The following is a 112,150-nucleotide window of genomic DNA, read 5'->3' as shown; positions in this document are numbered from 1 at the left end:
AAGGTCATCGATCTCGATGCCGCCGCCGCGATGATCTGGGTGTTCCCGCTGCTGTGCGCCACCTACGGCATCGCCAAGATGGTGCTGGCCAGGCGCTACCTGTGAGGCCCGCACGGTGAACAACCGCCTGCGCGAGCTGCGCGAACACCAGGGCTGGTCGCAGGCCGAGCTGGCGCAGCGGCTGGAGGTCTCACGGCAGACCGTCAACGCGCTGGAGACGGGCAAGTACGACCCGTCGCTGCCGCTGGCGTTCCGCATCGCGCGCCTGTTCGACTGCCGGATCGAAGACGTGTTCCTGCCCGATGCGCCCTGATCCCGCCCCTTCCTTCCACCGCGTCCCTCCCGCGAGGTCGTCCCGATGAACTCCCGCAAGACCCGATTCGTGCTGGCCGCCGCGATCGCCGCCGCGATCCTCGGCTACAAGGCCCTGCAACCCAAGCCCGGGGACGCCGATGCCGCGCCCGCCGCCGGTGCGCCGGCCCCGGTGGCCGCGGCCAAGCCGGTGATGCTGGGCAGGATCCCGTTCACCCCGTGCACGCTCAGCGCGCCGATGAGCAAGGACAGCCTGGAGGCGCTGTGCGGCACCTATGCGGTGCCGGAGGACCGCGCGCATCCGGACGGGCGCAAGGTCACGCTCAACATCGCGTGGCTGCAGCCGACCGCCAATGGCGAGCAGCAGCCTGACCCGGTGTTCTTCCTCGCTGGCGGGCCCGGGCAGTCGGCGGTGCAGAGCTACCCGCCGCTAGACCCAGTGTTCCGCGACATCCGCAAGCAGCGCAGCGTGCTGCTGATCGACCAGCGCGGCACCGGCAAGTCCAATCTGCTGACCTGCCAGCCCCCGGAGGACGATGCGGACACCATGTTCTCGACGTCGGCGATGCAGGCCCAGGCCGCCGCCTGCGCGGCCACGCTGTCGAAGAAGGCCGACCTGCGCTTCTACACCACCACCGACGCGGTGGCCGACCTCGATGCGGTGCGCCAGGCGATCGGCGCGCGCCAGGTGAACCTGGTCGGCGTGAGCTACGGCACCCGGGTCGCGCAGCAGTACGCGATGCGCCATCCGCAGGCCACCCGCAGCATCGTGCTGGATTCGGTGGTGCCCAATGCCCTGGGCCTCGGCAACATCTTCGCGCGCAACCTCGACGATGCGCTGGCATTGCAGTTCGGCCTGTGCAGCAAGGACCCGGCCTGCAAGGGCCGGCTGGGCGATCCGCGCGCCGAGCTCGACACCCTGCTGGCGCACCTGCGCGCGCAGCCGGTGACGGTGGACTACCGTGACGCCCGCAGCGGCGAACGCAAGCAGGGCGTGCTGCGCGCCGAGACCGTGGCCGGGCTGGTGCGGATGTACGCCTACATGCCGCTGGCCGCCGGCCTGCTGCCGCTGCTGATCCACGAGGCCAACGCCGGCCACTACGACGGCCTGATGGCGCTGGCGCGGATGCTCTCCGGCGGCATGCAAGACGCGATGGCGATGGGCATGCAGCTGTCGGTGGTGTGCAGCGAGGACGCCAGCAGCATGGTCGCGCGCGCCGACGATGCCGGCACCGTGCTCGGCAACCAGATGGCCGAGGGCATGGCGGCGATGTGCAAGGTGTGGCCGAAGGGCCGGGTGCCGGACGATTTCCACCAGCCGCTTTCCACCGCCGTGCCGGCACTGGTGCTGGAGGGCGAATTCGACCCGGTGACCCCGCCGCGCTACGGCCGCGAGGTGGTGCAGAGCCTGCCGAACGGGCGCCTGTTCGTGCTCAAGGGCCAGGGCCATTCGGTGCTCGGCGCCGGCTGCATGCCGAAGCTGTTCACCCAGTTCATCGAAAAGACCGACGCCAAGGCGCTCGACGGCCGCTGCCTGGACAGCCTGGCGTACCCGGCCCCGTTCCTCGATTACAACGGCGCCGCGCCGTGACCCCCCTTCCGACAGGAGCCTGACCATGATCGTCGCAGAACACCTGCGCAAGACTTTCCCCGGACGGGGCAAGGACAAGACCCCCGTGGTCGCCGTGGACGACGTGGGCTTCACCGCCCGCGACGGCGAGATCACCGGCCTGCTCGGCCCCAACGGCGCCGGCAAGACCACCACGCTGCGCATGCTCTACACCCTGATGGCGCCGGAATCCGGCCGGGTGCTGGTGGACGGCATGGACGTGGCCGCCGACCCCGCGCAAGTCCGCCACCGCCTAGGCGTGCTGCCGGACGCGCGCGGCGTGTACAAGCGCCTGACCGCGCGCGAGAACATCGCCTACTTCGGCAAGCTGCATGGGCTGGATGCCGCCACCATCGCCAGCCGCACCGCCAGGCTCGCGCAGGCGCTGCAGATGGAGGATTTCCTCGACCGCGCCACCGAAGGCTTCTCGCAGGGCCAGCGCACCAAGACCGCGATCGCACGCGCGCTGGTGCACGACCCGAAGAACGTGATCCTCGACGAGCCCACCAACGGCCTCGACGTGATGACCACCCGCGGCCTGCGCGGCTTCCTGCGCGAACTGCGCGCGGAAGGCCGCTGCGTGATCTTCTCCAGCCACATCATGCAGGAGGTCGCCGCGCTGTGCGATCGCATCGTGGTGATCGCGCAGGGCCGGGTGGTGGCGCAGGGCACGCCCGATGAACTGCGCGCTGCCACTGGGCAAGCCAACCTCGAAGACGCTTTCGTCACGCTGATCGGCAGCGAGGAGGGCCTGCACGCATGAACACGCCCTCCTTCTTCGCCACCCTGTTGACGGTCGCCGCCAAGGAATGGCGCGACTTCGCGCGCGATCGCCGCACCTTCTTCCTCAGCCTGCTGGTGGCACCGCTGCTGTACCCGCTGCTCTTCCTCGGCATCGGCAAGCTCACCCAGCTGCGCGCCGAGACCCAGCTGGAAAAGCCCCTGAGCGTGCCGGTACTCGGGATCGAGCGCGCCCCGAACCTGATGAAGTTCCTGGCCAGCTACGGCATCGATACCAAACCCGCGCCTGCCGACATCGAGGCGCGCGTGCGCGCGCAGCAGGAGGACCTGGCGCTGGCCGTCGATCCCGGCTTCGCCGAGGACTGGCGCGCCGGCAAGCCCGCGAAGATCGACATCATCACCGACACCACCCGCCGCAACGGCGACGTGAAGGTGGCGCGGGTGAGCAAGGTGCTGGAAAGCTACGGCGCCGGGGTCGGCGCGCTGCGCCTGCTGGTGCGCGGGATCGACCCGGCGATCGCCACCCCGCTGCACGTCGGCACCCGCGACATGGCCACCCCGGAAGCCAAGAACAGCCAGTTCATGGCGGTGCTGCTGCCGATGATCCTGACCATCTTCGCCTTCATCGGCGGTGCCCATCTGGCGATGGACACCACCGCGGGCGAACGCGAGCGGCAGTCGCTGGAGCCGCTGCTGGCCACGCCCGCACCGCGCGGCGCGCTGGTGGGCGGCAAGATGCTGGCCGCGACCGCGCTGGGGCTGGCCTCGCTGCTGCTGATCCTGGTCTCGTTCAAGGTCTCGGCCACCCTCGCCAGCGGCATGGCCAAGCAGATGGACGTGAGCGTCCTGGCGATGGGCAAGCTGCTGCTGACCCTGCTGCCGCTGGTGCTGATCGGCACCGCGCTGATGACCGCGCTGGCCGCGGGCGCCAAGAGCATGAAGGAGGCGCAGAGCCATATCATGTGGCTGATGCTGATGCCGATGCTGCCGGCCTACGGGCTGATGGCCTACCCGCTGAAGGACACCGCGGTCTGGCAGTACGCGGTGCCGTTCCTGGCGCAGAACCAGCTGATCCAGAAGATCACCCGCGGCGAGTCGGCCTCGATGACGCAGTGGGGGCTGTACCTGGCCTGCTCATTGGCGCTGGCGGCGCTGCTGTGGGCGTTGGCGGTGTGGCGCTACCGCCAGGAGAAGCTGGCGATCTCGGCCTGAAGCCGCTCGCGCGTCGCTCGCGAAAAAGCCCGGCGCATGCCGGGCTTTTTCGTGTCCATCGCACCGCAGGGCGCGCCCGCGGTGTGCACATGCTTACTGCTCGAACGCGATCGTGCGCCGGCTGGTGACCGCCTGGTTCACCGGCTGGAAGCGCCAGCGCTTGACCGCGGCCAGCGCCTCGCGCTCGAAATCGCGCTGGAACTGGCGCGGCACGTCGCTGGACACCACCCGCGCGCTGGTGACGCTGCCATCGGTGCCGACGGTGTATTCCACCTGCACCGAGCCGCTGGCGCCGGCACGCTGGGCCGCCGGCGGGAACTTCGGCCCCGGCAGGCTGACCGGGCGCAGTTCATTGCCACCGGCCGCGGCCGCAGGACGCGGCGCGGCGGCGGCAGGTGCAGCCTGCTGCGCGGCGGCCTGTTGCTGGCGCTGGCGCTCGGCTTCGGCCGCCGCCGCCTGCTGCTGGCGCTGGCGTTCAGCCTCGGCCTCGGCCGCGGCCTGCTGCTGGCGCTGCTGCTCGGCGGCGGCCTGCTGCTGGCGCTGTTGCTCCTGCAGCTTCTTCTGGTCTTCCTCACGCTGCTTGGCCAGCTCGGCCTTGCGCTTGGCCTCTTCCTCGGCGCTCAGGGTCTGGGCCTCGGCGCGCTTCTTGGCCGTCGCCTCGGCGCCCGCGATGCCCGCCTTCAGCCGCCCCAGCGCCGGGTGGTTGGGATCGGCCTTGCCGATCAGGGCCACCAGCCGCTTGGCTTCGTCGACGTCGTCGCGGGCCACTGCCTGGTCGGCGGCGATCACCGCCATCGGCAGCAGGTCGCTGAGCGCGCTGGCGGCACCGGCATTGGCCGGCTGCTTGTCGCGCAAGGCCAGGTAGTACTCCATGGCGTTGTTGCCAGCCGGCGCGTACAAGCGGTTCTCGTTGTACGCCTTGCTGGCGGCTTCGCGCAGCTCGTCCGCGCCCATCGCGGAGACCGAGGCCGCCACCACCGATTCCGGGGCGGGTGCCTTGGCGGCCGTCGGTGCGGCCTGCGGGCCGGCCGTGGTTGCCTCGTCCTTCTTGCAGCCGGCCAGCGCCACCGCGACCGCCACTGTCAACGCGACCGGCACCAACCCCCGGTGCCGCTTGTTGCTTGCAGACATGTTCTCGATTCCCCTGTGGAGATGCTCCCAATTCCACGATAGCACGCGGCAGCGGCGCCAGCTTGTCAAGCCGCAGGCGCGTCCGCGCTCACTTTCCGATGCAGAAGCTGGCGAAAATGTGACCGAGTAGCGCATCCGCGTCCACCCGCCCACCGATCTCGCCGAGGCTGGCGTGCGCCGCTGCCAGGGCCTCGGCCGCCAGTTCCAGGCGTTCGTGCGCGAGCTCCGTGCCGGCCTGGCGCAGCCCCGCCTGCGCACGCGCCAATGCGTCCACGTGGCGCGCGCGCGCGGAGAACGCGCCGTCGCCACCACCCGCGCCGGCCAGCGCCGCCAGCCGCGCGTGCAGCGCGGGCAGCCCGGCACCGGTCTGCGCCGAGACCGCCAGCGCATCCGCGCCGAGCGCGGGCACCTGCGGCAACAGGTCGACCTTGTTGTATATCCACAACACCTGCGGCACCGCCGCCAGATCGGCGGCGACCGCCGCGCGCCCGGCCTCGGGTTCGCGCGCATCCAGTACCACCAGCGCCAGGTCCGCGCGCGCCAATTCAGCCCGCGCGCGGCGGATGCCCTCGGCCTCGATCGCATCGCCGGCGGCTTCACGCAGCCCGGCAGTATCCACCAGCGTGAGTTCCACGCCGTCGATGCGCACGGTTTCCTGCAGCAGGTCGCGGGTGGTGCCGGCGATGTCGGTGACGATCGCGCGCGCACTGCCGGCCAGCGCGTTCAGCAGCGAACTCTTGCCGGCATTCGGCGGCCCCACCAGCACCGCATGCAGGCCGTCGCGCAGGCGGCGGCCGCGTTCGGCTTCGTCCCGGAGCGCGGCCAATTCGCCCGCGGCCTGCTCCAGCGCACGCCGCAGGGCCTCGCCGCCGAGGGTGTCCAGCGGTTCGTCGGCGAAATCGATCGCGGCCTCGACCTGCACCCGCAGGCCCAGCACGGCGGCCATCACGGCCTCGACCCGGCGCGAGAACACGCCGTCCAGCGAGCGCCGCGCCGCGCGCGCGGCCTGCAGGTCGGCGGCGGCGATGAGGTCGGCGATCGCCTCGGCCTGGGCTAGGTCCAGCTTGCCGTTGAGGAAGGCGCGCTGGCTGAATTCGCCCGGCCCGGCCTGCTGCGCGCCCAGCGCCACACAGCGCGCCACCAGCGCCCGCAGCAGCACCGGGCTGCCGTGCGCCTGCAGTTCCACCACGTCCTCGCCGGTGAAGCTGGCCGGGGCGCGGAAATACAGCGCGATGCCGTCGTCAATCACCGTGCCATCGGCGTCCAGGAAGCGCACGTGGTGGGCATGGCGCACCCGCAGGGGGCGTGCGCAGACGGTTTCCGCGATCGCCTTCGCGCGCGGGCCCGACAGGCGCACGATCCCCACCCCGCCCGCGCCCGGCGCGCTGGCGATGGCGACGATGGTGTCGTGGCCGGCGGCGGCGTTCATCGCGGCATGATCGCAGAAACGCATGGACCCGCCGCGCGGCGGGTCCATGCAGGGTGCGCGGCGCGCAGGTCAGGCGGCCTTGGCCGGCTCCTCGGCGAAGCGCTTGGTGTTCCACCACTGCTGCAGCATGCCCAGCGCGCCGTTGGTGACCCAGTACAGCACCAGGCCGGCGGGGAAGAAGGCGAACATCACCGCCATCACCAGCGGCATCATCTGCATCATCTTCTTCTGCATCGGGTCCATGCCGACCATCGGCGTCATCCGCTGGGTCAGGAACATGATCGCGGCGTTGAGCAGCGGCAGGATGAAGTAGGGATCGCGCGCGGTGAGGTCGCTGACCCAGCCGACGATCCACGGCGCCTGACGCAGCTCGACCGCCTCCAGCAGCACGTAGTACAGCGCAAGGAACACCGGCATCTGGATCAACACCGGCAGGCAGCCACTGGCCGGATTGATCTTTTCCTTCTTGTAGAGATCCAGCATCGCCATCTGTAACTTCTGCTTGTCGTCGCCGTAGCGCTCCTTGAGCTGCTCGATGCGCGGCTGGAACCTGCGCATCTTGGCCATCGACTTGTACTGCGCCGCCGACAGCGGGTACAGCACCAGCTTGATCAGCACCACCAACAGCACGATCGCCCAGCCCCAGTTGTCGGTCAGCTTGTGCAGCTGGGTCAGCAGCCAGTGGATCGGCTTGGAGAGCACGGTGAAGATGCCGTAGTCCATGGCCAGGCCCAGGCCCGGCGCGGTGGCATCGAGCTTGTCGGCCAGCTTGGGGCCGACCCACAGGGTGGCCTCGCTTTGGAAGCGCTGGCCGGGGGCCAGGGTGATCGCCGGGCCACGTGCGCTGATGCTGTACAGCGCGCCTTTTTCGCCCAGCGTGTACAGCGCAGGCTGGTCCGGCTGTGGCACCCAGGCGGCAAGGAAGTAATGCTGCGACAGCGCGACCCAGCCGCCGGTCACCTGCTGGTCGAGCGGGCCGTCCTTGGTGAAGTTCGGATACTTGCGCTTCTTGTATTTGTCCTGCGGGCTGTACCAGGCCGCGCCGCTGAGGCTGAAGGACTCCGGATTGGTGAAGCCGCTCTTGACCACCGGCGGGACGCGCTCGAGGCGGCGGTCGATGTCGCCGCTCCACGGGCTGGCGCCGGCGTTCACCACTTCATCGCGCACGTGCAGCGCGTAGCTGCCGCGCGCCAGGGTGAAGGTGCGCTGCACCTGCACGCCGCCCGCATCGCCGGCCAGGAACACCGCCTGCACCGCCGGCTGTCCGGGGGCCAGCGCGATCGCGCGCGCCGGGGCCTGCGGGCGCCAGGCCAGCTCGCGCCCGTGGGCATCGCGCCAGAGCGCCTCGGCCGCGAAGAAGCTGGTCGGGTCGGCATCGAACAGCACCACCGGCGGGCTGCCCGCCTCGCGGCTCTGCGGATACTTCAGCAGTTCGGCATGGGTCACCGCGCGGCCGTCCAGCACCAGCGCCAGCACGTCGTTGCGCAGCTGCACGCTGACCGGGGCCGGAGCCGCCACGCTGGTTGCAGCGGGGGCGGACGCGGCGGGCGTCGCGGCCGGGATCGCAGGCACCGCGGCCCCAGTCGCGCTCGCGGTGGCCGCCGGGACTGCGGCCGGCGCGGCCTCCTGCGGCGGCGTGCCCCATTCGCGCCAGAGCAGGAAGGCCACCATCAGCCAGGCGGCAAGCAGGAAGGTGCGGGTCTGGTTCATTCGTCAGCCGTCTCGGGGCCGCGCACGCGCGCAGCCGGATCAATGGGGGGGTGGGAGGACGTCGCGGCCGGCATTGTGCCGACCGCGGCCGGTACGGGCAACGCACCGGCCCGGCGCAGCAGACGCTGCAGGGTGGCACGCAGGGTCGCCGCATCGGCCTGCGCCGCGCCGCGACGGGCGACGATCACATAGGCGCCGGGGCGCAGCTGCGGGCGCAGCTGGCGGAAGGTTTCGCGCAGGGCGCGCTTGATCCGGTTGCGACCGACCGCACGCGGGTCCACCTTGCGCGAAACCGCCAGCCCCAGCCGCGCGGGCGCGGCGTCTTCCAGCCAGTGCAGCGCGAGGTCGGGCTCGGCCTTGCGCGTGCCGGCCTCGAACACGCGCGCGAACTCGGCCTTGGCGCGCACCCGCGCCGCGCGCGGGAACCCGCGGCAAGGGCGTTCGACAGACGCGACGACGCCGGCATCCTGCGCGGAGGCCGGCGTCGAAGGTGTTGCGGGCGCGGTCATCGGATTCCGGCGCAAGGCCGGAGACGGCCTTGCGGCCGCGTGGGTCAGACCGTCAGGCGATGACGGCCCTTGGCGCGGCGGCGGGCCAGCACCTTGCGGCCGTCGGCCGTTTTCATACGGGCGCGGAAACCGTGGTCACGCTTGCGCTTGAGGTTGCTGGGCTGGTAGGTGCGCTTGGTCGCCATGGCGGGCCTGCTTGCTTTGTTTCAACGGAAAAGACCGCCAATGATAGCGGCCGTCCCGACGCGGCGCAAGCCGGCCTGTCGCGGCACCCGGCCCCACGGGGTTTTGCTCGGCCCGGGGCGATGCTAGTCTGGCGCATTCCCCGACCTTATCCACAGGCGCTCCACAGGCGCCTGGTCCGTTCCCGTTTTCGAGACCCGCCCGCGCATGGATGTTTGGCCCACCTGCCTGCAACGCCTGGAATCCGAACTGCCGCAGGAGGACGTGCTGGCCTGGCTGCGCCCGCTGCAGGCCGCCCAGGAGGGCGATGGCTTGGTGCTGTACGCGCCCAACATCTTCGTGCGCGACGAGGTGCAGTCGCGCTTCCTGCCGCGCATCCGCGAACTGGCCCGCCATTACGGCGGCAATACCGAGGTGCTGCTGGACATCGGCGCCCCGCGCCGCGCGGTGGCCCCGGTGCAGGCCGCCGCGGCCAGCGCGGCCCGGCCCGCCCCGGCGGCGGCGCCGTTCCAGGGCAACGTGGACCTGCACTACACCTTCGACAACTTCGTGGAAGGCCGCAGCAACCAGCTGGCGCGCGCCGCCGCCTGGCACGCGGCGCAGAAGCCGGGCGACCGCGGGCACAACCCGCTGCTGCTGTACGGGGGCACCGGCCTCGGCAAGACCCACCTGATGCACGCGGCCGGCAACGAGATGCGCCGGCTCAACCCCGAGGCGCGGGTGCTGTACCTGCGCTCCAACACGTTCTACGACGCGTTCTTCCGCGCCCTGCAGGAAAAGAGCACCGACCAGTTCAAGCGCCAGTTCCAGAAGATCGATGCGCTGCTGATCGACGACATCCAGTTCTTCGCCGGCAAGGACCGCACCCAGGAGGAGTTCTTCCACACCTTCAACGCCCTGTTCGAGGGGCGCCAGCAGATCATCCTGACCTGCGACCGCTATCCGCGCGAGGTGGACGGGCTGGAGCCGCGGCTGAAGTCGCGCCTCGGCTGGGGGCTGTCGGTGGCGATCGATCCGCCGGATTTCGAGACCCGCGCGCAGATCGTGCTGGCCAAGGCGCGCGAGCGCGGCGCGGTGATCCCGGACGAGGTGGCCCAGCTGATCGCCAAGAAGATGCGCAGCAACGTGCGCGAGCTGGAAGGGGCGATCAACAAGCTGACCGCCCAGGCCGGCCTGCTGGGCCGCGCGGTGACCATCGAGTTCGCCCAGGAGACCCTGCGCGACCTGTGGCGGGCGCAGCAGCAGTCGATCAGCATCCCCAACATCCAGAAGGCCGTGGCAGACTACTACGGGCTGCAGCTGCGGGAGATGCTGGGGAAGAAGCGCAACCGATCGCTGGCCCGTCCGCGCCAGATGGCGATGGCACTGGCCAAGGAACTGACCGAACACAGCCTGCCGGAAATCGGGATGGCGTTCGACGGCCGCGACCACACCACGGTGCTGCACGCCTGCCGCCAGATCCGCACCCTGATGGAAAGCGATGCCAAGCTGCATGAAGATTGGGAAAAGCTGCTGCGCAAACTCAGTGAGTGAACCCGGGAGAAGCTGTGGACAACCTGCGGGCAGCCGCGATCCGCAAAACGATCCACAGCTTTTCCCCTTGCTCGAACAGGCTTTTGCAGTGCGTTTCTGTCCAAGAATTCAATAGCAAAAACAATGAGTTGAACCACTTATCCCGGGATTTTCCGGACACCAGCTCCACCCCGTTTTCAGATTTATCACCATTTTCAGAAGCAGGAGCAGCCCGCCTGCCCCGCTTCCCAACCGATCGGCCGAGGGGTCCACATGCGGTTTTCCCTGCAACGCGAAGTGCTGCTCAAGCCGTTGGCGCAGGTCGTCAACGTCGTCGAACGCCGGCATACCTTGCCGGTCCTGGCCAACCTGCTGGTGCGGATCCAGGCCGGCGTGCTCTCGATGACCGGCACCGACCTGGAGGTGGAGATGGTGGCCCGCACCAGCGTGGATGACGCGGTGGACGGGGAAATCACCATTCCCGCGCGCAAGTTCTTCGAGATCGTGCGCTCCCTTCCGGACGGCAGCCGGGTCACCGTGTCCCAGAGCGGCGACAAGGTCGGCGTGCAGGCCGGCCGCAGCCGCTTCAGCCTGTCCAGCCTGTCGGCGAACGATTTCCCGGCGCTGGACGAGGTAGATGCGAGCGAGCGCGTGACCATCCCCGAGGCGGCCCTGAAGGAGTTACTGGAACGCACCGCGTTCGCGATGGCCCAGCAAGACGTGCGTTACTACCTCAACGGCCTGCTGTTCGACCTGCGCGAGAACGCGTTGCGCTGCGTGGCCACCGACGGCCACCGCCTGGCGCTGTGCGAGACCGCACTGGAAACCGGGCACGGCGGCAGGCGCCAGATCATCGTTCCGCGCAAGGGCGTGCAGGAATTGCAGCGCCTGCTGGAAGGCGGTGATCGCCAACTGGAGCTGGAAGTCGGCAAGGGCCACCTCCGCATCAAGCGCGACGACGTGACCTTCACCAGCAAGCTGATCGACGGCAAGTTCCCGGATTACGAAGCGGTGATCCCGATCGGCGCCGACCGTGAAGTGAAGGTGGACCGCGAAGCCCTGCGCGCCGCGTTGCAGCGCGCGGCCATCCTGTCCAACGAGAAATACCGCGGCGTGCGCCTGGAAGTGATGCCGAACCTGCTGAAGATCAGCGCACACAATCCCGAGCAGGAGGAGGCACAAGAGGATGTGGAGGCCGAGACCGCCGTGGACGGGCTGGCAATCGGGTTCAACGTCACCTACCTGCTGGAGGCGCTGACCGCGCTGCGCGACGAGTACGTCGTGATCCAGATGCGCGATGCCAATTCCTCCGCCCTGGTGCGCGGCGCCGAAAGCCAGCATGCGCGGCACGTGGTCATGCCCCTGCGGCTGTGATGCTGCACGTGTTCCACGTGGAACTTGGCTTCCGACGCCCGGCTTCGACCGGGCGTCGCCGTTTTGATGCCCGTCGCCCGGGCACGCCATGCTGATCCGCCAGCTGCGCGTGGAGGGCCTACGCCGGTTCGATGACGCCCGCTTCGCGCCGCAGCCGGGATTCAACCTCATCACCGGCGACAATGGCAGCGGCAAGACCAGCCTGCTCGAGGCCCTGCACCTGCTGGCGCATGCCCGCAGCTTCCGCGGCCGGGTCCGCGACGGCCTGATCCGGCAGGGCGCGCCGGCGCTGCAGGTCTACGTGGAATGGGAGGATGCACAGGGGGCGCCGCGCCGCGCCGGGCTGCGGCACACCGGCAATGCCTGGCAGGCGCGCCTGGACGGGCAGGACGTGGCCCAGCTGGGCGCGCTGTGCGAAGCCCTGGCGGTGGTGACCTTCGAGCCGGGCAGCCATGCGCTGGTCGATGGCAGCAGCGAGGTGCGCCGCCGCTATCTCGATTGGGGCATGTTCCACGTGGAACATGGCTTCCTTCCGCAGTGGCGGCGTTATGCCCGCGCGCTCAAGCAGCGCAACAGCCTGCTGCGGCAGGGCGGGGGGGCGTCGCTGGAGGCCTGGGAGCATGAGCTGGCGCAGGCCGGGGAAGCCATCACCGGCCTCCGCCAGGCCTACGTCGCGGGATTGCAGCCGCATCTGGCGCGCATGCTGCCGCTGCTACTGCCGGCCGCCGGCAGTATCGAACTGGGCCTGCAGCCAGGCTGGAAGCGGCAGGAGCTGGGGCTGGCGGATGCCCTGCTGCTGTCGCGCGAGCGCGACCTGGCGCTGGGGCATACCACGCTGGGGCCGCACCGGGCCGACCTGCGCTTCGTCCTGCAATCGCTGCCGGGGCGCGACGGGCTGTCGCGCGGGCAGGCCAAGCAGCTGGCGCTCGCGCTGCTGCTGGCGCAGGCCGCGCATCTGGCCGAATCCCGCGGGGCTTGGCCGCTGCTGCAGCTGGACGATCTGGGCTCGGAGCTGGACCGACAGCACCAGCGGCGAGTGCTGGCCCTGCTGGCCGATACCGGGGCCCAGGTGCTGGTGACTGGAACCGAGCGGCCGGCGGGCTGGCCGCTGGCCGACCTCCCGGCGGCACTGTTCCACGTGGAACATGGGACGGTGTCCGGGCCGTTGCCCGGCGCCGCCTGAAGTTCGGGCCCGGCCCGCCGGCGTGGCGGGCGGCAGGGTCGGCTATACTGCCGGTTCCTATAGCTAATGTGTCCTGGCGCGCCCGGCGCGCCGCGGGAGTCGAACGCGTCGATGTCGCAGAACGAACAGACCCCGGGCCAGTCGCCCGAAGCCACCCCGAACAGCAACTACGATTCCAGCAAGATCACCGTCCTGCGCGGGCTGGAAGCGGTGCGCAAGCGCCCGGGCATGTACATCGGCGACGTCCACGACGGCACCGGCCTGCACCACATGGTGTTCGAGGTGGTGGACAACTCGGTGGACGAGGCCCTGGCCGGCCACGCCGACGACATCGTCGTCACCATCCATGCCGACGGCTCGGTCAGCGTGTCAGACAACGGCCGCGGCATCCCGGTGGACATCCACAAGGAAGAGGGCGTGTCGGCGGCGGAGGTCATCCTCACCGTGCTGCACGCCGGCGGCAAGTTCGACGACAACAGCTACAAGGTCTCCGGCGGCCTGCACGGCGTGGGCGTGTCGGTGGTCAATGCGCTCTCCAGCAAGCTCACCCTGGACATCTGGCGCGACGGCGGCCACCACCAGCAGGAATACGCGCACGGCGAACCGGTGTATCCGCTCAAGCGGGTCGGCGAGCAGGGTAGCCGGCGCGGCACCACGCTGCGGTTCTGGCCGTCGGCCGAGACCTTCAGCGATGTCGAGTTCCATTACGAGATCCTCGCGCGCCGCCTGCGCGAGCTCAGCTTCCTCAATTCCGGGATCAAGATCACCCTGGTGGACGAGCGCGGCGAGGGCCGCCGCGACGTGTTCCAGTACGAAGGTGGAATCCGCAGCTTTGTCGAGCACCTGGCGCAGCTGAAGACCCCGCTGCACCCGAGCGTGATCTCGGTCAGCGGCGAGCAGAACGGGATCACGGTGGAGGTCGCCCTGCAGTGGACCGACGCCTACCAGGAAACGATGTTCTGCTTCACCAACAATATCCCGCAGAAGGACGGCGGCACCCACCTGCAGGGCTTCCGCGCGGCGCTGACCCGCACCCTGACCAACTACATCGAGCAGAGCGGGATCGCCAAGCAGGCCAAGGTGGCGCTGTCCGGCGACGACATGCGCGAAGGCATGATCGCGGTGCTGTCGGTGAAGGTGCCGGATCCCAGCTTCTCCAGCCAGACCAAGGAAAAGCTAGTCTCCTCGGACGTGCGCCCGGTGGTGGACAGCATCTTCTCCGCCCGCCTCGAGGAGTTCCTGCAGGAACACCCGAACGAGGCCAAGGCGATCGCCGGCAAGATCGTGGATGCCGCCCGCGCACGCGAGGCCGCGCGCAAGGCGCGCGACCTGACCCGCCGCAAGGGTGCGCTGGACATCGCCGGCCTGCCGGGCAAGCTGGCCGACTGCCAGGAAAAGGATCCGGCGCTGTCCGAGCTGTTCATCGTCGAGGGCGACTCCGCGGGCGGCAGCGCCAAGCAGGGCCGCAACCGCAAGAACCAGGCGGTGCTGCCGCTGCGCGGCAAGATCCTCAACGTCGAGCGCGCGCGCTTCGACCGCATGCTGGCCAGCGCCGAGGTCGGCACCCTGATCACCGCGCTCGGCACCGGCATCGGCAAGGACGAGTACAACCCGGACAAGCTGCGCTACCACCGCGTCATCATCATGACCGACGCCGACGTGGACGGCAGCCACATCCGCACCCTGCTGCTGACCTTCTTCTACCGGCAGATGCCGGAGCTGATCGAGCGCGGCCACATCTACATCGGCCTGCCGCCGCTGTACAAGGTCAAGCAGGGCAAGAACGAGCTGTACCTGAAGGACGATGCCGCGCTGGACGCCTACCTCGCCGGCAACGCGGTGGAAGGCGCCGGCCTGGTGCCCGCCGAGGGCGAGCCGGCGATCGAAGGCGCCGCGCTGGAGGGCCTGCTGCTGGCGTTCGCGCGTGCGCGCGAGGCGATCGCCCGCAACGCGCACCGCTTCGATCCGGGCGTGCTGGAGGCGCTGATCGATTTCCTGCCGCTGGATGCCGCCAGTTTGGCCGTGCACGGCGACCTGGATGCGGCGCTGGCCGCACTGGCCTCCCGCCTCAACCAGAGCGGCCTCGGCAAGCCGCGCTACGCACTGCGCTGGCAGGCCGCGCAGGAAGGCCGATCGGCCGCGCTGCTGGTCACCCGCACGCACATGGGCGAGGAGCTCACCCAGGTGTTGCCGCAGGCGTTGTTCGAGCATGGTGAGTTGAAGCCGCTGCGCGATGCCGCCGCCCAGCTGCACGGGCTGGTGCGCGAGGGCGCGCGCATCCTGCGTGGCAACAAGGCACAGCCGATCACCCGCTTTGCCGAGGCGCAGGCGTGGCTGCTCGAGGAAGCCAAGAAAGGCCGCCAGATCCAGCGCTTCAAGGGCCTCGGCGAGATGAACCCCGAGCAGCTGTGGGACACCACGGTGAACCCGGAAACCCGCCGCCTGCTGCAGGTGAAGCTGGAGGATGCGGTGGCCGCCGACGCCCTGTTCAGTACGTTGATGGGGGATGTGGTCGAACCCCGTCGCGAATTCATCGAGGACAACGCGCTCAAGGTCGCCAACCTGGACGTGTGACGCCCCGCCGCGCGGTGTTCCGGCAGGCCATCCGGCACACGTCCGTTCACGCGCGTTTTGCTAGGTTTTCCGTATGCCGCGCCCGGCGCGGCCCCACTATCTCCCGAGGTGCCCCATGCCGCAGATGTCCCGTCAACCGCTCGTGATCGCCCTGTCCGTCGCGCTGGGTGCGCTGACGCTGGCGCCCATGGTGCACGCAGATCCGCAGTCGAGCATGCGCGAGGAGCGTGCCCGCCGCGAAGCCGAGCTGGGCAAGGGCAAGACGACGGCGAAGGCCGAAGCCAAGGCCCCTGATTACCCCAATGCAACCCGCCAGTCGCCCGATGCCAAGGCGTCGCCGAAGGTGATCAAGCAGCTGCAGGCCATGCAGGAACGCTATGAAAAGGACGATTGGGCAGGCGTGATCGCCAAGGCCGAGGAGATCGCCGGCATGTCCGGGGCGAACGCCTACGACAAGTCCTTCGCTTACTCGATGGCCGGCAATGCCGCCGCGAGCATGGATGATCAGGCCAAGGCCGCGGAGTACTTTGCCAAGGCCATTGCAGAGAACGGTCTCGACAACGACAGTCATTACGCCACGATGTACAACCTGGCCGCGACCCAGTACGGCGAGGGCAAGTACGCCGATGCGCTCGCGACCGTCGATCGATTCCTGGCGGAAACCAAATCCGAGAAGCCCGAGCATCTGTCCCTGCGGGCTTCCATCCTGGCCAATCTGGATCGCTACGACGAGGCTGCAGCGATCTACAAGCGGCTGTTCGCGCAGAAGCCGGACGACAAGCGGATGCTGATGAACGCGGTCTCGGTGCTGCAGAGCGCCGAGAAATTCGACGAGGCAAACGCGCTGCTCGGGGATGCCTACAAGCGCGGCATGCTGACCGATCCGCGTGAGTTGCGCGCGCTCTACATTGGGTACATGAATGCCGGCAAGTGGGCCGAGGCGCAGAAGGTGATCGAAGACGGCGTGGCCAAGGGCATCCTGCAACCCGGTCCGGATCTGGCCCGCGACTACCAGATCCTGGCGCAGACCGCCTACGCGAACGACAACATGCCGCTGGCGGTCGAGATGTACAGGCGTGCCGCGCCGATGGCCGCCGATGGCGAGGCCTATCTCAACCTGGCCAAGGTGCTGGACTACACGGGCAAGAAGGCGGAGGCGAAGGAGGCGGCCAAGCAGGCGCTGGCCAAGGGCGTGAAAAAACCCGAGGACGCCAACCGCATCCTGGCGCGTTGAGACGCTGCGCGCATTTTTTACATACGCCAGCGTCGGGGCTTGGAACAAGTCGCCGCGATTGGTATAGACTACGGGATTCCTGCGGCCCACAAGCCGCTCAGATGACGCCCCGGTGCCGATGCCCGGGGCCCCCCACACCAGAGCCGTGCGCATGACGCAAGATCTCGCCTACATCGAGAAGAAAGAAGGCCGCGATAGCGGCTTGAGCTGGCCGCGCATCGCCGGTATCAGTTTCGCCATCGCGCTGCATGCCGCCGCGCTGTTGCTGCTGCTGTCGCCGGTCGCACCGCCCGCACCGGACGTGCAGAAGGACGACGTGGTCAGCGTCACCTTCATCGAACCCCCGCCGCCGCCGCCGCCGCCGCCGCCGCCGCCGCCGGAGCCGCCCAAGCAGCTCACCCCGCCGAAGACCCTGTCGCCGCCGCGGCCGACGCCTACCCTGCCGCCGCCGCCGGATGAACCGCCGGTCGTGCTGGATACGCCGCGTGCGGTCGACGTGGCCGCGCCGCCGCCGTCGCCGCCGTCGCCGCCGGCCTCCGTGCCCGACATCGGTTCCAGCGTGGATCCGTCCTCGCGCGCGATGAATCCGCCACGGTATCCGCCGGAGGAAATGCGTCGCGGCATTCAGGGTACTACGGTTCTGATCGTCGTCATTGATGCCAGTGGCGGCGTACTCGACGTCGAGATCGAGAAGTCCAGCGGCAACCGCAACCTGGACCGCGCGGCCCAGCAGGCGGCGCGCAAGTGGCGCTTCAACCCCGAGATCAAGAACGGGCAGAAGGTCGCCAGCCGCGTCCGCGTGCCCGTCGAGTGGAAGCTGAATTAAGCCGTTCACACGCAGTCCGTTCTACCCCGTTCCACCCCGTTCCACCTTTTCGTTCCACCCTCATCCACGACATCAAAAGGTAAGCGTATGTTGCAAGAAACTGCTGCCGCCGCACCTGCCGCCGCCGGAGGCAACAACGCCGCCGCGCTGCAGCAGATGGGCTTCGACCATCTGATCCAGGGCTTCGACGCGGTCGGCTGGGCCGTCTTCCTGACGCTGTCCATCATGTCGGTGATGTCCTGGTACTGGATCATCATCAACTTCATCAAGAACATGCGCCTGCGTGCGCGTGCTGACCGCGTCGTCGACACGTTCTGGGAAACCCCGAACGCGCAGGACGCCATCCGCTTCATGGAAGAGCAGCCGAAGTCCGAGCCGTTCTCCAAGATCGCGCTGGACGCCGCCCAGGCCGCGGCCCACCACTCGCGCCAGGACGGCTCGCGTCTGGCCGAGACCCTCAACCGTTCCGAGTTCGTGGACCGCGCGCTGCGCCAGGCCGTGACCCGCGAGTCGCTGAACCTGGAAGACGGCCTGACCGTGCTGGCCACCGTGGGTTCGTCGGCGCCGTTCGTCGGCCTGCTCGGCACCGTGTGGGGCATCTACCACGCGCTGATCAAGATCGGTTCCTCGGGCGACGCCTCGATCTCGGCGGTGGCCGGCCCGGTGGGCGAGGCGCTGATCATGACCGCGATTGGTCTGTTCGCCGCGATCCCGGCGCTGCTGGCCTACAACGCCTTCGTGCGCTTCAACCGCGTGACGAACAACCAGTTCGACACCTTCGCGCACGACCTGCACGACTTCTTCGCCACCGGCTCGCGCGTCGGCGAAGCGGCCGGCAAGCGCTGATCGGATCGACCGGAACCTGACGGAGGCCACGGACCATGGGTGCGAGTGTAGGCAATAAGGAAGACGGCGCGCCGATGGCGGAAATCAACGTCACGCCCCTGGTGGACGTGATGCTGGTGCTGCTGATCATCTTCATGATCACCACGCCGCTGATGAACCACAAGGTCAAGGTGGCGCTGCCGGAAGCGACGGTCGAGAAGAAGAAGGAAGAGAAACAGCAGGTGCCGCCGGTCACCATCACGGTGACCGATGCGGGCGAACTGTTCCTCAACGATGAGCCTTCCACCAAGGCGGCGATCGAAAGCCGCCTGTCGGTGGAGGCGCAGAAGACCCCGCAGCCGCCGGTGCAGATCCGCGCCGACAAGACCACCCACTACGGGCTGATCAACGACGTGGTGAAGATCGCCCAGCAGCAGGGTATCGCCAAGGTCGGCTTCGTCACCACGCCGCCGAAGAAGGGCCAGTAAGGAGAACGCACGATGGCCTTTTCGACCAACAAGTCTGGCGGCCCGATGGCCGACATCAACGTCACTCCGCTGGTGGACGTGATGCTGGTGCTGCTGATCATCTTCATGGTGACCATGCCGATCCAGTCCATCCCGGTGGACGTGGACCTGCCGCAGAAGACGGACAAGCCGCCGGAGAACCCGAAGGAGCCGCCGGATCCGATCCGCCTGCGCATCGATGCCTCGGGCCAGGTGTTCTGGAACGATTCCCCGGCCGCGGTGGGCGAGTTGCAGAAGCGCATGATGGAAGAAGTGGCGCGCGACCCGACCAACCAGCCGGAGCTGCAGATCGACACCAACGACCAGGCCGAATACGGCGTGCTGGCGAAGGTGCTGACCGCAGCCAAGAACGCCGAGATGGTCAAGATCGGCTTCGTCCAGAACTGATCCATCCGCAATACGTTGAAGATTTCCCTGCTCCGGTCTTGCGGAGCACGTCGTGGATGACGAAACGCCGCCTTCGGGCGGCGTTTTTTTTGTGCGCGATCAGGAGGCGATACCGTGCGCCGATGGCGTCTTGAGGTGCGCCTGCAGGCGCACTGCAATCAATAGAAGTGGGGCGGGACTCTGGATGGCGCCGGAAATCGGGCTCAGGCGGCGGCGCGCACCAGGGCGCGGTAGGCGCGCACGGTCGGCGCCAGGCCGGCATACAGCGCCTCGCCGATCAGGGCGTGCCCGATCGACACTTCCAGCACGCCGGGCACCGCGGCCAGGAACGCCGGCAAGTTGGCCTGGTTGAGGTCGTGCCCGGCATTGACCCCGAGGCCCGCGGCCTGCGCCAGGCGCGCGGTCGCCGCCGCAGCGGCCAGGGCGGCCTGCGGGGTGCCGGCGGCGAAGGCCTCGGCGTACGGGCCGGTGTACAGCTCCACCCGGTCGGCACCACAAGCGGCGGCCTGCGCGACATCTGGGTCGCCGACATCCACGAACACGCTTACCCGGCAGCCCAGCGCCTTGAACGCGGCCACCAGCGGGCGCAGCGCGGCACCGTCGCGGGCGAAGTCGAAGCCGTGGTCGGAGGTGAGCTGGCCATCGCCGTCCGGGACCAGGGTGACCTGCGCTGGGCGCACCGCCTCGCATAGCGCCAGCAGCCCCGGATAGCCCGGGCGCGGCGGCGCGAACGGATTGCCCTCGACGTTGAACTCCACCGCGCGGTGGCGGCACAGGGCGCCCAGCGCTTCCACGTCGTCCGCGCGGATGTGGCGTGCGTCCGGGCGCGGATGCACGGTGAGGCCGTCGGCACCGGCATCCAGGCAGGCGATGCCGGCCTGCAGCACGTCCGGCTCGCGGCCACCGCGCGAATTGCGCAGCACCGCGATCTTGTTGAGGTTGACGCTGAGCGCGGTCACGGCGCGTGGCCGGCGGTGTCGTCGTCGCGGCGCGCCTGCGCCTGCTCGCGCAGGCGGCGCAGCTCCGCCGGATCCAGCATCGCGGACACGTCGCGCCCGCTGCCCGCTACCCGCGCCTGGTACAGGCCCAGCACCCACAGCACGAACAGCACCAGCGCCGCCAACAGGCAGCCCAACAGCACCGCCATCGAATGGGTGAGGAAGGCGAACGCCATGGCGGCGAATGCCAGCAGGAGGAACAGCCAGTGCATGGGCGGCCTCGCGGAGTGGACTGGCGAGCAGTGTACGCGCGGCCGGCGGTCAAAGCAGCGGGGCCAGCAGGCGCGCCAGCGCCTCCGGAAGCCGCGCGCGCCACAGCGGCCGCGGACGATCGGGGCGCACCCGCGGCGCGAATGCGAACTCGCGTTCGATCTGCTGCGCCAACGTGGCGGCGACGCCGGCGTCCTCGAACAGCAGCGAGGCCTCGAAGTTCAGGCGGAAGCTGCGATGGTCGAAATTCGCGCTGCCGATGATGGCCAGCCCATCGTCCACCAGCAGCGCCTTGCTGTGCAGCATGCGCGGACCGTATTCGTACACCTTGACCCCGGCCGCCAGCAGGTCGTCGTAATAGGAGCGCACGCACCAGGTCACCAACCGGCTGTCGCTGATCCGCGGCACCAGCAGGCGCACGTCCAGCCCGCCGAGGGCGGCCGAGGTCAGCGCCATCATCGCCGCCTCGCCGGGCACGAAGTACGGCGTCGTCAGCCACACCCGCCGGGTGGCGACGTGGATGGCCGACACGTACATGCGGTGGATCGCCTCCCACGGCGAATCCGGGCCCGAGGTCAGCAGCTGCGCGCGCACCGGGCCGGGCAGCGGCGGCGGCATCGCGCGCACCACCTCGCCGACGAAATCGTCGCGCTCGGTAGCGTACGCCCAGTCCTCGACGAACACTTCCTGCAGCGAGCGCACGATGTCGCCCTCCACCCGCAGGTGCAGGTCGCGGTAGGCGTCCTCGCGCAGGCGCTCGTCCTCCTCGTCGGTGATGTTGATGCCGCCGAGGAAGCCGACCCGGCCGTCGATCACCACCAGCTTGCGGTGGGTGCGCAGGTTCATCCATGGCCGCTTCCACGGCGTCCACGGGCGCACCGGATGGAACCAGGCCAGCTCGCCGCCGGCTTCCAGCAGTGGTGCGAAGAAGCGGCGCGCGGCCTGCTTGGAGCCGACCGCATCCAGCAGCAGGCGTACCTTGACCCCGGCGCGCGCGCGCTCGACCAGGGCATCACGCAGTGTGCTGCCGGTGCGGTCGGGCTGGTAGATGTAGTACTCCAGGTGCACGTGGTCGCGCGCCCGGGCGATGGCCTCCAGCAGGGCCGGATATTTGCTGCCGCCGTCCACCAGCAACTGCACGGTGCGCGCGGTGCTGGGCGCCAGCCCGGTGGTGGCGTGCGCCAGCGTGCGCAGCTCGGCGCTGTCATCGCCGCCGGTGGAATCGGCGGGTAGCCGGGCGTGGTGGCGCAGGCGGCGCCTGCGGTGGCGCACGATCCGCTGCGGGCCGAGGAAGTAATACACCGCGAACCCGATATAGGGCAGCGCGGCCAGGCTGATCAGCCAGCTCAGGGTGGCCACCGGTTCGCGCTTCTGCAGCACGATCCAGCCGCCCAGCCACAGCAGGTACAGCAGCCAGCCGGCGAGCAGCCAGGCGTGGATGTGGGGAACCGCCCAGAGCGCGTCCCAGGCGGGGATCAAACCGGGCATCGGGGCATCCTTGGACGTGGGCGTCGGCGGGTGGATGATCGTCGCGGGCGGTGCGACCGCCAAAGGGTAGGCTGCGCGAATGGAGATTTCACCTGTCGCAGGCGATGACGATGCCGGGCGCGCGCAGGCGCCGATCCACGGCAGGGGCGCCGCCAGCCACCTGGCCGGTCGCTTCGCGCGCCAGCAGGCCTGCGCCGAGGACGATGGCTGGGGGTCGGTGTACGCCGCGCAGGCGGACGCGCCGGCGCTGCGCACCGAGGTGCGCGTCGAGCGCGCGCGCCGGGTGATCAGCCGCAACCAGTCGCCCGACCTCGGACTGCGGCAGTCGGTCAACCCCTACCGCGGTTGCGAGCACGGCTGCGCCTACTGCTTCGCGCGGCCCTCGCACGCCTATCTCGACCTGTCGCCGGGGCTGGATTTCGAGACCCGCCTGTTCGCCAAGACCAATGCCGCCGAGGTGCTGCGCACGGAACTGGCCCGGCCCGGCTACGTGCCGGCGCCGATCGCGCTGGGGATCAATACCGACGGCTGGCAGCCGATCGAGCGCCGCCACGGGATCAGCCGTGCCTGCCTGGAGGTGCTGCTGGCGGCGCGCCATCCGGTCAGCATCGTCACCAAGGGCAGCGCGCTGCGGCGCGATCTCGACCTGCTGGCGGCGCTGGCACGCGAGGGCCTGGTGCAGGTGCATGTGTCGGTGACCACCCTCGACAACGGGCTGTCGGCGCGGCTGGAACCGCGCGCCGCGGCCCCGCATGCGCGCCTGCGGCTGATCGCCGCGCTGCGCCAGGCCGGGGTACCGGTGGGCGTGCTGGTGGCGCCGGTGATCCCGGCGCTGACCGATGCCGAGCTCGAGCGCATCCTCGCCGCGGCGCGCGAGGCCGGCGCGCAGGCCGCTGGCTACGTGCTGCTGCGCCTGCCGCACGAACTCAAGGCGCTGTGGCGGCAGTGGCTGCAGCTGCACGTGCCGGATCGCGCGGCGCGGGTGATGGGCCTGCTGCGGCAGATGCACGGCGGGCGCGATTACGACGCCCGCTTCGGCCACCGCCAGCGCGGCAGCGGGCCGCTGGCGGACCTGCTGGAAAGGCGCTTTTCCACCGCCTGCCGGCGCCTCGGCTACGGCGCACTGCCGCCGCTGCGCTGCGACCTGTTCGCGCCGCCGCGGCCAGCGTCGCCCCAGGGCATGCTGTTCTGAAAGCCGCGCTGGCCTGAAGACGTCGGGAAACCGCGCGCCCTTCAGTATGCCGGTAGCGGGATGCGCTCGTCCGCGTCGCCCGGGATCAGGCCGAAGGCGCCGCGCTCCCAGTCCGCCTTGGCCTGCTCGATCCGTTCCTTCGAGCTCGACACGAAGTTCCACCACAGGTGGCGCGGGCCATCCAGCGGCTCGCCGCCGAACAGCATCGCCTTCAGCGGGGTCTTCGCGCGCAGCACGTGGCGCGCGCCGCGGTCGAGCAGCACCAGGTGTTTGGCGGGCACATCCGCGCCGTCCAGCTGGGCCTGGCCGTCCAGCAGGTAGAGCGCGCGTTCCGGTGCTTCCGCGGCGATCGCCAGTTCGGCCTCGGGCGCGAGGTCGACGGCGACGTTGAAGGTGTCCGCGAACACCTGCACCGGCGATTCCATCCCGAACCCGCGGCCGGCGATCACCCGCAGGCGCACGCCGTCGGCATCATCGCGCAACGGCAAAGTGGCGGCGGCGTGGTGGTGGAACGCCGGCGCGATCTCCTCGTGCGCCTTCGGCAGCGCCACCCAGGTCTGCATCCCGTGCAGGGCGTGCCCGGCGGCGCGCGGATCCGGCGGGGTGCGTTCGGAATGCGCGATGCCCCGGCCGGCGGTCATCCAGTTGACGTCGCCCGGCTGGATGTCCTGCACGCTGCCGAGGGTGTCGCGATGGCGCAGCACCCCGGCCCACAGGTAGGTGACGGTGGCCAGGCCGATGTGCGGATGCGGGCGCACGTCGAGCCCGCGGCCCGGCTCGAACAGCGCCGGCCCCATGTGGTCCACGAACACGAACGGGCCGACGCTGCGCGCCTGCAGGCTGGGCACGGCGCGGCGCACGTCGAAGCCGCCGAGATCGTGGCTGCGAGGAACGATCAGGGTGGTCATCGCGCCTCCTCGACGGCGTGGCCGTCAACCGAAATGCGGCAGCAGCGGCCCTTTGAGCCACAGCCAGCGCGCCATCCACGCGCTGACGAAGCCGATCAGCACGGTCAGCGGCAGGCCGACCCGCAGGAAATCCCCGAAGCGGTATTGCCCGGGGCGCAGGATCAGCAGGTTGCCGTGGTGGCCGATCGGGGTGAGGAAGGCCACCACCGCGCCCATCGCGGTGCACACCACGAACGGCGTCGGCGGCAGGTGCAGCGCCTGTGCCAGCGAAATCGCGACCGGCCCCAGCAGCGCCACCGTCGCGGCATCCGACATCGGCTGGGTCAGCAGCGCGGCGGCGGTGAACATCACCAGCAGGACTGCCAGCGGCGGCCAGTGTGCGACCAGGTGCGCCAGCCCGGTGGCCAGCAGGTCGGCGGTACCGGTCTGTTCCATCGCGATCCCCAGCGGGATCACCCCGGCGATCATCACGAAGATGCGCACGTCGATCGCGCGGTAGGCCTGGCGGATGTCGATGCAGCCGGTCGCCACCATCATCACCGCGCCGAGCAGGAAGGCCAGCGGTGCCGGCAGCCACTCGCTGGCGGCGATCAGGACGGTGGCGCCCAGGATCGCCAACGCCAGCGGCGCGCGCAGCCGGCGTTTGGCTTCGCCCGCGAACGGCGCGAGCAGCAGGAAGCCGTGATGGGTGGCCAACTCGGCAAAGCGCGAGGGCCGCCCCCACAGCACCAGCAGGTCGCCCTCGCGCAGGCGTGCGTCGGAGAGGCGCTCCGCCACCGGCCCCGAGTGCCGCCACAACCCGACCACCACCGCGTGGAACTGGCGCGAGAAATCCAGCTCGCGGATGCTGCGGCCGATGAACTCCGAGCCCGGCGCGACCACGGTCTGCACCAGCTGCGGGGTGCCTTCGCCGCTGAGGGTGTCGTGGAAGCGTGCGATCGCGTTGAGGTCCAGCCCGGGATCGTCATGCAGCGACATCAGCTCGTCGGCGCTGGCTTCCACAAGCAGGACGTCGCCGCCCAGCAGCGGGCTGCCGGCGGTGAGGTCGCTGCGGCGCACGCCGTCGCGCAGCCAGCCGAGCACCTGCACCGACGGGCCGATCGCCTTCTGCATCTCGGCCAGGGTGCGGGTGGCCCATTGCCCGCCGGGCACCACCAGCAGCTCGGTGCGGAAGCGGCCCAGGCGCAGGTAGTCGTCCTCGCCGCCCTCGCCGCTGCGCTTGGGCAGCAGCCAGCGCGCCGCTAGCATGTACAGGGTACCGACCACCACCAGCGCGACGCCGATCGGGGTGATCGCGAAGATGCCCAATCCTTCGCTGCCGATGCGCTGCAGCTGGTCGTTGGCGAGCAGGAACGCCGGCGCGCTGACCAGGGTAAGGGTCGTACCCAGCGAGGCCGCCAGCGACATCGGCATCAGCAGGCGCGAGGCCGGCAAATGGCGGTCGCGCGCGTGCTTCAGCAGCAGCGGCAGCATCATCGCGGTCACCATCACGTGGTGGGTGAACGAGGCCAGCAGCGCCACCATCGGCATCACCACCGCGATCGTGCGCCACTCGCTGCGGCCGCTGGCGCGCCCGATCCAGGCGCCGATATGCTCGGTGACCCCGGTGGCGGCCAGCGCGCCGGAGATCACGAATACCGCGGCGACGATGATCGCCGGCTCGCTGGCGAAGCCGGACAGCGCCTGCTTGGAATCGAGGGTGCGGGTCAGCACCAGCGCCAGCAGGATCAGCATCGCGGTGATGTCGATCCGCAGCTTTTCGGTGACGAACAGATACAGGCCGCCGGCCAGGATCAGGCCGAACGCGATCTGGGGCCACAGGTGGTGGGCGATGTGCATGCACCCATTCTGCCCAAAATCCGGGCACGCACCGCATTCCGGCCCGGAATGCGGTGCGGCCGCCCGGTTCTGTCGCGCCGGGATCAGCCGGCGGCGGCGTCATGCCGCAGGTGGTAGGCCACCGCGGCCTCCACTTCGGCCTTCGAACCCAGGAACACCGGCACCCGCATGTGCAGGCCGGTGGGCTGCACCTCCAGCATGCGCGTCCGTCCGGTGCTGGCGGCGCCGCCGGCCTGTTCGACCAGGAAGGCCATCGGGTTGGCCTCGTACATCAGCCGCAGCTTGCCGCCCTTGGGCGCGCACTTGCTGTCCAGCGGATAGCTGAAGATGCCGCCGCGGGTCAGGATGCGGTGCACGTCGGCCACCATGCTGGCCACCCAGCGCATGTTGAAGTCCTTGCCGCGCGGGCCGTCCTTGCCCCGCAGCAGGTCGCCGACGTACGCCTGCATCGGCGGCTCCCAGAAGCGCTGGTTGGACATGTTGACCGCGAATTCCTTGGTTTCCTCCGGGATGCGCATGCCGCGCACGGTCAGCACGAAGCTGCCTACCTCGCGGTCCAGGGTGAAGGCGTGGGTGCCGTGGCCGACGGTGAGGACCAGCGTGGTCTGCGGGCCGTACACGCAGTAGCCGGCCGCCACCTGCGCGGTGCCGGGCTGCAGGAAATGTTCGTCGCCTGGGGTGGTCACGCCTTCCGGGCAGCGCAGCACCGAGAAGATGGTGCCCACCGAGACGTTCACGTCGATGTTGGAGCTGCCGTCCAGCGGATCGAACAGCAGCAGGTAGTTGCCGCGCGGGTACACATCGGGGATCGGCTGGCTGTGGTCCATCTCCTCCGAGGCCAGCCCGGCCAGGTGGCCGCCCCAGGCATTGGCTTCCAGCAGGATTTCGTTGGAGAGCACGTCCAGCTTCTTCTGCGCCTCGCCCTGCACGTTGATGCTGGCCTGCCCGGCCTCGCCGGCGTCGCCCAGCACCCCGCCCAGCGCGCCCTTGCCCACCGCGATGGAGATGCGCTTGCAGGCGCGTGCCACCACTTCCACCAGCAGCCGCAGTTCGGGAGTGATGCGGCCGGCGCGCTGTTCCTCGATCAAAAAGCGGGTCAGCGAGATCTGGGCTTGCGTCATGGGCACGGCCTCGGCGGGTACGGAGGCGCGCATTGTCGCCGATGTCGCACGCACAGGCTCATTCCGAAGCAGGACGCAGCTGCAACACGGCGGGGCTGCCGCGGCGCCGGGTGACCTCGCCCACCTGCAGATGATGGGCCGCCAGCGCGGCGCGTGCGGCATCGTCCCAGTGATCGAGCGCAGTGGCATCGCGGCCGACGAGGAGTACATCCACGCGTCCGGCCTGCCAGCGCTCCAGTGCCCACGCCTGCGCGTCCAGCGCCGCCTGTCCGTTCGCATCGGGCGCCGCTTCGCGGGCGTTGCCGCTGGCCATCGGAATGGCGGGCAGGGTCTGCAGCGCGGGGATCACCACCAGCGGCGCGGCGCCATCCTTGCGTTGCCTGGCCAGGTCGCGCTCCATCTGCTGCGCGCGAAGCGGCGGCACGCGGGCATCCGCCGCCAGCCGGAACTCCCAGCGGGCCCCGTCCTCGCTGCGTTCCAGGCGGCCCAGGTAGGGCAGCAAGGCCTGGATGAGCTGCATCCGCGTATCCTGCGCCGCCTGCTGGCGCTGCAGGCGCAGGTTCTCGGCATCCTGCAAGGCCAGCACGCTGCGCTGGAGTTCGGCCAGGGTGCCTTGCTGGCGCGCGAAACTGGCGTCGTCCGAGGTCAGCACCTCGCGGATGTGCACGACGGCCTGCCTGCCCAGCTGCGCCTCCAGCTGGCCTTGCAGCGTGGCCTCCAGGCCGCCGACATGGTGCGGCACCATGATCACCGCATCCACGCCGATGCTCTCGTCATTGGCCTCCACCCGCAGCGCGGAAATCCGGCCGTTGGCCGCGGCGACGGCCTGCTGGAGGGTGTTGCGCACGGTGAGCTGGACCTGCGATTGCTGCGCGATCCGCTTGAGCGCAAGGCCGAGCGGCACCGACAGCAGCACGAACACGGTCACGATCAGGATCGCCTGCCAGACCGTCTGCTTGGGGGTATCCGCGCCACCGAAGCCATACCAGCGCGCGACGATGGTGACCGACAGCGCGATCGCCAGCAGGTTGGTCATGAACAGGAAGGCGGCGCCGCCGGCCACGTCCCAGTTCGCCACCGCGATCCCGAAGCCGACCACCGCCAGCGGCGGCATCAGCGCGGTGGCGATCGCCACCCCGACGATGGTCTCGCCCTTGCGGGTGACCGTGGCGTAGGCGCCGGCCAGGCCGGACAGCACCGCCACCAGCAGGTCGAACAGGGTGGGCCGGGTGCGCGCCAGGATTTCGCTGGTCGCCGCCTGCAGCGGCGAGAGCCAGACGATGCCGATCGCGATCGCCAGCGCCAGCCCGATGCCGATCGCCAGCGATCCCAGCGATTCGCGCACGGTGCGCAGGTCGAAGGTGGCCAGGCCCATGCCCAGCTCGATGATCGGCCCCATCAGCGGCGAGATCAGCATCGCGCCGATGATGACCGCGGCGGAGTTCTGCAGCAGGCCGAGGGTGGCGATGCCGCAGGACATCACCACCATGAAGGCATAGCGCGGACCGGCACGGCCGCCCTCGTGGACGTGCTCGAGCACCGCGATGCGGTCGATGCCGTCCACCAGCCGGGTCTTGCGCCACTGCCGCGCCCACCGCCACCACGCCGCGGGGGAGGCCAGATCGAACCGGGAACTGTCCATGCGCCAAGGATAGCGGGGTGCCGCGCCGCGACGAGGGCTCAGAACCCGAAGCGCGCGCCCGCCCCGAGCAGGGTGGCGAGGCCGAGCAGGGCGAAGATCACCGCGGCCACCGCGTGCACCAGGCGCATCGGGATGCGATGGGCCAGCTTGTCGCCGAGGAACACCGCGGGCACGTCCGCCACCAGCATGCCGGCCGTGGTGCCGATCACCACCCCCAGCGGCGAGGCGTAGTGCGCGGCCATCGCCACCGTGGCGACCTGGGTCTTGTCGCCCATTTCCGCGAGGAAAAAGGTCACCAGGGTGGCGCCGAACACACCGAAGCGTTGCGCGATCCGGGTTTCCTCGTCTTCGATCTTGTCCGGCACCAGGGTCCACGCCGCCATGCCGAGGAAGGACAGGCCCAGCACCCAGCGCAGCACCGCCGGGTCGAGCGCGCTTGTGATCCACGCGCCGAGCGCGCCGGCGAGGCCGTGGTTGACCAGGGTTGCTGCGAGGATGCCGAGCACGATCGGCAGCGGCTTCTTGAAGCGCGCGGCGAGCAGGAAGGCGAGCAACTGGGTCTTGTCGCCGATCTCGGCCAGGGCGACCACGGCGGCGGGGACGAACAGGGATTCCATCGGTACTCCCGGGCCGGATCACGGACGCATGACCACGACGCCTCCCCGGCCACGGATGGAGGCGCTGTGGTCAAAGGTCTTGCCAAGCACGGGAACCTGCCTGCGCCACGGCCGGCTGGCCGAGTATGTTGACGCAAGCCCCGTCGCGCGGACGGGAGGCTACTCCCCAATGACGGGGCGCATTGTAGCAGGCGCGGCTGCCCGGCTCCCCCGCGCCGGCGTCACACGTCGCCGCCGTTGGCCCAGCCTTCGCCGCTGCCGCGCTGGAACACGTGGTCGGTGGGCAGCACGCTGCCGGCCGGGATCGTGTCCTGCCCGGCCAGGCGCGCATAGATCGGGGTGAAGTCCGGCCGCGTCGCGTCCATCAGCTGTTCGAAGCTGTCGATCACGAAGTAGGTCTTCTGGAAGGTGTCGATGCGGTAGCGCGTGCGCATCACCCGCTCCAGGTCGAAGCCGATCCGGTTCGGCGCCGCGGATTCCAGGCAGTGGATGGATTCGCCCTTGGAGCTGACGATGCCGGCGCCGTAGATGCGCAGGCCGTCGGGCTGGCGGATCAGCCCGAACTCCACCGTGTACCAGTACAGCCGCGCCAGCTGCATCAGCGCGTCCGGGCCAATCGCGTGCGCCTTCACGCCGCCCTTGCCGTAGGCCTCCAGGTAGTCGGCGAACAGCGGGTCCATCAGCAGCGGCACGTGCCCGAACAGGTCGTGGAAGAGATCGGGTTCCTCGATGTAGTCGATCTGGTCGGGGCGGCGGATCCACCAGCTCACCGGGAAGCGGCGATGGGCGAGATGGGTGAAGAAATCCAGCTCCGGCAGCAGCCCTTCCACCCCGACGATCTGCCAGCCGGTGGCCGCGCCCAGCGCCGCGTTGAGATCGGAGAACTTCGGGATGCGGTCGGGCGTCATCCCCATCGTGTCCTGCGCGCGCAGGAAGGCATCGCAGGCGCGGCCGGGCAGGATCTCGCGCTGGCGCGCGTACAGCCGGCGCCACACGTCGTGGTCGGTGGCGGTGTAGCTCTCCCACGGCTGCTCCACGGTGCCGGTGGCGTAGACCGGCAGCGATCCGCGGTCGGTCTGGATGTTCTCGAGGCGGCGGGGCGTGGGCAGGGCGGACATGGCGGATCCGGCAGGCGGCTTGGGCCTTCCAGCCTAAGCCGCGGGCGGCGCAAGATGTCTGCGTTGTTGCGCAGATATCGGAAATACGCGCAATATAATTGCGTATGAACGTGGAATGGTGGAGAAAATGTCCGGGTATTCGCTGGATCGGATCGACCTGTTGCTGCTGGCGGAACTCCAGCGCGCGGCGCGCCAGACCAATGCCGAGCTGGCCGAGCGCGTGCACCTGTCGCCCTCGGCCTGCCTGCGCCGGGTGCAGCGGCTGGAGCGCGCCGGGGTGATCGCCGGCTACCGCGCCGAGGTCGATCCGGAAAAGCTCGGCCTGGGCCTGCAGGCGTTCGTCCGGGTGCAGCTGAAGAGCCACGACGCGGCGCGCATCGCGGTGTTCGCCGAACAGGTGAACGGCTGGCCGGAGATTGTGGCCTGCCACGCCCTGACCGGCGACATGGACTACCTGCTGCAGGTGGTGGTGCGCGACCTCGAGCATTTCTCACGCTTCCTGCTGGACAAACTGCTGGCGCAGGCCGAGGTGGCCGACGTCAACACCAGCTTCGTGCTGCGCACGGTCAAGCGTGCGCAGGCCTTGGTGCCGGAGGCGTAAGGCCCAGCCGGCAGGCCGCGGTCACCGGGCCATCACCGCGCGCCGGCCAGCGTCGCCTCCAGTTCCAGCAGCGCGCGGTCGCGGCCGATCGCGGCGGCGGCCACCAGTTGTCCGCCACGGTAGTAGCGCACCAGGCAGTCGCCGGCGGCGGGATCGCCGTCCAGCTCCAGGTTGTCCCAACCGCGGCCGTGGCCGACGTAGCGCAGCTCGATGTCGGCCTGGTGGGTCCAGAAGAACGGCGGCACTGCGTAGGCCACCTCGTCGCCCAGCATCGCATCGGCCACCGCCTGGCCCTGGCGCTGGGCATGCACCCAGTGCTCCACCCGCGCCCAGCCATCGGCATGCGGATAGCACGCCGCGTCGCCGGCGGCGTACACCCCGGGCGCCGAGGTGCGCAGCCCGGCATCCACCCGGATGCCGTCCTCCACCGCGAGGCCGGCCGCCTGGGCCAGCGCGGTGCGTGGCTTCACCCCGACCCCGAGCAGCACCGCGTCCACCGCCAGCGTGCTGCCATCCGACAGCCGTAGCGTGCGGCCATCGAAACCTTCGGTCTTGCAGCCAAGGTGGAACACGATGCCCTGCGCGCACTGCCGGGCCAGCAGGTTGGCCGCCAGCGCATCGCCCAGCAGGCCGGCCAGCGGCAGCGCCTCGGGCGCGACCACGTGCACCTCCAGCCCGCGGCTGCGCAGCGCGCCGGTTGCTTCCAGCCCGATGAACCCGGCACCGACGATCGCCAGCGTGCGCGCGCCATCCAGCGCGGCCAGCAGCGCATCGGCATCGGCCAGGCTGCGCAGGGTGAACACGTTGGGCGCATCGAAGCCGGGCAGGCGCACCGGCTCGGCGCCGGTGGCCAGCAGCAGCGCGTCGTAGTCGAACACCGCGCCGTCGGCGCAGCGGACCTGGCGCGCGCCCGGGTCCAGCGCCGCGACCGTGCAGCCCAGGTGCAGCGCGATCCCTTGCGCGGCGTATTCCTCGGGCGCCTGCAGCGGGATCCAGTCCGCCGGCGCATTGCCGGCGAGGTAGTCCTTGGACAGGTTGGGCCGATCCACCGGCGGCGCGCGGTCTTCGCTAAGCAGCGCGATGCTGCCGCCGAAGCCGCGCTCGCGCAGGCGGCGCGCGCAGGCATACCCGGCCGCACCGCCGCCGACGATCACCACCTTGCGCGGCGCGACCTCCACCGCCGTTGCGGCCTCGGGTGCGGGCGACGACGCGGCGCGCACGTAGGCCATGCCGTCGCGCACCTCCACCTGCCAGCAGGCCAGCGGTGCGAACGCCGGGGCATGCACGGCGCGGCCATTGCGCAGGTCGAAGCAGGCGTGGTGCCACGGGCAGCGGATTTCATCGCCCACCCGCAGGCCCTCGCCCAGCGGCGCGCCGTAGTGGCTGCAGCTGCCCGAGACCGCATGCAGGGCTCCGCCCACGCGCGCCAGCAGGACCCGCTGGCCGTCCACTTGCCCGGCGAGCACGCCGTCATCGGGAATCGCGGAGATGGCGATGCCGCGGCCGAAATCCGGCCCGCTGGCCGGGGTGTGATCGCCCATGGTCGACTCCCGATCGCTGCAGGGCCTCCAGCCTTGCCCGCGTGCGATTCAAATGGCGTGAAGGCGGATCGGGAATGGTGGCGACGGTCAGTTGGCGCGGCAGTCCGGATCGCGCCGCCACTTGTCCAGCCAGCCGCTTTGCTGCGCGCAGCGGGCCTTGCGCTCGGCCTCGCGCTGCTGCGCTGCGCGCGCCTCGGCCTGCGCGCGGGCCTGCGCCAGGCGCTGCGCCTGCATCGCGGCGATCTTCGCGCGGATCTGCGGCAGCGCGGCCTGGGCGGCGCGCTCGCCTTCCAGGATCGCGCGGTTGCGGGCCGCGAAATCCGCCGGGCCGATGTCGTTCACCGCGGGGCGGATCACCACGTCGGCGCGCGCCAGCTCGGCCGCGCCCAGCTTCTGGCCCATGATCGCGATGCTGCGGTTGACGTTGCCGAGCAGGCTGCCGGCATCGGCGCTGCCGGTGGGCTTGGTGGAGATGTCCACCGCGATCACGATGTCGGCGCCCAGCTCGCGCGCGGCGTCCACCGGCACCGGGCTGACCACGCCTCCGTCCACGTAGTGGTATTTGTCGATCGCCACCGCTTCAAACACCCCGGGGATGGCGCTGGAGGCGCGCACCGCCTGGCCGACGTTGCCGCGCACGAACACCGTGCGCTGGCCATCCTCCAGGCGCGTGGCGACCGCGGCGAACGGCTTCTTCAGGCGCGCGAAGGAACGGCCGTCGAGCTGCGCGTTCACGTAGTCCTGCAGCTTCTGCCCCTTCACCAGCCCACCCGAGAACAGGCTGACGTCGCGGATGCTGGCCTCGTCCAGCGCCACCGCCTTCTGCTGCAGCGCGTAGGCATCCATGCCGCCGGCATACAGCGCGCCGACCACGCTGCCGGCGCTGGTGCCGGCCACCACCGCCGGCTGGATGCCGTTGGCCTCCAGCATCTTGATCACGCCGATGTGGGCGAAGCCCTTGGCGGCGCCACCGCCCAGCGCCAGCCCGATCTTCAGCGGCGGCACCGATACGGCGGGTGTGGTCGTAGCCGGCGCGGCCACGGGCGGGGCCTTGGGCGTGCTGGCGCAGGCGGCCAGCAGGGTGGCGATGCAGGCGAGGACGAACGGCTGGCGCATGGACAGGATCCGGTCACATGGATGGGACGGCCGCCGAGCTTAAGCCCGCACCCTGAAACCGTGGCCGAATCGACTGTAGCCGGCCCCGAAAACACGACTGCCGCCTTGCGGCGGCAGTCGTACTCCAACTCCTTGGGGAAGGAGGTTGGTTCAGAAGCGCGCTTCCAGGCCCAGCGACAGGGTGTTGGCGCTGATGCGCAGGCCGTCGCCCGAGCCCTGGTTGTGGTCGTAGTTCAGGCTGACGCCGAAGGTCTTGCTGAAGTCGTAGCCGGCGCCGATGCCGTAGTACGGCTTGGTCGAGGTCGCGCTGCCGTTGCCCAGCGAGGAGTTGACCGAGAGCTTGCCGCGGGCGATGCCGCCGCGCAGCTGCACGAAGAAGCCGAGGTCGGTCGGGGTCGCGTGTTCCTTGACCACCACGCCGAGGCCGATCGAGGACAGCTTGCCCTTCGCATAGTCCACGCCATCGTTGTACAGGGTCTGGTCGTAGAAGCGGCTGTAGTTGCCTTCCACGGCGAAATTCGAATTGAACCAGTAGCCGCCGCGCAGCGAGTAGGCGGTGTCATCGTCATGCGCGCTGTCGCCGCCGTCGAGGCTGCCCTTGACCTTGCTCTGGCCGACTTCGGCGCGAACGAACCCGTCTCCGGCGAAGGCGGAGGCCGACAGGACGGACAGGGCCAGCGCGCAGGCCAGCATCAGGGACTTCTTCATGTGCAACTCCTTGTGTATGGGTATGCGCCGCCAATCCCGGCGGCCCGCGCATATTAGTGACCGCGGGTGGGATCGCCAATGCGTGCGCAGCGGCGCGCTGCACGCGCGCATCCGGCCGGGTGCGCCCTGCTCAGTTGCAGCGCGACTCGCAGCGGGCTTCGGGCAACTCCAGCAGGAATCGCGCGCCGCCGCCTTCGCGGTCCTCGTACCACAGCTGCCCGCCGGCATTGACCACGATCTGGCGCGCCAGCGCCAGCCCCAACCCATTGGAGTGGCCGGGGTCTTCGCCGTTCCCGCGCAGGCGTTCGAACGGCTGGAACAGCCGCGGCTGGAAGAACGCCGGCACGCCGGGGCCGCGGTCCTGCGCCACCACCTGCCAGTAGCCGGGGGCACCGGCGCGCGCCACCAGCTCCAGCTCGCCGCCGCCGCGGGCGTACTTGAGCGCGTTGCTGATCAGGTTCTCGCCCACCTGGCGCAGCACCTGGCGGCTGATCGCCACGCAGGCCTCGGTCTCCGGCGGCTGTACCCGCAGGCGCAGGCCGTGCGCCTCCAGCTGCAGTTCGTAGCGGGCCGCCAGCCAGTGCAGGGTCTCGCCGAGGTGGGCACAGCCCCCGGACGCTGCGCCGCCGGCGCGCGCGGGGTTGGCCTGGGTGTCGAGGTAGTCGTGGATGTAGGTCAGCGCCTCGCGGGTGCTGTCCTCGATGATCTGCAGGTAGCGTGGCGCGCGTTCCGGCCGGCAGTCGGGCTGGGCCAGCATCTCGCAGGCGAACAGCACGCTGGTCAGCGGATTCTTGAGGTCGTGCGCGACCAGGGTGACCAGCGCCTGGCGCTCGCGCGCCACCTGCTCCAGGCGGTCGCGGGTCAGCTTCAGCCGCAGGTGCACCTGCACCCGTGCCAGCAGTTCCTCGGCGCTGCACGGCTGGCCGATATAGTCCACCGCGCCGGCATCGAAGGCGCGCAACAGCCGGGTCTGGTCGGGAGTGGCGGTCAGCACGATGATTGGCACGGCCTGTAGTGCCGCGGTCGCATGCAGCCCGTGCAGCAGTTCGACCGCCGTGGTGCCGGGAATCGGCAGGTCCAGCAGGATCAGGTCCGGCGGTTGCGCCTGCGCCAGCGCGAGTGCCTGTTCGGCATCCGCGGCGCGCATTACCTCATGGCCGTTTTCGCCCAGCAGTGCACACGCCGGGCAACTCGGAGGCTGGGCCGTTACGATCAGGATGCGGCCGGTGCGGGCGATCTGGTGCGGCATCCTGCAGGCTCCTTGCCGGGCTGGAGGGCTACGCTAGCAGAGCCCGCACGTGGCGGATAGCGCATTCAGGCCGAGGCCAGTTCCCGCCACTCCCCGGGCTGCAACCCCTGCAGGCGGTGCGGACCGATCGCCACCCGCACCAGGCGCAGGGTCGGCAGGCCGACCGCCGCGGTCATCCGCCGCACCTGGCGGTTGCGGCCTTCGCGCAGTTCCAGTTCCAGCCAGGCATCCGGCACTGTTTTGCGGAAGCGCACCGGCGGGTCGCGCGGCCACAGCGCCGGCGCGGCCAACAGGCGTGCGCGGGCCGGGCGGGTGGGCCCATCGCTGAGCCGCACGCCCTCGCGCAGCTGCTGCAACTGGGCTTCGCCCGGGGTGCCCTCCACCTGCACCCAGTAGGTCTTGGGCTGCTTGTGGCGGGGGTCGGTCAGGCGGTGCGCCAGGCCGCCGTCATCGGTCAGCAGCAGCAAGCCTTCGGAATCGAAATCCAGGCGCCCGGCGGGATACACGCCCGCGGGCAGGCCGAACCCCGCCAGCGTCGGCCGCGGGCTGGCGCTGCGGTCGGTGAACTGGCACAGCACGCCGTAGGGTTTGTTGAAGGCGATCAGCATCCGCGTCCGCCCTGGCCGGTGCCTGCGATGCGGCATCCGTGACCGCCGGCACGGTCATGGCTGCGGCCCGGGCGCAGACTGCCAGCCGAGAGCACGCCGGAGAAACGCGTCATGTCGGTATCCACCACGGCTTCAAGCGGGCTGCAGGCCGCGCAGCGGCAGCTGGATGCGGCGGCCTCCGTGATCGCCCGCCAGCCGCTGGCGGAGGCGGCCGGCCCCCGGGTGGAGCAGGCCGACAGGGCAACCGGCGGGGTTTCCACGTCCCTGCGGAGCGATGCGTCGGCGTCCGGGCTGGAAGGCGCGCTGGTCGATGCGCGCGCGGCCACCTACGCGTTCCAGGCCAACTTGAAGGTGCTGCGCACGCAGGATGCCCTGCTGGGCACCCTGCTCGACGTGCGCGCCTGAACCCGCGGCGGGCGCGCTGGCCGGCGCGCGGCGCGGCCGCTCAGAGCGTGGCCAGCGCCGCATTGAAGGTGGTGCTGGGACGCATCGCGGCGGACAGCCTGGCCATGTCCGGGCGGTAATAGCCGCCGATGTCCACCGGCTTGCCCTGCACCGCGATGAGCTCCTCGACGATCTTCGCCTCGAACTCCGCCAGCCGCCGGGCCAGCGGCGCGAAGGTCTCCGCCAGCGCGGCATCGGTGGTTTGCGCGGCCAGCGCCTGCGCCCAGTACAGGGCCAGGTAGAAATGACTGCCGCGATTATCAATGGTACCCAGCTTGCGGCCCGGCGATCTGTCGTTGTCCAGGAAGGTGGCAGTGGCCGCGTCCAGCGCGTCCGCCAGCACCTGCGCGCGGGCGTTGCCGGTGGCGTTGGCCAGATGCTCCAGCGAGGCCGCCAGCGCCAGGAACTCGCCCAGCGAATCCCAGCGCAGGTAGTTTTCTTCCAGGAACTGCTGCACGTGCTTGGGCGCGCTGCCGCCGGCACCGGTCTCGAACAGGCCACCGCCGGCCAACAACGGCACGATCGAGAGCATCTTCGCGCTGGTGCCCAGCTCCAGGATCGGGAACAGGTCGGTGAGGTAGTCGCGCAGCACGTTGCCGGTCACCGAGATGGTGTCCTGGCCGGCGCGGATGCGCGCGAGCGAGAGCTTCATCGCCTCCACCGGCGCCAGGATGCGGATGTCCAGACCGGTGGTGTCGTGCTCGCCCAGGTAGCGTTCGACCTTGGCGATCAGGTGGCGGTCGTGCGCGCGCTGCGGGTCCAGCCAGAACACCGCGGGGGTGTTGCTCAGGCGCGCGCGGGTGACGGCCAGCTTCACCCAGTCGCGGATCGGCGCGTCCTTGGTCTGGCACATGCGCCAGATGTCGCCGGCCTTGACCGCATGTTCCATCAGCACATGGCCGGCCTCGTCCAGCACCTGCACCACGCCGTCGGCGGTGATCTGGAAGGTCTTGTCGTGGCTGCCGTATTCCTCGGCCGCCTGCGCCATCAGGCCGACGTTGGACACGCTGCCCATGGTCGCCGGGTCGAACGCGCCGTGCGCCTTGCAGTCGTCGATCACGGCCTGGTAGATGCCGGCATAGCAACGATCCGGGATCACCGCCTTGGCGTCCTGCAGCTGGCCCTGCGCGTTCCACATACGCCCGCCGTCGCGGATCATCGCCGGCATCGAGGCATCCACGATCACGTCGGAAGGCACGTGCAGGTTGGTGATGCCCTTGTCGGAGTTCACCATCGCAAGTGGCGGGCGCTGCGCATACAGCGCGGCGATGTCGGCCTCGATCTGCGCGCGGGTTGCGCCGTCCAGCTGCGGCAGGCGCGCGTACAGATCGCCGATGCCGTTATTGGGGTCGAAGCCGATGCGCTCCAGCGTCGCGGCGTGCTTCTCCAGCACCGGGGCGTAGAAGCGGCGCACCACGATGCCGAACATGATCGGGTCGGACACCTTCATCATGGTCGCCTTCAGGTGCAGCGAGAACAGCACCCCGCGCGCCTTGGCGTCTTCGATCTGGGCATCCACGAAGGCGGCCAGGCGGTCGGCGCGCATCACGCTGGCGTCCAGCATCTCGCCCGCCTGCACCGGCACCGGCGCGCGCAGCGGGAAGCGGCTGCCGGTGGCGCTGGTGAACTCGATCCGCACGCTGCCGGCGGCGGGCATGGTCACGGACTGCTCGCTGCCGTAGAAATCGCCATCGTCCATGTGCGCCACGTGCGCGCCGCTGTCGGCCGACCACGCCGCCAGCTTGTGCGGATGCTTGCGCGCATAGGCCTTCACCGCCTTCGGCGCGCGGCGGTCGGAATTGCCTTCGCGCAGCACCGGGTTCACCGCGCTGCCCTTGACCCGGTCGTAGCGCGCCTTGATGTCCTTCTCCGCATCGCTTTGCGGTGCGTCGGGGTAGTCCGGCAGCGGGAAGCCCTGCGCCTGCAGTTCGGCGATCGCCGCCTTCAGCTGCGGGATCGAGGCGCTGATGTTGGGCAGTTTGATGATGTTGGCTTCGGGGGTCTTCGCCAGTTCGCCCAGCGCGTGCAGGTCGTCGGCCACCGCCTTGTCGTCCAGCCGCTCCGGGAACTGCGCCAGGATGCGCGCCGCCAGCGAGATGTCGCGGGTTTCCACCGCCACCCCGGCGGTCTGCGCATACGCCTGCACGATCGGCAGGAAGCTGGCGGTGGCGAGGAACGGGGCCTCGTCGGTCAGGGTGTAGAGGATCTTGGACATGGCGGCTCGCGGACGCTGGGGAAGCCGCCATTGTCGCGCATCCATGCGGGCGCGGAAACGCGCGCTCACGGCGCGGCGGCGGCCACCTCGAAGACCCGCGCCTGCGCCAGCTGGCCGTCGAGCAGCAACTCCAGGCGGTACTGGCCGTCCGGCCAGGCATCCGGTTTGCTGAGCTGCAGGGTGGTCAGCACGCGCCCGGGCCCGGCCACCGGCTTGCGTTCCTCGAGCACGGTCTGGCGGGTGTCGAGGTAGGTCCAGCGCGCGTCCAGCGCGTGCGCAGCGGCATCCGGCAGCACCAGTTCGATGCTGGCGTGGAAGGTGTCGCGCGGCGCGAACCGCACCAGCGGCTGCACCACCTGGCCCTGCGCATCCACCGCGTTGCCGAGCTCCAGGCGCGTGATGCGCGCGCCGCTGGCGGGCGCCGGCGGCGCGACGGGGCGGGCAGGTACGGCAGCGGTGCCAGTGGCGGCCGGCGGCGTCGCGCGCTGGCAGCCCGCCGGCAGCGCGGCCAGTGCCGGCAGCAGGATGGCGATGCGCGCGACCGCGTTCACTGGCGCAGGCTGCGGCGCGGCGGTGGCGGCGTGCAGCCGGGGCTGCCGCGCCAGGGGTTGATGTCCAGCCCGCCGCGGCGGGTGTAGCGCGCTTCCACCGACAGCCACTGCGGCGCGCAGCGCGTGAGCAGATCGACGAAGAGCTGCTCCACGCACTGCTCGTGGAAGCCGGCGTGTTCGCGGAAGCTGACGATGTAGCGCAGCAGCCCGGCGCGGTCGAGGCGCGGGCCGCGGTAGGCGATGCTGACGTCGGCCCAGTCGGGCTGGCCGGTCACCGGGCAGTTGGACTTCAGCAGCGCGCTGGTGAGCGTCTCCTCCACCACGGTGGTGGCGTCCGCCTGCAGCAGCGCGGCATCCGGCGGGCCGTAGTGGTCGATGGCGATGTCCAGCCCGTCGATGCTGATGGCCGTGCCGTCATCCTCCTGCAACGGTGCAAGCCCGAACGCCAGTGCGACCGGCGCGCCCGCGGCGGTGGACAGGTCGGCCTCGATCCGCGCGCGCACGGCGTCGGCATGTTCGAAGCGGGTGGCGTTGAGCGAGTTCAGGTAGAGCTTCAGCGATTTCGATTCGACCAGATGCGGCGAATCCGCCGGCACCTGCAGGGTGGCGGTGGCCACGCAGGGCTTGCCGCGCGCATCCAGCCACGACAGCTCGAACGCCTGCCAGCGGTCATGGCCAACGAAGGGCAGCGCCGCGCCGAGGCCCAGCCGGGCGCGCGCCGGCGCGCGCGGGATCGGGTACAGCAGGCCGGGATCGTAGGCGGAAGGGTAGGCAGTGTCGCGGCCCAGCGGCGAGCCGTCGGGAGTCTGTGTGCTCATTCGCTGTGGTGCTCGTGGGACAGGTATTCGGTGGATTGCATCTCGGTCAGGCGCGAGGACGTGCGCTCGAACGGGCCGGCCAGGTCCTCGCCGGCATACAGCGCCATCGGCGGCGCTTCGGCGGTGCACACCAGGTTGACGTGGCGGTCGTACAACTCGTCGATCAGGTTGACGAAGCGGCGCGCGGCGTCGTCGCGCAGGGCGTCGAAGCGCGGGATGCCGCCGAGGAGCACGGTGGCGAACTCGCGCGCGATCTCGATGTAGTCGGTGGTGCCGCGCGGGCCTTCGCACAGCGCGTTGAAATCGAACCAGGCCATATCGTGGGCGAGCGCGCGCACCGGGATCGCGCGGCCGTCGATGGTGAGCTCGGTATCGCGCTGGCGGTCGTCGCCGCCGAGTTCGTGCCAGCGTTGTTCCAGCCAGGCGTCGGAGTCGGCGTCCAGCGGCGTGCGGTACACCGGCGAGCGGGTGAGCGCGCGCAGGCGGTAGTCGGTGTCGCTCACCAGCGCGATCACCTCGCATTCGCGCTGGATGAGGTCGATCGCCGGCAGGAAGCGCGCCCGCTGCAGGCCGCCCTTGTACAGCTCGGACGGCGCGCTATTGGAGCTGGTGACCAGCACCACGCCCTCGGCGAACAGGCGGTCCAGCAGGCGCTCCAGCAGCATGGCGTCGCCGATGTCGCTGACGAAGAACTCGTCGAGCACCAGCACCCGCAGCGCCTGCCGCCACTGCCGCGCGATCGCCGCCAGCGGGTCGCGCTCGCCGGCATGCGCGCGCAGGCCCTCGTGCACCTCGCGCATGAAGCGGTGGAAGTGGGTGCGGCGTTTCTGCGCCAGCGGCAGCCCGGCGAAGAACAGGTCGATCAGGAAGGTCTTGCCGCGGCCCACCCCGCCCCACAGGTACAGCCCGCGCACGTGCGCAGCGCGCTGGCCGTTGCCCAGCAGCCGGCCCAGCAGTCCGGGGGTGGGCGCGCTGGCCAGCAGTTCGCGCTGGAGGCGGTCGAGCGCGCGCAGGGCCGGCTGTTGCGCGGGGTCGTCCAGCCAGTCGCCGCGCGCCACGCCCTCGGCATAGCGCTGGGAAGGAAGCAAAATTGCGCCGCTCATGCCGGAGCCACGGGCGGCAGCCAGTCGCGGATGCCGTTCTTCAGCGCGCCGCGCAGGTCCATCAGCCGGCGGTGGAAGAAATGCCCGGTGTCCGGCATCTCCACCAGCTGCGGTGGCCGCGGCAGGCCGGCGACCCAGGCCCGCACCGCGGCGGCATCCACGATTTCGTCGGCCTGGCCCTGGATGACCAGCCACGGCACCTCGGGCAGGACGATCCCGTCGAAGTCCCAGCCGCGGCCGACCGGTGGCGCGATGCTGATCAGCGCACCCGCGCCCAGCTCCGCCGCGCCGCGCAGCGAGACCCAGGCCCCGAAGCTGAAACCGGCCAGCCACAGCGCATGTTCCGGAAACTGTCGCCGCGCCCAGGCGGCGACTGCGCGCAGGTCGTCCAGCTCGCCGCGGCCGTCGTCGAAGGCCCCGTCCGAAGCCCCTACCCCGCGGAAATTGAAGCGCAGGGTGGCGATGCCGCACTCGCGCAGGGCGCGCGCGGCCATCGTCACCACCTTGTTATGCATGGTGCCGCCTTCGGTCGGCAGCGGATGGCAGACGATCGCCAGCACCGGCCGCGCGGGGGCGTCGGCGGGGTCGAGTGCGATCTCGAGGCGACCGGCGGGGCCGGCAATGGTGGTGGGGGTATCCATGTCCATGCCGCGGATGATGCCGAAGCGGGCGTTAAACCGGGTCGGGTGCGCCGCTGCCCCGTGGAAACGAAGACGCCGCCCGCAGGCGGCGTCCGCGCGGGCCGGCCAGGCGCGCTTACTTCTTGCTCTGCGCCACCATGTATTCGACCGCGGCCTTGATCTGGTCGTCGGTCAGGGCCGGGTTGCCGCCCTTGGCCGGCATCACGCCCACGCTGCCCTGGAAGCCGGAGATCGCCTTCTTCACCAGCTCGTCGATGCCCTGCTGGGCCACGCGCGCGCCGATCCCGGCGGCGTCCAGCTTGGGCGCGCCGCCAACGCCGGCGGTGTGGCAGCCGGTGCAGGGGCCATTGTTGAAGATCTCGGCGCCGTCGGTGCGCCCACCGAAGGGCACGTTCGCCACGGCGGCGGCCGCCGCCGCTGCCGCCGCCGCCGCCTGGGCCGCCGCGCCGGTGGCCCCGGCATACACCGCGCCGACCGGGGCGATCCGCGCCAGGGTCTTCTGCTCGGCCATCGGATCGGTCGGGTACACCACCTTGCCGTTCAGGTAGTGGGCAAACAGGATCAGGCCCACCATCACCAGGAACAGGAAGGCGATCACCATCGAGAAACGCTTCAGGAAAGCCAAGTCGTACGCGCGCACAGTGCCCCCGCAAGTCGTGGCCGAAGTTGGCCATTCAGCCCCGATTATTCCAGAAACCGGACGCGCCATGCGAGACGGGGCATGGCACCGCTGCCTGGGACCTGGGCGGTTCCGCGCGGATTTCGGCGTGGTCGCCCATTCAGGAAAGCTTCAGAGCGCACTCAAACCGTGACCTAGTTGACAGGCCGCCCGTTCAGCGGCGATAAACCGACCTTCAAGCCGCCTGGCCGGGGGATCCGCATCGGACAGGCGCCAGCATCGCGAGGGCATGCTGCAGCGGCTGGAAGGCCGCCGGGGCAACGCGGGACACACTTCAATGGATGGGGGATTCAACATGAGCGAGATCCGCAACGTCGGCACGTCGGGCAAGGCGCGCAACCGCCGCACCATCAAGGTCGCCCCCGTGACCCGCGCCGTGCGCTCGGCACTGGCAGTGTCCGCGCTGACCCTGGCGATCGGCTTCGGTGGCGGCGCAGCGGCAGCGACCCCGCAATCGGCAGCGGCCATGCATGCGCTGCGGGTCGAGCGCCAGGCCATCGATTTCGCCCCCGTCTTCGACCTCACCGCGGTGCAGGGCCTGGTGCCTGCGGGCGGCGCGCCGGCTCCCACCCTGATCGGCGGGCACTATTCCGGCGACGTCAACATCGTCAACAACACGCCGATCATCGAGACCGGCGCCGGTGACGTGACGGCCATCTACGGCTACAGCGACACCGGCAACGTCAGCATCATCAACGGCGCGCTCGGTGCCATCAGCGCGCATTCCGACTTCGGCAATGCGATCGGCATTTACGGCTACGCGCTCTCCGGCGATGTCGCCATCACCAACGCGGCCAGCATCGTGGCCGACGCGCCCAATGGGCTGGCGGATGCCATCTTCGCTTCCGGCAGCGACGTCACCGTGATCAATACCGGCAGCCTCACCGCGACCGGCTACTACTGGGCAGCGGGCATCGAGGCGCAGGCTGGCAACGATGTGAGCGTCACCAATACCGGCAGCATCACGGCGACCGCAACCTATGGCCTGGCGTACGGCATTTATGCCACGGGCGATGCCAGCGCCAGCGTGGTCAACGCGGGCAACATCACCGCGCGTGGGTATTACGCGACCGGCATCCATGCCGAATCCGGCGGCGATGTCACCATCGCCAACTATGCCGGCGGCAGCATCGATGCCGGCACCATCACCGGCAGTGCGCTGGCGTGGGGCATCTACGCTTCCTCCAACGGCACCGATGCGGTGGTGCAGGTGGACAACAGCGCCTACATCCACGCGGCGGCGGTGTACGGCGCCACCGGCATTTCCGCGGTGGCCTCGGGCGTCGGCGGCAGCGCGGTGGTCAACAACGATGGCGACATCGTGGTCCAGCAGAACCGCACCATCACCAGCTACGGCGGCTACGGCATCCTGGCCGCTGGCGATGCCTATGCAGGGATCAACAATTCCGGCGATATCACGGTCACCTCGCGCGGGCCTGCGTTCGGCCTGGCGGCGCTGTCCACCACCGGCGAGGCCTCGGTCAGCAATTCCGGCAGCGTGGTCGTCTCCAGCAACATCAACAGCACCTCGGTGTCCCCGACCGGCATCCTGGCCGCCGGCGGCTACGGCAGCGCCACGGTGGACAATTCCGGGTTCGTGAAGGCCACCGGCGTGCGCGTGGCCAGCGGCGTGGACATCAGCGGCTACGGCGACCTGAGCGTCAACAACAGCGGCTACATCGGCGCGATCACCACCGCGGGCGGTGCCAACTCCGGGCGCGCCAACGGCATCAAGGCGATCTCCGGCGGCGGCGACATCACCGTCGACAACAGCGGCACCATCTATGCCCGCGGCCGCACCCTGGCGCTGGGCGTGTACGCGCTGGCCAACGGTGGCGACATCACGGTCAACAACGATGCCTATGGCGCCATCGAGTTCTTCTCCGCCGCCGGCCGCGGCTGGGGCGTGTGGACGTACGCGGCGGATGGCAATATCAGCATCGACAACCAGGGCTACATCGCCGGCCTGGCGCTGAACCAGGCCTACGGCGTGCTGGCGCAGGCGCCGCAGGGCGACATCGACGTCAGCAACGGCGGCATGATCAACGTGGTGTCGGTCAACAGCACCGCGCGCGGCGTGCTGGCGGTGGCCAGCAACGGCACCGCGAGCATCGGCAATACGGGCGATATCTACGCCACCAGCAACAACGGGCAGGCCTTTGGCGCGTTCGCCAGCGGCAGCTATGCCGAGGTGTCCAACAACGGCAACATCGTCGCCCGCGGCAACACCGCGGCGTTCGGCGAGGTCGCGCAGTCCGTGTACGGCACCACGGTCCACAACGTCGGCGGTGGTATCGCGGCCTATGCCAATGGTACGGCGGTCGGCGTCAGCGCCAGTGCCTCGGCGGGAACGGTCCTGGTGGACGGCGCCAGCGACGTCACCGCGATCAGCCAGCAGGGCACCGCAACGGCCATCACCGCGTCCGGCTACTACGGCACGACCGTCGATGTCAGCGGTGAAATCACCGCCGTGGGCCGCACCGGTGCCACCGGCATCCGCGCGCTGAGCAGCGTAGGGGATGTGTCGGTCAGCAACGGCGGCCCGGTGTTCGCTTACGCCGTGAATGGCAATGCGATCGGCCTGTACGGTTATTCGCTGTACGGCAATACCAGCATCGCCAACAGCGGCGATGTCACCGCGATCTCGGTCAATGGCCTGGCCGATGCCATCTTCGCCTCCGGTGCCGATGTGAGCATCGTCAATTCCGGCGCGCTCTATGCCAATGGCAATACCTGGGCGGCCGGTATCGAGGCGCAGGGCACGGGCATGACCAGCGTGCAGAACGATGGCGACATCACCGCCTATGCGCGCGCGGCCGGCGCGCATGCGTTCGGCATCTACACCACCGGCGATGCCGGGGTGGGCATCGACAATACCGGCAATATCCAGGCCCAGGGCTATTACGCGACCGGCATCTATGCCAGCTCCGCCGGCGGCAGCATCACGCTGGGCAATAGCGGCAACATCACCGCCGGCTACGTGTATGCCGGTGGCTACTACAGCGCGCTTGCGACCGGCATCGATGCGATGAGCGGCGGGGTCGGCGCGGCGGTCGACATCACCAACAGCGGCGATATTTCCGCGTTCGGCTACTACGGCGCCACCGGCATCTCGGTGGTGTCCAGCGGCCTCGGCGGCACCGCCAGCGTGGACAACAGCGGCAACCTGACGGTTGCCCAGGGCAGCAAGTACGGCTATGGCGCCAACGGCATCTTCGTGTCGGCGGATGGCGATGCGCTGATCACCAACTCCGGCTCGATCACGGTGAACTCGGCCGGTGCGGCTGCGGGCGCGGTTGCGCTGTCCTTCGCCGGTGATGCCAGCGTCGTGAACTCGGGCGACATCACGGTCGATTCGACGGCGTTCTTCCTCTACAACGCCTACGGAGTGGTCGCGTTCTCCGGCAACGGCGGCGCGATGGCCAGCAACAGCGGCAGCATCGACGTCACCACCAAGTACATCGGCGTCGGCATGGACGTGGGCGGCCTGACCGGTGCCACCGCCGACAACAGCGGCGACATCATGGTCGATGCCTGGCGCGCCTATGGCATTCGCGCCCAGTCGGGCAATGGCGACGTGGTCGTGGACAACAGTGGCACAATCTATGCCACCTACACCGGCGGGTATTCGGGCACCGCGTTCGGCATCCTCGGCGTCAGCACCAACGGCAATGTCGCGATCGACAATAGTGGCGAGATCGTGACCTACGTCAGCGGGCAGTCGGTGGGCGTGTTCGGCGTGTCCAGCTATGGCGACGTCAGCGTCGACAACAGCGGCAGCATCACCGCCTACAGCGGCAGCAGCGCCGCGGTCGGCGTGTTCGCGCGCGCCGACAACGGCATGGCCAGCGTCGACAACAGCGGTAGCGTCCTGGCCTACTCGAACAGCGGCGTGGCTTATGGCGTGATCGCGCGCGGCATGGACGCGGCGGTGAACAACAGCGGCACGGTGTCGGCGGATGGCTATTCCGCTGCGATCGGCGTGGCGGCCAGCGCAATGGACTCGGCCACCATCACCAGCAGCGACGGCAGCGTGGATGCCTTCGCCCTGGGTCAGGCGATCGGCGAGCTCGCCAGTGCCTTCTACGGCGACGCCACGATCACCAACGCCAGCAGCGTCAGCGCGATCGGGATCTATGGCGGCGCCAGCGGCATTGATGCCGAGAGCGTGCTGGGCAATGCCGCGGTCAGCAATACCGGCAGCGTCACCGCGCTGTCGCTGGTGGGCCCGGCCACCGGCGTCAAGGCCTACACGATCGTGGGCGATGCCAGCATCGACAACGGCGGCGATGTCACTGCGGCAACCTTCTACTCGATGTACAGCCCTGCGAATGCGATCGGCCTGTACGCCTACAGCGTCTACGGCATGGCCAGCGTGCACAACACCGGCGCCATTACCGCTTATTCCGGAAGCGGCATCGCCGACGCCATCTTCGCCTCCGGCTACGTGGTGGACGTGGACAATTCCGGTGCGCTGACCGCGGGCGGCTACGCCTGGGGCGCGGGCATCGAGGCGCAGGGCACCGCGTACGCGCGCGTCACCAACAGCGGCGACATCACCGCCTACACGATGCCGTTCCAGCAGGCGGTGGATTACTACGGCAACTCCCTGGGCTACGCCAACGGCGGCCAGGCCTTCGGCATTTATGCCACCGGCGGCAGCTACGGCGTGCGCGTGACCAACAGCGGCGCGATCTCGGTGGAAGGCGGCTACACCGACGGCATCTTCGTGCAGTCGGCCGGCAACGCGGTGGTGGTCAACAGTGGCGACATCGTCTCCGGCAGCGGGCTGACCAGCTACTACGACAGCTACAGCGGCAACACGTACTACTACGGCACCCAGCTGGCCAACGGCATCAACGTCAGCAGCAATGGCGATGGCGCGGTGGTGCTGGTGGACAACAGCGGCGACATCACCGCCAGCGGCATCTTCGGCGCCAATGGCATCAGCGCGGTGGCCAGCGGCCTGGGCGGCGTGGTGGAGGTCTACAACGACGGCAACCTGACCGTCAGCCAGGCCAACAAGTACGGGTACGGCGCGTATGGCGTGTTTGCCTCGGCCGACGGTGATGCGTTCATCGACAACACCGGCACCGTCACGGTGAGCTCAGACGGCTTGGCGACCGGCCTGGCGGCGCTGTCGTTCGCCGGCGACGCCACCGTCATCAACCATGGCGATCTCGAAGTCACCAATACCGCCGCGCTTTATTACGGCGCCACCGGCATCACGGCCTTCTCCGCCAACGGTAACGCGGCCGTCGGCAACTACGGCACGGTGAATGTCACCAGCAAGTACCAGGCGACCGCGGTGGATGCGCGCGCCTTCGGCGATGTCACCGTGGTCAACGGCGGTTCGCTGTACGCCAATGGCGACAAGTACGCGTTCGGCGTGTATGCCTCCGCGGGTACCGGCGATGCGATGGTCAGCAACCGGGCGGGCGCGGACATCGGGTTCTACTCCTACTTCGGCCGTGGTTTCGGCATCCTGGCCGTGTCCAGCCAGGGCGACGTGATGGTCAACAATGCCGGCAGCATCGAAGGCTATGCCTACGGCCAGTCCGCCGGCGTGTTCGCGGTCGCACTGCAGGGCGACGCCAGCGTCAGCAACAGCGGCAGCATCGATGTCAGCAGCGGCGGCAATGTCGCGGTGGGCGTGTTCGCCCGCGCCGATTACGGCACCGCCACTGCGGTCAACAGCGGCAGCATCCACGCCACCGACTTCCCGGGCGGCTACTACACCGGCTATTCCGCCTACGGCATGTTCGTGCGCGGCGACATCGCGCAGGCGGGGAACAGCGGCAGCATCACGGTGGACGGCTACTACGCCGCGACGGGCATCGAGGCGATCTCGGTGCACGGCACCGTGGTCAGCAATACCGGAGGCAGCATTGTCGCGACGGCGACCGGGATGGCCACGGGCATCAATGCCAGCTCGGTGTACGGTAATGTCCAGGTCGGCAATGCCAGCACGATCACCGCCAGCGGCATTTATCTCGGCGCGACCGGCATCGAGGCAATGTCCTACGGCGGTAACGCCAGCGTGACCAACACGGCGGGTATCACCGCGACTTCCGACTATGCCAATGCGATCGGCATCTATGCCGGCGCCTACGGCAATGTCACCGTCAGCAACAGCAGCAACATCACGGCGACAACAGGCGGCAGCTACACCCAGGCACAAGGCGTGCTGGCTTACAGCGCATACGGCACGGTGACCGTCAACAATTCCGCCACCGGCCATATCGAGGCCGCCGGGGGTAGCGCAGCGATCGGTGTGCATGCCGCCAGCTACGACGGCACCGTGGTGATCAACAACGCCGGCATCGTCCATGCCAGCGGCGGCGTTTACAACGCCGGCGTGCTGATGGAGAACGTGTACGGCACCAGCACCCTGAACAACATGGCGGGCGGCGTGATCAGCGCCAGTGGCGCCGATGGTTACGCGTTCGCGGTGTACGGCAGCAATGCGGTCGAGACCATCAACAACAGCGGCCGCATCCTCGGCAACGTGGCCCTGCTGGGCGGCAACGACGTGTTCAACAACAAGGCCGGGGGCGTGTGGGATGTCGGGGCCACCACCTACAGCGACTTCGGGGACGGCAACGACACCCTGAACAACGCGGCGGGCGGCCAGGTCCTGCTCAACGGCGGCCACATCGCCTTCGGCGCCGGCGACGACACGGTGAACAATGCCGGCCTGATCAAGATGACCAACAGCAGCATCAGCATGGGCCCGATGGTCCCGCTGTTCGCGCCGCTGGCGGCCGAGACCAACGTGTTCAACAACACCGGCACCCTGCAGGTGATCGGCAGCAACAGCATCGACACCTACGGCGGCACCTTCAACAACACCGGGGTGGTGAACTTCCAGAACGGCGTCACCACCGACAGCCTGACCCTGGACGGCACCCTGGCCGGTGCCGGGGCGATGAACATCGATGTCAACCTGAACACCAACACCGCCGATCAGCTGGTGGTGAACGGGGATGTGGCCGCCAACGCCAAGCAGACCGTGAACGTGCAGTTCACCGGGCTGCCGACGTCGATGACCACCGATATCGCCTTCGCCAACGTCAGTGGCACCTCGGCGGCGGGTAATTTCGTGGCAGGCCAATTCATCGGTTACAACGCGAACGCGAACTTCCTGACCCTGGGCCTGGCGGTCAACAGCGCCATCAACACCGCCAACACCGCCGATGACGTGTTCTCGATCAGCATGTCCGTCAACGGGCTGAGCGACAGCGGCTCCCTGGGCGCGTCCACCGCGTCCGGCATGGCCGGTTTCATGAACGCGCAGATGGGCACCTTCCGCCAGCGCCTGGGCGTGAATCCGTACGGCGATGCCGGCAAGGTGATGAGCGCCTTCGTCCGCGTGTATGCCGACCAGGGCGATGTGTCCCAGAAGCACGCCAGCAACTTCGGCAACGGCGGCTACTTCGACTTCGATACCGCCAGCTGGGGCCGCGAGGTCGGCGTCAACGCCAACCTGTTCGGCAACTTCCATGCCGGCCTGGTGCTGGGCAGCATGGACGGCCGCCAGCGCCTGACCGGTGGCGGCAGCGGTGAAAGCCGGATGCATGCGATGACGGTCGGTGGCTATCTGACCTGGTATGTGCCGAACGGCTGGTACGTGGACTTCAGCGCGCGCCAGATGGCGCCCGACATCCACCTGTCCACCTCGGCCGGCACCATGTCCAGCCGTGCCCATGTCAATGCCATGAGCCTGGAAGCCGGGTACGAATGGAACGTCGGCGGCTTCAACCTGGTGCCGCAGGCGCAGTACACCCGCACCAAGGTCGAGGACGCCACCTATACCGGCGGCCTGGACACCCTAGTGGTGCATGGCGGTACGTTCGAGCGCGGCCGCCTGGGCCTGGAGCTGAACAAGACCTATGTGTCGGGCGACGTGCGCTGGATGCCGTACGCCACCATCAGCGCCGTGCATGACTTCAGCGGCACCAGCACCTACACGGTGGCCAATGTGTTCAGTGGCAGCACCACCCTGAAGGGCAGCAGCGCGATGGCCGAGCTGGGCGTGGGCATGCAGAAGGGTGGCTTCGGCTTCACCTTGAGCGCCAGCTGGAACGACGGTGGCCCGTACAAGAGCGTGGTCGGCGCCCAGGCCAACCTGCGCTACTCCTGGTAATCGCCGCGGTACCGGGCCTGGCATGACGCCGGGCCCGGGCCGGGCATCTGCAGTCTGGAAAACACGTGTCCAACGAAAACAACCCGCAGAACGACCCCCAGATCCAGTCCAACCAGGACAAGCCCGAGCTCGAGACCGGGCTGGATGCCATCGCGAACGAGGCCCCGGCACCGGCGCCTGCCGCGCAGGCGGCGGCGCCCGCGCAACCGCAGCAACCGCAAGCCCCGCGCGATCTCACCAAGCTGCGGGTCGAGAAGAGCTGCTCGCGCGGGCTTGCCGGCTGGCTCGGCCAGAACCGGCTGTCGCTGGCGATCACCTCCTACCAGACCGGCCGCATCTACCTCGTCGGCAGCGACCAGCAGGGCCGGGTGTCGTTCTTCGAGCGCATCTTCGAGCGCGCGATGGGCGTAGTCGGCAACGCCCAGCGCATCTACCTCGGCGGCCTCTACCAGCTGTGGCGGTTCGAGAACATCTTGCGCCCGAACGAGGTCATCCACGGCCAGTTCGACAAGTGCTACGTGCCGCGCAACGCGCAGACCATCGGCGACCTCGACATCCACGAGCTGGGCATCCGCAAGGATGGTCGGGTGGTGTTCGTCAACACCAAGTACTCCTGCCTGGCCGAGCTCAGCCCGACCCACAGCTTCAAGGCGATCTGGAAGCCGAAGTTCATCAGCAAGCTGGCCCCGGAAGACCGCTGCCACCTCAACGGCCTGGCGATGGTGGACGGCGAGCCCAAGTACGTCACCGCGGTGTGCAAGAGCGACAGCGTGGATGGCTGGCGCGAGCGTCGCCGCGACGGCGGCGTGGTGATCGACGTGCAGACCGACGAGATCGTCTGCGAAGGCCTGTCGATGCCGCACTCGCCGCGCTGGCACAACGGCAAGCTGTGGCTGCTCAACGCCGGCACCGGCCAGCTGGGCTGGGTCGATTTCGAGAAGAAGGCGTTCGTGCCGCATGCCTTCGTGCCGGGCTTCGCGCGCGGGCTGTCGATCATCGGCAACGTCGCCGCGGTGGGCCTGTCGAAGCCGCGCAACCAGCGCTTCGAGGGCCTGCAGCTGGACGAAGAGCTGAAGAAGCGCGACGCCGAACCGTGGTGCGGGGTGCAGATCGTGTCGCTGGCCAATGGCGACGTCACCAACTGGATCCGGTTCGATGGCGACATCACCGAGATCTTCGACATCAGCTTCCTGCCCAACGTGAAGCACCCGATGATGATCGGCCTGCGCACCAACGAGATCCGCGACCTCATCACCTTCGAATCCGAAATCCCCGTGGAGGCGGCCGTCGCATGAGCCGAGTGCGTTCCCTCGCCCTGCTGCTGGCCGGCCTGCTGCCGGCGGCGCTGCTGCAGGCGCAGACCAAGCCGGTCGCTCCCGCGCCAGCCACCGCCACGCCCGATCCGGTGGCCGCGACCTTCAAGGCCTGGGACAAGAACGGCGATGGCCAGCTGTCGCTGGTCGAGTTCCGCGCCGGCTGGGAGCAGATGCAGGCCGCGCTGCGGGTGGAGCAGGCGCTGCGGCGGCAGTTCGCGGCGATCGACGCCAACCACGACGGCGCCATCGACGCCAGCGAATACGGCAACCTGGTGCTGATCAAGCAGGCCGGCAAGGCCGCGCCGCAGCTGGCCCGCTTCGACGCCAACGGCGACGGCAAGCTCGAGTTCGCCGAATACGTGAAGCTGGTGCAGACGCTGGCGCCGCAACAGGACGCGGGCAAGGGCGGCAAGAAGTGAAGGTCGAGTTCATCCCGGTCTGGAAGCAGGTGACGCCGGAGCTGGCGGACGAGCTGGTCGCGTTCTGGCGCGAGCACAAGGCGATCGCGGACGAGACCATCGCGCGTGAGCGTGCGCAGCAAGCGGTCTGTATCGCCCGCGATGACAAGGGCGTGCTGCGCGGGGTCGGCACTGCGCTGGTGAAGGTCATTCCGCGCCTGCGCCAGCCCACCTACTACTACCGCCAGTTCTTCGCCCCGCAGCTGCGCGGGCGCGGCCACATCCTGAAGTTTTTCCAGCGCTGCAAGCAGGTGCTGCACGACTACAACGCCGGCCTGAAGCAGCCGGAAAGCCTGGGCATCCTGCTGGAAATCGAGAACCCCAAGATCGCCGCGGCGTATAAACGTGCGGTCGAGCCCGGTTTCGATGCGGTATTCATCGGATATTCACCTCGCGGCCTGCAGCTGCGCGTGTCGTACTTCGACGACGCCGTGTTGCAGGCGCCGGCGCGCATCAGCGCACCGGCAGCGGTCGCAAACGGCGGGCGCATCGCCCGTCGCAAAAGCGGTACACCCCTTCCCGCCGCGGGCTCCGCGTCGGGTTCGATCACCACGGAGAACGCGTCATGAAAGTCCAAGCAAGCCTGCTGTGCCTCGCCATCGCCTCCGCCCTCGCCGTGACCGCGGCCCCGGCCGATGCGGCGGCGCTCCAGAAATCCGCGGTGATCACCCGCGCCAACGCCCTGGTGGGCAACCACGCCACGCTGGCGCGCAAGGCCAGCGGTGATGCCTTCGTCGTGCGCGACGTGATCGTCGATGCCGACGGCACCGAGCACGTCCGCTACGACCGCACCTTCAACGGCCTGCCGGTGATCGGCGGCGACATGGTCGTGCACGCGCGCAACGGCCAGCTGACCGGCATCAGCCAGACCCTGTCCACCGCCGCGCGTCCGGCGCTGGTTGGCAAGTTCAACCGCGACCAGGCGATCGTCGAGGCCGGCGCCCATTTCGGCACCCGCTTCCTCGGCGCGCCGACCGCGCGCACGGTCGTCTATGCCGCCGGCGTCGCGCCGGTGCTGGCGCATGAGGTGGTGTTCAACGGCATCAAGGCCGACCAGACCCCGACCGAGATGCACTACATCGTGGACGCCAACAGCGGCCGCATCCTCAACCAATGGGACGGCATCCAGACCGCCAAGCCGGGCCCGGGCGGCAGCAGCACCTGCACCACGCCGGCCGTGGGCACCGGCAAGACCCTGACCCTGGCCGACGTCGTGATCAACACCGCGCAGTGCAGCGGTAGCAGCTACCAGATGGTGGACACCACCCGCGGTGGCGGCGCCACCCACAACATGGCGATGAAGACCTCGGGCATGGGCACGGTGTTCACCAGCACCACCAACATCTGGGGCAACAACCTGCTGTCGGACTCGCAGACCGTGGCCGCGGACGCCCACTACGGCGTGGCCACCACCTGGGACTATTACAAGAACACCTTCGGCCGCATGGGGATTGCGAATGACGGCAAGGGCGCCATCAGCCGCGTCCACTATGGCCGCAACTACGCCAATGCGTTCTGGAGCGATTCCTGCTTCTGCATGACCTTCGGCGACGGCGACAACGGCGCGAGCATCCTGCCGCTGGTGGCGCTGGACGTGGCCGGCCATGAAATGAGCCACGGCGTGATGAGCCGCACCGCCAACCTGACCTACAGCGGCGAGTCCGGCGGCCTGAACGAGTCGAACTCCGACATCTTCGGCACCATGGTCGAGTTCTACGCCAACAACCCCGAGGACACGCCGGACTACGTGATCGGCGAGGAGCTGTTCCCGAACAATGCCAACCTGAGCAAGGCGATCCGCTGGATGTTCAAGCCGAGCCTGGATGGGCGCTCTGCGGACTGCTACTACAGCGGCATCGGCAGCATCGACGTGCACTACAGCTCCGGCCCGGCCAACCACTTCTTCTACCTCCTGGCGGAAGGCGCGGTGGTGCCGGCGGGTTTCGGTGCCGGCACCTGGGCGAACCTGACCCCGGCCTCGCTGGTCTGCAACGGCAACACCTCGCTGGCCGGCATCGGCCGCGCCAAGGCGGCGGCGATCTGGTACAAGGCGATCACCACCTACATGACCAGCAGCACCAACTACGCCGGTGCCCGCACCGCCACGTTGAATGCGGCTGCCGCCCTGTACGGCAATGGTTCGACCGAGTACAACGCGGTGGCCGCGGCGTGGAGCGCGGTCAACGTGAACTGACGGCCCCACGGCCTGCACACGGAAACGGCCCGCTTGCGCGGGCCGTTTTCTTTGCGGCGCACTCTGCGTCGGATGCATCGCTACCGCCCGTGACGGCACGCGGGTGGTGTGCAGCGTCAGGCGGCCTGCACGATCCGCAGCGGGTTGTCCCACTCCTTCAGCAGCTCGGCCTGGCGGGCCATCGCCTTGTGCAGGTGCGCTTCCTTGACGTGGCCGTAGCCGCGAATGTGTTCGGGAATGCTGGCGATCTGCGCCGCCAGTCCAATGTTGCCGGCATCGAGCTTCTCCAGCAGGCCCGCCACGGTGCGCTGGTAGGCGTCGATCAGCGCGCGCTCGCCGCGGCGCTCGGCGGTGTAGCCGAACACGTCCAGCGGCGTGCCGCGCAGGAAACGCAGCTTGGCCAGCACGCGGAACGCGGTGAACACCCACGGGCCGTATTCCCGCTTCTGCAGTTGGCCCTGCGCGTTCTTCCTGGCCAGCAGCGGCGGGGCGAGGTGGAAGTGCAGGGTGTAATCGCCCTCGAACTGCTGCTCGAGTCGGCGCTTGAACTCGTCGCTGGTATACAGGCGCGCCACTTCGTATTCGTCCTTGTAGGCCATCAGCTTGAAGAAGTAGCGCGCCACGGCTTCGGTCAAGTCGGTGCTGCCGGGCACCCGGCGGTCTTCCGCGGTGCGGACCTGCGCGACGAAGTCCGCGTAACGGCGGGCGTAGCGGGCGCTTTGGTAGTCAGTGAGGAAGGCCGTTCGCCGCGCGATCAGTTCGTCCAGCGAGCGCGACAGGCGCGCGTCGTCCAGCGGAGCGAAGATGGGGGCGCCGGCGTGCGAAGCTGGCACATGCCGCAATTCATCGCCATCGCGGAGGTCGGCGGCGAACGGGGTCAGGCCGGATTCGCCGGCGTCATTGGCGGTAGCGGCCAGCAGGGGCAGCGCGTGTGGGGTGGCCTCGGCGGCAGTCGGCGGATTGCGCACGATGCCGGCGGCTTCGACCACCGCCGGCAGGTCGATCGCCGCCAGCCGGCCCCAGGCGAATGCGGTCTTGTTCATGTCCACCGCCGCGCCGTTGAGCTCGATCGCGCGCATCAGCGCGTCCAGCGAGACCGGCACCAGCCCTTGCTGCCAGGCATGGCCCAGCATGAACAGGTTGGCCGCGATGGCATCGCCCATCAGCGCGGTGGCGAGCTGGGTGGCGTCCACCAGCACCGGCTCCTGCCCGCCGAGCGCGGTGCGCACGGCCTGCACGATGTCCGCGGCCGGGAACTGCATGTCCGGGCGGGTGGTGAAGGTGCCCGGCATCGCCTCGTAGGTGTTCATCACCACGGTGCTGCGCTCGGGGCGGATCTTGGACAGCACCCAGTAGTCGTTCACCACCACCATGTCGCAGCCCAGCACCAGGTCGGCCTCGCCGGCGGCGATGCGCACGGCGTGGATGTCGTCCGGGCGCCGCGCGATGCGGATGTGGGTGGTCACCGCGCCGCCCTTCTGGGCCAGGCCGGTCTGGTCGAGCACGGTCGCGCCCTTGCCCTCGAGGTGGCCGGCCATGCCCAGCAGCGCGCCGATGGTCACCACGCCGGTGCCGCCGACGCCGGTGATCAGGATGTTCCACGGGCGCGACAGGTCGCTGCGCACCGTGGGTGCGGGCAGGTGGGCGAGCCGCTCCGCGGCGTTGGCCTTCTTGCCCTTGCGCGGCTTGCCGCCGTGCACGGTGACGAAACTGGGGCAGAAGCCCTCGACGCAGCTGTAGTCCTTGTTGCAGTTGCTCTGGTCGATCTCGCGCTTGCGCCCGAACTCGGTGTCCTTCGGCAGCACGCTGACGCAGAAGCTCTTGGCGCCGCAGTCGCCGCAGCCTTCGCAGACCAGCGAGTTCACCACCACGCGCTTGGCCGGATCCGGCAGCTTGCCGCGCTTGCGGCGGCGGCGCTTCTCGGTGGCGCAGGTCTGGTCGTAGATGAGGATCGAGGTGCCCTTCACCTCGCGCAGCCTCTTCTGCACCGCGTCCAGATCGCGGCGGTCGTGGAAGGTGGTGCCGGCCGGGAAGATCGACGGGTCGGTCCACTTGTCGATGTCGTCGGACACCACCGCGATGGTCTGCACGCCCTCGGCGCGCATCTGGTGCGCGATCTGCGGCACGGTCAGCACGCCGTCCACCGGCTGGCCGCCGGTCATCGCCACCGCGTCGTTGTAGAGGATCTTGTAGGTGATGTTGACGCCGGCGGCGATCGCCTGGCGGATCGCCAGCGAGCCGCTGTGGAAGTAGGTGCCGTCGCCGAGGTTCTGGAACATGTGCGGGGTGTCGGTGAACGGCGCCTGCCCGGCCCACGTCACGCCTTCGCCGCCCATGTGGGTGAAGGTGTCGGTGCGGCGGTCCATCCAGGTGACCATGTAGTGGCAGCCGATGCCCGCCATCGCGCGGCTGCCTTCCGGCACCTGGGTGGAGGTGTTGTGCGGGCAGCCGGAGCAATAGTGCGGCACGCGCGGGAAGTTGGCGCGCGGCAGGGCCAGTTCGCCTTCCTTCTGCGCCATCCACTGCAGCACCTGCTGGATGCGCTCGGCCTGGCCGCCCTCGACCAGCCCCAGCCGCAGCATGCGCCGGCCGATCACCCCGGCGATCGTGGCCGGGGTCAGCTCGCCGGTGGACGGCAGGATCCACTCGCCGGCCTCGTCGTACTTGCCGACGATGCTCGGGCGGCGCCCCCAGTCCTGCGGCCAGTTGTAGAACTGCTCCTTCATCTGGCGCTCGATGAAGGCCTTCTTCTCCTCGACCACCACGATGTCGTCGAGCCCGCGCGCGAAGCGCGCGATGCCCTGCGGCTCCAGCGGCCAGGTCATGCCGACCTTGTACACGCGGATGCCGACGTCACGGCAGGTGGCTTCGTCCAGGCCCAGGTACTCCAGCGCCTGCAGCACGTCCAGATAGCTCTTGCCGGTAGTGACGATGCCCAGCCGCGCGTGTGGCGCGTCCAGTACCAGGCGGTCGATGCGGTTGGCGCGCGCGAACGCCTGCGCCGCCTTCACCGCATAGCGGTGCAGGCGCATCTCCTGCTCCATCGGCGGGTCCGGCCAGCGGATGTTGAGCCCGCCCGGCGGCATCGCGAAGTCGTCGTCGCCCGGCAGCACGATCTGAAGCGCGAACGGGTCCACCTGCACCGAGGCCGAGGATTCCACCGTCTCGGCGATCGTCTTGAAGCCCACCCAGCGCCCGGTGTAGCGGCTCATCGCCCAGCCCAGCACGCCCATGTCGAGGATGTCCTGCACCCCGGCCGGGTTGAGCACCGGCATCATCGCGCTGACGAACTCGTCCTCGCTGCCGTGCGGCAGGGTGGAGCTGCGGCAGGCGTGGTCGTCGGCGGCCAGCGCCAGCACGCCGCCGTGCTTCGAGGTGCCGGCTGCGTTGGCGTGCTTGAACACGTCGCCGCAGCGGTCCACGCCCGGGCCCTTGCCGTACCACATGCCGAACACGCCGGCGTGCCTGGCGCCCGGGAACAAGTTGGCCTGCTGCGTGCCCCAGACCATGGTGGCGCCGAGGTCCTCGTTCAGGCCCGGGGTGAACTTCACCCCGGCCGCCTCCAGGTGCTTCTTCGCGCGCCACAGCTCCAGGTCGAACCCGCCCAGCGGGCTGCCGCGGTAGCCGGACACGAAGCCGGCGGTGTCCAGCCCCGCGTGCGCATCGCGCAGGCGCTGCATCAGCGGCAGCCGCACCAGCGCCTGCACGCCGGAGAGGTAGATGCGGCCCTGGGTGCGCCGGTATTTGTCTTCCAGCGTGTAGTCGGTGTCCAGCACGTCGTGCGTCAGCAGCGACTTGGCGGATTCGGGCGAGGACAGTTCGGCGGTGCTGGTCATGATGGGCCTTCCGGAAACGGCGAAAACGCCGCGCAGGGCGGCGTTCGAGCAAACACCTCGTATTTTAGCAGCCGCCGGCAGCAGGCCCGGGGCGGCACCCGCCCAGAGGATCGGCTAGGATCGCGCCTGCGCGCCGATGCGCTTGAAGACATCATGCTTGAAGGGAGAGCAAGCCGATGCGTTACATCCTGGGGATGCTGTTGGGGATTGCGCTGGCGTCGCTGCCGGTGGGCAGCGAGGCCGGCAACGTACGCGCCATGCGCAAGCAGGTGGAATCGACCCTGCTGGTCAGCGGCCGGATCGTGATCGCGCCGGACGGCACGGTGAAGGATTACAAACTGGATGACACCCGCGCGCTGGGTGCACCGCTGGAGCAGTTCCTCGACGCCACCATCCGCCACTGGCGGTTCCAGCCGGTGGTGCTCGATGGCGTAGCGGTGACCGCCGAGGCGCCGATGCGGATTCGCCTGGTCGCCCATCCGCAGGACGACGGCGGCATGCAGGTGCGCATCGCTGCGACCTGGTTCGGAGAGGAAGACGATGGGCGGCCTGCAACCGATTTCCCGCGCCAAGACCGCATAAACCCGCCGATCTATCCGCGCGAGGCGCAGATGCTTGGAGCCCAGGGCATCGTCTATCTCATCGCGAGCATCGGCCGTGACGGCAAGGTGCAGCAAGTGGACGTGGAGCGGGTCAACCTGCGCACGCTGGGGACCGAGCAGCAGATGGCCGCATTGCGCCGGCAGTTCGCGGATGCTTCGCTGCGTGCCGCGCGCACATGGACCTTCCTGCCGCCGACCACCGGCAAGGAGGCGGGGCTGGACCACTGGCTGGTGCGCGTGCCGGTGACCTTCTTGATGCATGGCCAGCGCCTGTCCCAGCCTGGGGAATGGGAGAGCTACATCCCCGACCCCACCGTGCGCGACCTGCCGTGGGCGCGTGAGCGGCTGCGGCTCGCCGGCTCGCCCGAGGCCTTGCCGGACAGCGGGGTATTCCCGCTGACACCGTCGCGGTTCCAGCTGCTGAACGCGCCGGGCAGCTGAGGCCCTGCGCCGCCGTGCCGATGCTCATGCATCGGCGCGGCCGGCGATCCAGGTGGCGCGCACCTGCGCGTCTTGATCCAGCCACACCAGATCGGCGCGGTAGCCCGGCGCGATGCGGCCGTGCGTTGCGCCGAGGCCGAGGAACTCCGCCGGGTACTGCGCCGCCATCCGGCAGGCTTCATCCAGCCCCAGACCGAGCAGGCGCACCGCGTTGCGTACGGCGCTGGCCATGTCCAGCGCGGAGCCGGCCAGCGCGCCCGCGGCGTTGCGCACCACGCCGTCGCAGGCGGTGACGGTTTCGCCGTACAGGGCGAAGGTCGGCGCATCGGCGCCCACCACCGGCATCGCATCGGTCACCAGCAGCACTTTGCCGCGCGGTTTGGCCGCCAAGGCGATGCGCAGGCTGGCCGGGTGCACATGCGCTCCGTCCACGATGATCCCGCACCAGCACTCCGCGTTGTCCAGCGCCGCGCCCACCAGCCCCGGCTCGCGCGCCTGCAGCGGCGACATCGCGTTGAACAGATGGGTGACGCCGCGGATGCCGGCGGCGAAACCGGCCTGCGCCTGCGCATAGCTGGCATCGCTATGGCCGGCGCACAGGATCGCGCCGCGGGCGGCCAGCGCGCGCAGACTGGCCTCCGGCACCCGCTCGGGCGCCACCGTCAACAGGGTGAGGCCATTGTCCAGCGCGGTGGCCAGCGCGACCGCGTCGGCGTCTGGCACCCGGAACTTGCCCGCATCGTGGGTGCCCTTGCGCGCCGGCGCCAGGTATGGGCCCTCCAGATGAATGCCGAGTACGCCGGGCACGCCGCCGGCGATGGCGGCGCGCACCGCGGCGATGGCGCGACGCATCACCTCCGCGTCATCGCTGATCAGCGTAGGCAGGACGCCGGTGGTGCCAAAGCGCCGGTGCGCGCGCGCGATGGCGGCGATGCCGTCCACGCTGGGCGTGTTGTTGAACAGCACCCCGCCGCCGCCGTTCACCTGTACATCGATGAAGCCGGGTGCCAGATAGCCGCCCTTGAGATCGATGCGCTGCCCGCCACCGGGCGGCGCGCCGTGCAGCACCGCCACGATGTGGCCGTCCTCCACCACCACGCACGCCTCCGGCTCGAACCCGCGCTCGGTGAGGACATGGCCATTGTGGAAGACCAGCATCTGCATGCGCGGCGAAGCGAAGGCGGCGGCCACGGGCCGGGGCCTGCAAGCCTACCCGCAGGCCGCCGGGCTGGGGTAGTCTTGCGATTCGCCGCATGCGTCCGGGGGGAATGGCATGGCTGGATCGGAACTCCAGGTAATGGTGATCGAGGACCACGGCTTCCAGCGCAGGATCGCGCTGCGGCTGCTGGCCGAGCTGGGGATCGAGCGCACCCTCGAGGGTGCCGACGGGCTGAATGCGCTGGACGTGCTGCGGCGCCAGCCCAGCCCGCCGGACGTGGTGCTGGTGGACCTGGACATGCCGGGCATGGACGGCATCGAATGCATCGGCCAGATCGCGCAGGAGCGGCTGGCGCGTGCGGTGGTGGTGGTCAGCGCGCTGGATCCGGCCCTGCTCAACACGGTGCAGACCATGGCCCGCGCCTACGGGCTGCGGGTGCTGGGCAGCGTGGAGAAGCCGCTGACCCGGAACAAACTGCAGGAGGTGCTCGCGCGCTTCGGCGACCATGCCGGCGAGGCGCTGGACGAGGCCGCCAGCGAGTTCGGCGTGCCGGCGCTGCTGGCGGCGCTGGAGCAGGGCGAGATCGTGCCGTGGTTCCAGCCGCAGGCCGAGCTGGGCAACGGCAAGATCGTCGGGGTGGAGGCGCTGGCGCGCTGGGAGCGTAGCGATGGCAGCGTGGTGCGCCCGCTGCAGTTCGTGCCGCTGCTGGAGCGCGAGGGCCGGGCGCAGGCGCTGACCGAACGCATGCTCGATGAAGGCTGCCGCTGGCTGCGGCAATGGAACCGCGATGGCATGCGGCTGGCGCTTTCGGTCAACGTCTCGCCGCTGGCGCTGGCCGATGCCCAGGCCGCCGACCGCTACCAGGCGATCGTCGAAAACCATGGCCTCCGCCCCGACGACGTGGTGCTGGAGCTCACCGAAAGCTCGGTGATGGCGGATGCCGCCTGCGGGTTGAGCGTGCTGGCGCGCCTGCGTTTGAAAGGCTTCGGGCTGTCGATCGACGATTTCGGCACCGGCTATTCCTCGCTGGCGCAGCTGGCGCAGGTGCCCTTCAGCGAGCTCAAGATCGACAAGGAATTCGTGTGCGGCGCACACCTGCATTCGCGCAAGCGCGCGATGGTGGAGGCCAGCCTGGACCTGGCGCGCAAGCTGCGCCTGACCACGGTAGCGGAGGGCGTGGAGACTGCCGAGGACTGGCAGCTGCTGGCCGAACTGGGCTGCGAGGTGGCGCAGGGCTGGCTGATCGGGCGCCCGGTGCCGGGCAGCGAACTGCCCGCCGCGATCGCGCGCTGGCGGCGGCCGGTGCCCTGAGTAACCGTCTTCCGGGTCAAGCCCCGTGCAGCGAGTTTTTCCAAGGCGTGTTGGTTCTGACCATGGCGTTGAGCGCGGTCAGCAGCTTGCGCATGCAGGCCACCAGCGCGACCTTGGGCAACTTGCCGGCGGCAATCAGCCGCTCGTAGAAGGCCTTGATGACGGGGTTGCGCCGAGTGGCGGTCAGCGCGGCCATGTACAGCACGCGGCGCACGTCGAAGCGCCCGCCCTGGATGTGTCTTCTGCCCTTGCTCGCGCCCGAGTCGTTGGCCATCGGGGCAACCCCCACCAGTGCGGCGATCTCGCGCCGGTTGAGCTGGCCGAGTTCGGGCAGCTCGGCGATCAGCGTGGCGCTGGCCACCGGGCCGATGCCGCTGGCCGACTGCAGCAACCGGTCGAGTTCGCCGAAGTGCTCACGCACGTGGCCGACCATCTGGGCCTCGATGTCGTCGAGCTGCGCCTTGATGGCCGCGACGATGGCCTCGATGCTCGGATGCAGCCCCTTGGGCGTGATCTGCAGCCGCTGTCGCTCGCTCAGCAGCATGGCCAGCAGCTGACGCCGGCGCGTGACCAGCGCCGCCAGCCATTGCTGCTGCGGGTCTGCCAGCGGGCGCAGGAAGCGGGCGAGATCGTCGCGGCGCAGCAGCACCGCGGCGAACTCCGCCAGCATGCGCGCGTCCACCGTGTCGGTCTTGGCCAGACGCCCCATCGACTTGGCGAAGTCGCGTGCCTGACGAGGGTTGACCACCGCCACAGGCAGGCCGGCGGCCTGCAGCGCGCAGGCCAACTCCGTCTCGTAGCCGCCGGTGGCCTCCATCACCACCAGCGCCACGTCCAGCGGCTTCAAGGCCGCCGTCAACGCCGAGTGAGCCTCGGCCTGGTTGTCGAACCGCTGGGCATCGAACTTGGCGCCCAGCACCGCGACATCGACATGCGCCTTGGCCACGTCGATGCCCACCACCACTGAGGAAGCAGACATGGTCTTCGGATCCCTTGCTTGTGCATGCGCACTCGGCCAAGCCGGCGCGCGTAACCGTTCGGGCTTGAAGAAGACCAGCACGGCGGCCGTGCGCTCTTTACTCAGAGACGGGCTCGATCACCCCAGCGCGTACCAAGCTGCACGGGCCGGTCTGGTCGCCTCATCGGCGATCAGACTCTACCGTTCTGGTCCGGTCTGAACATACAAGCAGGCCGCGCACCATGCCTGACCCCGCCCGGGCCTGAACCATGCGCTTCGACGCCCTGCGCTACAGCATCCGCAAGCAGCTGCTGGGGCTGTTCGGGTTGTTCCTGGTCACGGGGGTGCTGGTGCTCGTGCTCGACCAGTTCCAGCAGTACCTGGCCGAGCGCGCGCTGGTGGCGATGCGCGACGACGTGCTGGCCGGCATGCGACGCATCCGCCGGCTGTCCAACACCTACGAAATGGACCTGGTGGACACCACCTTCCGCACCCGCAACTACCTGATCGACTGGCAGCAGGCGGCCGCCACGCTGGCGCGCGCGCAGTCCCAGGCCGCGCTGGAATGGCGGGCGCTGCAGGCGATGCCATTGGACGAGGAGGGCCGCGCGTTGCTGGCGCAGGCGCTGCAGGTGCGCCCGCGCGCCGACCAGGCGCTGGCCGACCTGCAGGACATCGTGCAGCGCCAGGACATCCTGGCGCTGGGCCGGTTCGCCGACCGCGAGCTGTACCCGGCGGTGGACCCGCTGGTGGCGCGCCTGGAGCAGATCGACGCCCTCGGCCAGGCGCGCGCGGATGCGCTGGTGCGGCAGGAGCTCACGCGCGCCGCGTGGTTCGGGCGAGCGCGCATCGGGCTGTCGCTGCTGTGTTTCTTGCTGGTCGTCTTGTTCGGCCGGCGCGTGCTGCGCAACGGCTATCGCGGGGTGGAGAGCCTGCACCAGCTGGCGCGCGACATGGCCCGCCACGACTACACCAGCCTGCCGCAGTATCTGCCGCAGGGCGAGCTGGGCGAGGTGATGGAGAGCTTCCTGGGCATGCGCGAGCAGGTGCGGCGGATGGAAACCCAGCTCACCGACCAGCTCGCCCGCAACGACAAGGTGCGGGTGGCGCTGGAGCGACGCGAGCAATTCCAGCGCCTGCTGCTGGAGGCGGCGCAGACGGCGATCTTCGCGGTGGACGAGAACGGGCTGTTCTCGCAGGTCAATCCGTTCGCGGAGAAGCTGCTGGGCTGGCCGGCCGGAGCGCTGCTCGGGCGCGAACGGCTGGACGTGATCCTCGATCCGGAGGCGCTCGGCGCGCTGGCGCGCGGGCTGAGCGAGGCTTACGGCCACACCGTGCCGGCCGACTGGACCGCGCTGCGCGAGCTGGCCCGCCACCGCGAGCCGCCGCGCGAGTTCGCCCTGCGCCACCAGCGCGGGCGGACCCTACCGGTGCTGCTGGCGCTATCGGCGATGCGCAGCGATACCGGGGAGATGATCGGCCTGCTGGCGGTGGCCACCGACCTCACCCACCTCAAGCGGCTGGAGCGCGCCCTGCGCGACAGCGAGGCGCGCGCGCGCGAGGCCAACCACGCCAAGAGCGCGTTCCTGGCCGCGATGAGCCACGAGATCCGCACCCCGATGATCGGCGTCACCGGCATGATCGAAGTGCTCGGGCATACCCGCCTGGATGCCGAGCAGCGGCGCGCGCTCAACATCATCCAGGCCTCGGCCGAGACCCTGCTGCGGATCATCGGCGACATCCTCGACTTCTCGAAGATCGAAGCCGGGCGGATGGAACTGGAGCCGGTCGCCACCGACCTGCCGGAACTGGTGCGCAGCGTGGTCGCCAGCCATGCCGGCTCTGCCTCCAGCAAGGGGCTGGCGCTGGAATGCCGGATCGGCAGCGGCCTCGCGCCCGCCTACGAGGTGGATCCGGTGCGGCTGCGCCAGGTGCTGGGCAATTTCCTGTCGAATGCGATCAAGTTCACCGCGCACGGCGGGGTCACCGTGGCGCTGGATGCCGAAGGCCACGACCCCGGCGCGGGGCCGCTGGGCAGCGATGCGCTGGTACTGCAGGTGATCGATACCGGCATCGGCATCAGCGCGCAGGCGCAGGCGCGGCTGTTCCAGCCGTTCGCGCAGGCCGAGGCCGACACCACCCGCCGCTTCGGCGGCACCGGGCTCGGGTTGGCGATCAGCCGCCGCATCGCCGAGCTGATGGGCGGCCGCATCGAGATGGAGTCCGCGCCCGGCAAGGGCACCTGCATGCGCCTGCACGTCACCCTGCCGCGTGCGCCCGCCGATGCGCTGCCGCAGCCGCCGCGCGCGGGCCGCCGCCTGGGCGGTTTCGCGCCGCGCCGGCTGCCCACGGTGGCCGAGGCCGAGCGCGAACGCAGCCTGGTGCTGCTGGTGGACGACCACGCCACCAACCGCCAGGTGATCCAGCGCCAGCTGGCGCTCGCCGGGTATGCCTCGGAAACGGCCGAGGACGGGTTGGAGGGCCTGGAGCGCTGGCGCAGCGGGCGCTACGCGCTGCTGCTGACCGACGTGCACATGCCGCGCATGGACGGCTACCAGCTGGCGCGCACGCTGCGCGAGGAAGAGGAGCGCCGGGGCCTGCCGCGCACCCCGATGGTGGCGCTCACCGCCTCCGCCCTGAAGGGCGAGGCCGAGCGCTGCCTGGCCGCGGGCATGGACGACTACCTGGCCAAGCCGGTCGGGATCGCCGCGCTCGGTGCCTGCCTGCAGCGCTGGCTGCCGCATACCGCCAGCGGCGCGGGCATGGACGAGGAAGAGGGCCATCGCATCCAGGCCGCCAACAATGCGCGCGCGGAAGCCGCCGCCGGCGACGCCGGACAGGAACCGCAGGTGCTGGACGCGGCGGTGCTGGAGGCGCTGGGCGGCAGCGACCCGGCCGCGCTGGGCGGGCTGCTGGACGATTTCCTGGCCACCACGCGCGACGACCTGCACGCGCTGGAGCGCCTGCACGAGGCCGGCGACCTGCCCGGCCTGACCCGCCAGGCGCACAAGATCAAGGGCGCCGCGCGGCTGGTCGGCGCGCAGGTGCTGGCGGACGCCGCGGCCGCGCTGGAAGCGGCTGGCCGCCACGGCGACTGGGCCGGTGTGCTGCCGCTGGCCGCCGACCTGCGCACCGCGGTGGAACAGCTGCGCTTGCATGTGGAGGCGCGCGCGTGAGGGTGAGGGCGGCGGCATGCGCCGGCGCGGGCCGGCGTGTAGGCTGTCGCGGTGGCGATCCGGAGCCCTGCGATGAAGACCTGGCTGGTGGCGTGTTCCAAGGGCGGCGTCGGCAAGACCACGCTGGCCACCCATCTGGCGGCCCAGGCCGCGCTGGCGGGACGCACGGCGGCGCTGGTGGATGCCGATCCGCAGCGTTCCGCCAGTCGCTGGTGCGAGCGCCGGGCCGGCCTGGCGGGCGCGGTGGCGGCGGTGGATGGCACCCGCCGCTCCTGGCGCAAGCACCTGCCGGATGGCCTGCGCCGGGTGGTGGTGGATGCCCCGGCCGGCGCCGACCGCGACGCGCTGGACGCCTTCCTGGACGAGGCCGATGCGCTGCTGGTGCCGGTGCAGCCCTCGGCGCTCGACATCGAGGCCGCGTCCGGCTTCCTGCACGACCTGTTGCGCCATCCGCGCCTGCGCAAAGGCAAGCTGCCGGCGGCGCTGGTGCTCAACCGCTGCAAGCCGAATACCCAGGCCACCCGGCAGGCGCTGGAGCTGCTCGCCGGCTGGCCGGTGCCGGTGGTGGCGCAGCTGCGCGACAGCCAGGCCTACGTGGTGCTGACCGGGCTGGGCAAGAGCGTGTTCGACTACCATTCCGCCCAGGTGCGCGAGCACCAGCAGGACTGGACGCCCCTGCTGCACTGGCTGGGCGAGCCCTGATCCCTTCCCCATGGATACCTTGCGATGCGCGAACTGATCCTGCTCCGCCACGCCCACGCCGATGCCGCCGCGCCCGGGCAGGACGACGCCGGCCGCCCGCTGTCGGACACCGGCCTGGCCGAGGCCCGCGCCGCCGGCGACTGGCTGCGGCAGCACGGGCTGCGCCCCGACCGCGTGCTGTGCTCGCCGGCCCTGCGCGCCCGCCAGACCCTGGGCGCGCTGGGCGAGTTGGGTTGCAGCGACGTGCGCGAGGAGCCGGCGATCTACGAGGCCAGCCCCGGCGCGCTGGCGGCGCTGGCCGATGCCCATGCCGATGCCGCCTGCCTGCTGATCGTCGGCCACAACCCGGGGCTGGAACAGCTGGCGGCGCTGCTCTACAGCGGCCAGTCCGGCGACCATCGCGGGATGCCGCCGGGCGCGATCGCGGTGCTGGCGTTCCCGATGGAGGCCGCGGTCGAACCCGGCGCCGCGCGGCTGGCGCGTTTCTGGTGGCCGTGACCGCATGAGCCGGGCGTGGGGCGGCCGCTGGCTGACGGCCTGGCTGGTCCTGCTGCTGTGCTCGGGTTGCGCCACCCTCGGCAATGCCCAGCGCGATGCCGCCGCCGGGATCGCGCAGGCGGCGCGCAGCACCCGGGTGGACTGCACCCGCGCCGATGCCTGCGCCACACCCTCGCCGGTGCTGGACATGGCGCGCACGGTTTGGGCCGCCTCCACCGCGCAGGCACCGCGCCACCGCGCGCTGATCCTCGACAACGCCCCGGATGCCCTGCTGCTGCGCATCCACCTGATCCGCAGCGCGCGCCGCAGCATCGAGCTGCAGACCTACATTTTCGATGAGGACGACTCCGCCCAGCTGGTGATGGACGAGCTGGAAGCGGCCGCCTTCCGCGGGGTCAAGGTGCGCATCCTGATCGACCAGCTGGCCGCGCTGCGCAAGGTGGAGACCCTGGCCGCGCTGGCCTCGCTGCATGCCAACCTCGAGCTGCGCCTGTACAACCCGGTGCTCGACCGCGCACGGCTGGCGCTGCCGATGTATGCCATCGCCTCGCTGTGCTGCTGGCGCCAGCTCAACCGGCGCATGCACAACAAGCTGCTGGTGGTGGACGGGCTGGTCGGGATCGTCGGTGGGCGCAACTATCAGGACGACTATTACGACTGGGGCGAGGACTACAACTTCCGCGACCGCGACCTGCTGCTGGCCGGGCCGCAGGTGCGCGCGATGCAGGCCAACTTCGAGGCGTTCTGGACCTCCCAGCGCAGCGTGCCGCCACAGCGGCTGGGCGACGTCGCCCGCTACCTGCGCCGTTACGGGGCGCCGCCCGCGCCGCCGCATCATCCGTTCCGTCGCCCCGAGCGGGTGCGCGCGCTGCTGGCCCAGGCCGACGATCCGGCCCTGCTGCAGGCGCGCTTCGTGGCGCCGGCGCTGGAGGTCAGCGGCGTGCGGTTCATCGGCGATTTGCCGCGCAAGCACCGTGATGATGCCTTCGCCGAGGTGCCGGAGGAGCAGGCCGTGGGCGCAGCCAGCCATGGGCTGCTGCAGCTGCTGCAGGGCGCGCGCGACGAGGTGCTGCTGCAGACGCCCTACCTGGTGATGTCCAAGCCCGCGCAACAGGTATTCCGCGCCCTGCACCAGCGCGCGCAGCCGCCGCGGGTGCAGATCTCCACCAACAGCCTGGCCGCGACCGATGCCTTCATCGCCTACGCGATGTCGTACAAGTACAAGCGCCGCTACCTGCGCGACTTCGGTTTCGAGATCCACGAGTTCAAGCCGTTCCCCGCGGATGCGCCATTCGAACTGGGCGAGACCGGCGCCGCGCTGGGGCGAGAGCCGGAGCAGGAGCCGGACGCGGCCGGCGAAGCGGAGCCGGCGGATGGCCCGGCAGGCGCGGGCGACCAGGATGGCAAGGGCGCTGGCGATGACGAGGGCGAGGACGCCGCAGACGGACAGGCGCCGCAGGGGCAGGACGCGCCCGCCGCCATGGGCTCCGGCGGCAGCCTGCTCGAGCGCCGGCTGGCCAGGCGCGGCCTGCGCAGCGAGCCGGTCAGCGAGGCCGGGCGGCTGTCGCCGTTCGCGTCCTCCGGCGGCCTGCCGGTGCGGCTCAAGCGCGCCGGCCTGCGCATGGGCCTGCATGCCAAGTCGATGGTGGTGGACGCGCGCGTGGGGGTGGTCGGCACCCACAATTTCGATCCGCGCGGCGACACCCTCAACACCGAGAGCGCGGTGGTGATCGCCGACCCCGCCTTCGCCCGCCAGCTGGCCGCCAGCATCCGCCGCGACATGGCCCCGGCCAACGCCTGGACCATCGGCCGGCGCGACGACGCGCTGCTGCTGCCGGGGGTGGAATACACCCTGGCCAAGCTCTCGGAGCGGATGCCGATCTTCGACCTGTGGCCGCGCAAGTACGCCACCAGCTACGACTACGTGCCCGGCCCCGGCTGCCCGCCGACCCAGGTGCCGCCGTCGCCGTTCGCCACCGACTTCCGCCGCTGCAACCAGCCGGTGGGCGATTTCCCGGAGGTGGACCTCGGCCTGAAGTGGCTGGGCGTGCGCCTGTTCACAGCGTTCGGCTCGGGGCTGTCGCCGATCCTGTAGCCGATCCGGTGGGTCGATCCCGGGGCAGGCCCGCGTGCCCGCGCCGGCCGGGCATGACAACTGTCGATTGACGGCGACCGGGGCGCCGCCTAGTCTGCGGGCTCCCCTCTCTTGCCTGCCCGCGCCGCCATGTCGATCACGCTCAATTTCGAACTCAACGACCAGGACCTCGCCCATTTCCAGGCCGCGGCCGAGCGCTCGCGCAAGGCGGTCGAGGGCCAGAGCCCGGAGCAGGTCGTGGCCGCCGCGGTGGCGCTGCTGGAGGACGCGCAGAAGGCCGCCCTGCCGGATTTCATCCGCCAGCGCCTGCTGCGCCTGGACGACATGATCGCGATGCTGCGCGACGAGGCCTGGGCGATGGCGGAGGCCGATCGCCAGCGCGTGCTGGCGGCACTCGCCTATTTCGCCGACCCGAACGACATCATCCCCGACAACGTCGCGGTGCTGGGCTTCCTCGACGATGCGGTGATGATCGAGCTCTCGGTGCGCGAATTGGCGCACGAGCTGGACGCCTACGACGACTTCTGCGACTACCGTGCGCGCGAAGCCGCGCGCCGCGGCGTGGACCCGGCCAGCCTGGGCCGCACCGACTGGCTGGATTCGCGCCGCGAGGAGCTGGTGGAGCGCATGCACCACCGCCGCGAGCGCGATTTCGGCGTCGGCTACGGCCGCAGCAGCGGCTATGGCCGTCCCTCCTACACCCGCGCCTGGCGCCCGGGCGTGTTCTCGGTGCGCTGAAGCCCACGATGGCCGCGCCCGCCTTCACCTGGCCGCCGGGGCTGACCCTGGAGGCGCTCAACGCGCGCTCGCGCGGCACCCTGATGGAAACGCTCGGGATCGTGTTCACCGAGCTGGGCGACGGCTACCTGCGCGCGACCATGCCGGTGGACGCGCGCACCCACCAGCCCTACGGCCTGCTGCACGGCGGCGCCTCGGTGGCGCTGGCGGAAACCTTGGGCAGTACCGCCGGCATGGCGATGGCGGGTGGCAATGCGGTGGTCGGGCTGGAGATCAACGCCAACCACCTGCGCGCGGTGCGCAGTGGCACCGTCACCGGCACCACGCGGCCGATCCACATCGGCCGCAGCACCCAGGTCTGGGAGATCCGGATCGAGGACGAGGCCGGGCAGGCGGTCTGCATCAGCCGGATCACCCTGGCGGTGCTGCCGGCGCCGCCGGGCTGAGGCTCAGCCCTCGCCGAACGCCGGATCGAACAGCAGCAGGGCCGAGGCGGCCGCGGCCAGCCCCATGCGCTGGCCTTCGTCCAGCGGCTCCGCCAGCGCCACCGCGCCGGCATTCACCCGGTCCACCACCAGCACGGTCTTGCCGGCGCGCGTGAGCGCGTAGCCCAGCGTCGTGCCGCTGGCCACCGGGGTGCCACGCAGGGCATGCAGGCTGCGGATCTCGAAATCGCCGTCCGGGGCGTGCAGCCGCCCCTGCAGGGCGTGGCCGTCGCGCTGCAGCTCCAGCGTCAGCAGGCGGCCATCGTCGAGGCGGAAGCCGCAGGCCAGCACCGGGCGCGGCATCGGGGCGTCTCGGCAGGGAGTCCAGCGCCGCAGCCTACCGGGGCCGGGACGCTGTGCGGCCGGGTCGCCTGCCGCCCGGTCGGACGGGGTTCATACGCGCGCCACTGCGCCCGCGCGGCGATTCCGCTGGCGGCGGGCATCGGGTATCGTGGCCGCCCATGAAGTCTCCCCCGGTTCACACCGCCCGGCGCGGCAGGGCGGCGCGGGCATGGCGCTACGCCTATCGCACGCCGCTGCTGGCGTGGCACGTGCTGGTCCATTTGCCGATCACCCTGCTGCTGATCGCGCTCGGGCGCGGCGGCCGGCTGTCGCATGCGATGGTGCGCTGGTGGTCGGGCGGGTTGCTGCGGGTGTTCGGGATGCGCCTGCAGCGCGTGGGCACGCCGCTGCCGGGTGGCACTCTGTTCGTGGCCAACCACGTCAGCTGGGTGGACATCATGGCGCTGCATTCGCAGCACATGATGGGGTTCATCGCCAAATCCGAGATCCGCGCCTGGCCGCTGGTGGGCTGGATCACCACCCACGCCGAGACCATCTTCCTGCAGCGCGGCAACGGCGACTCACTGGGCCAGGTGATGGCCGAGATGGTGCAGCGCCTGCGCACCGGGCGCGCGGTGGCGGCTTTCCCCGAGGGCGGCACCCGCGACGGTCGCGTGCTGGGCGCGTTCCACGCCCGCATCTTCGCCACCGCGGTGGAGGCCAATGCCCCGGTGCAGCCGGTGGCGCTGTGCTACGGCGCGGGCTGCGAGGCGCAGGCGATCGTCGCGTTCGCCGCGCGCGAGAGCTTCCTCGGCAATTTCCTGCGCCTGCTGGGGGAGCCCGCGCGGCCGGTGCGGGTGTGCTTCACCGCGCCGATCGACCCCGGCCGGCACGACGGCCGCCGCGGCATCGCCGAGGCGGCGCGCGCGCAGGTCCTGCAGGCGATGGCCGCGGCCTGAGATGCGCCCCGGCCTGGCCCGCACCGGATACGCTCCGCCGGCCTGGCTGCGCAGCCCGCACGTGCAGTCGCTGCTGGCGTCCAGTCCCTTGCGTGCGTTGCAGGCCCGGCGCCGCCTGCGCCAGGCGCCGGCCACGCATGCACAGACCCTGCTCGAGGTGGAAGGCGGCGTGCGGCTGCAGGGCGTGGCCAGCGTGCCGGTCGCGCGCACGCCGCGCGCGCTGGCGCTGCTGCTGCATGGCTGGGAGGGCAGTGCCGACTCCAGCTACATGCGGATGACCGCGGCGCACCTGCTGCGCGCGGGGCTGGTGGTGTTCCGGCTCAATTTCCGCGACCACGGCGGCACCCACCATCTGAACGAGGGGCTGTTCCATTCCAACCGGCTGGACGAGGTGGTGGCCGCCGCGCGCGCGGTGGTCGCGCGCTGGCCCGACCTGCCGCTGCTGGTGGCGGGATTCTCGCTGGGCGGCAATTTCGCCCTGAGGCTGGCGCTGCGCGCGCCGCAGGCCGGGTTGCCGCTGCGGCACGTGGCGGCGGTCTGTCCGCTGCTGGATCCGGCGCGCACGATGGACAGCATGGAAATCGGACCGGCGGTGTACATGCGTTATTTCGAGCGCATGTGGCGACGTTCGCTGGCGCGCAAGCGTGCGCTGTTCCCGCAGGCGCACGGCTTCGACGATGCGGTGCTGCGCCTGCCGATGCGCGCGTTGACCGACTGGATGGTGCGGCATGCCACCGAGTTTCCCGACCTCGACGCCTATTTCGACGGCTACTCGGTGGCCGGCGAGCGCCTGCGCGCGCTGCCGGTGCCGGCGGACATCCTGATGGCGGCCGACGATCCGGTGATCCCGCTGGAGGATTTCCACCACATCGCGGCGTTCCCGAACGTGCGCCTGGAGCTGACCGCGCACGGCAGCCACTGCGCCTTCATCGAGGGCGCCAGCCTGGACGGCTACGGCGAGCGCTGGGTGGCCGCGCGGTTCCTGGCGGCGCTGGATGGCCTGGATCCCGCCGTAGAATCATCCGACGATTCCTGCGGAGAGTACGACCATGCATCTGCGTAGCGACAGTTTCGCGCACCGCCAGCCGCTGTCACCGGAATTCGCGCTGGGTGCGCCCGGCGGCGGCTTCGGCGGCAACCGCAACCCGCACCTGGCCTGGGACGAGGTGCCGGCCGACACGCGTTCCTTTGCGCTGCTGTGCATCGATCCCGACGTGCCCACCGATCCTGCGCTGGTGGCCGATGCGGCGACGCCGATCCCGGTGGAACACCCGCGCGGCGATTTCGTGCACTGGGTGGTCGCGGACATTCCCGCCGACGTGCGCGAGATCCCCGCGGGCAGCTGCAGCGACGGCTTGACCGTCAAAGGAAAACCGGCCGGGCGCGATGCCGGCGGCGTGCGCGGGTTGAACGACTACACCGGCTGGTTTGCGGGCGATGCGGCGATGGGCGGGCAGTATTTCGGCTACGACGGGCCGTATCCACCGGCGCACGACCTGCGCATCCACCGCTATTTCTTCCGCCTGTTCGCGCTGGACGTGCCCAGCCTGCAGTTGCCGCAGCCGTTCACTGCTGCCGACCTGCTGCGCGCGCTGCACGGCCACGTGCTGGCCGAGGCCGCCATCTACGGCACCTACAGCCTGCACGGCTGAGGACGCGCCCGCCGCGGCGCCGGGCACCGGCCCGGCCGCCGCGCGGGGCGGCCGTCACAGGATGTAGCGGCTCAGGTCCGGGTCCTGCACCAGCGTGCCCAGCTGGGCATCCACGTAGGCGCGGTCGATGGTGACGCTGCCGCCTTTGTCCGGGGCCTCGAAGCTCAGCGACTCCAGCAGCCGCTCCAGCACCGTGTGCAGGCGGCGTGCGCCGATGTTTTCCTGGCGCTCGTTGACGTGCGCGGCGATCTCCGCGATCCGCTCCACCGCCTCGGCGGTGAAGGCCAGGGCGACGCCTTCGGTGCCCATCAGCTCGACGTACTGCCGGGTCAGCGCGGCCTTCGGTTCGGTGAGGATGCGCACGAACTCGTCCTTGCCCAGCGCGTCCAGCTCCACCCGGATCGGGAAGCGGCCCTGCATCTCCGGGATCAGGTCGGACGGCTTGGCCAGGTGGAAGGCGCCGCTGGCGATGAACAGGATGTGGTCGGTCTTCACCGGGCCGTATTTCGTGCTCACCGTGCTGCCTTCCACCAGCGGCAGCAGGTCGCGCTGCACGCCCTCGCGGCTGACGTCGGCGCCCATGCCCTCGCTGCGCTTGGCGACCTTGTCGATCTCGTCGATGAACACGATGCCGTGTTGCTCGCAGGCCTCGATCGCGGCCTCGCGCACCTCGTCCTCGTTGACCAGCTTGCCGGCTTCCTCCTCGACCAGCAGCGGGCGCGCGGCGGCGATGGTCATGCGCTTCTTGTGGGTCTTGCTGCCGGAGAGTTGGCTGAACATCTGGCGCAGCTGCTGGCCCATTTCCTCCATGCCCGGCGGCGCCATGATGTCCACGCCGATGTTCATGCTGAGGTCGAGTTCGATCTCGCGCGCGTCCAGCTCGCCGGCGCGCAATTGCTTGCGCAGCTTCTGCCGGGTCGAGGAGTCCTGCGCCGACGGTTCGGCGCCGATGTCGCTGGTGGTGGTCTGCGCCGGATTGAAGCCGAACGCGGGCGGCGCCTCGCGCCGCGGCAGCAGCGCGTCGAGAATGCGCTCCTCGGCGCGCTCCTCGGCCTGGGTGCGCACGCGCTGCTTGGCCTGCGCGCGGTACAGTTTCACCGCGGTGTCGGCGAGGTCGCGGATGATCTGCTCCACGTCCTTGCCGACGTAGCCGACTTCGGTGAAGCGCGTGGCTTCCACCTTCACGAACGGCGCGTTGGCCAGCGTGGCCAGGCGGCGCGCGATCTCGGTCTTGCCCACGCCGGTGGGGCCGATCATCAGGATGTTCTTCGGCATCACCTCGTTGCGCAGCTCGGGCGGCAGCTGTGCGCGCCGCCAGCGGTTGCGCAGGGCGATGGCCACCGCGCGCTTGGCGGCGTGCTGGCCGACGATGTGGCGGTCGAGTTCCGCGACGATCTCGCGCGGGGTCATGGAGGAGGAGTCGGTCATCGGTGTTTCCCTGGCTGCGCCGCACCGGGGGCGACCCGATCAAGTCGCTCCCCGATACTCGCTTGGTTGATCGGGCCGCCCCCGGTACGGCGCCGGGCGGCGGGATCGCGCGTCGTTACAACGTCTCGACCACGATGTTGCGGTTGGTGTAGATGCAGATGTCGCCGGCGATGTTCAGCGCCTCGGTGGCGATGGCTTTCGCGTCGAGCGGGGTGTGCGCCAACAGCGCGCGCGCGGCGGCGAGCGCGTACATGCCCCCGGAGCCGATCGCGATCAGGCCGTCCTCCGGCTCGATCACGTCGCCAGTGCCGGAGATCACCAGCGAGGTGTCGGCATCAGCCACCGCCAGCAGCGCCTCCAGCTTGCCGAAGCGGCGCTCGGTGCGCCAATCCTTGGCCATCTCCACCGCGGCGCGGGTCAGCTGGCCGTGCTTCTCCAGCTTGGCCTCGAACAGCTCGAACAGGGTGAACGCATCCGCCGCCGCGCCGGCGAACCCGGCCAGCACGCGGCCGTCCTTGCCGAGCCTGCGCACCTTGCGCGCGTTGGCCTTCATCACCGTGTGGCCGAGCGTGACCTGGCCGTCGCCGGCGATCACCACCTGGCCGTCCCGGCGCACCGAGACGATGGTGGTGGCGTGGAATACGTGGGGGTTCTGGCTGGGATCCATCGTTTCCTCCGTTGAATTCAGCATGTGGGGCGCATCCGGCGCGCCTTCAAGTCGATCCGTCCGGGGGGCATGCATGGTTCCGCCGCTGGTCAGCCTGGCCGTGCCCATCTTCGGGGTGGCGCGCACCTTGCCGCAGGCGCTGGAGAGCGTGCTGGCGCAGGATGAACCGCGCTGGGAATGCCTGCTGTGGGACGACGGCAGCCGCGATGGCAGCCGCGCGATCGCCGCCGCCTACGCCGCCCGCGACCCGCGCTTCCGGCTGCTGGGCGACGGATGCAACCGCGGCACCGCGGGCGCGCTGGCGGCGGCCCTGCAGCAGGCGCGCGGCGACTTCGTGGCCAGCCTCGATGGCGACGACCTGCTGGAGCCGCAGGCGCTTTCGGCGATGCTGGCCTTCCTGCGCGCGCGGCCGGACCTCGGCATGGCCTATTCGCAGTACCGCGAGATCGACGCCGGGGGAGGCCTGCACGGGCTGGGGCCGCGCTGCCTGCTGCCCTATTCGCCGCGGCACCTGCTGGTGGCGTTCATGACCTTCCACTTCCGCCTGATCCGGCGCGGGGCCTACTGCGCGGTCGGCGGCTACGATCCGCGCGCAAGGCTTGCCGAGGATTACGACCTCTGCCTGCGCCTGTCGGAGCAGGTCGGCATCGGCCAGCTTGCGCGCCCGCTGTACCGCTACCGCGTGCATGCCGGCTCGCTCTCGCACACCCATCGCGCGCAACAGGTGCAGGCCAGCCTGGACGCCGCCCGGCGCGCGCTGCACCGGCGCGGGCTGGACGCGCACTACCAGCTGGAGCTGGATGCGCAGGGGCGGCACGTCCTGCGGCCGCGGTGCGCGGAAGGCTGAGACGCGACGCGGCAGGGATTCAGCGCTTGCGCCGCGCGCGCGGGTGGGCGGCGTCGTACACCTTCGCCAGGTGCTGGAAGTCGAGGTGGGTGTAGATCTGGGTGGTGGCGATGTCGGCGTGGCCGAGCAGCTCCTGCACGCCGCGCAGGTCGCCGGAGGATTCCAGCACGTGGCTGGCGAAGCTGTGCCGCAGCAGGTGCGGATGGATGCGCTTGAACACGCCCTGGCGCTGCGCGAGCTGCTTGATCCGCAGCTGGATCGCGCGTGCGCTGATGCGCGCGCCGCCGCGCCCGGGGAACACGTAGGCGTCGCCGGCGGGCGCGGCCTGCGCCTGCCAGTCGCGCAGCGCGGCGCAGGCGTGCGAGCCGACCGGCACGATGCGCTGCTTGCTGCCCTTGCCGAGCACCGTCACCAGCCCGTTGTCGAAATCCAGGTCCTGCCAGCGCAGCGCGCAGACTTCCGACAGGCGCAGGCCCGAGGAATAGAACAGCTCCAGCAGGGCGCGGTCGCGTAGGCCCAGCGGGGCCTCGGTGGGCAGCGCCACCAGCTGCACCGCCTCGTCCACGTCCAGCACTTGCGGCAGCTTGCGTGCGGCCTTCGGGGCGCGTACCCCGGCGCAGGGATCGCGCGCGATGCGGCCATGCCGCAGCAGCCAGCGGTACAGGCTGCGGCAGGCCGAGAGCCGCCGCTGCAGCGATTTCGGGGCCAGCCCGCGGCGGTGTTCGGAAGCGACGAAGGCGCGGATGTCGGCTTCTTCCAGCGCCAGCAGGTCACGGCCTGCCGCCCACTGCGCGAGCGCCTCCAGATCGCGCCGGTAGGCGTCGAGGGTATGCGGCGAGCCTTGTTTTTCGACCGCCAGGTGGGCCAGGAAGTCGTCGATCGCGCTCATCGCCCGGTGCCGTCGTCCGCGCCTGCGCCGGTGGCGCGGCTCAGCCCTCGAACCGCTGCAGCGCCGTCGCCAGCGCCTCGCCCATCATGCGCAGGAACAGCGTGCCCATGCCCGGGAAGAAACGGTTGGGGTCGAAACTACCCACCGCCACCAGCGCGACCCCGCGCAGCGACAGCAGCACCGAGCTCTGCACCTCGCCCGCGCGCGCGCCGTACAGCAGCGCGTGCTTGTCCGGCTGCAGCCGGCCGCAGACCGGATCGCCGCTGGCCAGCAGGTCGTGGAAGCCGGCCAGGCGCGGATCGTCCTCGGCGATCACCTGCAGCCAGTCGGCCTCCTCCAGCCCGGCCACCGGGCGGAACGCCACGATCCGCACCAGGTCGCTCTGGAAATCCTCGCGCAGGCTGGCCACCAGCGCGCGCAGGGTATCGGCGGCGGTGCGTTGCCTCATCAGGGCCAGGGTCAGCTGGTGGGTGCGCACCGCCAGGCGCTCGTTTTCCTGCGCATTGGCGAACAGCTCGTGCAGGCGGCGGCTCAGCTCGCGGTTCTTGTCGCGCAAGATCTCCAGCTGGTAGCTGGCCAGCGACGCCGCCGGGCCGTTTTCACGTGGCACCACCAGCGCCAGCGCCAGGTCCGGGAACTGTTGCAGGAAGGTGGGATGCCGGCGCAGCCAGGCCGCGACCTGATGCGCGCCCAGCGATTCGGTGATGCCATCGAACTCCTTGCTCACGACCACTCTCCTTCGAATACGAATGCGGCCGGGCCGGCCATCCACAGATGGCCATCGGCGCGGCGCTGGATGCGCAGCACCCCGCCCGGCAGTTCCACCGTCACACCGTCCGCGGCATGCACCTGCCCGCGTCGGTCCAGCACCGCCACCGCCGCGCAGGCGCCGCTGCCGCAGGCCAGGGTCTCGCCGGCGCCGCGCTCGTACACGCGCAGGCGGATGCGATCGGGCGCCAGCACCTGGGCGAAGCCGACGTTGGCCGATTGCGGGAAGGCCGGGTGCCGCTGCAGGGCGGCGCCGAGGCCGGCCACGTCTGCGGTCTCCACCGCGTCCACTTCCAGCAGCGCGTGCGGGTTGCCCATCGACACCGCGCCGATGGCCAGCACGCGGCCGTCCAGCTCCAGCGGGTAGGCATCCTGGGCCTGCACGAAACCGAGCAGCGGAATCTCGGCGGGCGCAAACCGCGGCGCGCCCATGTCGATCACGAAGTCGCCGTCGGCATTGCGCTGCACCGCGTGCGCTCCGGTTGGGCTATCGATGCTGAAGGCGCCCTGCGCTGGCGCTGCGCCCGCGCGCACCAGCCAGGCCGCGACGCAGCGCGCGCCGTTGCCACACTGGCCGGCCACGCTGCCATCCGCATTCCAGATGCGATAGGACGCCACCGCCTGCGCACTGCGCGCCGGCTCGATGGTGAGGAGCTGGTCGCAGCCGATGCCGAAATGGCGGTCGGCGATGCGCGCGCAGTCGGCCGGCGTGGGCGGGGCGCGGCCGTCGCGCAGGTCCAGCACGACGAAGTCGTTGCCGGCGCCGTGCATCTTGCTGAAGCGCATGCCGTCCCCGCTCAGCCCTGCACCGGCGGCGGATCCTGGGCCGGAGTGGCCGGCGGCGCGGCGGGGGCCGGCTTGTCCGGCAGCACCAGCGCGCCCTTGTTGCCGCAGGCAGCGAGCAAGCAGGACGAAAGCAGGAGCAAGGCGAGGCGTCGGATCATGTCCGCAGTGTACTCAGCGCCCGGGCGGCTGTCGCGGCTCCGGGCGGCGCCACAGCCACAGCGCCACCAGCGCCATCACCACGTCCACCGTCGCCGCCATCCAAGGCCGCGGCGCGGTGAACCAGACGCCGATGCCGGAGGCCGCCATCATCACCGTGGCCAGCCACTTGGCGCGGCGGCTCACGGTGCCGTCGCGCTCCCAATCCAGGATCGCGCGGCCGAACTGCGGATGCCGCAGCAGCCAGGCGCGCAGGCGCTGCGAGCCGCGCGCGGCGGCAAAGGCGGAGAGCAGGATGAACGGCACCGTCGGCATCACCGGCAGCAGCGCGCCAATGATGCCCAGCAACAGGCTGGTCCATGCCAGCAGCGCCCACAGCCAGCGCGTCACCGGCCGGCCCCGGCGTCACCCTGCGGCGGCCACATCCAGCTGCTCCAGCAGGAAGGCGTACATCTCGGCCTGCTCGCGGTAGCGGCGGAAGCGCCCGGACTTGCCGCCGTGGCCGGCATCCATGTTGGTACGCAGCACGACGGGCGCACGCGACTGGTTGAGATCGCGCAGACGCGCCACGTACTTGGCCGGCTCCCAGTACTGCACCTGCGAGTCCCACAGCCCGGTGCCGACGAACATCGCCGGGTAGGCCTGCGCGCGCAGGTTGTCGTATGGGGAATAGCCCAGCATGTACTGGTAGTACTCCGGCTGCTCCGGGTTGCCCCACTCGTCGTATTCGTTGGTGGTCAGTGGGATCGATGGATCGAGCATGGTCGTCACCACGTCCACGAACGGCACCTGCGACAGGATCACCCGGTACTTCTCCGGCGCCATGTTCGCGATCGCGCCCATCAACAAGCCGCCGGCGCTGCCGCCGTAGGCGGCCACGCGGTCGGGCGCGGCATAGCCTTCCCGGACCAGGAAGTCGGTGACGTCGATGAAGTCGGTAAAGGTGTTCTGCTTGTTCAGCAGCTTGCCGTCCTCGTACCACGGCCGGCCCAGCTCCTGGCCGCCGCGGATGTGGGCGATGGCATAGGCCATGCCACGGTCGAGCAGGCTGACCACGGTCGGCGAGAACGCCGGGTCCATCGACAGCCCGTAGCTGCCATAGCCGTACTGCAGCAGCGCGGCGCGGCCATCCTTGCGGAAGCCCTTGCGGTACACGATCGAGACCGGGATGCGGGTGCCGTCGCGCGCGCTCGCCCACAGGCGTTCGGTCACGTAGTCGGCTGGATCGTAGCCCGGCACCGGCTGGCGCTTGAGCAGGCGGCGCTCGCCGGTGCGTACGTTCACCTCGTACACCGTGGCCGGGGTGGTGAGCGAGGTGTAGCCGTAGCGCAGCCAGTCGCTGTCGGGCTCGCTGTTGACGTCCAGCCCCATCGAATAGGCCGGCTCGTCGGCGGCGACGGATTCCTCGCGTCCATCGGCATGCAGGAGGCGCAACCGCTCCAGTCCGCCGCGGCGCTCGGCGATCGCGGTGAAATCGGCGAACAGTTCGAAGCCTTCGATGAACACCTGCGGATCGTGCGCGACCCAGTCGCGCCAGTCGCTTCGCGCGGTCGCACCATCGGCGGCGGTGACCAGCTTGAAGTTGGTGGCGCCATCGGCATTGGTGCGGATCACCCAGCGCCCGCCGTGGTGGTCGGCGTCGTATTCCAGCCCGCGCTCGCGTGCGGCCAGCACCGCCAGCGCGTGCGGCGCCTCCAGCGGGGCATAGCGCACCTCGTCGGAGACCGTGCTGCTGGCGTGGATCAGCAGAAAGCGCTCGTCGCGGCTGCGGTCGATGCCGAGGTAGAAGCTGTCGTCCTCCTCTTCGTACAGCAGCGCATCCGTCGCCGGGTCGGTGCCGGCCACGTGCGCCTTCACCCGTACCGTCAGCAGGGTCTCGGGGTCGTTTTCGATGTAGAGCAGGGTGCGCGCATCGGCGGCCCACACCAGGTCCGGCGCGACCCCGGCGACTGCTTCCGGCAGCAGCGTCCCGCTGTCCAGTTCGCGGGTGCGGATGACGTACTGGCGGCGGCCGCTGGTGTCCTCGGTCCAGGCCAGCAGGCGGCCGTCCGGGCTGACCTCGTAGCTGCCGATGCTGAAATAGGCATGCCCGGCGGCGAGCGCGTTCACGTCCAGCAACACTTGCTCGCCGCTGAAGTCGCCGGCGGCGTTGGCGGCCAGGATGCTCGCGGCGTCCACGCCCGGCGCATCGGCGCGGCGGGCGTGGATCGGGTAGTCCTTGCCCGCCTCGAAGCGGGCGTAGTACCACCAGCCATGTTCGCGGAACGGCACGCTGGCGTCATCCTGCTGGATGCGCCCAGTGAATTCGGCGTACAGCGTCTCCTGCAGTGGCGCTAGCGGCGCCAGCACGGCGTCGGCATAGGCATTTTCGGCCTGCAGATAGCCCAGCACGGCAGGATCGCTGCGGGTGTCGTCGCGCAGCCAGTAATACGGGTCGTGGCGGGTGGCGCCGAACGGGGCGGTGACCACGTGCGGGCGCTGCGGGGCATCGGGGGGAAGGACGGTGTCGGGCATCGGGTCAGTCAGGCGATCCAGAGGATGGGGCTGGGGCGGCAAGGGGCGGATCAGCGTGCCAGCTGCTGCCACAGGAAGGTATAGGCCAGCGCGGCCATGTGCGCGGCCTGCGCGTTGTCGGCGGCGCCGCCGTGCCCGCCCTCGATGTTCTCGTAGTAGTGCACGTCCTTCCCGGCCGCTTCCATCTTGGCCATCATCTTGCGTGCATGCCCCGGGTGCACGCGGTCGTCCTTGGTCGAAGTCAGAAACAGCGTCGGCGGATAGCGACGCGCCGGGTCGAACAGGTGGTAGGGGCTGAAGGTCTGGATGAAGGCCCAGTCGTCGGTGTCGGGGTTGCCGTATTCGGCCATCCACGAGGCGCCGGCCAGCAGGTGGCTGTAGCGCTTCATGTCCAGCAGCGGCACCTGCACCACGATCGCGCCGAACTTGTCCGGGTACTGGGTGAGCATGTTGCCCATCAGCAACCCGCCGTTGCTGCCGCCCATCGCGCCCAGGTGCGCTGGCGAGGTGATGTTGCGCGCGACGAGGTCGTCTGCGACCGCGGCGAAGTCCTCGTAGGCCTTGTGACGGTTGGCCTTGAGCGCGGCCTGGTGCCAGCGCGGGCCGTATTCGCCGCCGCCGCGGATGTTGGCCAGCACGTACACCCCGCCTTTCTCCAGCCAGCCCTTGCCGAGTGCGCCGGAATAGGTGGGCGTCATCGACACCTCGAAGCCGCCGTAGCCGTACAGCAGGGTCGGTGCCTTGCCGTCGAACGCAAGGTCCCTCGGCCGTACCAGGAAGTAGGGCACGCGGGTGCCGTCCTTGCTGGTGGCGAAGTGCTGCTCGATCACGTCGCGGCTGGCGTCGAAGAAGACGGGATTGGACTTGAGCACCTCGGGCGCCTTGCCGATCTCGGCCAGCGCCAGGCTGGTGGGGGTGAGGAAGTCGGTGGTGGTCAGCCACACCGCGTTGCTTTCATCCGGATCGACCGCGCTCACGCTCACGCTGCCGATCGCCGGCGCGCCGACGAAGGGCGCGCGCACCCAGCCATCCTTGCCCGGGGTGAGCACGGTCAGGCGGTTTTTCACGTCTTCCATCACGTTCAGGACCAGATGGTCGCGGGTCCACGCATAGCCGGCCAGCGAGGACTTGTCGGTCGGTTCGAACAGCGCGGTGAAGTCGCGCTTGCCGGCCAGGAAATCATCGAAGCGGGTGGCGATCAGCGCGCCGGCCGGATAGGTCTTGCCGCCGGCGGTGTAGGGCTCGCGCAGTTCCAGAAGCAGCCAGTCCTTGTGCACGTTCTTCTGCGCGCTGTTGGGCGCGTCGATCCTGATCAGGCTGCCGTCTTTGTTGGCCGCTCCTGCGCATCCTGCGCCCGCGGCACTCGCACATCCATGTGCGTCGCGCAGGTACAGCTCGTCGTTGTAGAAAGCCAGGGTGCGGCTGACGAAATCGCGCGCATAGCCGGGGGTGTGGTCGCGCAGGGCCGCGATGTACATGTCGTCCGGCTTGCCCTCGTACACGACGCTGGCCGCAGACAGCGGGGTGCCGCGCCGCCACTGCTTGACGATGCGCGGATAGCCGGAGCTAGTGAGGCTGCCGGGGCCGAAGTCGGTGTACACGTACACGGTGTCCTCGTCGATCCACGCCAGCCCGCCCTTGGCCTCCGGGCGGAAGAAGCCGTCCTTGACGAACTGCTTGGTGGCAAGGTCGAACTCGCGGGTGACATCCGCATCCGAGCCGCCGGGCGAGAGCGCGATCAGGCAGCGCTCGTATTTGGGCCGCAGGCAGTCGGCGCCATGCCAGACCCACTGGGTGCCTTCGGCCGCATTCAGCGCGTCGAGGTCGAGCACCGTTTCCCAGCGCGGCGCGGGCTTGCGGTATTCCGCGAGCGTGGTGCGCCGCCACACCCCACGCGGATGCTGGGCGTCCTTCCAGAAGTTGTAGTAGTAATCGCCGATCTTTTCGACCGCGGGAATCTTGGCCTCGGAATCGAGGATCGCGCGGATCTGCCCCTCCAGCGTCTTGAATTCCGGAGTGTTGGCGACCTCGGCTTCGGTCCGGGCATTGTGTGCACGCACCCAGTCCAGTGCTTTCTCGCCCTGCACGTCTTCCAGCCAGGCGTAGGGATCGCCGTCGGGCGCGTTCTGGGCGGGGGCGGCGCCGGCGAGGGCGAGGCCGGCGATCAGGGCGGCGTGGGGCAGCTGGGACATGGCGGGCTCCGGGGGATCGTGGACCCGGAACGCTAGCACAGGCCCGAGAGGCCGCCGATGGACGAAGGTCAGGCCCGGCGCGCCACCCGCCGCGCCTGCGCGCGCCGCCGCCGCGGCAGGCGCAAGGCGACCGCAGGCAGCGGGAACCGGCGCAGGCTCCACCACGCCGCCAGCGGCATCCCCAGCAGCCACAGCGGCAGCCAGCCCAGCAGCGTGCTGCTGCCGCGCGCGGCGGGAATGAGCAGCACGGCGAGGGCGCCGAGGGTGACCAGGTGGCGCAGCAGGCGGTCAAGGTCTTGGCGGGTCATGACGGCAACTCCATCGGGGCGATGGCGGCCAGCTTCCCGCGCCCGCATCTCACAGGTTGCGACGCTTCAGAACCCCGCCGCATCCAGCGCCGCCTTGGCGGCGCGGCGGCCGATCGCGATCAACTCCGCAGCGCGCCAGAACTCATAGAACAGGCAGGCATCGCGCGGGATCTGGATCAGCAGGTCGGGCGGATCCAGCGCCAGCTGCACGCGGGTGATGCGTGCTTGCATGGTGTCCATCGTGCGCGAGATCACTTCGACCAGATTCAGATTGTCTTGGCTCAACAGCGTGCCAAGGGAGTAGGGTTTCGCCCGGCGGCCGTACGGGCCGGTTCCCGCCGTTCGCAAGCTGGCGTCCGTTTCGCGCAAGGGAAGAGTGTCCCGGTGCGCGGACGCGCTGCCATTGATGTCCACCGCAATCACCCGGTGGCGGCTAGCCAGGCGGGTGGCGGTGATCGGCAGGGGCGAGAGCAGGCCGCCATCCACCAGCGCCATCTCGCCCACCATCAGCGGGGTGAAGATGCCCGGGATCGCGAACGAGGCGCGCAGTGCGTCCCACAGGTCGCCGCGCCGCAGCCAGATTTCGCGCTGCCGGTGCAGATCCACCGCGACCGCAGTGAAGTCGATCGGCAGCTCCTCGATCCGCGGCTCGCCAATCACCTCGCGCAGGGCGCGCACCAGCCGGTTGCCGGTGAACATCGCCGGCCGCCCGAGGCCGGGATCGAGCAGGCGCAGCATCTGGTTGCGCGATGTGTTCAACATCCAGTCGCGCAGCTCGTCGAGCTTGCCGGCGGCGAACGCACCGCCCACCAGCGCGCCACAGGAAGTGCCGGCGACCGCTTCCACATACAGGCCGCGCTCTTGCAACACTTCGATCACGCCGATATGGGCCAGCCCGCGCGCGCCGCCGCCGCCCAGCGCCAGGGTGATTGCTGGATGGGATGTCTCGGAAGTTGCCGCCGAGGTGGTGTCAGTCATCTTGATAGTTCGCCAGTGCCAGTTGCAGGTGTGCGCGCAGCTGCTCGCGCAGCGCCAGTGGCTCCACGATCTCGGCGTCGGCGCCGTACTGCAGTACGTCCATCAGCAGTTCGCGCGGCACCGAATACGGCAGCTTCAGCTCGTAGCGGCCGTCCGGCAGGAAGCGGCCCTGCTGCTGCGAATGCCAGCGTTCGTCGGCCACCCAGCGCGCGGCCTTGGCCGAGAAGCGGATAGTGGCCCAGCCCTTGGGGCTGCCGGCGAAGATGCCGTAGCTGCCGGCCAGGTGCGCATCCAGCGCCGCCTCGTCCACGTCGCGCGCGGCAGCATCCAGCAGGCGCGCGCCACCGATGCGGTCGATCGAGAAGCTGCGCAGCGCCTCGCGGTCCTCGTCCCAGGCGTCGAGGTACCAGTTGTCGCGGTAATGGGTGAGGCGCTGCGGGCTGACCGTGCGCCGGGTCTTCTCGTCGGTGGTGCGCGCGCGGTAGTCGAATGCCAGCTGGCGGCGGTCGAGCACCGCCGAGGCGACGATCCGGAACACGTGCTCGTCCATCCGGCGCCCGCGGTGCGGCAGTACCCGCACCCGCTCCAGCGGCCAGCGCTTGCCGCCGGACTGCGCGTCCAGCAGCTTCTCCACCCGCTGCTGCAACGGCGCCAGCGCCGACGACAGCATCCCGCCGCTGCTGCGCGCCAGCAGCTGCTGCGCGGCCAGCAGCGCGTGCAGCTCCTCCGAGCTCAGCCACAACCCCGGCAGCTCGAAGCGCTCGGCCTCGGCCTTGTCGTAGTGGAAGCCGGCCTCGCCGTCGCCCACTACCGGGGCCATCAGCGCATCGCGCAGAAAGGCGATGTCGCGGTATACGGTGGCGCGCGAGCAGCCCAGTTCGTCCTGCAGGTGGGCGACGGTCACCGGCCGGCGTGCGGCGCGCAGGTGGCGATCCAGAGCAATGATGCGTTCATAGCGGTCCATGCCCGGATTATGCGGCAGCCGCCCGTGTGCCCGACGTCCACGCCCCGCGTTCATCGGCGGCAGGCGCCGGATTCGCTAGACTCCCCCTCGAGCCCCTCCCGAACGCGCCGCCGATGCTGCCCCTGCTGTGGCTGGTGCTGGCCGCACCGCCGACCGCCCTCGCCGTTCCCCCGTTGCCGGTGCTGCAGCCGGAGGTGGTGCAGCGCCTGCTGGATCCGCCGCGCTGCCTGGCCGCGCGCTGCGCCAACGGGGAATGGGTGGTGGAGGCGATGCCGGCGATCCCGCTGGGCCAGCGCCGGGTCGGGCCGGACGACCTGCCCGGCGGCGGTGGCCGCCTGCGCGTGCCCGGCGCCACCCGCGACTGGGTGAAGGCGCAGGGCAGCAATGCGCGGGTGGGCATGCAGTACGGCCTGCAGGCGCTGCAGACCCGCGACACCAGCGTGAAGCTGTCGGTGGACACCGGCTACCGCCTGAAGCCCTATGCCGACGACGGCATCGCCGGCACCGGCCCGATCGTGCGCGGCCAGCTGGAGTGGAACCAGGCGCTGGGGCGGCATGCGCGGCTGTCGCAGGTGACCCGGCTGGAAACCGGCCAGCACGGCGCGTTCCTGCGCAACAGCCTGCTGCTGAACGTGCAGCTGCAGCCGGCGCTGACCCTGAGTTCCGGGGTCGAGATGCGGCGCGACCGCGACCTGGCCGGGCGCGACCAGACCGACGCCACCGTGAAGCTGAAGTACGCGTTCTGACGCCGGCGTCGTGGCCGCGCCGGTCTCGGCCGGTTTCAGCCGGCGTCGAGCAGGGCGCGCGCGCCCTGCGCCAGCAGTGCCTGCGCCACCGCCTGCCCGAGCGCCTCCGGCGCGTCCGCCGCGCCTTCCGCCTGCGCCCGCACCCGGCGGCCATCGCCGGCGCTGCCGACCAGCCCTTGCAGGCGCAGGCGCGTGCCGTCCAGGGTGGCCAGCGCCGCCACCGGCACGTGGCAGCTGCCGTGCAGGGCGCGGTTCATCGCGCGCTCGGCCTCCACGCAGGTGCGGGTGGCGGGATCGTCCAGCGCCGCGCACAGCGCGCGGGTGGCGGGATCGTCGCTGCGGCATTCGATCGCGATCGCGCCCTGCGCCGGCGCCGGCAGCCAGTCCGGCGCGTCCAGCCGCGCGCGCACGCGCGCGCCCAGCCCCAGCCGTTCCAGCCCTGCGCAGGCCAGCACGATCGCGTCGTACTCGCCGGCGTCGAGCTTGGCCAGGCGGGTGTTCACGTTGCCGCGCAGGTCGCGCAGGTCGAGGTCGGGCCGCAGCGCACGCAGCTGCGCCTGCCGGCGCAGCGAGGAGGTGCCGACCCGCGCGCCCGGCGGCAGCGCCGCCAGGTCCGCGAAGCGCGGGCTGACGAAGGCATCGGCCGGGTCGTGGCGGGCGAGGATCGCGCCCAGCGCGAAGCCCGGTTCCAGTTCCATCGGCACGTCCTTGAGCGAATGCACGGCGCAGTCGGCATCAAAGCGCTGCATCGCCAGTTCCAGTTCCTTCAGGAACAGGCCCTTGCCGCCGATCGCCGCCAGCGAGCGGTCGAGGATCTCGTCGCCGCGGGTGCTCAGTGGCACCAGTTCGACCGCAAGGCCGGGGTGCGCTTGCCGCAGGCGGGCGGCGACGTGCTCGGTTTGCCACAGGGCGAGCGGGCTCTTGCGGGTGGCGATGCGCAGGCGGGTCATGCGCGGATTATCGCCGTTCCGTGGCCGCGGCGGCTCAGGCAAGCTGCAGCGTCTCGCGCAGCTGCGGCAGGCAGCGGCGGCTGACGTCGAGCGGCTGCGCCACGTCGCGCAGCACCGCCTGCACGTGGCCATCCGGCGTGCGCCGCAGCTCTATCAGCTGTGCGCGCGCCACCAGGCAGTTGCGGTGGATGCGCACGAAGCGGTCGGCGAACTCGGTTTCCAGCGCCTTCAGCGGCTCTTCGATCAGGTCCTCACCGCGGGCGTGGTGCACCACCACGTATTTCTCGTCGGCCTGCAGGTAGCGGATGTCCTCCAGCGGGATCCGCCGCAGGCTGCCGCGCAGGCGCGCGCACAGGTGGTCGCGTCCGGGGGGTGTGCCGGCACCGCCGTCATCGCGCCCGGCGAGGAAGGTGCGCGCCTTGTCCAGCGCCTGCGCCAGGCGCTCGGCGCGCACCGGCTTGACCAGGTAATCCAGCGCCTGCGCCTCGAACGCGGACAGCGCGTGCGCGTCGAACGCGGTGCAGAACACCACCGCCGGCTGCGGCCGGCACGCCGCCAGCCGGTGCGCGGCCTGCATTCCGTCCAGGCCCGGCATCGCGATGTCCAGCAGCACCAGGTCCGGATGCAGGCGCTGGCAGGCCTCCAGCGCGGCCTGCCCATCGCCTGCCTCGCCGGCCACCTGCACCCCGGGCTGGGCGTCCAGCAGCGCGCGCAAGCGGGTGCGCGCCAGCGGTTCGTCATCGACGATCAACACCTGCAGCGGTCGCGTGGCCATCCGCCCTCCCTCCGACGCCGGTTTCCGCCTTCGCCGCGATGGTAGCCGCGGCGCGGCGCGTGCGTCATCCCGGGACGCACGCGGGCCTCGTCGTGCGCGCACGCCCCGGTTGCCAAGCTCAGTCTGCGCCGAAGCGCGCCGTCATCCAGTCGCCAAGGTCGGCGATCTCCTCCGCGCACACCGCGTGCTGCATCGGGTAGCGGCGCAGCGTGGTGTCGAAGCCGAACCCGCGCAGCAGCTCCGCCGCGGCCTCGCCGGCGGCCAGCGGCACCACCGGGTCGAACACCCCGTGTGCCATGAACAATGGCTGAGATACGGCCTGCGGCTGCAGGCGTTCGCGCGCGGTCTGCGCCGGCAGCGGCAGGTAGGTGGACAGCGCGACCAGCCCGGCCAGCGGCACCTGCCGCGCCAGTCCGGCCGCCAGGGTGACCGCGCCACCCTGCGAAAACCCGGCCAGCAGCAGCCGCTGCGGCGGGATGCCGCGCGCGGCTTCGCGGGCGATCAGGGCCTCGACCTGCGCGATCGATTCGTCCACGCCGGCGAGATCGGCGCGCTGGGCGAGGTCGAGGTCGCGGATGTCGTACCAGGCGCGCATGCGCATGCCGCCGTTGATCGTCACCGCGCGCAGCGGCGCATGCGGGAACACGAAGCGCAGCGGCGGCCAGCCGGCGCGCACCAGCTCCGGCACGATCGGCGCGAAGTCGTGGCCGTCGGCGCCCAGCCCGTGCAGCCACAGCACGGCCCACTGCGGATCGGGCGCGGTTTCGTGTTCGACGGTGTCCAGCAGCATGCGCGGTTCCTGCGATCGGGGCCGCGCCATTATGCCGGCGCGGCCTTCAGCCGGCGGGCGCCGCCAGCAGCGCGGCGGTGTCCAGCAGGCGCACGCCGGGCGTCTTCGCCAGCGCCGCGCGCAGCCAGTAGCCGTGCTCGGCGCCGGCCAGGACCACGATCCGCTTGCCCGGGTTCTCGCGCGCGGCGCGCGCGATGGTGGCGAGGAATTCGCCGTTCCATGCCTCCCAGCCGGTGGCCTCGCCGGGGCCCACCAGCCCGGCCTGCAGCGCATGCTTGGCGCGCATCTGCGTATCGGTGACCGCGTCGTTGACCCGCGCCGGGCTGGTCCAGTAGGCGCGCAGCGCCGCGTACAGCGCCTCGCCGTGGGCCGAGAACGCGGCGGCGGCCTGCGGCTGGCCCTCCGCGAACGCGCGGTTGGCGGCCAGGTACGGCTGCAGGATGGCCTCGTAGCGCGGCGAGGCCGGCTCCATCGGATACACCCGGTAGTGGCGGGCGTCGATCAGCGGATACACCGTGCCCGGGTATTCCACCTTGTTGGGCTCCGGCGCGCGCGCGGCGTAGTGGTCGGGCCGCACCTCGATGCAGAGCACGTCCGGCGCCAGGCGTTCGATCGCCTGCGCCAGCGCGGCCTGCGGATACGCCGGCACCTGCGCGTGCATCTGGTGCAGGGTCACCAGCACCGCGACGTCGGCCGGGGCGGGACGGGCGGCCTGCGCCAGCGGCAGGCAGCAGGACAGCAGCAGGGCGAGCAGGCGGCGCATGGGCGGGGTCCGGGGCGGGCGTGCCCTCGAGCATGCGCCCGCGTGGCGGCGTTCGCCAGCGCCGGAAGTCATCGTCAGCGCGGATCGCTGCGAATCACCGGCACCGGCGCAGTAAGCTTGCAGGCGTGTCCCAGGCCCCGCCGTCCATGTCCGATTCCCGTCCGCCTGCCGCGCGCATCCTGCTGATCGAGGACCAGCACGACATCGCCGCCAGCATCTGGGATTTCCTGGAGCGGCGCGGCTACGCGATGGACCACTGCGCCGACGGCGCGTCCGGGCTGGCGCGTGCGCTGCGCGGCGAAGCCGACGTGATCGTGCTCGACCTCGGGCTGCCGCGGCTGGACGGGCTGGCCCTGTGCCGGCGCCTGCGCGATGCCGGGCACGGGGTGCCGGTACTGATGCTGACCGCGCGCGACACCCTCGACGACAAGCTGCGCGGCTTCGCCGAGGGCGCCGACGACTATCTGGTGAAGCCGTTCGCGATGCCCGAGCTGGAGGCGCGCATCCGCGCCCTGCGCCGGCGCGCGCAGCCGCTGCCGGAGGCGCTGCCGGCGTTCGCCGGGCTGTCCTACGACCCGCGCAGCCTGACCGCGCAGCGCGAGGGCCGGCGGATCCCGCTGACCCGGCTGCAGGGCGCGCTGCTGCAGGCGCTGCTGCGCGAGGCGCCGCGCATCGTCAGCCACGCCGCCCTGATCGAGAGCGCCTGGCGCGGCGGCGCCGACGTGGCCGCGCTGCAGACCCAGGTGTACGAACTGCGCAATGCGATCGACAAACCGTTCGCGCGGCCACTGCTGCACGCGGTGCGCGGGGTCGGCTATCGCCTGGCAGAGCTGGAATGAGATGAGGTGGCGGCTGCCATTGCGCTGGCGCTTCGCGCTGCTGGCCACCCTGCTGGGGCTGCTGCTGTCGGGGCTGGCGGCGCTGGTGCTGATGCGCGCGGCCTATGACGACGAATACATCGTCTCGCGCGAGATCCTGCGCGGCCAGGCCGAGGACTACGGCCGCCGGCTGGCGCAGGGGCAATCGGTGCAGCTGCCGCAGACCCAGCGCCTGCGCGGCTATCGCCTGCACGACCCGGCGTTGCCGCACGCCTATGCCGGCTTTCCACTCGGCGTGCACGAAGATCCGGCAGATCCGGATACCCACGTCGGCGTGTTCGATACCGCGGCCGGGCGCCTGGTGTTCGTGATCGACCTCGGCGACATCGAGGCGATGGAGCGCCACATGCGCCTGCTGATGGGGCTGATCATCGGCTTCGGCGCGCTCTTGTCGGGCTGGTTGGGCTGGGTGTTCTCGGGGATCGCGTTGCGCCCGCTGCAGGCACTGGCGCGCGCGGTGGACGCGCTGCCCGCGCAGCCGCAGCCGACCCGCCTGGCGGATGCCCTCAGCCACGATGCGCTGGGCCGGCTGGCGGACGCCATCGACCGCTACCAGGCGCGGCTGGTGGCGGCGGACGCGCGCGAGCAGGCGTTCCTGGCCGACGCCAGCCACGAACTGCGCACCCCGCTGGCGGTGGTGCAGGGCGCGCTGGACGTGCTGCAGGACGATCCGGCCACCTCGCCCGCGCAGCAGGCGCGGCTGGCGCGGCTGGCACGCGGCGCGGCGGACATGCGCCGGCTGCTGGAGGCGATGCTGGCGGCGGCGCGACGCAAGCCGCTGCGCGGCGAACGGGTGGCGGCCGCGGCCCTGCTGCGGCAGGCGGCCGACGCCGCGCTGGCCGGCCGCCCCGGGCCGACGCTGGAACTCCAGGCCGATGGCGAGCTCGAGGCCGCCCCGGCCGAGGCCCTGTTGCTGCTGGCCGGCGTGCTGCGCCCGCTGGCGCAGGCGGACGGCGGCGGCGTGCTGCGCCTGCACTGGCAGGCCCCGCGCTTCCTGCTGCAGCGCGAAGCCGCCGACACCGGCATCGCTCCTGCCGCGCGGGCCGACACCGGCACCGGCTCGGCCCTGCTCGACCGCCTCGCGCAGCGGCTCGGCTGGCAGGTGCGTTGGGAAGATGCCTGGCGGGTGGTGGTGGTTACCGGCCCGGGGTGAGGCGGTGGCGGATGGTGGGCCCACCAAGACTCGAACCTGGAACCAAGAGAGTGTGAGTTCGTCGCCAACGTGCCATGCGCGTGCACACGGCAGGAGAAGCCCAAAATCTGCTTTGGGGTCCGCGCTTGAGGCGTCAACGCGGGTTGTTTTGGTGCAACGCGGCCGCTTCACCCAAGGCGAAGCGCGTTGTCCGCTGATCCGGGCATTGCAGGAGACGTGACTGCGCAACGCGTGCGCCTTATCTGCTGCCGTTTGAAATTTCGCGGGCAGATCGGTCTAAAGCTCGGCCTGTGATGCAAGGTCGATGAAGGCCCTCACCTTGGGGGTCAGGTATCGGGCGCTGGCAAACACGGCGTGTACGGGAACCGTCGGCAATGACCAGTCGATCAGGACGCGGCGCAACTGCCCGGCCTCCACTGCGGCGTCGGCGACCAGCACCGGCAGTTGCGCGATGCCCAACCCCGCCACCGCCGCATCGCGCACGGCGAACACGTTATTGGCCTTGAGCCGGGGTTGCACGGTCACGCGCTCGAGCGCGTGACCGCGTGAAAGCGACCACGTCGCCTGATGGCTGCCGCCTGAGAAAGCCAGCGTCTCGTGGCTGGCGAGATCGTTCGGCTGAGCCGGGGCCGAGCGCCGGGCCAGGTAGTCGGGCGCTGCATAGAGGCCGTAGCTCAGCTCGCCCAGTTTGCGCGCGGTGAGCGTGGAGTCGGCCAGCGGCCCGACGCGGATGGCCAGGTCGAAGCCTTCGTGCACGATGTCCACCAGACGGCTCGTGAAGTCGGCATCGATCCGCACCTGCGGGTATCGCCCCAGGTAGTCACGAATCCAAGCGCTCACCGCCATCATGCCGAACTCCACGCCACAGGTGAGCTTGAGCACGCCGCGCGGCTCGCCCTGCGCCTTTTGCACGGCGCGCTCGGCATCCTCGACCGAGGCCAGGATGCCGACGGCGCGTTCGAAAAACTCGCGTCCGATCTCGGTCAGTGACAGCGAGCGCGTCGTGCGCTCCAGCAGCCGCGCACCCAGTTCCTTCTCGAGTTGGGCCACCACGCGGGACAGATAGGCCTTCTGCGTGTTCAGCGCCTCGGCCGCGCGCGTGAAGCTGCCGGTCTGCACGACCTTGACGAAGGCGCGAAGTGCGGCGAGTTCCATTGTTGTCGATAAAGGCAACGGATAGTCATATTAGAAGGTATTTTTCTCCATTCGGGCAAGACTCACACTCCCGCCCATCGTCAACGAAGCCGGGAGCACCAGATGAGCTTGAAAGACCCCAACGTGTTGAACCCCAGCGCAAAAAAGCGTGTGGCCATCGTGATTGCCAACCCGGCCGTGTCCACCACCACCGGCTGGCCCGTGGGCTTCTGGTGGAGCGAGCTGACCCATCCGTACCACGTCTTCACCGAGGCCGGCTACGAGGTCGAGGTGTTCAGCCCCAACGGCGGCAAGTGCGAGGCCGACGCCATGAGCGATCCGAACGACGCCAGCGGCTACAGCAAGACCGACCTGATCAGCCAAGGCTTCATCCACACGCCCGAACTCAAGGCGCTGGTCGACAACACCAAGAAGGTGACCGACATCGACGTGGCGCGCTTCGACGCCATCGTCGTAGCCGGCGGCCAGTCGCCGATGTTCACCTTCGAGAAAGCCAGCGACCTGCACGCCAAGTTCGCCGCGTTCCATGCCGCCGGCAAGGTCGCGGCCGCGCTGTGCCACGGCGTGGCCATCCTCGCCTACGTGAAGGACGCGCAGGGCGAGTACCTGGCGCGCGGCAAGACCGTCACCGGTTTCGCCAACTGCGAGGAGGACTTCGCCGACAACGCGGTGTGGGACTACGGCCTGCTGCCGCGCGACAAGCACGTGATGCCCTGGCGCATCGAGGACCGCATGAAGGAAATCGGCGCGAACTACGTGCAGGCCGGTCTGTGGCGGGGCTTTGCGGTGCGCGACGGCAACCTGATCACCGGGCAGCAGAACTTCTCCGGCGAGGAGACGGCGCGGCTCGTGGTCGAGGCGCTGGGGCGGTGAAAGAGGTGCGCGTCATGAAAGAACTTCCCACCATCCTCGCCACGGGCGCGACAGGCAACATCGGCCGTACCTTGATCGAGTACTTGCAGAAGGCGCCGTCCACAGCCTCTGTGATCGCGGCATCGCCATCGGGTCAGCCCGTGGCCGGCGCCCCGGGCCGGGCATTGAACCTGCTCGACGCGCATTCCGCCCGGGCCGCCATGCAGGGCGTCGAATGCCTGTTCCTGCTGACCCCGGCGCACCCGGAGATGGAGGCCATGACCGCCCATGCGGTGCGCGCGGCACAGGCCGCCGGCGTGCAGCACATCGTGCGCATCTCGGGCGCGGGTGCCGATCCCAAATCGGATATCGCCATCGCCCAGCTGCAAGGGCGGTGCGACCAGATCGTCATCGACTCGGGCATCGCCTACACGCTGCTGCGGCCGAAGAACTTTATGCAGAACTTCACGACCTTCCTGCGCGACATGATCCGCAGCGGCACGGTGTACTCCTCGCAGGGCGATGGCCGCGTGCCGTTCATCGATGCGCGCGACATCGCCGCAGTGGCCGCTCGCGTCCTGCTGGAGCCGATGGCGCATGCGGGCAAGGTCTACACCCTCACGGGCCCGCAGGCACTCACCAATGCCGAAGCGCTGGCGGTGATCGCCGAGCACATCGGCCGACCGATTGAGCTGGTGGCCATCAGCGAAGAACAGGCCGTCGTCGGCATGCGCCAGGCCGGAATGCCGGAGCCCTTGGTGCAAGCCATGTCCAGCCTCAACCGCATCATCGCAGCCGGCTGGGTGGCCGAGGTGACCGACGATGTGCCGCGCCTGCTTGGTCGGCCGGCGACCGCCTGGCCGGACTTCGTGGCCGAGCACCGCCACGTCTGGCAATGACCATGTACAGGAGCACACGACTATGAGCATTTCCATCATCGGTGCCGGCAACGTCGGCATGGCCTTGGGGCAGGCGTTCACCCAGCGCGGTGAAACCGTCGTCTACGGCGTTCCCGAGCCCGCCAGGTACGCCGATGCGGTCACCGCGCTGGGCGGAAACGCCCGCGTCACGACGACCGCAGAGGCCATCGCTGCCAGCGACACCGTCATCCTGGCGGTGCCGTATGCCGCCCTGCCGGGCATCGCGCAAAGCATGCCCGACTGGCAGGGCAAGGTGCTGATCGACGCCACCAATCCGTTGGCACCGGGGTTGTCAGGGCTGTCCGTGGGCACCAGCACATCGGGTGCGGAAGAACTGGCCAAGCTTGCCCGCGGAGCGCGGGTGGTCAAGGCCTTCAACACCACCGGCGCCGAGAACATGGCCGACAGCCGATACCCGAAGGGCGCCCCGATGATGCCGGTGTGTGGCGACGATGCCGAGGCACGGCAACGCGCCATGGCGCTGGCCACGCTGATCGGCTTCGAGGCGGTGGACATGGGCCCGTTGATGGCGGCGCGCTACCTGGAGCCGTTTGCGATGACGTGGATCCACCTGGCCATCAAGCAGGGGTTGGGCCGACGGTTTGCGTTCGCGATGCTGCGCCGGCCATGAACGACCGCGTTCGCGCCACGGCACACACCGACGTGCCCGTCCACATGGACGGGCGCAAGGCGACCTGGTTCGAGCTGTTCTTCGACCTGGTGTTCGTGGTCGCCGTGGCGCAGCTGACCGGGGCGTTTTCCCACCATTACGACTGGGAGGGCGCGGGTGTCTTCGTGTTTGGCTTGCTGGTGGTCTGGTGGTGCTGGCTGGGGCAGACCTTCTTTGCCACGCGCTTCGACGAAGACTTACCGGGCCAACGCAGGCTCGGTCTGGTGCAGATCCTTGCAGTGGCCTGGATGGCGTACGGCGCCACCGAACTGAGCCATGGGCGGGCCTGGGTGTTTGCCTCCGGCGTGGCGGCGTTCAAGCTGTTGTTGGCCTGCGCTTACGGGATGGGCTGGCGCAAATGGCATGGCGCACGCGGCCTGATCCGCACCTACGCTGCCGTCTATTGCGTGCAGGCGATCCTGTGGGCGGGCTCCCTGACGCTGCCGACGCAGGCCCGCTGGCTGCTGTGGTCGCTTGCACTGATCTTGGACCAGGCGACACCGTGGCTGGTCGCCCGCTACACCCATGCGCTGCCGCCGCACCCGGAGCATCTCCCGGAGCGGTTCGGCCTGTTCACCATCATCCTGCTCGGTGAGGGCATGGCTTCGACCGTGCATGCGCTCGACCACGGGCCAGCGCTCACGGCCAACGCCTTGTTTGCAGCGCTGGGTGCGGCCTTGCTGACCTTCATGATCTGGATCGGCTATTTCGACCGCGTTCGCGCCCAGCGCGAGCGCGAGGTGATGGACCGTCACGCGGGGCGCGATCTGCGCCTGTGGGCCTATGCCCACGTGCCCTTGTACCTGGGCCTGGCGGCGTTGGCCGCCGGCACGGTGCACGCCGCCGGGCTGGACACGCTGAGCCGCTCTTCGCAATGGATCTTCGTGGGAGGCACGACCTCAGTGATGCTAGGCCTGACGCTGTTGGGTGCAGCATCTACCCCTGATCCCGGGCACCGGCTCAGGCGCGCTGCGCCGCACGCGCTGGTCGCTGCGCTGTTCATCGCGGCAGCAGGTGGCGTGTGCATCACGAACCCTGCGGTGCTCTTCCTTGCGGGTGCCGGCGTGTTCGTCGTGCAGTTGTCCATGGCGAGACTTGTGCCGCGCACTGACCGGCAAAATCAAGCTATAAGGCCGCACAAGCCACAGAACAAAAAGTAAGCTGCATCGGTAGCTTGGCGCAGCTTGGCGAAGGCAGACAAAACTAAGCCCTCTACCGCTGGAGCACCGCCATCCGAGGCGATCTTGAACCCCAAGGCAGTCATGGTGATGGATCCCACGGATTGACGATGGCCACGCCCGTCGGCTTGAAATCGGCCACGTTACGCGTGACCACGGTCATGCCGTGCACAAGTGCCGTAGCCGCGATGAGCGCATCACGCTTGCCGCGCTTGTCTGGTGCATGCAGCCGAGCGCAGCGCAGCGCCACAGCGGTATCGACCGGCAACGTGCGGCTGGAGAATTCGGGCAAGACATGCTGTTCCAGCCAGGTGCGCAGCAGGGCCCCCTGGGTAGCGTCCTTGCGTTCAATCGACAGAACGCCCAGCTCCAGTTCCATGATGCTGATGGCCGAAAGGAAGAGGTCGGCGGCATCGACGCTTTCCGCCCATGCCGTCACATTCCGATCAGCCTTGCCAAGCCGTACCTTGCGCAGCTCGGACACCACGTTGGTATCGAGCACGTACATCATGAAAGATCAGCCGGCTGGGCTCCGATGGTCACGCGCGGTGGGTCAACCCCGATGTCCGCAACCCCCGGCATCGCCAGCGCGTCGGCAATATTGCGTCGCTGGCGCGTCAGGCGCTGGTAGTCCTCGAAGCTGAGCAGTACGTGTGCCGGCTTGCCGCGGTCGGTGATGAACACCGGCCCGCGTTTGGCGGCCTTTTTGGCTCGCGTCACGTCCTGGTTCAATTCCCGGCTGGAGAGGGTAGTGATGGTCATGGCGCACCTCTGCTGGCGACATTTGTAGAAACATTACTACAAATAACGGAGAGAGGGACGGCTGCCGGATTGGCCTGCGTCGGGATTGATGCAAGCGGCACGCGCGAAATCGCGATACGCCTGCGCGTACCAGCGATGGCGCGCGCCTGATACCCGCCGCCGGCTGGGGTGACGGATCGGGTGCGAGCGGAGGATGGTGGGCCCACCAGGACTCGAACCTGGAACCAAGGGATTATGAGTCCCCTGCTCTGACCATTGAGCTATAGGCCCGCTGAGAGGATTGTAATGGCCCGCAAACGCGAAACCCGCCGGTGGGCGGGTTTCGTGGCGCGCGGATGGCGGCGGGCTTCAGTCGATGTCGAGGAAGCTGCGCAGCATCTCCGAGCGGCTGGGATGGCGCAGCTTGCGCAGGGCCTTGGCTTCGATCTGGCGGATGCGCTCGCGGGTCACGTCGAACTGCTTGCCGACCTCCTCGAGGGTGTGGTCGGTGTTCATGTCGATGCCGAAGCGCATGCGCAGCACCTTGGCCTCGCGCGGGGTCAGCCCGGCCAGCACGTTGCGCACGGTCTCGATCAGATTGATGTCGGTGGTCGCCTCCATCGGGGACATCACGTTGGTGTCCTCGATGAAGTCGCCGAGGTGGGAGTCCTCGTCGTCGCCGATCGGGGTCTCCATCGAGATCGGCTCCTTGGCGATCTTCATCACCTTGCGGATCTTGTCCTCGGGCATGTCCATTTCCTTCGCCAGCTCCTCCGGCGTGGCCTCGCGGCCGTACTGCTGGAGCATCTGGCGGGAAATGCGGTTGAGCTTGTTGATGGTCTCGATCATGTGCACCGGGATGCGGATGGTGCGCGCCTGGTCGGCGATCGAGCGGGTGATCGCCTGGCGGATCCACCAGGTGGCATAGGTCGAGAACTTGAAGCCGCGGCGGTGTTCGAACTTGTCCACCGCCTTCATCAGGCCGATGTTGCCTTCCTGGATCAGGTCGAGGAACTGCAGGCCGCGGTTGGTGTACTTCTTGGCGATCGAGATGACCAGGCGCAGGTTGGCCTCGACCATTTCCTTCTTGGCCTTGCGCGCCTTGGTCTCGCCCAGGGTCAGGGCGCGGTTGATCTCCTTGAGTTCGGCCAGGGTGACCCGGATCGTCTTTTCCAGCGCCAGCGCGGCCTGCTGCTCGGCGATGATCTGGTCTTTCACCTCGCGCAGCGCCGAGCCCCACTTCTGCTTGCGCTTGAGCAGTTCATCCACCCACTCGAGGTTGGTCAGGTTGCCGTCCCAGGCCTTGAGGAAGTCCTTGCGCGGCATCTTGGCCACGCGGGTGCACAGGTCGAGGATGCGGCGCTCGTGTTCCTTGACCGCGTTGACCGCCTCGCGCAGGTTCTTCACCAAGGCGTCGGTCAACGGCAGCGGCAATTTGAAGGTCACGAAGATGGCCGCCATCTCATCGCGTGCTTTCAGGGTCGCCTTGCCGGCCGGGCCGCCCTTGGCCCAGGCCTTCTCGAAGCGCGCGAACGCGGCGGCCATGGCCTCCATGCGCACCGCCACCTCGGCCGGGTCCGGGCCGGTCGGTGCCGGCTCGTCGGCCTCGCCGCCGGCGTCGTCGGCCTCGTCATCGTCGTCGTCGGCCTCGGTGTCCGCAGATGTGTCGATCTCCGCGACCGGCAATTCCTCCGGTTCCGGCTCCTCGTCATTGAAGCCGACCACGATCTCGGCCAGGCGCTTCTTGCCGGCCTTGTGCAGTTCGTAGTCCTCCAGCAGCTGGCGGATCGAGGGCGGGAAGCTGGCCAGCGCGGCGTTCATCTGCGCCAGGCCTTCCTCGATGCGCTTGGCGATCGCGATCTCGCCCTCGCGGGTCAGCAGGTCCACCGTACCCATCTCGCGCATGTACATGCGCACCGGGTCGGTGGTGCGGCCACCCTCGGTATCCAGCGAGGTCAGTGCGGCGGCGGCCTCCTCGGCGGCGGTTTCGTCCACCTCGCGGCCGCCGGTCTGCTGGCCGGTCAGCAGCAGGGTTTCGACATCGGGCGCCACTTCATGGACTTCGATACCCATGCCGTTGATCATGCCGATGATGTCTTCCAGCTGCTCCGGATCGACCATGTCGTCGGACAGGTGGTCGTTGACCTCGGTATAGGTCAGGTAGCCCTGCTCGAGGCCCTTGCTGATCAGGGACTTGATGTCGGACTGGGGGGCGGTCTGGCGGTCGTTGGCCATGGAAGCGGTACCCTGTGGAAGGTCTGCGGGAGGCGCAGGAAAGAACCCGGCATTATACCGCGTGGGCGCAGCATCCGCCCGCGCGGGCCCGGTCACGGCCGCAGCAGCAAGGTCACGGGGCCGTCGTTGACCAGGCTGACCACCATATGGGCGCCGAAACGCCCGGTTTCCACCCCTGGCGGGTGCAGCGCGCGGCAGATCGCCAGCAGGCGGTCGAATTCACGCCGCGCCATGTCCGGGGCGGCGGCGCTGGTGAAGCTGGGGCGCATGCCGCTGCGGGTGTCGGCGGCCAGGGTGAACTGGCTGACCAGCAGCAACTGGCCGCCGGTGTCGGTCAACGAGCGGTTCATCCTGCCGTTGGCGTCCTCGAACACGCGATACCCCAGCAGGCGCTGCGCCATCCGCCGCGCCTGCGCCTCGCCGTCGCCGGGCTCGATCCCCACCAGCGCCAGCAGGCCGGGGCCGATCGCCCCGACCACCGCGCCATCGACGGTCACCTGGGCCTGGGTCACGCGCTGGATCAGGGCAAGCATGCGCGGATTGTAGGGTGGCCTGCCTACAATGCGACCAATGACCGAACTGGCCGCCGCCGTCCTGTATGCCTGCGCCTGGGCCGTGGCGCGCCTGCCGTGGCCGCTGCTGCGCGCGCTGGCCGACGGTCTGGCCACGCTGTGGTACCGCCTGGATGCCCGCGAGGCGCGCGTGGCGCGCCGCAATCTGGAGCTGATCCGCGCCGATCTCGACGACGAACGCCGCGAACACCTGGTGCGGCAGATCCTGCGCACCACCACCCGGCAGGCCATCGAAACCCTGCGGCTGTGGACGCGCGCGCCGGCGCGCAACCTCGCCGACATCGTCGAAGTCCACGGCGAGGCGCTGTTCGACGCGGCGCTGCGTGACGGACGCGGGCTGATCGTGGCGGCACCGCACCTGGGCAACTGGGAGCTGCTGAACCAGTGGCTGGCGCACAAGACGCCGCTGGCGATCCTGTACCGGCCGCCGGAATCGGCGATCGGCGAGGCCTTCCTGCGCCGGGTGCGCGCGCGCGCCGGCGGCCAGGTCGAGCAGGTGCGGGCCGAACCCGCCGGGGTGCGCACGCTGCTCAAGCGCCTGCAGAAAGGCGGCGTGGTCGGCATCCTGCCCGACCAGCAGCCCAAGGCGGGCGAAGGCGAGTTCGCCCCGTTCTTCGGCAAGCCGGCGCTGACCATGACGCTGCTCTCGCGCTTGGCCCATCGCAGCGGCGCGCAGGTGGTGCTGGCCTGGTGCCGGCGCCTGCCCGGCGACGGGCCGCCGCGGTTCGCGCTGCACATCGTCCCGGCCCCGGATGCGGTGGCCGATGCCGATCCGCAGCGCGCGGTGGCCGCGCTCAATGCCGCGCTGGAGGCGGCGATCGGCGCGGATTTCACCCAGTACCAGTGGACTTACAAGCGCTACACCCTGCGCCCGCCCGGCAGCGGCGAGGACAACCCCTACCGCGATCTGTACTGAACGCAGGGCGCTGCAGGCGACGTCAGCGCGGCTGATAGCGCAGATGGTGCGCTTCGGGCGGCAGCGGCCGCTGCTGCGCCGGCAGGCGCAGCCAGACATCGGCCGGCCAGACCTGCACCCAGCGCTGCCGCCAGGGCTGCTGGAACAGCGGCGCGGGGGTCTGCGCCGGCGTGGCGTCCTCCACCACCACCAGCCCGTGCGGATGCCGGCGCGCCCAGGCGCGCGCGTCGGCTTCATCCAGCGCCGCCACCGGGGTATGCAGGCGGCCGGCGAAGTGGAACTGCAGCTGGTACACGCCGACATAGGCCAGCGGACGCTGCGCGCGCGCGGCTTCGGCCAGCACGCGCGCGGTCGGGGTGAGGTCGTATTGCGTGCGCAGCAGCGGCGTTGCTGCGGCATGCAGCGTCGCCACCGCCAGCAGCAGCCCGCCAGCCTGCGCCGGCAGGCTGCGCCAGCGCAGCAGAATGAGGCCCAGCAGGATCAGCACGCCCCCTGCCAGTGGGGCGCCGGCCTGCACCGCGGCCGGCAGTGGCGGCCAGCCCGCACGCGCGCCCAGCAGCAGCCCGCCCAGCGCCAGCAGCAGCGCGCCCGGCAGCCAGCCCAGGCGCGGCTGGCGCTCGGCGGCGGCGGCCAGCAGCAGCGCGGCGGCGGGGAAATCCGGCAGCAGGTAGTAGGCCTGCTTGCCGCTGATCAGGCTGAACAGCAGCAGCACGCCGAGCAGCCACAGCCAGGGCATGCGCAGCTCGGGCGTGCGCCACAGCGCGGGCACCTGCCGCCACCACCAGGCCTGCCACCACCACGGCGCCAGCAACACCAGCACCACCGGGGCGTACCACCACCAGGGCTCGGCATGGTCGAAACTGTGCTGGATGCGGCCGGCGGTCTGCGTCACCAGCAGCGCCTGGCGGTATTCGGGATCGCCGAGCAGCACCGCCGGCAGCAGCCACAGCGCGAACAGGGCGATGCCGCCGAGCACGGCCAGCAGTGCGTGGCGGGCGAAGCGGCGGCCCTCGGCGCGCGCTGCCGGATGCCACAGGCGTGCGCCCAGCAGCGGCACGCCCAGGTGCAGCAGGGCCACCGGCCCCTTGGCCAGCAGCCCGAGCCCGACCGCGAGGGCAAACCCGGGCCAGTTCGGCCGCCACGCCTCGCCCTGGCGCCGGCACAGCGCCAGCAATCCGCCGAGCACGGTGGCGGCCAGCAGCAGCTCGTACATCAGCTGCCAGGAGAACAGCACGAAGTACCACAGCCCGGCCATCACCCAGGCGGTGTCGCGCGCCAGGCGCGGTCGCTGCGGCAGCAGGCGCAGCGCCAGCAGGCCGCTCTGGGCGATCACCAGCGCCGCCAGCAGCACCATCAGCAGCCGCGGCCAGACATCGCCAACCCCGCCGACCGCCCAGCCGGCGTGGATCAGCCACGGCAGCAGCGGGGTCTTGTGCGAATACGGCGCACCATTGAACAGCGGCACCAGGAAGCTGCCGCGATCCCACATCTCCCAGGCCACCGCCAGGGTGCGGGTGGAATACAGCGGGATCGGGCCGTGCAGGAAGATCGACGGCAGCGCTACCGCCAGCCAGGCCAGCAGCGGCGCGCGCAGGGGGCGTAGTTCACGGAGGATCGGCATCGGGCAAGGATACGGCACGCGCGCCGGCGGATCGGCGACAATCACCAGCCGGCATACATACGGGCTTAGGCATGACCGCTCCCATCCTCGTCGTCGGCGGCGCCGGCTACATCGGCGCGCACATGGTCAAGCAGCTGCGCCGCGAAGGGTTTGCGGTGGCGGTGGCCGACGATCTGTCCTCCGGTCGCCGCGAGGCGGTGCTGGGCGCGCCGCTGCATGTCGGCGACATCGGCGATGCCGCGTTCGTGGATCGGCTGTTGCAGGAGGTGCGGCCGGCGGCGGTGATGCATTTCGCCAGCTTCATCCAGGTCGGCGAATCGGTGGCCGACCCGGCCAAGTACTACCGCAACAACGTCGCCGCCACCCTGGTGCTGTTGGAAGCGATGCGTGCGCACGGCGTTACGCGCTTCATCTTCTCCTCCACCGCGGCGATCTTCGGCGACCCGCAGTACACCCCGATCGACGAGGCGCATCCGAAGGCGCCGATCAATCCCTACGGCCGCAGCAAGTGGTTCGTGGAGCAGATGCTGGAGGATTTCGACCGCGCCTACGGGCTGAAGTCGGTTTGCCTGCGCTACTTCAACGCCGCCGGCGCCGACCCCGAGGGCGCGCTGGGCGAATGCCACGAGCCGGAGACGCACCTGATCCCGCTGATCCTGCAGGTGGCCTCCGGCCGTCGCCCGCATATCACGGTGTACGGCGAGGACTACCCGACCGCGGATGGCACCTGCATCCGCGATTACATCCATGTCGAGGACCTGTGCCAGGCGCATCTGCTGGCGCTGCGGCAGCTGCTGGCCGGCGGCGAGCGCGCGCGCTACAACCTCGGCAATGGCAACGGCTATTCGGTGCGCGAGGTGATCGAAGCGGCGCGGCGCGTCACCGGGCACCCGATCCCGGTGCAGGTCGGCGCGCGCCGCGCGGGCGATCCGCCGGTGCTGGTGGCCGATGCCAGCGCCGCACGCCGCGTGCTCGGGTGGCAGCCGCGGCATGCCGATCTCGAGCGCATCCTTGCCGATGCCTGGGCCTGGGAGCGCCAGCACGCTAAATGGTCGCGCTGAACCGGCGCGGCTTCAGGCCTCCGCAGCGCGGCCGGCCAGTTCCAGGCACAGCTGCGCGTAGCGGCGGTGCATGCGCTCGCGTCCGTACTCGCGCAGTGCGGTGACGCGCGCCTGCGCGGCCAGGCGCGCGGCCAGCGCCGGATCGCGCAGCAGGCGCTCCAGCGCCTGCGCCAGCGCCGTGGCATCGCCTTCCGGCACCAGCAGCCCGTCCACGCCGTCGGAGATCACCTCGCGCACGCCCGGCACCGCGCTGCCCACCACCGCGCAACCGGCGGCCATGCCTTCCAGCAGCGCCAGCGGCATGCCCTCGTAATGGGTGCTGAGCACGCAGATCTGGTGCGCGAGCAGCCGCTGCGGCACGTCGCGCACCACGCCCGGGAAATCCACCTGCGCACGGATGCCCAGCTCCGCCGCCAGCCGTTCCAACGGCGCGCGGTGCAGGGCCTTGCCGCCGCCGACCAGCTGCACCGGCACGCGCAGGCCGCGTGCGGCCAGTTGCGCCACCGCGCGCAGCAGGGTGGCGTGGTCCTTCTGCTTGGAGAAGCGCGCGACCATCACGATCCCGGGGATGCGCGCGGCATGCGGATGTGCCTCGGCCTGCGCGAACGGGGCCAGGTCGATGCCGTTGGGGATCGCCAGCGTGCGCGCGGCCGGCATACCCATCGCCAGCAGCGCCTGGCGCACGCCTTCCGAGCAGCCCACGATGCGGTCGGTGCGGCGCGCCAGCCAGCGCGTCTGCGCCAACCGCCAGCGGGTGTAGCGCTCGCGCGTGTTGTGCTCGACGTGCACCAGGTGCGGCACCTTCGCCAGCAGCCCGGCGTAGCGGCCCCAGAGGTGTTCGGAAAAGCCGTGCGCGATCAGCACGTCGGGGCGGAACTTCTGGCACACGCGTGCCAGTGCCAGCACCGTGGCCAGGTGCGACCAGCCCGGCACCAGTTGCAGCGGCACGTTGCGCGCGTGCAATTGTGCGATCCGCTCTGGCGGCGTGCGCCGCTTGCGGCGCAGCACCAGCAGCGGTTCGATCGCCCCACCCGCACGCGCGGCCTCCACCAGCTGGATCGCCACCTGGGTCGCGCCGCCGGAGAACCCGCCGGTGACGAAATGCAGCACGCGCACGGGCGGGGTCATGCGCGGTCATCCGTTGGCGGGCAGGTCGTGCCACGGCGCCAGCGCAGCCAGAACAGCGGCCCGTACAGGCGGCTGAAATGGTGCCAGCGCGGCCACAGCCGCCGCGCCTCGTAGCGCAGCTTGGGCCAGGGATTGCGCGAGCGCGGTTTGCCGCTGCCGATGGTCGAAGGCACCGGCTCGGCGCTGACCACTGGCGGATGCAGCGAGAGGATGCGCAGGCCGAATTCCCAAGGGTGCTGCAGATCGCAGTCGATCGGCCGCGCCACCCCGGCGAAGGCGGCCACGAACCGCTGCGCGCCCGCGCGCGTCCACACCGCGGCGGTGGTGGTGCTGGGCACGCTGGGGCCGTATTCGACCAGACAGCAGCTGGCCGTGAGCGGCGCCAGCGGCATCCAGCGCCGCCTCGTATTGCACAGCTTGAGCACGTCCCAGCGGCACAGCGGGTCGGCCTCCGCGCGCCGGCGTTCCAGCGCCGCCGCCAGCGCCGGCAGGAACCCGTCCTCGAAGCAGGCGTCGTCCTCCAGCAACAGACAGAACTGCGCGGATGAGGCCAGGAAGCTGCGCAGCGCCTGCACATGCCCGAGGTAGCAGCCGACTTCGCCCGGGCGCAGCGGCTTGTAGTAGCGGTTGACCCGGGTCAGGCGCGCCAGTTCATCCGCAGGCAAGGTGGCGCCATCCACGCCCTCGATGCGGGCGAAGGCGATGCCCAGCGCGGACAGCTTCTGCTGCATCGCCGCCAGCCGCTGCGGCGCACGCGCCAGGTTCAGCACCAGGCACAGACAGTCGGCAGGCAGTCCCATCTCAGCCTTCGTCCTGCATCCGGTTGTGCGCCCGCTGTTCCAGCCGCCGGTAGTTGGCGACCCGGATGGCGCGGGAGATACGGTCGCGCAGGCGCCGCCACAGCGGTAGCGGCACTTGGCGCACGCCGCTGGAGAAGTAGCGGGCTTCCACCCGCGCGCGTCGGTCCAGCCCGTACTTGGCCATCACCCGATCTTCATCGGCCAGGGCCGCCTTGAAACCAGTGCTCTTGTAGAGCTCGCCACCGCCGACCGGGCGCGAGTGATACACCGCGGTCGCGTCGATGATCGCCATCGCCTGCTCGCCGCGATCGGCCAGCAGGCGCGGCCAGACCGAATCCAGTCCCCAGCCGCTGGTGCTCTCGGTGAAGGTGGGCAGGCAGGTGCGCAGGGCGTCGCGGTCGAACATCGGCGCCATGACTTCGACGAAGCGGGTGTAGCGCAGCTGGTAGCGCGCATCCTGCAGCAGCAGCGGCCAGGTGTAGTAGGAGTTGCGGGTCAGCGCCGGCTGCGCCAGCGCCAATTGGTAGGCGCGGGCGAAGGCGAACATGCGGTCGATGGTGGCGGTATCCGCCACCAGGTCGTCATCCGGCAGCCAGAAATAGTCATAGCGCTCGACCAGCTCGGGATGCGCCTGCAGCAGCTCGCCCAGCACCGGCCACTTCATGCCCTTGCGGTCCTCGTGGTATTCGGCCTGCTCGGCATAGCGTCCCGGCTGGTTGCCGAAATAGCTCACGAAGAGATCGAAGTCGCGCGCACTGCCGGCCAGCCAGCCCGGGTGCACCGAGTTGTCGCCGGCGCGCACGATCACCAGGTTGCGGCGCTGGCTCATGCCTGTGGTTCCTCCTGCGGCTTGCCGAGCAGGCGGTTGCACAGCGCCAGCGCGGCGCCGACCACCTGGTCCATGTTGTAGTAGCGGTACTGCGCCAGGCGGCCGACGAAGCTCACCTCCGGCGTCTGCTCGGCCAGCGCCTTGTAGCGCTGGTACAGCGCTTCGTTCTCCGGGCGTGGAATCGGGTAGAAGGGATCGCCCTCGGCCATCGGATACTCACGCACGATCGAGGTGCCCGGCGCGGTCTCGCCGGTGAGGTACTTGAACTCGGTGATGCGGGTGTAGGCGTGGTCGTTGGGATAGTTCACGGTGCCGGTGGGCTGGAAGGTTTCCACGTCCGGTAGATGCTCGTGTTCGAAACGCAGGCTGCGATAGGGCAGCTTGCCGTAGCAGTGGTCGAAGAAGGCGTCGATCGGGCCGGTGTAGATGGTGCGCCGGCGCGGCGGCCGGGTGCGTGCGCGCACATAGGTCACCCCTGTGCGCACCTCGATGCCTGGGTGATCGAGCATGCGCTGGAACATCCGCGTGTAGCCCTCGGCCGGCATGAACTGGAAGCTGTCGGTGAAGTAGCGATCGTCATCGTTGGTGCGGGTGGGGATACGCGCGGCCACGCCTGCCGCCAGCTCGGACAGATCCAGCCCCCACTGCTTGCGGGTATAGCCGCGGAAGAACTTCTCGCACAGGTCCGCGCCCACGCTGTTCATCACCACGTCTTCGCTGGTTCTGGCGGGCAGGCGCTGGGTGCGGCGCTCGGCCAGGAACGCCTCCACCCCGGCTTCGTCCAGGTTCAACCCGTACAGGCGGTTGATGGTGGTGCGGTTGATCGGGATCGGATACAGCTTGCCATCCACTTGCGCCAGCACCCGGTGCTCGTAGAAGCGCCAGTGGGTGAAGCGCGAGAGGTATTCGAAGATGCGCTTGCCGTTGGTGTGGAAGATGTGCGGGCCATAGGGATGGATCAAGAGCCCGGCGGCGTCGCGGGTGTCGTGCGCGTTGCCGCCGATGTGCGGGCGGGCGTCCACCACCAGCACACGCCAGCCGGCATCGGCCAGCTCGCGCGCGCACACGCTGCCGGCAAACCCCGCGCCCACCACCAGTGCGTCGAAATCGCTTGCGTCCAGGATCGGGGTGTCGTTCATCGGCTCTTGGAGGTTGTCGGGTCTGGCATGGAGGAAGTGTGGCAGGCGGCGCTGGCGCGGGCATCCAGCAGCCACCAGCGGCGGCCGTTGGCCAGGCCCATGTCGCGGGCCAGGGCGGGATCGACGCAGGCGGGCAGGCCATCGCCCTGCTCCACCAGCAGCCAGCGCGCGGCGGGCGCAGCCTGCTGCCAGCGCACGCCATCGGCGAACTGCGCCGCGAGCGGACGCTTGAAGCCGAAGTCGGCGGCCGGGCGGTCGGCCATCAGCAGCTGCTGTTCGCGCCAGCCGACCAGGCCGAGCTGCGCGCGCGGGCCGATCGCCGCGCCGACGTCGCGCATCAGCCCGCGCGAGGAACTGCCGTCGTTGAGCAGTACCGTGCCGACCAGCGAATACAGCACCCACAGCCCGGTCAGCATCGCCAGCAGCGCGGCGTGCGCACGCCGGCGCCCGAACCACAGGCAGGCGCCGAGGCCGAAGGCGCCGATCGCGCAGAACATCCAGGCCAGGCCGGTGGCCACGCCGGGGTCGCGGCCGTCGAGGAACTGCCGCTCGAAGCCGGGATTGCCCAGCAGCATGGCCAGCCCCGCGCCCAACGCGACCAGTGACAGCAGGACGGTGAACGCCAGCAGCAGCCGCTGCGGGTTCGGCTTGCGCAGCAGCCCCGGCAGCAGCGGTGCCAGCGCCAGCGCCAGCATCGGCAGCGCCGGCAGGATGTACATGTCGCGCTTGCCGGACGGGATGCTGAAGAACACGAACACCAGCACCACCCACGCCAGCGGCAGCAGGTAGCGCGCGTCGCGCCGGCGCAGGCGCCGCCGCCAGGCCGGGAACGCCCACGGCAGCGCCAGCACGGTCGGCAGCCAGGTGGTCAGCGCCACCTCGATGAAGTACCACCACGGCTGCCCGTGGTGCCAGGAATTGGCGTAGCGGGTGACGGTCTGGCGCAGCAGGATGTCGTCCACGTAGGCGCGGTAGGCGGCGCCGCCCTCGCCCAGCGCGGCCACCAGCATCGGCACCAGCCACACCCCGCAGGCGACCAGGAAGGCCAGCGGCCCGAGCCAGAAGCGGCCGTCGCGCGCATGCACGCGCACCCCCGGCCAGCCGCGCAGCGCAGCGAATGCGGCCGGCAGCAGCATCAGCAGCGCCAGCACGCCCACGCCCTTGGTGATGGTGCCCAGCCCGGCCGCGGCCCAACCCAGCATCCACATCCGCCAGTCCGGCCCGCGCAGCAGGTGGCGCAGCAGGCCGTAGCAGGACAGGGTGATCCAGAACACCACCATCGGGTCGATCTGGGCCTTCTTGGCCTGGAAGGTGAACTGGAGGGTCAGCAGGGTCGCGTAGCCGGCCAGCACGCCCACCCGCGGCGTCCACAGCCGGCGGCCGAGGTCGAGCACGCACCATAGGGTGCCCAGCGCGGCCAGCAGCGAAGGCAGCAGGAAGGCGATGCGCAGGTTGCCGGTCAGCCACAGCAGCGCGGCCTGCATCCACATGAACAGCGGCGGCTTGTCCGAATACAGCTCGCTGCCGCGGTGCGGGAACAGCCACTGGCCGCTTTCCAGCATCTGCCGCGCAGCCAGCGCGAAGCGCGGCTCATCCGCCGGCCACGGGTCGCGCAGGCCGAGCCCGGTGGCCAGGATCAGCAGGGCCAGCAGCCAGAACAGCCAGAGGTCGCGGCGGGGGCGGGTCATGGCAGGGGACATGGCGCGGAGCATGGCGATAGTGTGCAGGGCGGACGTCAGGCTTTGCGCAGGCGGGCGTAGAAGAAGCCGTCGCGGCCGCCCTCGCCGGGCAGGCGCTGGCGGCCGGCGCCGGTGTCGTGGCCGAAGCGGGCATCCAGCGCATCCAGCCTCGCATCGGGCGTGCGCGCGAGGAAGGATTCGACCTGCGCCGCGTTCTCCGCGCGCAAAATCGAGCAGGTGGCATACAGCAGCGCACCGCCGGGTGCGAGCAGCGGCCACAGCGCATCCAGCAGCGCCGCCTGGGTCTGCACCAGCGCGGCGAGGTCGGCTTCGCGCCGGTGCAGCAGCACGTCGGGCTGGCGGCGCACGATGCCGGTGGCGCTGCACGGGGCATCGACCAGGATCGCGTCGAACGGGGTGCCGTCCCACCAAGACTCGGGGCGGGTGGCATCCGCGGCGAGGGTGTGCAGTCCTTCCAGCCGCAAGCGCGCGAAGGTGTCCTGCATCCGCCGCACCCGGTGCGCGTCCACGTCCAACGCGAGGATATGCAGCGACGGATCGCGCTCGGCCAGGTGCGCGGCCTTGCCGCCGGGCGCGGCGCAGGCGTCGAGCACGCGCGCGCCGGGGGGTGCCAGGGCGTCGGCCACCGCCTGCGCGCTGGCGTCCTGCACCGAGACCAGGCCTGCGGCAAAGCCGGGCAGCTGGGCGACCGGCAGCGCGGCGTCCAGGCGCAGGGCGTCGGCCAGATCGGCGTCGGGCATGGCGGTGATGCCGGCCTGCTGGAGCAGGTGCAGGTAATCCCCGCGCTGGATCCAGCGCCGGTTGACGCGCAGCCACAGCGGCGGCGGCTGCGCGCTCGCGGCGAAGATCGTTTCTGCCTCCTGCGGCCAGTCCGCGCGCACCTGCGCCGCCAGCCAGCCGGGCCAGGCGGCCTCGGGCGCGGCGGCCGGCAGCGGCTCGCGGGTGGCCCGGCGCAGCAGCGCATTGACCATCCCGGCCTGATGCGCGCGGCCCAGCGCGCGTGCGGCCTCCACCGTGGCGGCCAGCGCGGCGTGCGCGGGCAGGCCGAGTTCGAGCTGGGCAAAGCCCACCAGCAGCAGGGCGCGCAGCAGGGCATCGCGCGATCCCAGTGGGCGCGGCGTCCATGCATCCAGCGCGGCGTTGTAGCGCACGCGCTGGCGCAGCGCGGCCAGCACGATGGCCTCCACCAGCGCGCGGTCGCGCGGGTCGGGGAGCTCCGGCAGGCGGGTGCCCAGCGCGGCTTTCAGCGAACGCCCGCGGTGCAGTACCGCGGCGAGGATACGCGCCGCGGCGACGCGGGTGGCGACGCCATCGCTCACGCGAATACGTCGCGGCGGGCGTTGCGGTAGTCCTGCGCGCTGATCGGCTTGCCGCCGTCGCGTTGCAGGCGTTCCAGGCGCAGCACGCCGTGGCCGCAGGCGACGTCGATGCCCTCGCGCCCGGCGCGGAGCACGCTGCCGGGCGCGGCGGCGTGGGTTTCGTCGAGGGCGCGCGCGGCATGGATGCGCACGCGCTCGCCGGCCAGCTGCGCTTCCGCCACCGGCCACGGGTGGAACGCGCGCACCTTGTTGGCCAGCGTGATGGCGGGCTGCGACCAGTCCAGCTTGGCTTCGGCCTTGTCCAGCTTGTGCGCGTAGGTGACGCCCACCTCCGGCTGCGGCTGCGGCACCGGCAGCAGGCCGGCGCGCAGCAGGCCCAGGCCGTCGGCGAGAATCCGCGATCCGAGCGCGGCCAGGCGGTCGTGCAACTGCCCGCCGGTCTCCTCCGGGCCGATCTCGGTGGCCTGCGCCAGCAGCACCGGGCCGGTGTCGAGGCCCTTTTCCATCCGCATCAGGCACACCCCGGTGCGGGTGTCGCCGGCTTCGATCGCGCGCTGGATCGGCGCCGCGCCGCGCCAGCGCGGCAGCAGCGAGGCGTGCACGTTCCAGCAGCCATGCACGGGGATGTCCAGCACCGACTGCGGCAGGATCAGCCCGTAGGCCACCACCACCATCACATCCGGCTGCAGCGCGCGCAGGGTGGCCTTGGATTTGGCCGAACGGAAGTTCTCCGGCTGGTATACCGGGATGCCGCGCTGCACGGCCTCGAGTTTCACCGGCGAGGGCGTCAGCCCGCGCCCGCGCCCGGCCGGGCGGTCCGGCTGGGTATACACGGCGACCACCTCGCCGCGGGCGGCGGCCGCGCGCAGGCAGGGCACGGCGAACTCCGGCGTGCCGGCGAAGACGATGCGCATCGGGTCAGGCGGCGGCGGCGCGCTTGGCCTTGAGCAGTTTTTTGCGCACCATCTCGCGCTTCAGCGGGCTCAGGTAGTCCACGAACAGCTTGCCGTCCAGGTGGTCCATCTCGTGCTGGATGCAGACCGCCAGCAGGCCATCGGCCTCCAGCGTG

102 protein-coding genes, 1 tRNA gene and 1 riboswitch (2 of these 104 running past the window's edge) are annotated in these 112,150 nt (G+C 70.3%); of the genes, 43 read left to right on the top strand and 60 right to left on the bottom strand.

What is annotated here, in order from left to right; genetic code table 11:
* The 5 genes in view from EDC34_RS03915 to EDC34_RS03895 are tightly spaced (at most 45 nt apart) and all read left to right on the top strand, a layout consistent with a single transcriptional unit that may run on beyond the window.
* On the top strand, positions 1–105 hold the end of the coding sequence (locus EDC34_RS03915) for a hypothetical protein (protein WP_114959448.1). Its footprint begins 492 nt before the window's first position; the window shows 105 of its 597 coding nt (coding positions 493–597); the start codon falls outside the window, past its left edge; it ends in the stop codon at positions 103–105.
* A 10-nt stretch (positions 106–115) separates the two neighbouring features.
* Positions 116–313 (top strand): helix-turn-helix transcriptional regulator, encoded by a 198-nt coding sequence (locus EDC34_RS03910; RefSeq protein ID WP_114959449.1) that lies wholly within the window; start codon positions 116–118, stop codon positions 311–313.
* 45 nt (positions 314–358) lie between these two features.
* Complete coding sequence (locus EDC34_RS03905; RefSeq protein WP_114959450.1) at positions 359–1,903, top strand: alpha/beta fold hydrolase; 1,545 nt, start codon at positions 359–361, stop codon at positions 1,901–1,903.
* Positions 1,904–1,928: 25 nt separating this feature from the next.
* The gene (locus EDC34_RS03900) at positions 1,929–2,684 is read left to right on the top strand and encodes an ABC transporter ATP-binding protein (protein ID WP_114959451.1); all 756 of its coding nucleotides are present in this window, start codon (positions 1,929–1,931) and stop codon (positions 2,682–2,684) included.
* Positions 2,681–3,874, top strand: coding sequence for an ABC transporter permease (locus tag EDC34_RS03895; RefSeq protein ID WP_114959452.1), 1,194 nt, complete (start codon positions 2,681–2,683; stop codon positions 3,872–3,874). Before EDC34_RS03900 ends, EDC34_RS03895 begins: the two co-directional genes overlap by 4 nt.
* Positions 3,875–3,967: 93 nt before the next feature.
* Here the strand turns inward: EDC34_RS03895 and EDC34_RS03890 are convergent, their stop codons facing one another.
* From EDC34_RS03890 to rpmH, 5 genes are all read right to left on the bottom strand, one after another.
* Complete coding sequence (locus tag EDC34_RS03890) at positions 3,968–5,005, bottom strand: energy transducer TonB (protein WP_114959453.1); 1,038 nt, start codon at positions 5,003–5,005, stop codon at positions 3,968–3,970.
* An 88-nt stretch (positions 5,006–5,093) separates the two neighbouring features.
* Complete coding sequence (gene mnmE, locus EDC34_RS03885) at positions 5,094–6,434, bottom strand: tRNA uridine-5-carboxymethylaminomethyl(34) synthesis GTPase MnmE (RefSeq protein ID WP_114959454.1); 1,341 nt, start codon at positions 6,432–6,434, stop codon at positions 5,094–5,096.
* Positions 6,435–6,503: 69 nt separating this feature from the next.
* A complete protein-coding gene (gene yidC / locus EDC34_RS03880; protein ID WP_114959455.1) occupies positions 6,504–8,144 on the bottom strand; it encodes a membrane protein insertase YidC in 1,641 nt (546 codons plus the stop codon).
* On the bottom strand, positions 8,141–8,653 hold the full coding sequence (gene rnpA / locus EDC34_RS03875) for a ribonuclease P protein component (protein WP_114959456.1): 513 nt from the start codon (positions 8,651–8,653) through the stop codon (positions 8,141–8,143). The genes yidC and rnpA overlap by 4 nt, the downstream gene beginning before the upstream one ends.
* A 44-nt stretch (positions 8,654–8,697) precedes the next feature.
* On the bottom strand, positions 8,698–8,838 hold the full coding sequence (gene rpmH / locus EDC34_RS03870) for a 50S ribosomal protein L34 (protein WP_072755073.1): 141 nt from the start codon (positions 8,836–8,838) through the stop codon (positions 8,698–8,700).
* Positions 8,839–9,043: 205 nt separating this feature from the next.
* Between rpmH and dnaA the strand changes: the two genes are divergently transcribed.
* The 9 genes from dnaA (at position 9,044) to EDC34_RS03825 (ending at position 19,278) form a co-directional block, all read left to right on the top strand.
* The gene (gene dnaA, locus EDC34_RS03865; protein ID WP_114959457.1) at positions 9,044–10,369 is read left to right on the top strand and encodes a chromosomal replication initiator protein DnaA; all 1,326 of its coding nucleotides are present in this window, start codon (positions 9,044–9,046) and stop codon (positions 10,367–10,369) included.
* 252 nt (positions 10,370–10,621) lie between these two features.
* Positions 10,622–11,722 (top strand): DNA polymerase III subunit beta, encoded by a 1,101-nt coding sequence (gene dnaN, locus EDC34_RS03860; protein ID WP_114959458.1) that lies wholly within the window; start codon positions 10,622–10,624, stop codon positions 11,720–11,722.
* A gap of 88 nt (positions 11,723–11,810) precedes the next feature.
* Positions 11,811–12,905 carry a DNA replication/repair protein RecF gene (recF, locus tag EDC34_RS03855; protein ID WP_114959459.1) on the top strand — a complete coding sequence of 365 codons (1,095 nt, stop codon included), beginning with the start codon at positions 11,811–11,813 and terminating at the stop codon, positions 12,903–12,905.
* A gap of 111 nt (positions 12,906–13,016) precedes the next feature.
* The gene (gyrB, locus tag EDC34_RS03850; protein WP_114959596.1) at positions 13,017–15,479 is read left to right on the top strand and encodes a DNA topoisomerase (ATP-hydrolyzing) subunit B; all 2,463 of its coding nucleotides are present in this window, start codon (positions 13,017–13,019) and stop codon (positions 15,477–15,479) included.
* Positions 15,480–15,594: 115 nt separating this feature from the next.
* The gene (locus EDC34_RS03845; protein WP_132982847.1) at positions 15,595–16,713 is read left to right on the top strand and encodes a tetratricopeptide repeat protein; all 1,119 of its coding nucleotides are present in this window, start codon (positions 15,595–15,597) and stop codon (positions 16,711–16,713) included.
* A gap of 151 nt (positions 16,714–16,864) precedes the next feature.
* Complete coding sequence (locus tag EDC34_RS03840; RefSeq protein ID WP_114959461.1) at positions 16,865–17,539, top strand: energy transducer TonB; 675 nt, start codon at positions 16,865–16,867, stop codon at positions 17,537–17,539.
* Positions 17,540–17,626: 87 nt separating this feature from the next.
* The gene (locus EDC34_RS03835) at positions 17,627–18,385 is read left to right on the top strand and encodes a MotA/TolQ/ExbB proton channel family protein (protein WP_114959462.1); all 759 of its coding nucleotides are present in this window, start codon (positions 17,627–17,629) and stop codon (positions 18,383–18,385) included.
* A 35-nt stretch (positions 18,386–18,420) separates the two neighbouring features.
* On the top strand, positions 18,421–18,852 hold the full coding sequence (locus EDC34_RS03830) for an ExbD/TolR family protein (protein ID WP_162797668.1): 432 nt from the start codon (positions 18,421–18,423) through the stop codon (positions 18,850–18,852).
* 12 nt (positions 18,853–18,864) lie between these two features.
* Positions 18,865–19,278, top strand: a complete 414-nt coding sequence (locus EDC34_RS03825; RefSeq protein ID WP_114959464.1) for an ExbD/TolR family protein — start codon at positions 18,865–18,867, stop codon at positions 19,276–19,278.
* A gap of 203 nt (positions 19,279–19,481) precedes the next feature.
* Here the strand turns inward: EDC34_RS03825 and EDC34_RS03820 are convergent, their stop codons facing one another.
* From EDC34_RS03820 to cls, 3 genes are read right to left on the bottom strand one after another with little or no spacing between them, the layout of a single operon-like run.
* Positions 19,482–20,237: a pyridoxine 5'-phosphate synthase gene (locus tag EDC34_RS03820; RefSeq protein ID WP_114959465.1), complete on the bottom strand. Its 756-nt coding sequence runs from the start codon at positions 20,235–20,237 to the stop codon at positions 19,482–19,484.
* Entirely contained in the window at positions 20,234–20,488 is a 255-nt protein-coding gene (locus EDC34_RS03815; RefSeq protein WP_114959466.1) for a hypothetical protein, read from the bottom strand. The genes EDC34_RS03820 and EDC34_RS03815 overlap by 4 nt, the downstream gene beginning before the upstream one ends.
* Positions 20,489–20,537: 49 nt before the next feature.
* The gene (gene cls / locus EDC34_RS03810) at positions 20,538–21,974 is read right to left on the bottom strand and encodes a cardiolipin synthase (RefSeq protein ID WP_114959467.1); all 1,437 of its coding nucleotides are present in this window, start codon (positions 21,972–21,974) and stop codon (positions 20,538–20,540) included.
* A gap of 79 nt (positions 21,975–22,053) precedes the next feature.
* On the opposite strand from cls, the gene EDC34_RS03805 reads away from it, so the two are divergent.
* The gene (locus EDC34_RS03805) at positions 22,054–23,166 is read left to right on the top strand and encodes a PA0069 family radical SAM protein (protein ID WP_114959468.1); all 1,113 of its coding nucleotides are present in this window, start codon (positions 22,054–22,056) and stop codon (positions 23,164–23,166) included.
* 41 nt (positions 23,167–23,207) lie between these two features.
* Here EDC34_RS03805 and EDC34_RS03800 read toward each other — a convergent pair whose 3' ends face one another.
* The 6 genes from EDC34_RS03800 to phhA all read right to left on the bottom strand — a co-directional run bounded on the left by EDC34_RS03800 (position 23,208) and on the right by phhA (position 30,411).
* Positions 23,208–24,074, bottom strand: a complete 867-nt coding sequence (locus tag EDC34_RS03800; RefSeq protein ID WP_114959469.1) for a pirin family protein — start codon at positions 24,072–24,074, stop codon at positions 23,208–23,210.
* Between the two features lie 24 nt (positions 24,075–24,098).
* Positions 24,099–25,913 (bottom strand): SLC13 family permease, encoded by a 1,815-nt coding sequence (locus EDC34_RS03795; RefSeq protein ID WP_114959470.1) that lies wholly within the window; start codon positions 25,911–25,913, stop codon positions 24,099–24,101.
* Between the two features lie 83 nt (positions 25,914–25,996).
* A complete protein-coding gene (locus tag EDC34_RS03790) occupies positions 25,997–27,034 on the bottom strand; it encodes a class 1 fructose-bisphosphatase (protein ID WP_114959471.1) in 1,038 nt (345 codons plus the stop codon).
* A gap of 58 nt (positions 27,035–27,092) precedes the next feature.
* Positions 27,093–28,676, bottom strand: a complete 1,584-nt coding sequence (locus EDC34_RS03785) for a DUF389 domain-containing protein (protein ID WP_114959472.1) — start codon at positions 28,674–28,676, stop codon at positions 27,093–27,095.
* A 38-nt stretch (positions 28,677–28,714) separates the two neighbouring features.
* Complete coding sequence (locus EDC34_RS03780) at positions 28,715–29,293, bottom strand: TMEM165/GDT1 family protein (protein ID WP_114959473.1); 579 nt, start codon at positions 29,291–29,293, stop codon at positions 28,715–28,717.
* 1 nt (position 29,294) lies between these two features.
* Positions 29,295–29,479, bottom strand: a riboswitch (yybP-ykoY riboswitch).
* Positions 29,480–29,514: 35 nt separating this feature from the next.
* Positions 29,515–30,411, bottom strand: coding sequence for a phenylalanine 4-monooxygenase (gene phhA, locus EDC34_RS03775; protein ID WP_114959474.1), 897 nt, complete (start codon positions 30,409–30,411; stop codon positions 29,515–29,517).
* 115 nt (positions 30,412–30,526) lie between these two features.
* Here phhA and EDC34_RS03770 point away from each other — a divergent pair, with 115 nt between their 5' ends.
* Positions 30,527–31,012, top strand: coding sequence for an Lrp/AsnC family transcriptional regulator (locus EDC34_RS03770; protein ID WP_425477438.1), 486 nt, complete (start codon positions 30,527–30,529; stop codon positions 31,010–31,012).
* A gap of 32 nt (positions 31,013–31,044) precedes the next feature.
* Here EDC34_RS03770 and EDC34_RS03765 read toward each other — a convergent pair whose 3' ends face one another.
* From EDC34_RS03765 to EDC34_RS03745, 5 genes are all read right to left on the bottom strand, one after another.
* Positions 31,045–32,553 carry an FAD-dependent oxidoreductase gene (locus EDC34_RS03765; RefSeq protein WP_114959475.1) on the bottom strand — a complete coding sequence of 503 codons (1,509 nt, stop codon included), beginning with the start codon at positions 32,551–32,553 and terminating at the stop codon, positions 31,045–31,047.
* Between the two features lie 87 nt (positions 32,554–32,640).
* Positions 32,641–33,669: a patatin-like phospholipase family protein gene (locus EDC34_RS03760; RefSeq protein ID WP_114959476.1), complete on the bottom strand. Its 1,029-nt coding sequence runs from the start codon at positions 33,667–33,669 to the stop codon at positions 32,641–32,643.
* Positions 33,670–33,819: 150 nt separating this feature from the next.
* Positions 33,820–34,377, bottom strand: a complete 558-nt coding sequence (locus EDC34_RS03755; RefSeq protein ID WP_162797669.1) for a porin family protein — start codon at positions 34,375–34,377, stop codon at positions 33,820–33,822.
* 130 nt (positions 34,378–34,507) lie between these two features.
* Positions 34,508–35,626, bottom strand: coding sequence for a hybrid sensor histidine kinase/response regulator (locus tag EDC34_RS03750; RefSeq protein WP_114959478.1), 1,119 nt, complete (start codon positions 35,624–35,626; stop codon positions 34,508–34,510).
* Positions 35,627–35,691: 65 nt separating this feature from the next.
* Positions 35,692–36,234 (bottom strand): pseudouridine synthase, encoded by a 543-nt coding sequence (locus EDC34_RS03745; protein WP_114959479.1) that lies wholly within the window; start codon positions 36,232–36,234, stop codon positions 35,692–35,694.
* A 111-nt stretch (positions 36,235–36,345) separates the two neighbouring features.
* Here EDC34_RS03745 and EDC34_RS12215 point away from each other — a divergent pair, with 111 nt between their 5' ends.
* The gene (locus tag EDC34_RS12215; protein WP_162797670.1) at positions 36,346–36,639 is read left to right on the top strand and encodes a flagellar basal body rod protein; all 294 of its coding nucleotides are present in this window, start codon (positions 36,346–36,348) and stop codon (positions 36,637–36,639) included.
* 40 nt (positions 36,640–36,679) lie between these two features.
* On the opposite strand, the gene EDC34_RS03735 is transcribed toward EDC34_RS12215, so the two are convergent.
* From EDC34_RS03735 to EDC34_RS03710, 6 genes are all read right to left on the bottom strand, one after another.
* Entirely contained in the window at positions 36,680–38,893 is a 2,214-nt protein-coding gene (locus EDC34_RS03735) for an NADP-dependent isocitrate dehydrogenase (protein ID WP_114959481.1), read from the bottom strand.
* A gap of 65 nt (positions 38,894–38,958) precedes the next feature.
* On the bottom strand, positions 38,959–39,444 hold the full coding sequence (locus tag EDC34_RS03730) for a hypothetical protein (protein WP_114959482.1): 486 nt from the start codon (positions 39,442–39,444) through the stop codon (positions 38,959–38,961).
* Entirely contained in the window at positions 39,441–40,262 is an 822-nt protein-coding gene (gene queF / locus EDC34_RS03725; RefSeq protein WP_114959483.1) for an NADPH-dependent 7-cyano-7-deazaguanine reductase QueF, read from the bottom strand. Before queF ends, EDC34_RS03730 begins: the two co-directional genes overlap by 4 nt.
* A complete protein-coding gene (gene zapE, locus EDC34_RS03720; RefSeq protein WP_114959484.1) occupies positions 40,259–41,365 on the bottom strand; it encodes a cell division protein ZapE in 1,107 nt (368 codons plus the stop codon). The genes queF and zapE overlap by 4 nt, the downstream gene beginning before the upstream one ends.
* Complete coding sequence (locus EDC34_RS03715; protein WP_114959485.1) at positions 41,362–42,012, bottom strand: alpha/beta hydrolase; 651 nt, start codon at positions 42,010–42,012, stop codon at positions 41,362–41,364. Before EDC34_RS03715 ends, zapE begins: the two co-directional genes overlap by 4 nt.
* Positions 42,013–42,121: 109 nt before the next feature.
* On the bottom strand, positions 42,122–42,646 hold the full coding sequence (locus tag EDC34_RS03710) for a c-type cytochrome (protein ID WP_114959486.1): 525 nt from the start codon (positions 42,644–42,646) through the stop codon (positions 42,122–42,124).
* A 334-nt stretch (positions 42,647–42,980) separates the two neighbouring features.
* Here EDC34_RS03710 and EDC34_RS03705 point away from each other — a divergent pair, with 334 nt between their 5' ends.
* The 5 genes from EDC34_RS03705 (at position 42,981) to EDC34_RS03685 (ending at position 54,799) form a co-directional block, all read left to right on the top strand.
* The gene (locus EDC34_RS03705) at positions 42,981–50,831 is read left to right on the top strand and encodes a hypothetical protein (protein WP_114959487.1); all 7,851 of its coding nucleotides are present in this window, start codon (positions 42,981–42,983) and stop codon (positions 50,829–50,831) included.
* Positions 50,832–50,896: 65 nt separating this feature from the next.
* Positions 50,897–52,126, top strand: coding sequence for a TIGR03032 family protein (locus tag EDC34_RS03700; RefSeq protein ID WP_240311049.1), 1,230 nt, complete (start codon positions 50,897–50,899; stop codon positions 52,124–52,126).
* Positions 52,123–52,566 (top strand): EF-hand domain-containing protein, encoded by a 444-nt coding sequence (locus EDC34_RS03695; protein WP_114959488.1) that lies wholly within the window; start codon positions 52,123–52,125, stop codon positions 52,564–52,566. Before EDC34_RS03700 ends, EDC34_RS03695 begins: the two co-directional genes overlap by 4 nt.
* On the top strand, positions 52,563–53,174 hold the full coding sequence (locus EDC34_RS03690) for a hypothetical protein (RefSeq protein ID WP_114959489.1): 612 nt from the start codon (positions 52,563–52,565) through the stop codon (positions 53,172–53,174). Before EDC34_RS03695 ends, EDC34_RS03690 begins: the two co-directional genes overlap by 4 nt.
* On the top strand, positions 53,171–54,799 hold the full coding sequence (locus EDC34_RS03685; RefSeq protein WP_114959490.1) for a M4 family metallopeptidase: 1,629 nt from the start codon (positions 53,171–53,173) through the stop codon (positions 54,797–54,799). The genes EDC34_RS03690 and EDC34_RS03685 overlap by 4 nt, the downstream gene beginning before the upstream one ends.
* A 116-nt stretch (positions 54,800–54,915) precedes the next feature.
* Here the strand turns inward: EDC34_RS03685 and EDC34_RS03680 are convergent, their stop codons facing one another.
* Complete coding sequence (locus EDC34_RS03680) at positions 54,916–58,575, bottom strand: indolepyruvate ferredoxin oxidoreductase family protein (protein WP_425477446.1); 3,660 nt, start codon at positions 58,573–58,575, stop codon at positions 54,916–54,918.
* Positions 58,576–58,811: 236 nt separating this feature from the next.
* On the opposite strand from EDC34_RS03680, the gene EDC34_RS03675 reads away from it, so the two are divergent.
* Positions 58,812–59,678, top strand: a complete 867-nt coding sequence (locus EDC34_RS03675) for an energy transducer TonB (RefSeq protein WP_114959492.1) — start codon at positions 58,812–58,814, stop codon at positions 59,676–59,678.
* Between the two features lie 24 nt (positions 59,679–59,702).
* On the opposite strand, the gene nagA is transcribed toward EDC34_RS03675, so the two are convergent.
* Positions 59,703–60,842, bottom strand: a complete 1,140-nt coding sequence (gene nagA / locus EDC34_RS03670) for an N-acetylglucosamine-6-phosphate deacetylase (protein ID WP_425477439.1) — start codon at positions 60,840–60,842, stop codon at positions 59,703–59,705.
* A gap of 109 nt (positions 60,843–60,951) precedes the next feature.
* Here nagA and EDC34_RS03665 point away from each other — a divergent pair, with 109 nt between their 5' ends.
* Positions 60,952–62,148 (top strand): EAL domain-containing response regulator, encoded by a 1,197-nt coding sequence (locus tag EDC34_RS03665; protein ID WP_114959493.1) that lies wholly within the window; start codon positions 60,952–60,954, stop codon positions 62,146–62,148.
* Between the two features lie 16 nt (positions 62,149–62,164).
* On the opposite strand, the gene EDC34_RS03660 is transcribed toward EDC34_RS03665, so the two are convergent.
* Positions 62,165–63,127 (bottom strand): IS110 family transposase, encoded by a 963-nt coding sequence (locus tag EDC34_RS03660; RefSeq protein WP_114959494.1) that lies wholly within the window; start codon positions 63,125–63,127, stop codon positions 62,165–62,167.
* 248 nt (positions 63,128–63,375) lie between these two features.
* Here EDC34_RS03660 and EDC34_RS03655 point away from each other — a divergent pair, with 248 nt between their 5' ends.
* From EDC34_RS03655 to EDC34_RS03630, 6 genes are all read left to right on the top strand, one after another.
* Positions 63,376–66,282, top strand: a complete 2,907-nt coding sequence (locus EDC34_RS03655; protein ID WP_114959495.1) for an ATP-binding protein — start codon at positions 63,376–63,378, stop codon at positions 66,280–66,282.
* 72 nt (positions 66,283–66,354) lie between these two features.
* Positions 66,355–66,984 carry a ParA family protein gene (locus EDC34_RS03650; protein WP_114959496.1) on the top strand — a complete coding sequence of 210 codons (630 nt, stop codon included), beginning with the start codon at positions 66,355–66,357 and terminating at the stop codon, positions 66,982–66,984.
* Between the two features lie 24 nt (positions 66,985–67,008).
* On the top strand, positions 67,009–67,482 hold the full coding sequence (locus tag EDC34_RS03645; RefSeq protein WP_114959497.1) for a SixA phosphatase family protein: 474 nt from the start codon (positions 67,009–67,011) through the stop codon (positions 67,480–67,482).
* Between the two features lie 4 nt (positions 67,483–67,486).
* The gene (locus EDC34_RS03640; protein WP_114959498.1) at positions 67,487–69,577 is read left to right on the top strand and encodes a phospholipase D family protein; all 2,091 of its coding nucleotides are present in this window, start codon (positions 67,487–67,489) and stop codon (positions 69,575–69,577) included.
* 129 nt (positions 69,578–69,706) lie between these two features.
* Positions 69,707–70,315 (top strand): YkvA family protein, encoded by a 609-nt coding sequence (locus EDC34_RS03635; protein ID WP_114959499.1) that lies wholly within the window; start codon positions 69,707–69,709, stop codon positions 70,313–70,315.
* Between the two features lie 8 nt (positions 70,316–70,323).
* Complete coding sequence (locus EDC34_RS03630; protein WP_114959500.1) at positions 70,324–70,761, top strand: hotdog fold thioesterase; 438 nt, start codon at positions 70,324–70,326, stop codon at positions 70,759–70,761.
* A 3-nt stretch (positions 70,762–70,764) separates the two neighbouring features.
* On the opposite strand, the gene EDC34_RS03625 is transcribed toward EDC34_RS03630, so the two are convergent.
* Complete coding sequence (locus tag EDC34_RS03625; protein ID WP_114959501.1) at positions 70,765–71,103, bottom strand: hypothetical protein; 339 nt, start codon at positions 71,101–71,103, stop codon at positions 70,765–70,767.
* 158 nt (positions 71,104–71,261) lie between these two features.
* Here EDC34_RS03625 and EDC34_RS03620 point away from each other — a divergent pair, with 158 nt between their 5' ends.
* From EDC34_RS03620 to EDC34_RS03610, 3 genes are read left to right on the top strand one after another with little or no spacing between them, the layout of a single operon-like run.
* Complete coding sequence (locus EDC34_RS03620) at positions 71,262–72,041, top strand: lysophospholipid acyltransferase family protein (protein ID WP_114959502.1); 780 nt, start codon at positions 71,262–71,264, stop codon at positions 72,039–72,041.
* Position 72,042: 1 nt separating this feature from the next.
* Positions 72,043–73,104, top strand: coding sequence for a YheT family hydrolase (locus EDC34_RS03615; RefSeq protein ID WP_425477440.1), 1,062 nt, complete (start codon positions 72,043–72,045; stop codon positions 73,102–73,104).
* Positions 73,091–73,693, top strand: a complete 603-nt coding sequence (locus EDC34_RS03610; protein WP_114959503.1) for a YbhB/YbcL family Raf kinase inhibitor-like protein — start codon at positions 73,091–73,093, stop codon at positions 73,691–73,693. The genes EDC34_RS03615 and EDC34_RS03610 overlap by 14 nt, the downstream gene beginning before the upstream one ends.
* A 54-nt stretch (positions 73,694–73,747) precedes the next feature.
* On the opposite strand, the gene hslU is transcribed toward EDC34_RS03610, so the two are convergent.
* Both hslU and hslV read right to left on the bottom strand, forming a co-directional pair.
* Positions 73,748–75,121 carry an ATP-dependent protease ATPase subunit HslU gene (gene hslU, locus EDC34_RS03605; RefSeq protein ID WP_114959504.1) on the bottom strand — a complete coding sequence of 458 codons (1,374 nt, stop codon included), beginning with the start codon at positions 75,119–75,121 and terminating at the stop codon, positions 73,748–73,750.
* A gap of 115 nt (positions 75,122–75,236) precedes the next feature.
* Complete coding sequence (gene hslV, locus EDC34_RS03600) at positions 75,237–75,788, bottom strand: ATP-dependent protease subunit HslV (protein WP_114959505.1); 552 nt, start codon at positions 75,786–75,788, stop codon at positions 75,237–75,239.
* A 73-nt stretch (positions 75,789–75,861) separates the two neighbouring features.
* On the opposite strand from hslV, the gene EDC34_RS03595 reads away from it, so the two are divergent.
* Positions 75,862–76,635 (top strand): glycosyltransferase, encoded by a 774-nt coding sequence (locus EDC34_RS03595; protein WP_162797671.1) that lies wholly within the window; start codon positions 75,862–75,864, stop codon positions 76,633–76,635.
* 19 nt (positions 76,636–76,654) lie between these two features.
* On the opposite strand, the gene xerC is transcribed toward EDC34_RS03595, so the two are convergent.
* The 10 genes from xerC to EDC34_RS03550 all read right to left on the bottom strand — a co-directional run bounded on the left by xerC (position 76,655) and on the right by EDC34_RS03550 (position 86,190).
* Complete coding sequence (xerC, locus tag EDC34_RS03590) at positions 76,655–77,524, bottom strand: tyrosine recombinase XerC (RefSeq protein WP_114959507.1); 870 nt, start codon at positions 77,522–77,524, stop codon at positions 76,655–76,657.
* A gap of 40 nt (positions 77,525–77,564) precedes the next feature.
* Positions 77,565–78,251 (bottom strand): DUF484 family protein, encoded by a 687-nt coding sequence (locus EDC34_RS03585; protein WP_425477441.1) that lies wholly within the window; start codon positions 78,249–78,251, stop codon positions 77,565–77,567.
* The gene (gene dapF, locus EDC34_RS03580; protein WP_114959508.1) at positions 78,248–79,078 is read right to left on the bottom strand and encodes a diaminopimelate epimerase; all 831 of its coding nucleotides are present in this window, start codon (positions 79,076–79,078) and stop codon (positions 78,248–78,250) included. The genes EDC34_RS03585 and dapF overlap by 4 nt, the downstream gene beginning before the upstream one ends.
* A gap of 11 nt (positions 79,079–79,089) precedes the next feature.
* On the bottom strand, positions 79,090–79,236 hold the full coding sequence (gene lptM, locus EDC34_RS12205) for an LPS translocon maturation chaperone LptM (protein ID WP_165921012.1): 147 nt from the start codon (positions 79,234–79,236) through the stop codon (positions 79,090–79,092).
* 13 nt (positions 79,237–79,249) lie between these two features.
* Positions 79,250–79,624, bottom strand: a complete 375-nt coding sequence (locus EDC34_RS03575; protein ID WP_114959509.1) for a YbaN family protein — start codon at positions 79,622–79,624, stop codon at positions 79,250–79,252.
* Between the two features lie 15 nt (positions 79,625–79,639).
* Positions 79,640–81,748, bottom strand: a complete 2,109-nt coding sequence (locus EDC34_RS03570; RefSeq protein WP_114959510.1) for a S9 family peptidase — start codon at positions 81,746–81,748, stop codon at positions 79,640–79,642.
* Between the two features lie 50 nt (positions 81,749–81,798).
* Entirely contained in the window at positions 81,799–83,940 is a 2,142-nt protein-coding gene (locus EDC34_RS03565; protein ID WP_114959511.1) for a prolyl oligopeptidase family serine peptidase, read from the bottom strand.
* Between the two features lie 68 nt (positions 83,941–84,008).
* Positions 84,009–84,248 (bottom strand): hypothetical protein, encoded by a 240-nt coding sequence (locus EDC34_RS03560; protein ID WP_240311050.1) that lies wholly within the window; start codon positions 84,246–84,248, stop codon positions 84,009–84,011.
* Positions 84,249–84,314: 66 nt separating this feature from the next.
* Positions 84,315–85,226: a patatin-like phospholipase family protein gene (locus tag EDC34_RS03555; protein ID WP_114959513.1), complete on the bottom strand. Its 912-nt coding sequence runs from the start codon at positions 85,224–85,226 to the stop codon at positions 84,315–84,317.
* Positions 85,219–86,190: a helix-turn-helix transcriptional regulator gene (locus EDC34_RS03550; RefSeq protein ID WP_114959514.1), complete on the bottom strand. Its 972-nt coding sequence runs from the start codon at positions 86,188–86,190 to the stop codon at positions 85,219–85,221. Before EDC34_RS03550 ends, EDC34_RS03555 begins: the two co-directional genes overlap by 8 nt.
* A 113-nt stretch (positions 86,191–86,303) precedes the next feature.
* On the opposite strand from EDC34_RS03550, the gene EDC34_RS03545 reads away from it, so the two are divergent.
* Positions 86,304–86,936 (top strand): DUF481 domain-containing protein, encoded by a 633-nt coding sequence (locus EDC34_RS03545; protein ID WP_114959515.1) that lies wholly within the window; start codon positions 86,304–86,306, stop codon positions 86,934–86,936.
* Between the two features lie 35 nt (positions 86,937–86,971).
* Here the strand turns inward: EDC34_RS03545 and hemC are convergent, their stop codons facing one another.
* From hemC to EDC34_RS03525, 4 genes are all read right to left on the bottom strand, one after another.
* Positions 86,972–87,886 carry a hydroxymethylbilane synthase gene (gene hemC, locus EDC34_RS03540; protein WP_114959516.1) on the bottom strand — a complete coding sequence of 305 codons (915 nt, stop codon included), beginning with the start codon at positions 87,884–87,886 and terminating at the stop codon, positions 86,972–86,974.
* 34 nt (positions 87,887–87,920) lie between these two features.
* Positions 87,921–88,661, bottom strand: a complete 741-nt coding sequence (locus EDC34_RS03535; RefSeq protein WP_165921011.1) for a LytR/AlgR family response regulator transcription factor — start codon at positions 88,659–88,661, stop codon at positions 87,921–87,923.
* A gap of 118 nt (positions 88,662–88,779) precedes the next feature.
* On the bottom strand, positions 88,780–89,451 hold the full coding sequence (locus EDC34_RS03530; RefSeq protein WP_114959517.1) for an alpha/beta hydrolase: 672 nt from the start codon (positions 89,449–89,451) through the stop codon (positions 88,780–88,782).
* 46 nt (positions 89,452–89,497) lie between these two features.
* A complete protein-coding gene (locus tag EDC34_RS03525) occupies positions 89,498–90,214 on the bottom strand; it encodes a hypothetical protein (RefSeq protein WP_114959518.1) in 717 nt (238 codons plus the stop codon).
* A 146-nt stretch (positions 90,215–90,360) separates the two neighbouring features.
* Here EDC34_RS03525 and EDC34_RS03520 point away from each other — a divergent pair, with 146 nt between their 5' ends.
* Both EDC34_RS03520 and EDC34_RS12435 read left to right on the top strand, forming a co-directional pair.
* A complete protein-coding gene (locus tag EDC34_RS03520) occupies positions 90,361–91,053 on the top strand; it encodes a response regulator transcription factor (protein WP_114959519.1) in 693 nt (230 codons plus the stop codon).
* Position 91,054: 1 nt separating this feature from the next.
* Complete coding sequence (locus EDC34_RS12435; protein ID WP_162797672.1) at positions 91,055–92,245, top strand: sensor histidine kinase; 1,191 nt, start codon at positions 91,055–91,057, stop codon at positions 92,243–92,245.
* A gap of 276 nt (positions 92,246–92,521) precedes the next feature.
* On the opposite strand, the gene EDC34_RS03510 is transcribed toward EDC34_RS12435, so the two are convergent.
* Positions 92,522–93,400 (bottom strand): LysR family transcriptional regulator, encoded by an 879-nt coding sequence (locus tag EDC34_RS03510; RefSeq protein ID WP_114959521.1) that lies wholly within the window; start codon positions 93,398–93,400, stop codon positions 92,522–92,524.
* Between the two features lie 102 nt (positions 93,401–93,502).
* Between EDC34_RS03510 and EDC34_RS03505 the strand changes: the two genes are divergently transcribed.
* Genes EDC34_RS03505 through EDC34_RS03490 form a run of 4 tightly spaced genes read left to right on the top strand, consistent with a single transcriptional unit; the run spans position 93,503 to position 97,002 of the window.
* Positions 93,503–94,273, top strand: a complete 771-nt coding sequence (locus EDC34_RS03505; protein WP_114959522.1) for a type 1 glutamine amidotransferase domain-containing protein — start codon at positions 93,503–93,505, stop codon at positions 94,271–94,273.
* A 14-nt stretch (positions 94,274–94,287) separates the two neighbouring features.
* A complete protein-coding gene (locus tag EDC34_RS03500) occupies positions 94,288–95,151 on the top strand; it encodes an SDR family oxidoreductase (protein WP_114959523.1) in 864 nt (287 codons plus the stop codon).
* A 22-nt stretch (positions 95,152–95,173) separates the two neighbouring features.
* Positions 95,174–95,803, top strand: a complete 630-nt coding sequence (locus EDC34_RS03495; RefSeq protein ID WP_162797673.1) for an NADPH-dependent F420 reductase — start codon at positions 95,174–95,176, stop codon at positions 95,801–95,803.
* The gene (locus EDC34_RS03490) at positions 95,800–97,002 is read left to right on the top strand and encodes a low temperature requirement protein A (protein ID WP_114959525.1); all 1,203 of its coding nucleotides are present in this window, start codon (positions 95,800–95,802) and stop codon (positions 97,000–97,002) included. Before EDC34_RS03495 ends, EDC34_RS03490 begins: the two co-directional genes overlap by 4 nt.
* A gap of 100 nt (positions 97,003–97,102) precedes the next feature.
* Here EDC34_RS03490 and EDC34_RS03485 read toward each other — a convergent pair whose 3' ends face one another.
* From EDC34_RS03485 to dtd, 5 genes are all read right to left on the bottom strand, one after another.
* Positions 97,103–97,531 (bottom strand): type II toxin-antitoxin system VapC family toxin, encoded by a 429-nt coding sequence (locus EDC34_RS03485; protein ID WP_240311051.1) that lies wholly within the window; start codon positions 97,529–97,531, stop codon positions 97,103–97,105.
* The gene (locus EDC34_RS03480) at positions 97,528–97,782 is read right to left on the bottom strand and encodes a type II toxin-antitoxin system Phd/YefM family antitoxin (protein ID WP_114959527.1); all 255 of its coding nucleotides are present in this window, start codon (positions 97,780–97,782) and stop codon (positions 97,528–97,530) included. The genes EDC34_RS03485 and EDC34_RS03480 overlap by 4 nt, the downstream gene beginning before the upstream one ends.
* Before the next feature lie 194 nt (positions 97,783–97,976).
* Positions 97,977–98,052, bottom strand: a tRNA-Ile gene (locus EDC34_RS03475).
* Positions 98,053–98,130: 78 nt separating this feature from the next.
* Positions 98,131–99,996: an RNA polymerase sigma factor RpoD gene (gene rpoD / locus EDC34_RS03470; RefSeq protein WP_114959528.1), complete on the bottom strand. Its 1,866-nt coding sequence runs from the start codon at positions 99,994–99,996 to the stop codon at positions 98,131–98,133.
* 92 nt (positions 99,997–100,088) lie between these two features.
* Entirely contained in the window at positions 100,089–100,529 is a 441-nt protein-coding gene (gene dtd / locus EDC34_RS03465; RefSeq protein ID WP_114959529.1) for a D-aminoacyl-tRNA deacylase, read from the bottom strand.
* 28 nt (positions 100,530–100,557) lie between these two features.
* Here dtd and EDC34_RS03460 point away from each other — a divergent pair, with 28 nt between their 5' ends.
* Complete coding sequence (locus EDC34_RS03460) at positions 100,558–101,484, top strand: lauroyl acyltransferase (RefSeq protein ID WP_114959530.1); 927 nt, start codon at positions 100,558–100,560, stop codon at positions 101,482–101,484.
* A gap of 22 nt (positions 101,485–101,506) precedes the next feature.
* On the opposite strand, the gene EDC34_RS03455 is transcribed toward EDC34_RS03460, so the two are convergent.
* Entirely contained in the window at positions 101,507–103,105 is a 1,599-nt protein-coding gene (locus EDC34_RS03455; RefSeq protein WP_114959531.1) for an ArnT family glycosyltransferase, read from the bottom strand.
* Between the two features lie 71 nt (positions 103,106–103,176).
* Here EDC34_RS03455 and galE point away from each other — a divergent pair, with 71 nt between their 5' ends.
* A complete protein-coding gene (galE, locus tag EDC34_RS03450; RefSeq protein WP_114959532.1) occupies positions 103,177–104,166 on the top strand; it encodes a UDP-glucose 4-epimerase GalE in 990 nt (329 codons plus the stop codon).
* Between the two features lie 12 nt (positions 104,167–104,178).
* Here the strand turns inward: galE and EDC34_RS03445 are convergent, their stop codons facing one another.
* The 8 genes in view from EDC34_RS03445 to def are tightly spaced (at most 47 nt apart) and all read right to left on the bottom strand, a layout consistent with a single transcriptional unit that may run on beyond the window.
* Complete coding sequence (locus tag EDC34_RS03445; protein WP_114959533.1) at positions 104,179–105,294, bottom strand: glycosyltransferase; 1,116 nt, start codon at positions 105,292–105,294, stop codon at positions 104,179–104,181.
* Positions 105,291–106,094 (bottom strand): glycosyltransferase family 25 protein, encoded by an 804-nt coding sequence (locus tag EDC34_RS03440; protein WP_114959534.1) that lies wholly within the window; start codon positions 106,092–106,094, stop codon positions 105,291–105,293. The genes EDC34_RS03445 and EDC34_RS03440 overlap by 4 nt, the downstream gene beginning before the upstream one ends.
* A 1-nt stretch (position 106,095) precedes the next feature.
* Positions 106,096–106,923, bottom strand: a complete 828-nt coding sequence (locus tag EDC34_RS03435) for a DUF707 domain-containing protein (RefSeq protein WP_114959535.1) — start codon at positions 106,921–106,923, stop codon at positions 106,096–106,098.
* Positions 106,920–108,062: a UDP-galactopyranose mutase gene (gene glf / locus EDC34_RS03430; protein ID WP_114959536.1), complete on the bottom strand. Its 1,143-nt coding sequence runs from the start codon at positions 108,060–108,062 to the stop codon at positions 106,920–106,922. The genes EDC34_RS03435 and glf overlap by 4 nt, the downstream gene beginning before the upstream one ends.
* On the bottom strand, positions 108,059–109,750 hold the full coding sequence (locus EDC34_RS03425) for an ArnT family glycosyltransferase (protein ID WP_114959537.1): 1,692 nt from the start codon (positions 109,748–109,750) through the stop codon (positions 108,059–108,061). Before EDC34_RS03425 ends, glf begins: the two co-directional genes overlap by 4 nt.
* Positions 109,751–109,797: 47 nt before the next feature.
* A complete protein-coding gene (gene rsmB / locus EDC34_RS03420) occupies positions 109,798–111,087 on the bottom strand; it encodes a 16S rRNA (cytosine(967)-C(5))-methyltransferase RsmB (protein WP_114959603.1) in 1,290 nt (429 codons plus the stop codon).
* The gene (gene fmt / locus EDC34_RS03415; protein ID WP_114959538.1) at positions 111,078–111,995 is read right to left on the bottom strand and encodes a methionyl-tRNA formyltransferase; all 918 of its coding nucleotides are present in this window, start codon (positions 111,993–111,995) and stop codon (positions 111,078–111,080) included. Before fmt ends, rsmB begins: the two co-directional genes overlap by 10 nt.
* 4 nt (positions 111,996–111,999) lie before the next feature.
* Positions 112,000–112,150, bottom strand: partial view of a peptide deformylase gene (gene def / locus EDC34_RS03410; protein WP_114959539.1) — the 3' portion only. The gene runs 365 nt beyond the window's last position; 151 of the gene's 516 nt are visible here — the last part of the coding sequence; the start codon falls outside the window, past its right edge; the stop codon is at positions 112,000–112,002.

Source organism: Thermomonas haemolytica (assembly GCF_004346265.1).
Lineage (GTDB): Bacteria > Pseudomonadota > Gammaproteobacteria > Xanthomonadales > Xanthomonadaceae > Thermomonas > Thermomonas haemolytica.
Note: the sequence above shows the minus strand (reverse complement) of the source record. Positions and strands in the feature narration are given on the sequence as shown.

Bases quoted from the DNA above. Each gene is read 5' to 3' on its own strand.
- EDC34_RS03905 (WP_114959450.1), top strand. From the start codon at position 359: ATGAACTCCCGCAAGACCCGATTCGTGCTGGCCGCCGCGATCGCCGCC.
- EDC34_RS03900 (WP_114959451.1), top strand. From the start codon at position 1,929: ATGATCGTCGCAGAACACCTGCGCAAGACTTTCCCCGGACGGGGCAAG.
- EDC34_RS03895 (WP_114959452.1), top strand. From the start codon at position 2,681: ATGAACACGCCCTCCTTCTTCGCCACCCTGTTGACGGTCGCCGCCAAG.
- EDC34_RS03890 (WP_114959453.1), bottom strand. From the start codon at position 5,005: ATGTCTGCAAGCAACAAGCGGCACCGGGGGTTGGTGCCGGTCGCGTTG.
- mnmE (WP_114959454.1), bottom strand. From the start codon at position 6,434: ATGAACGCCGCCGCCGGCCACGACACCATCGTCGCCATCGCCAGCGCG.
- yidC (WP_114959455.1), bottom strand. From the start codon at position 8,144: ATGAACCAGACCCGCACCTTCCTGCTTGCCGCCTGGCTGATGGTGGCC.
- rnpA (WP_114959456.1), bottom strand. From the start codon at position 8,653: ATGACCGCGCCCGCAACACCTTCGACGCCGGCCTCCGCGCAGGATGCC.
- rpmH (WP_072755073.1), bottom strand. From the start codon at position 8,838: ATGGCGACCAAGCGCACCTACCAGCCCAGCAACCTCAAGCGCAAGCGT.
- dnaA (WP_114959457.1), top strand. From the start codon at position 9,044: ATGGATGTTTGGCCCACCTGCCTGCAACGCCTGGAATCCGAACTGCCG.
- dnaN (WP_114959458.1), top strand. From the start codon at position 10,622: ATGCGGTTTTCCCTGCAACGCGAAGTGCTGCTCAAGCCGTTGGCGCAG.
- recF (WP_114959459.1), top strand. From the start codon at position 11,811: ATGCTGATCCGCCAGCTGCGCGTGGAGGGCCTACGCCGGTTCGATGAC.
- gyrB (WP_114959596.1), top strand. From the start codon at position 13,017: ATGTCGCAGAACGAACAGACCCCGGGCCAGTCGCCCGAAGCCACCCCG.
- EDC34_RS03845 (WP_132982847.1), top strand. From the start codon at position 15,595: ATGCCGCAGATGTCCCGTCAACCGCTCGTGATCGCCCTGTCCGTCGCG.
- EDC34_RS03840 (WP_114959461.1), top strand. From the start codon at position 16,865: ATGACGCAAGATCTCGCCTACATCGAGAAGAAAGAAGGCCGCGATAGC.
- EDC34_RS03835 (WP_114959462.1), top strand. From the start codon at position 17,627: ATGTTGCAAGAAACTGCTGCCGCCGCACCTGCCGCCGCCGGAGGCAAC.
- EDC34_RS03830 (WP_162797668.1), top strand. From the start codon at position 18,421: ATGGGTGCGAGTGTAGGCAATAAGGAAGACGGCGCGCCGATGGCGGAA.
- EDC34_RS03825 (WP_114959464.1), top strand. From the start codon at position 18,865: ATGGCCTTTTCGACCAACAAGTCTGGCGGCCCGATGGCCGACATCAAC.
- EDC34_RS03815 (WP_114959466.1), bottom strand. From the start codon at position 20,488: ATGCACTGGCTGTTCCTCCTGCTGGCATTCGCCGCCATGGCGTTCGCC.
- cls (WP_114959467.1), bottom strand. From the start codon at position 21,974: ATGCCCGGTTTGATCCCCGCCTGGGACGCGCTCTGGGCGGTTCCCCAC.
- EDC34_RS03805 (WP_114959468.1), top strand. From the start codon at position 22,054: ATGGAGATTTCACCTGTCGCAGGCGATGACGATGCCGGGCGCGCGCAG.
- EDC34_RS03800 (WP_114959469.1), bottom strand. From the start codon at position 24,074: ATGACCACCCTGATCGTTCCTCGCAGCCACGATCTCGGCGGCTTCGAC.
- EDC34_RS03795 (WP_114959470.1), bottom strand. From the start codon at position 25,913: ATGCACATCGCCCACCACCTGTGGCCCCAGATCGCGTTCGGCCTGATC.
- EDC34_RS03790 (WP_114959471.1), bottom strand. From the start codon at position 27,034: ATGACGCAAGCCCAGATCTCGCTGACCCGCTTTTTGATCGAGGAACAG.
- EDC34_RS03785 (WP_114959472.1), bottom strand. From the start codon at position 28,676: ATGGACAGTTCCCGGTTCGATCTGGCCTCCCCCGCGGCGTGGTGGCGG.
- EDC34_RS03780 (WP_114959473.1), bottom strand. From the start codon at position 29,293: ATGGAATCCCTGTTCGTCCCCGCCGCCGTGGTCGCCCTGGCCGAGATC.
- phhA (WP_114959474.1), bottom strand. From the start codon at position 30,411: ATGTCCGCCCTGCCCACGCCCCGCCGCCTCGAGAACATCCAGACCGAC.
- EDC34_RS03770 (WP_425477438.1), top strand. From the start codon at position 30,527: ATGGTGGAGAAAATGTCCGGGTATTCGCTGGATCGGATCGACCTGTTG.
- EDC34_RS03765 (WP_114959475.1), bottom strand. From the start codon at position 32,553: ATGGGCGATCACACCCCGGCCAGCGGGCCGGATTTCGGCCGCGGCATC.
- EDC34_RS03760 (WP_114959476.1), bottom strand. From the start codon at position 33,669: ATGCGCCAGCCGTTCGTCCTCGCCTGCATCGCCACCCTGCTGGCCGCC.
- EDC34_RS03755 (WP_162797669.1), bottom strand. From the start codon at position 34,377: ATGAAGAAGTCCCTGATGCTGGCCTGCGCGCTGGCCCTGTCCGTCCTG.
- EDC34_RS03750 (WP_114959478.1), bottom strand. From the start codon at position 35,626: ATGCCGCACCAGATCGCCCGCACCGGCCGCATCCTGATCGTAACGGCC.
- EDC34_RS03745 (WP_114959479.1), bottom strand. From the start codon at position 36,234: ATGCTGATCGCCTTCAACAAACCCTACGGCGTGCTGTGCCAGTTCACC.
- EDC34_RS12215 (WP_162797670.1), top strand. From the start codon at position 36,346: ATGTCGGTATCCACCACGGCTTCAAGCGGGCTGCAGGCCGCGCAGCGG.
- EDC34_RS03735 (WP_114959481.1), bottom strand. From the start codon at position 38,893: ATGTCCAAGATCCTCTACACCCTGACCGACGAGGCCCCGTTCCTCGCC.
- queF (WP_114959483.1), bottom strand. From the start codon at position 40,262: ATGAGCACACAGACTCCCGACGGCTCGCCGCTGGGCCGCGACACTGCC.
- zapE (WP_114959484.1), bottom strand. From the start codon at position 41,365: ATGAGCGGCGCAATTTTGCTTCCTTCCCAGCGCTATGCCGAGGGCGTG.
- EDC34_RS03715 (WP_114959485.1), bottom strand. From the start codon at position 42,012: ATGGACATGGATACCCCCACCACCATTGCCGGCCCCGCCGGTCGCCTC.
- EDC34_RS03705 (WP_114959487.1), top strand. From the start codon at position 42,981: ATGAGCGAGATCCGCAACGTCGGCACGTCGGGCAAGGCGCGCAACCGC.
- EDC34_RS03695 (WP_114959488.1), top strand. From the start codon at position 52,123: ATGAGCCGAGTGCGTTCCCTCGCCCTGCTGCTGGCCGGCCTGCTGCCG.
- EDC34_RS03685 (WP_114959490.1), top strand. From the start codon at position 53,171: ATGAAAGTCCAAGCAAGCCTGCTGTGCCTCGCCATCGCCTCCGCCCTC.
- EDC34_RS03675 (WP_114959492.1), top strand. From the start codon at position 58,812: ATGCGTTACATCCTGGGGATGCTGTTGGGGATTGCGCTGGCGTCGCTG.
- nagA (WP_425477439.1), bottom strand. From the start codon at position 60,842: ATGCAGATGCTGGTCTTCCACAATGGCCATGTCCTCACCGAGCGCGGG.
- EDC34_RS03665 (WP_114959493.1), top strand. From the start codon at position 60,952: ATGGCTGGATCGGAACTCCAGGTAATGGTGATCGAGGACCACGGCTTC.
- EDC34_RS03660 (WP_114959494.1), bottom strand. From the start codon at position 63,127: ATGTCTGCTTCCTCAGTGGTGGTGGGCATCGACGTGGCCAAGGCGCAT.
- EDC34_RS03655 (WP_114959495.1), top strand. From the start codon at position 63,376: ATGCGCTTCGACGCCCTGCGCTACAGCATCCGCAAGCAGCTGCTGGGG.
- EDC34_RS03650 (WP_114959496.1), top strand. From the start codon at position 66,355: ATGAAGACCTGGCTGGTGGCGTGTTCCAAGGGCGGCGTCGGCAAGACC.
- EDC34_RS03645 (WP_114959497.1), top strand. From the start codon at position 67,009: ATGCGCGAACTGATCCTGCTCCGCCACGCCCACGCCGATGCCGCCGCG.
- EDC34_RS03640 (WP_114959498.1), top strand. From the start codon at position 67,487: ATGAGCCGGGCGTGGGGCGGCCGCTGGCTGACGGCCTGGCTGGTCCTG.
- EDC34_RS03635 (WP_114959499.1), top strand. From the start codon at position 69,707: ATGTCGATCACGCTCAATTTCGAACTCAACGACCAGGACCTCGCCCAT.
- EDC34_RS03630 (WP_114959500.1), top strand. From the start codon at position 70,324: ATGGCCGCGCCCGCCTTCACCTGGCCGCCGGGGCTGACCCTGGAGGCG.
- EDC34_RS03625 (WP_114959501.1), bottom strand. From the start codon at position 71,103: ATGCCGCGCCCGGTGCTGGCCTGCGGCTTCCGCCTCGACGATGGCCGC.
- EDC34_RS03620 (WP_114959502.1), top strand. From the start codon at position 71,262: ATGAAGTCTCCCCCGGTTCACACCGCCCGGCGCGGCAGGGCGGCGCGG.
- EDC34_RS03615 (WP_425477440.1), top strand. From the start codon at position 72,043: ATGCGCCCCGGCCTGGCCCGCACCGGATACGCTCCGCCGGCCTGGCTG.
- EDC34_RS03610 (WP_114959503.1), top strand. From the start codon at position 73,091: ATGCATCTGCGTAGCGACAGTTTCGCGCACCGCCAGCCGCTGTCACCG.
- hslU (WP_114959504.1), bottom strand. From the start codon at position 75,121: ATGACCGACTCCTCCTCCATGACCCCGCGCGAGATCGTCGCGGAACTC.
- hslV (WP_114959505.1), bottom strand. From the start codon at position 75,788: ATGGATCCCAGCCAGAACCCCCACGTATTCCACGCCACCACCATCGTC.
- EDC34_RS03595 (WP_162797671.1), top strand. From the start codon at position 75,862: ATGGTTCCGCCGCTGGTCAGCCTGGCCGTGCCCATCTTCGGGGTGGCG.
- xerC (WP_114959507.1), bottom strand. From the start codon at position 77,524: ATGAGCGCGATCGACGACTTCCTGGCCCACCTGGCGGTCGAAAAACAA.
- dapF (WP_114959508.1), bottom strand. From the start codon at position 79,078: ATGCGCTTCAGCAAGATGCACGGCGCCGGCAACGACTTCGTCGTGCTG.
- lptM (WP_165921012.1), bottom strand. From the start codon at position 79,236: ATGATCCGACGCCTCGCCTTGCTCCTGCTTTCGTCCTGCTTGCTCGCT.
- EDC34_RS03570 (WP_114959510.1), bottom strand. From the start codon at position 81,748: ATGCCCGACACCGTCCTTCCCCCCGATGCCCCGCAGCGCCCGCACGTG.
- EDC34_RS03565 (WP_114959511.1), bottom strand. From the start codon at position 83,940: ATGTCCCAGCTGCCCCACGCCGCCCTGATCGCCGGCCTCGCCCTCGCC.
- EDC34_RS03560 (WP_240311050.1), bottom strand. From the start codon at position 84,248: ATGACCCGCCAAGACCTTGACCGCCTGCTGCGCCACCTGGTCACCCTC.
- EDC34_RS03555 (WP_114959513.1), bottom strand. From the start codon at position 85,226: ATGACTGACACCACCTCGGCGGCAACTTCCGAGACATCCCATCCAGCA.
- EDC34_RS03550 (WP_114959514.1), bottom strand. From the start codon at position 86,190: ATGGACCGCTATGAACGCATCATTGCTCTGGATCGCCACCTGCGCGCC.
- EDC34_RS03545 (WP_114959515.1), top strand. From the start codon at position 86,304: ATGCTGCCCCTGCTGTGGCTGGTGCTGGCCGCACCGCCGACCGCCCTC.
- hemC (WP_114959516.1), bottom strand. From the start codon at position 87,886: ATGACCCGCCTGCGCATCGCCACCCGCAAGAGCCCGCTCGCCCTGTGG.
- EDC34_RS03535 (WP_165921011.1), bottom strand. From the start codon at position 88,661: ATGGCCACGCGACCGCTGCAGGTGTTGATCGTCGATGACGAACCGCTG.
- EDC34_RS03530 (WP_114959517.1), bottom strand. From the start codon at position 89,451: ATGCTGCTGGACACCGTCGAACACGAAACCGCGCCCGATCCGCAGTGG.
- EDC34_RS03525 (WP_114959518.1), bottom strand. From the start codon at position 90,214: ATGCGCCGCCTGCTCGCCCTGCTGCTGTCCTGCTGCCTGCCGCTGGCG.
- EDC34_RS03520 (WP_114959519.1), top strand. From the start codon at position 90,361: ATGTCCGATTCCCGTCCGCCTGCCGCGCGCATCCTGCTGATCGAGGAC.
- EDC34_RS12435 (WP_162797672.1), top strand. From the start codon at position 91,055: ATGAGGTGGCGGCTGCCATTGCGCTGGCGCTTCGCGCTGCTGGCCACC.
- EDC34_RS03510 (WP_114959521.1), bottom strand. From the start codon at position 93,400: ATGGAACTCGCCGCACTTCGCGCCTTCGTCAAGGTCGTGCAGACCGGC.
- EDC34_RS03505 (WP_114959522.1), top strand. From the start codon at position 93,503: ATGAGCTTGAAAGACCCCAACGTGTTGAACCCCAGCGCAAAAAAGCGT.
- EDC34_RS03500 (WP_114959523.1), top strand. From the start codon at position 94,288: ATGAAAGAACTTCCCACCATCCTCGCCACGGGCGCGACAGGCAACATC.
- EDC34_RS03495 (WP_162797673.1), top strand. From the start codon at position 95,174: ATGAGCATTTCCATCATCGGTGCCGGCAACGTCGGCATGGCCTTGGGG.
- EDC34_RS03490 (WP_114959525.1), top strand. From the start codon at position 95,800: ATGAACGACCGCGTTCGCGCCACGGCACACACCGACGTGCCCGTCCAC.
- EDC34_RS03485 (WP_240311051.1), bottom strand. From the start codon at position 97,531: ATGATGTACGTGCTCGATACCAACGTGGTGTCCGAGCTGCGCAAGGTA.
- EDC34_RS03480 (WP_114959527.1), bottom strand. From the start codon at position 97,782: ATGACCATCACTACCCTCTCCAGCCGGGAATTGAACCAGGACGTGACG.
- rpoD (WP_114959528.1), bottom strand. From the start codon at position 99,996: ATGGCCAACGACCGCCAGACCGCCCCCCAGTCCGACATCAAGTCCCTG.
- dtd (WP_114959529.1), bottom strand. From the start codon at position 100,529: ATGCTTGCCCTGATCCAGCGCGTGACCCAGGCCCAGGTGACCGTCGAT.
- EDC34_RS03460 (WP_114959530.1), top strand. From the start codon at position 100,558: ATGCGACCAATGACCGAACTGGCCGCCGCCGTCCTGTATGCCTGCGCC.
- EDC34_RS03455 (WP_114959531.1), bottom strand. From the start codon at position 103,105: ATGCCGATCCTCCGTGAACTACGCCCCCTGCGCGCGCCGCTGCTGGCC.
- galE (WP_114959532.1), top strand. From the start codon at position 103,177: ATGACCGCTCCCATCCTCGTCGTCGGCGGCGCCGGCTACATCGGCGCG.
- EDC34_RS03445 (WP_114959533.1), bottom strand. From the start codon at position 105,294: ATGACCCCGCCCGTGCGCGTGCTGCATTTCGTCACCGGCGGGTTCTCC.
- EDC34_RS03440 (WP_114959534.1), bottom strand. From the start codon at position 106,094: ATGGGACTGCCTGCCGACTGTCTGTGCCTGGTGCTGAACCTGGCGCGT.
- EDC34_RS03435 (WP_114959535.1), bottom strand. From the start codon at position 106,923: ATGAGCCAGCGCCGCAACCTGGTGATCGTGCGCGCCGGCGACAACTCG.
- glf (WP_114959536.1), bottom strand. From the start codon at position 108,062: ATGAACGACACCCCGATCCTGGACGCAAGCGATTTCGACGCACTGGTG.
- EDC34_RS03425 (WP_114959537.1), bottom strand. From the start codon at position 109,750: ATGACCCGCCCCCGCCGCGACCTCTGGCTGTTCTGGCTGCTGGCCCTG.
- fmt (WP_114959538.1), bottom strand. From the start codon at position 111,995: ATGCGCATCGTCTTCGCCGGCACGCCGGAGTTCGCCGTGCCCTGCCTG.